Origin of the sequence: Ciceribacter sp. L1K23 (assembly GCF_018122705.1) — a bacterium.
Taxonomy (GTDB): Bacteria; Pseudomonadota; Alphaproteobacteria; order Rhizobiales; family Rhizobiaceae; genus Allorhizobium.
In genome coordinates this window covers 1,601,740-1,713,838 of sequence record NZ_JAGRRC010000001.1, presented here as the reverse complement: position 1 = coordinate 1,713,838, position 112,099 = coordinate 1,601,740, and the positions used below count along the sequence as shown (strand labels likewise).

Below are 112,099 nucleotides of genomic sequence, written 5' to 3'. Positions count from 1 at the left end.
AGATGCCGTGATGGTCGGGCGAGGCTGTCAGGGTCGTCCCTGGCATGCGGGTGTGCTCGCCGGTCATGCCGCGCCCGCAGCCAGCGAGATCGGTGCGATCGTCGAGGAACATTATCTGGCGATGCTGGAACACTACGGCGAAGCCGTCGGCATCCGTCACGCCCGCAAGCATCTGGGCTGGTATGTCGAGAGGTTCGCTCCTGAAACCTCGGCCGGGGATAAGGCGGCGCTGATGACCGCCAAGGACAGCGGAACGGTCGTATCGCTGCTGCGGCGTCTGTTCGAGACGGCCGGACACAAGATCAACCAGCGTTGCGAGGCAGCATGAGCGGATCGAACCCCGCCGCAGGATCGAACGGACTGGCGATGGCCGTCCTTAACGCGATCCAGAATCCGGTGATCCTCGTCGATGCCGCGGGCCATATCGCCTTTGCGAACTGGGAGGCCGAAGCTTTTTTCGGTGCCAGCGCCAGCCATCTGTCGCGCTATCGTATCTCCACCTTCATCCCTTTCGGAAGTCCTCTGCTGGCGTTGATCGACCAGGTGCGCGAGCGCCGTGCGCCGGTCAATGAATACAGGGTCGATCTCTCGTCGCCACGGCTCGGGCAGGACAAACTGGTCGATCTCTATGTCGCTCCGGTCGTCAGCGAACCCGGCTCGGTCGTCGTCGTCTTTCAGGAACGGTCCATGGCCGACAAGATTGACCGGCAGTTGACCCACAGGGCGGCGGCGCGCTCGGTCACCGGGCTCGCTTCCATGCTGGCGCACGAGATCAAGAATCCTCTGTCTGGCATTCGCGGTGCGGCGCAATTGCTGGAAAGCTCGGTGCAGGATGACGACCGGGCGCTGACGCGGCTGATCTGCGACGAGACCGACCGTATCGTCTCTCTGGTCGACCGCATGGAGGTGTTCTCCGACGAACGACCCGTCGACCGACTGCCGATCAATATTCACTCGGTCCTCGATCACGTGAAGGCAATCGCCCAGGCCGGTTTTGCCCGCAATATAAAGATCACCGAAAGCTACGATCCCTCGCTACCGCCGGTCTTCGCCAATCGCGACCAGCTGGTGCAGGTCTTCCTGAACCTCGTGAAGAACGCGGCAGAGGCGGTCGGCGAACGGCCTGACGGCGAGATCCAGCTCACAACCGCGTACCGCCCCGGCATCCGCCTGTCGGTCGCCGGTTCCCGAGAGAAAATTTCACTGCCGCTGGAGTTCTGTGTCCATGACAATGGACCCGGCGTGCCGACGGATCTGCTGCCGCATCTCTTCGATCCCTTCATCACCACCAAGACCAACGGTTCGGGCCTCGGGCTAGCGCTGGTCGCCAAGATCATCGGCGCCCATGGCGGCATCGTCGAATGCGACAGCCAGGCCAGCCGCACCACCTTCCGAGTGCTGATGCCGGTCTCCAAGGTTCCCGGACCGGACGACATCGGCACGCCGAGACCAACGGGAAGCAACGCATGACAGCAACAATCCTTGTCGCCGACGATGATGCCGCCATCCGCACGGTCCTAAACCAGGCGTTGAGCCGCGCCGGCTACGATGTCCGCATCACCTCCAATGCCGCGACACTCTGGCGCTGGATTTCGGCCGGCGAGGGCGATCTGGTGGTGACCGATGTGGTCATGCCGGATGAAAACGCCTTTGACCTGCTACCGCGCATCAAGAAGGCGCGGCCCGAGCTTCCTGTTCTGGTGATGAGCGCACAGAACACCTTCATGACCGCCATCAAGGCGTCGGAGAAGGGGGCTTACGATTATCTGCCGAAGCCATTCGACCTCACCGAACTTATCGCTATCATCGGTCGGGCGCTCTCGGAGCCGAAGCGCCGGCCGGCGCGCGCGGATGATGACATGCAAGACGGCATGCCGCTGGTCGGCCGTTCCGCCGCCATGCAGGAAATCTACCGCGTGCTCGCGCGCCTGATGCAGACCGACCTGACGCTGATGATCACCGGCGAGTCCGGCACCGGCAAGGAACTGGTTGCCAAGGCGCTGCATGACTACGGCAAGCGCCGCAACGGACCCTTCGTTGCGATCAACATGGCGGCGATCCCGCGGGACCTGATCGAATCCGAATTGTTTGGCCACGAAAAGGGTGCTTTTACCGGTGCCCAATCGCGGTCCACCGGCCGTTTCGAGCAGGCCGAGGGCGGAACGCTGTTTCTCGACGAGATCGGCGACATGCCAATGGACGCCCAGACCCGGCTCCTGCGCGTTCTGCAACAGGGCGAATATACGACCGTGGGCGGCCGCACGCCGATCCGCACCGATGTCCGCATCGTCGCCGCAACCAACAAGGATCTGAAGCAGTCGATCAACCAGGGTCTGTTCCGAGAGGATCTCTATTATCGCCTCAACGTGGTCCCCCTGCGCCTACCGCCGTTGCGCGACAGGGCCGAGGACATCCCTGATCTCGTGCGCCACTTCGTGCAGTATGGCGAGAAGGAAGGCCTGGACGCCAAGCGCTTCGACAACGAGGCGCTGGAGGCGATGAAGGCCTATCCCTGGCCGGGCAACGTCCGGGAACTGGAGAACCTCATCCGTCGCCTCATGGCGCTCTACCCGCAGGACATCATCACCCGCGAGATCGTCGACGCGGAACTCCGGTCCGAGGTCAGCGACAGCCCGATCTCCAAACCCGGCGTTGCGGCTGGCTCCATGACCATCGCCCAGGCGGTGGAGGAGAACATGCGCACCTATTTCGCGAGCTTCGGCGACGGTCTGCCGCCTCCGGGCCTCTACGACCGGGTGCTGACCGAGATGGAATATCCCCTGATTCTCGCTGCGCTCACGGCAACGCGCGGAAACCAGATCAAGGCCGCCGATCTTCTCGGACTGAACCGGAATACGCTCCGCAAGAAAATCCGGGAGCTTGGCGTTTCGGTCTATCGGAGCTCGCGCTCGGCTTGACAACCGTGACCGCTTAGTTGCAATTTCGCCACATTGCGTTGCTCAAAAGTCACGAATCCACCATGGACCGCGCGTTGATGGTGGAGTGTCGGGACCGAGCCGCGCCTGTCCCCCGATTTGTCAAGCGCGGCCGTCCGGCCGGACGGGTGGCTGACTGACCTTGCCACCCGCAACGGGCGACGAGAGGGGATGAATGAAGAAGCCGAATATGCTGAGGAAAGCTGATGGTGAACCGGTGTCCGCCCCGCAGGATCGCCGCGCATCCTTCGCCATGCCCGGCTTGCTTCTCGCCGGCGGCGCGCTGACCTGTGCTATCCTTACGCTCCCGATCCTTCTGGGACTGACACCGGTCGAGCCGACGTCGCAGGTGCTGATCGCGTCGGCAGTCGTCAACTCGCTGTTCGTCGTTGGCCTGATGGTGCTGATAGGGCGGGAGGTGAGCAGGCTGGTGCGTGCTCGCACCCACGGACGAGCCGCCGCCCGGCTGCACGTCCGCATCGTGGCGCTGTTCTCGATCGTCGCCATTACGCCCGCGATTCTCGTCGCTATCTTCGCGTCGATTACGCTCAATGTCGGTCTCGATCGCTGGTTCTCGATCAGGACGCAGTCGATCGTCAGCTCGTCGATGAATGTCGCCCAGGCCTACATGCTGGAGAATGCCAGCTATCTGCAGGGCCAGACGATTTCCATGGCGAACGACCTGGAGCGCAATCGGGCGCTGTTCTTCCTCGATCGCACTGGTTTCGTTGAGCTTTTGACGCGGCAGGCGCGGGGGCGCGGCATGCTGGGTGCGTTCCTGGTGCGTCAGGACGGTTCGGTCATGACCCAGGCCGAGATCGACACCGAAAAACCGCTTCCCGCCATTCCCCAGGATGCGCTCAACAGCGCCGTGGCTGGGCAGCCGACCCTCATACCGCCGGGTGTCACCAACCTCGTCGGCGCGATCATCAAGCTCGAGGCGATTTCAGGTGCTTACCTTTATACGATCCGGGCGGTCGATCCGAAGGTGATGTCGGCCATGCGGCTGATGGAAGACAACATCGCCGAATACAAGGCGATGGAGGCCGGGCGGGCGTCGCTGCAGATCGCCTTCGCCGTTCTCTATGTCGGCTTCGCGCTCGTTGTGCTTCTCGCTGCGATCTGGACGGCAATCGCCGTGGCAGACCGAATCGTACGGCCGATCCGCACCCTTATCGGAGCCGCCGACAACGTTGCCTCGGGCAATCTCGACGTCGTGGTGCCGGTACGTGCCATCGATGGCGACGTCGGCAGCCTGTCACGCACCTTCAACAAGATGATCTCGCAGATCAGGACGCAGCGAAACGAGATCCTGGAAGCCAAGGACGAGGTCGACGACCGCCGGCGCTTCATCGAAGCCGTGCTGTCGGGTGTCACCGCCGCGGTCATCGGCGTCGAGGACGATCACGTGATCACCATCGCCAACCCGACGGCGGAGTATTTCCTGGGACTTTCGGCAGAGGAACTCGTCGGCCGTAAGCTGGGAGATGTCGTGCCGGAGGTCGAGCAGGTGCTGCAGGAAGCCGCCGGTCGCCACCGCACCGATTATCGCCGCCAGATCAACATCATCAGGGGCGGCACCGAGCGCACGCTCAACGTCCAGGTCACCCGCGAGGAAACACGCGGCAGTGCCGACAGCTACGTGATCACGCTCGACGACATTACCGACCTTGTGATCGCCCAGCGCTCGACTGCCTGGGCTGATGTGGCCCGCCGCATCGCCCACGAGATCAAGAACCCGCTGACCCCGATCCAGCTCTCCGCCGAGCGCCTGAAGCGCCGTTATGGACGGCAGATCGCCGACGACGACCGCGCTGTCTTCGACCAGTGCACCGACACCATCGTCCGGCAGGTGGAGGATATCGGGCGCATGGTTGACGAATTTTCGGCCTTTGCCCGCATGCCGAAGCCGACGAAGCAGAAGTCCGACCTGCGCGACATCGTCAAGGACGCCGTCTTCCTGCGCGAGATGGCGAGCACCGGCGTCACCTTCGACCGCGATCTGGGCGATGCCCCGCTGATGGGCATGTTCGACGCCCGAATGCTCGGCCAGGCCTTTGCCAACCTGATTAAGAATGCGGTCGAGGCGATCGAGGCTGCGGCGACTGATCGCCCGGGCATGGTCGGCAAGATCCTCGTGCGCTCCCGTTTCGAGCCGTCGCTCGACCGGTTCGTGATCGACGTGATCGACAATGGTAAAGGGCTGCCGGTCGAGAACCGGCACCGCATTTTGGAACCGTATATGACGATGCGCGAGAAGGGCACCGGGCTCGGTCTTGCGATCGTGAAAAAGATTATCGAGGAGCATGGTGGTCAGCTCGAACTGCATGACGCACCGGCCGATTTTGACAATGGACGAGGCGCGATGATCCGCGTCCTGCTTCCCCGCATGGAAGCAGGCGCTATCTCCGCCGAGCAGGACAAGGAAGTAGTTCATGGCCTCTGACATTCTGGTGGTCGACGACGAGGAAGACATCCGCGAGATCGTGTCGGGGATCCTCAGTGACGAGGGGCATGAGACCCGCACCGCGCATGACGCCGACAGCGCGCTTGCCGCGATTTCCGATCGCGCGCCGCGGCTCATCTTTCTCGACATCTGGATGCAGGGCAGCCGTCTCGACGGACTGTCGCTCCTCGACGAGATCAAGGCCCGTCATCCCGACCTTCCGGTCGTGATGATCTCCGGCCATGGCAACATCGAAACGGCCGTCTCCGCCATCAAGCGGGGCGCCTTCGACTTTATCGAGAAGCCGTTCAAGGCTGACAGGCTCGTGCTGATCGCCGAGCGGGCGCTGGAGAATTCCAAGCTGAAGCGTGAGGTCTCCGAGCTCAAGCGCCGCACGGGAGATGCTAGCGAACTGATCGGTACCTCGGTGGCCGTCTCCCAATTGCGCCAGACAATCGAGAAAGTGGCGCCGACCAACAGCCGGATCATGATCGTCGGCCCGTCCGGTTCCGGCAAGGAACTGGTGGCGCGGATGATCCACAAGCGGTCCTCCCGCTCCGGTGGTCCATTCGTGACGCTGAACGCCGCCGCTATCACGCCGGAGCGCATGGAGATCGCCCTCTTCGGCACAGAGGGTGGTCCCGGCCAACCGCGCCGTATCGGCGCGCTGGAAGAGGCCCATCGCGGCATCCTCTATCTCGACGAGATCGGTGAAATGCCGCGCGAGACGCAGAACAAGATCCTGCGGGTTCTCGTCGACCAGCAGTTCGAGCGGGTCGGCGGCTCGAAGCGGGTCAAGGTGGATGTCCGCATCTTTTCGTCCAGCGCCTACAATCTGGAATCGATGATCGCCGAAGGCCGCTTCCGTGAGGACCTGTTCCACCGTCTGGCGGTCGTGCCGGTCAAGGTGCCGGCGCTTGCCGAGCGGCGCGAGGACATTCCTTTCCTGGTCGACATGTTCATGCGCCAGATCTGCGAACAGGCGGGCATACGCCAGCGCAAGATCGGTGACGATGCCATGGCCGTGCTCCAGGCCAACGACTGGCCGGGCAACATTCGCCAGTTGCGCAACAATATCGAGCGTCTTCTCATCCTGGCGAAGAACGACAGCCCCGAGCAGGCAATCACCGCCGACATGCTGCCGACCGATCTGTCCGACATGCTGCCCAAGGTATCGGCGAAGAACGACACGCACATCATGACGCTGCCGCTGCGCGAGGCGCGCGAAATGTTCGAGCGCGACTATCTGGTGGCGCAGATCAACCGTTTTGGCGGCAATATTTCCCGAACCGCCGAATTCGTCGGCATGGAGCGCTCCGCCCTCCATCGCAAACTGAAATCGCTTGGCGTATAAGACGCACGACGAAGCGGGCCGCGTAGGCGGCCCGATTCTCCTCAAAACGGCGGTGAAAGATCAACGATGAAGGTGATTATCTGCGGCGCGGGTCAGGTGGGCTACGGCATCGCCGAGCGTCTGTCCCAGGAAGACAACGACGTCTCGGTCATCGACACGTCCGCCTCGCTGATCGCCAGAATTACCGAAACGCTCGATGTCCGCGGCTATGTCGGCCATGGCGCCCATCCGGATGTGCTGGCGAAGGCCGGCGCGGACCAGGCCGACATGCTGATTGCCGTCACGCTCTACGACGAGATCAACATCGTTGCTTGCGAGGTCGCGCACGCGCTCTTCAACGTGCCGACCAAGATCGCCCGCATCCGCGCGCAGAACTATCTCCTGCCGGAGTATTCCGACCTCTTCAGTCGCGATCACATGCCGATCGATGTGGCGATTTCGCCGGAGGTCGAGGTTGGCAAGATGGTGTTGCGCCGCATTTCCTTCCCCGGTGCCACCGACGTGGTGCGATTCGCCGAGGAAAACATCGCGATGGTGGCGATCGAGTGCATGGAGGACTGCCCGGTCCTTAATACGCCGCTACACCAGTTGAGCCAGCTTTTCCCGGACCTGATGGCGACGGTGACCGGCATATACCGCAATGGCCGGCTGTCGGTTGCCCATTCGAACGACCAGTTGTTGGTTGGCGATCTCGCCTATGTCATCTGCCAGAAGGACCATGCGCGCCGCACGCTTGGCCTTTTCGGCCACGAGGAGCAGGAGGCAGCCCGGATCGTGATCGCCGGAGGAGGCAATATCGGCTATTTCGTCTGCCGCGCCATCGAGCAGATGCAGCCGAAGACGCGGATCAAGATCATCGAGAACGACCGGGCCCGCGCGGTCGCCATCTCCGAGCAGTTGCGCAACGCCATCGTGCTGCACGGCTCGGCTCTCGACCAGAACATTCTGCAGCAGGCCGACATCCAGGACGCCGAACTGATGGTGACGCTGACGAACAGCGACCAGACCAACATTCTGGCCGCCGCCATGGCCAAACGTCTCGGCTGCCAGTCGACCATGGCGCTTCTCAACGATCCCTCCATGCAGGAACTGACGACCGCCGTCGGCATCGATGCGCATATCAATCCGCGCGCCGTAACCATTTCGCGCGTCCTCCAGCATGTCCGCAAGGGCCGCATCCTGTCGGTTTATGCCGTCCAGAAGGGCGCAGCGGAGGTGATCGAGGCGGAAGCGCTCGAAACCTCGCCACTGGTCGGCATTCCCTTCCGTGACCTTCACCTGCCGGCGGGTGTCCGCATCGGCGCCGTCTACCGCGACAAGAAGGTCCTGAGGCCGGATGGCGACCTGAAGATCAAGGCGAAGGACCGCGTGGTGCTGTTCGCCACCGCCGCCGCCGTCAAGGACGTCGAGCAGATGTTCCGCGTTTCCATCCAGTTCTTCTGAGAGACCCATGCCCCGCATTGCCTACGTCAACGGCCGTTACGTGCCCCACACCGAAGCCCGCGTCCACATCGAGGATCGCGGCTATCAGTTCGCCGATGGCGTCTACGAAGTGTGCGAGGTGCGCCACGGCCTGATCGTCGATCTGACCCGCCATCTCGACCGGCTGGATCGCTCCCTGTCGGAACTCAGGATCGCCACACCGATGAGCCGCAGGGCGCTGACGGGCGTGATCCGCGAGGTCGTGCGGCGCAATCATGTCCGCAACGGCCTGTTCTACCTGCAGGTGACGCGCGGCGTGGCGCGGCGCGATCATGTGTTTCCGTCAGCCTCTGTTAAACCGGCTCTGGTGGTGACAGCGAAGAGCACGGACCCGAAAGGCATTGCTGCGAAGAACGAGAAGGGTATCAAGGCGATCACGGTCCGCGACAACCGCTGGGACCGCGTCGACATCAAGTCCGTCGGCCTGCTTCCCAATGCGCTCGCCCGACAACAGGCGAAGGAGGAGGGCGCCCAGGAAGCGATCTTCATCGACGCCGACGGCATGGTGACGGAGGGTGCGGCCACCAATGTCTGGATCATCGACCGCGACGGTTTCCTCGTCACGCGTCCCGCCGATCACGGCATCCTCAAGGGCATCACCCGCACGACGCTCATGGATGTGGCGGAAAAACTTGGGGTCGAGATCCGTGAGCGGCGGTTCTCCCGCGAGGAAATGCTGGCCGCACGCGAGGTGTTCATCACTGCCGCCACGAGTATTTGCTTTCCCGTCGTGGAGATCGACGGGCAGGTGATCGGCAACGGCCATCCCGGCGAAACGGCCGAGCGCATCCGCGGTCACTTTTTCGAGATTGCGGAAAAGATCGCGATTTGATACCTAACCTTGCCGGGAGGGGGCTCGGGGGCGAACCCTATCCAGCTTAGCAGCTCAAGAATCATAAGATCCGGCACAATGCCGGCAAAGAAGAAAGAATCGGCGCCATGGCGGAACGTTCTCAGAATTTGCAGGATTTGTTTCTCAATACCGTCCGCAAGCAGAAGATCTCCCTGACAATCTTCCTGATCAACGGTGTGAAACTGACCGGAGTCGTCACCTCGTTCGACAATTTCTGCGTGCTTCTGCGGCGCGACGGTCACTCGCAGCTGGTCTACAAGCATGCGATTTCGACGATCATGCCCGGCCAGCCGATGCAGATGTTTGAGACCGAGGAAGCCTCGGCTCAGTAAGGGTTGATCCGATCAACACCAGGGATACCAACAACGATTCGATCATCCCGGAGCTGGAAAAGCGCCGCGATGACATGCGGGCACTGGTTGTCGTTCCGGTCCTGAAGCAGCAGGCGAAGGTGCTTGCGGCGCAGGCGGCGGAAGCCTCGCACGCGCCGCGCAGCAACGAGGCCCGGCTCGAGGAAGCGATCGGGCTTGCCCGCGCCATCGACCTCGAAATCGTCGACGGCTTGATCGTGACCGTGTCGCAGCCGCGCCCGGCAACCCTGATGGGGACCGGCAAGATCGCCGAGATTCGCGAAAGTCTCGACGCGCACAACGCCGGTCTCGTCATCGTCGACCACCCGCTGACGCCCGGCCAGCAGCGTAATCTCGAGAAGGAATGGAATGCCAAGGTCATCGACCGGACGGGCCTGATCCTCGAAATCTTCGGCCGCCGTGCCTCCACCAAGGAAGGTACGCTGCAGGTCGAGCTTGCCCACCTCAATTACCAGAAGGGCCGCCTCGTGCGCTCCTGGACCCACCTTGAACGCCAGCGCGGCGGTGCGGGCTTCATGGGCGGTCCGGGCGAAACCCAGATCGAGGCCGACCGCCGGCTGCTGCAGGACCGTATCGTGCGCCTGGAGCGTGAACTGGAACAGGTGGTGCGCACCCGCCAGCTGCATCGGGCCAAGCGCCGCAAGGTGCCGCACCCGATCGTGGCGCTCGTCGGCTACACCAATGCCGGCAAGTCCACCCTGTTCAACCGGATCACCGGGGCAGGGGTGTTGGCCGAGGACATGCTGTTCGCCACGCTCGACCCGACGCTGCGCCGCATGAAGCTGCCGCATGGCCGGACCGTGATCCTGTCGGATACCGTCGGCTTCATTTCCGACCTGCCGACCCATCTCGTCGCCGCCTTCCGCGCCACGCTCGAAGAGGTGCTGGAAGCGGACCTCATCCTGCACGTGCGCGACATGTCCGACCCGGACAACGGCGCGCAATCCGCTGACGTGCTGCGCATTCTCGGCGATCTCGGCATCGACGAGAAGGAGCGCGCCGAGCGCATCATCGAGGTCTGGAACAAGATCGACCGACTGGAGCCCGAGGCGCACGACGCGCTCACCCAGCGTGCTGCCGGCCGTGAGGACATCATGACCGTCTCCGCCGTCACCGGCGAGGGCATGAACCGGCTGCTCGACGTAATCTCGGAGCGTCTCTCCGGCGTCCTGACGGAGACCACGATCGTCATTCCGGCCGACAAGCATTCCGTCATTTCCTGGGCCTACGAGAATGCCGTCGTCGACGGCCGAGAGGACCACGAGGATGGCTCGGTGAGCCTGGAGGTGCGCCTCACCGAGCGTCAGGCCGCCGAACTGGAGCGCAAGTTGGGGCTCGGAAAGAAGCCGGAGAAGGAAGACTGGGAACGCTGAGTGCTCCCACTTCCCTTAGAACATCTGTGATCGATTGATCTGCGTCAAATTGCCGTGACTGTCTCCGTGTCAACTTATGTTGACACTTTTGGGAGGTGGTCATGCGCGTCGTCTTCATCCATCCGAACTATCACTCCGGCGGCGCCGAGATTGCCGGTAACTGGCCGCCGGCCTGGGTCGCCTATCTCGGCGGGGCGCTGAAATCCGCAGGCTTCAGCGACATCCATTTCCTCGATGCCATGACGAACGACATGACAGAGGAGCGCTTGCGCGAGGAATTGCGTCGCCTGCAGCCCGACATCATCGGCTGCACCGCGATTACCCCGTCGATCTACATGGCCGAGCGCTGCCTGGAGATCGCCAAGGAGGTCTGCCCGGACGCGCTGCGTGTGCTGGGCGGTGTTCACGCCACCTTCATGTACCAGCAGGTGCTATCAGAGGCGCCTTACATCGATGTCATCGTGCGCGGCGAAGGCGAGGAGATCATTGTCGACCTGGTCCGCGCTGTTGCCGCCGGCGACTGGAAGGAGGCGAGGGCATCGATCAAGGGGCTCGCCTACACCGCCGACGACGGCAAGATCGTCGCCACCCCGGCCGCACCGACAGTCAAGAACTTCGATGCCATCGATCCGGACTGGACGCTGCTCGAATGGGAGAAATACATCTACGTGCCACTCGGTGTGCGGGTCGCGATCCCCAACATGGCGCGCGGCTGCCCCTTCACCTGCTCCTTCTGCTCGCAGTGGAAGTTCTGGCGCGACTATCGCATTCGCGATCCGAAGAAGGTGGTCGACGAGATCGAGAAACTGGTCAACGACCACCAGGTCGGCTTCTTCATCCTGGCCGACGAGGAGCCGACCATCAACCGCAAGAAGTTCATCGCCTTCTGCGAGGAGCTGATCGCCCGCGGCCTGCCGGACAAGGTCAAATGGGGCATCAACACCCGCGTCACCGACATTATCAGGGACGAGGAATATCTGGCGCTCTACCGCAAGGCCGGCCTCGTGCATGTCTCTCTCGGCACGGAGGCGGCCGCCCAGCTCAAGCTTGATCGGTTCAACAAGGAGACCAAGGTCGAGCAGAACAAGAAGGCGATTCGCCTCTTGCGCGAAGCCGACATCTTCACCGAGGCACAGTTCATCGTCGGTCTCGAAAACGAGACGGCGGAGACACTGGAGGAAACCTATCGCATGGCGCGCGACTGGAACCCGGATCTCGCCAACTGGGCGATGTACACCCCCTGGCCCTTCTCGCCGCTGTTTCAGGAACTGGGCGACAAGGTCGAGATCTTCGATTTCTCGAAATACAATTTCGTCACACCGATCATGAAGCCGGATGCCATGGATCGCGGCGAGCTGCTCGACCGGGTCATGAACAACTACCGCCGGTTCTACATGATCAAGGCGCTGTTTCACTATCCCTGGCGCGGCAAGGGTTTCCGCCGCCGTTACCTGCTCGGCTGCCTCAAGGCCTTCCTGAAGGCCGGCTTCGAACGCAAGTTCTACGACCTCGGCAAGCACAATTATTGGGGTCCGCAATCGAAGGAGAAGGTCGACTTCGGTTTCGACATGACCCGCAAGATCGCTCCGGCGCAAATGGCGGACTGGCAGGCAGCTTCCGATCGGGCAAGCCAGATGCGCGCCCGCAAGGCTGGCGAGGCGGAGCAGGGGAAGGCCCCTATGCTCGCCTGCGGCGGCGGACCGGAGGCGCATGATGCGCTCGTCTGAGCCGGCGGTGACGGCGGGGCATGGCATCAGCGCTTCCGTCCGTCGCGGCGCAGGGACGATATCCAGCGCCACGCCGGTCGCCCGGATCGGTCCCAACGCGGTGATCCAGACCGGCCATGCGCTGGCAGCCGTCTACGGTCGGGACGTCGCCCGGCTGATCTACGAGAGCGCCGGATTGGCGCATCATCTCGATCATCCGCCGCAGGACATGATCGATGAACGGGAGCCAATCCGTCTGTTCGCCGCGATCCGCAAGACCCTGCCGGCGGCGGAGGCGGACCGGGTGCTTGCCGAGGCCGGTCATCGCACGGCGCACTATATCCTCGAATACCGCATCCCGCTTAATGCCAGGCGTCTTTTGCCGCGCCTGCCGCCTGCCGTCTCGGCGCGCCTCCTCGCCTTCGCCATCACGCGCCACGCCTGGACCTTCGCCGGCAGCGGTCGCTTCTCCGCGAGCGTGTCCGGCTGGACGCGTCCTGTGGTCACGCTGACGATCCGCGATAACCCGCTCGCCACCCCCGGCTGCCCCTGGCATGGTGCGGTGTTCAAGCGGCTGTTCGCCACCCTTGCCGGCGGTGTTTCGACAGTCCGCCATCCGCACTGCTGCGCGAAGGGCGAGGGACAGTGCGTGACGGAACTGGTGATCGGCGCAGGCGGCTGATCGGTTCTGTCCGCGCCGTCACGTCGACAACAGTCGCTCCCGAGGCTAACTTCGCGTCGATCAACGGTGGGAGGAGCGACGTGGACGAGACGCGGCAGAAAGTCGACGACTTCTTCGACAAGGCCGAGCTGTGGCCGGCGGAGCTTGCGGCGCTGCGGGCGATCCTGCTCGACTGCGGCCTCATCGAGGTGTGGAAATGGAGTTCCCCGGTCTACACCGTCGATGGCGGCAATGTCGCGATCCTCTGGGGCTTCAAGGACAATGCCACGCTCGGCTTCTTCAAGGGCGTCCTCCTGAAGGACGAGCAGAATCTGCTTGTTGCGCCCGGCGAAAACTCCCGCTCGTCGCGCATCTTCAAGTTCACCGGTCTTGAGCAGATCCGGGCGATGGACGACACCATCCGCGCCTATGTGACCGAGGCCACGGACCTTGAAAAAGCCGGCGCCAAGGTCGACCTGCCGAAGGACGACATCACCTATCCGGAGGAACTGCTGGCCAAGCTGGAGGAAGACCCTGAAATGCACGAGGCCTTCGAGGCGCTCACCCCCGGCCGCAAGCGCGGCTACGCGCTCTATTTCGCCCAGCCGAAACAATCGGCGACGCGAGTCGGGCGGATCGAGAAGATGCGGGAGAAGATTTTGGCGGGGAAGGGGTATCAGGAGCGGTGATGCGAGTGCCGGCTCATGCCTCGAATTTCAGCCGCATCTCCCTCGCCATCTCAAACCCGACGGAACGGTAGACCGGTTCGCCGGCATCGGAGGCATGGAGGATGACCAGCGTGCATCCGGCGCCTCGCAAATGCTCGACCGCTGTCTTCACCAATGCCTTCGCGATACCCCGGCCCCGGAATGCATCGTCGACGAAAACCGACCAGATGTAGCCTGGCAGTCGCTTTTCCGAACGGATCACGGCTGGAAAGACGGGAAAGCCGACATAGCAGGACAACGATCCGGCGGCATTTCCATCCACGTCGGCGATGAAGGATGTCAGTGCGGTCTGCGTGCGGCCGTTTTCCAGGAACTCGGCGATCGCCTCCCGTACATCCGGCCTGAAGTCTTCGGCAGGCGTCTCGTAGCTTTCCCAGATTTTGATGTGGTGGTCGATGATGAGCAGGTCATCCGCCGGCGTGGCGATCCGGATATCCATCGTCAGCCTCGCATGCCCGAAGTCGCCTTCGCCGCCTGCCACAACGCTTCCATCCGCTCCAGGCTCGCTCCCTCCAGCGTCTCACCTGATGCTTGAAGACCCTTCTCTATGTAGCTGAATCGTCTCCTGAACTTCGTATTCGTCCCGCGCAGCGCCTGCTCCGGTTCGGCCTTCACATGCCGGCCGATATTGACCAGTGCGAAGATCAGGTCGCCGAGTTCGTCCTTGACCTTGTCCGGCCGCCCCTCGGCGAGCGCCTCGCGCAATTCGCCGATCTCCTCCTCGATCTTGTCGAGAATGGGCGCGGGTTCGGACCAGTCGAAGCCGACCTTGGCGGCGCGCTCCTGCAGTTTCAGCGCCTCCGTGAGCGCCGGGAAGGAGCGCTGGACGGAGCCGAGATGGCCGGCCCTGAAATCCTCGACCGGAGCGCCGGTCGCGTCCGCCCGCGCGGCGCGGCGGGCGGCGCGTTCGACTTTCTCCTGCTGCTTGATCTCGTCCCATTGCAGCTTCACGGCCCCCGGCGTGTCGGCCTCGGAGCGGGCGAAGACGTGCGGATGACGGCGGATCATCTTCTTCGTGATCGCCTCCACCACGTCGCCGAAGGAAAACAGTCCCTGTTCCTCCGCCATCCGGGCGTGGAACACCACCTGCAGCAAGAGGTCGCCAAGCTCGTCGCACAGATCGTCCGGATCCTTGCGCTCGATCGCGTCGGCTACCTCGTAGGCTTCTTCGATCGTATAGGGCACGATCGTCTCGAAGGTCTGGACCACGTCCCAGGGGCAACCGGTCTGAGGGTCGCGCAGCGCCGCCATGATCTCGATCAGGCGCGCGATGTCCGTCGATGCTTCCATCGTGAAACTCCAATAGCAGGATCGTTTCGCCGGCCGCAGCCGACTCAGTTGAGCGGAATGTCGTTTTCGCCCTTGCCGGACTGGTAGCGCTCCGAAAGGGTCGCGTAAACGGCCTTGATGCGGGCGGTCTGGTCGATGAGCCGCTGACGCAGCGGTTCGTCTTCCGCCGCCACGAGGTCGGCGATCGCGTAGGAGTGCCAGAAGGCGTTCTGCTTGCGGTAGCCGCCGGGCTCCAGTCCGAACACTTCCTTCAGGATCTTCAGGTCGTGCGGAATGGCGAAGGCGTCGCGGCTGTCCTCGTGGCTGAAGAAATAGTAGAAGTTGTCGAAACCCGCCCATGTGATCGCCGACATGCACATGGTGCAGGGTTCGTGGGTCGACAGGAAGATCAGGTCCTTCGTCGCCGGTTTCTCGCCGAGTTCGTAGAAGCGTTTCAGGGTATGGACTTCACCGTGCCAGAGCGGGTTTTCGAGCTCGTTGTTGGTTTCGGCGATCACGACCGAAAGGTCGGATTTCCGCAGGATCGCGGCGCCGAACACCTTATTGCCGGCCGAGACACCCTTGTCGGTCAGCGGCAGGATGTCATGCTCCATCACGTCGAGCAGGCGGGCGGCGGGAACGGGCTGGTGCAAGGGAATGTCTCTTCTTGGAAATCAGGTCAGTGTTCCGGACGTTATCGGGCCTTCCCGTCGATGTAAATTGGTGCGATGCGGTCGATTTTACCCGCGAAAGGCCGCTCTCTAGCAAAGAAATGTCCGACGCGGACATGACCCGGATTTCCGTTTCTTCATATTTAGGACGTTAGAAGGGATAGTTGGGCCTCATCCTAGGGGATTCTGTATGTCCGCGACCGAAAACCGACTTGGCGTCTTTCCGGCCTTCTTCCGCGTTGCGGACGAAGGCGTGGCCGTGTTCGGAAACGGCGACGAGGCATTCGCCAAGGCGCGCCTGCTCGGCAACACCAAGGCGCGCGTGATCGCCTACGCGGATGCGCCCGAAGCAGATTACGCCGCCTATCTTGTCGACAAGCACATCGAGCAGGTCCAGGTCCCGTTCGACCCGGCGCAGGTCGAGGGCAAGACGCTTGTCTTCGCCGCCACCGGCGATGCAGCGCTCGACCGCGCGATCGTCACCGCCGCTCGTGCTGCCAAAATCCCGGCCAATGCCGTCGACCAGCCGGACTACTGCGATTTCTATACACCGGCGCTCGTCAACCGCGCGCCGATCGCCGTTGCGATAGGCTCGGAAGGGGCGGGCCCCGTGCTTGCCCAGATGATCCGCGCCGATGTCGACCGCCTGCTGCCGAAGTCGCTCGGCAAGCTCGCTGTTCTCGCCAATTCCTACCGCTCGGCCGTCGATAGCCTTCTGCCGCGCGGCGTCGTGCGCCGGCTGTTCTGGCGGTCGTTCTTCAAGGGCGATGTCGCCGATGCCGTCGAGAGTGGCGATGTCAGCACCGCCCGCCGTCATGCGACGCGTCTCCTGAAGGCGACGCGGGCGAGCGGGAATGTCGGTCGCGTGTTCCTCGTCGGCGCCGGCCCGGGTGCCGAAGACCTGCTGACGCTGCGCGCCCACCGCCTGCTGATGGAAGCCGACGTGATCCTGTTCGACGCGCTCGTGCCGCAGGCCGTGGTCGACATGGGCCGCCGCGACGCTGAGCGCATCTCCGTCGGCAAGCGCAAGGGCTGTCATTCAAAGTCCCAGGAAGAGATCAACGATCTGCTCGTCGAACTCGCCCGCGAAGGCAAGCGCGTCGTGCGCTTGAAGGCCGGCGATCCGCTGGTCTTCGGCCGCGCCGGTGAGGAGATGGCAGCGCTGCGAAATGCCGGTATTCCCTATGAGGTGGTGCCCGGCATCACGTCGGCGCTTGCCGCCGCCGCCGATTTCGAGCTGCCGCTGACGCTTCGCGGCGTGGCCTCGACGCTCGTGTTCACGACCGGCCACGATCTCCACGGCGACGTACTGCCCGATTGGGCGCGGCTGGCACTGTCCGGCGCCAGCGTTGCCGTCTATATGGGCCGCTCGGTTGCTGCTTCGGTGGCGGGCAAGCTGATGGGCGCCGGGCTGCCGGAGGATACGACGGTCGCCATCGTCGAGAATGCCGGCCGCGCCGACCGGCGCCTGCTGCATGGCACGCTCGCCGAATTGCCCAGGCTCGAGCATCTCGACAGCCTGACCGGCCCGGTCATGGTGATCATCGGCGACGCCGTTGCGGGCGCCAGTTTCGAACGTTCAGAGGCGCTTGGCGGAATCGGCGCCGGCGCCCGGCAGAATTTTGCGAGGATTTGACGATGGCAGACAAGGTATTGACCGCCAACCGGCTGACCGACGGCATCGCCGTCTGGCTCGACGCCGCCGGCCAGTGGAACGAGAACCTGCAGAACGCCTTCGTCGCCCGCCACGCGGAAGCTGTTTCGACTCTGGAAGAAACCGGCAAGAAGGCTTTCGCCGACAATCTCGTTGTCGACGTCAATGTCATCGAGATCGAGGAGCGCGACGGCCAGCTCTGGCCGCTGCGCCTGCGCGAACGCATCCGGGCCGGTGGCCCGACCATCCCCTACGCCAAGGACCACGGCTTCGCCGATCCGGCCTTCGTCGCCGCCTGAGGACAGCATGTACCGTTACGATGAATTCGACCACGCCTTCGTCAACGCCCGCGTCGCGCAGTTTCGCGACCAGGTGGGCCGCCGCCTGTCGGGCGAGCTGAGCGAGGATGCCTTCAAGCCGCTGCGCCTGATGAACGGCGTCTACCTGCAACTGCACGCGTACATGCTGCGCGTCGCCATTCCCTATGGCACGCTGAATTCAAGGCAGATGCGCATGCTGGCGCATATCGCCCGGAAGTACGACCGTGGTTACGGCCACTTCACCACCCGCCAGAACATCCAGTACAACTGGCCGAGCCTCTCGGATACGCCCGATATCCTGACGGATCTCGCGAGCGTCGAGATGCACGCGATCCAGACCTCGGGCAACTGCATCCGCAACGTCACCGCCGACCATTTCGCCGGCGCCGCCGCCGACGAGGTCGCCGACCCCCGGCCGTACGCAGAAATCCTGCGGCAGTGGTCGAGCGTGCATCCGGAATTTTCGTTCCTGCCGCGCAAGTTCAAGATCGCCGTGACAGGCGCTCCGGCCGACCGCGCCGCGATCCAGGTGCATGACATCGGTCTGCATCTCAAGAAGGACGAAGCGGGACGTCTGGGGTTTGCGGTCTATGTCGGCGGTGGCCAGGGTCGGACGCCGATGGTGGCGAAGAAGATTCGCGACTTCCTGCCCGAGGAAGACCTGCTGTCCTATGTGACGGCCATCGTGCGCGTCTACAATCTGCACGGCCGCCGCGACAACAAGTACAAGGCTCGCATCAAGATCCTCGTGCACGAAACCGGCACCGAGGAACTGACGCGCCAGGTTGAGGCCGAGTTCGCCGAGTTGCGCGATGGCGAGCTGAAGCTGCCCGACGCCGACATCCGGGCGATCGAAACCTATTTCGCGCCGCCGGCTCTGCCGGAACGCCCTGAGGGTTGGGCCGATCTGACCAAGGAGCGCAAGTCTGACGCCGGCTTCGACGCCTGGGTGGCGCGCAATGTGGGTGCCCACAAGCATCCGGACTATACCACGGTGACGATCTCGCTGAAACCGATCGGCGGCATTCCGGGCGACGCAACAGACGTGCAGATGGATCGCGTTGCCGATCTCGCCGAGCGCTATGCCTTCGACGAAATCCGCGTCAGCCACGAGCAGAACCTGATCCTGCCGCACGTCGCCCGCGCCGACCTGAAGGCGCTCTACGATGCGCTGCTCGAAGAAGAGCTGGCGACCGCCAATGCCGGCCTGATCACCGACATGATCGCCTGTCCGGGCCTCGATTATTGCGCGCTTGCGAACGCCCGCTCCATTCCCGTCGCCCAGGAGCTGTCGATCCGCTTCGGATCGGCTGCGCGTCAGGCGGAGATCGGTGATCTCAAGATCAAGATTTCCGGCTGCATCAATGCCTGCGGCCACCACCATGTCGGTCATATCGGCCTGCTCGGGGTCGAGAAGAAGGGCGGCGAGCTCTACCAGATCACCCTCGGCGGCTCCGGCGACGAAAACACCTCGATCGGCGAGATCGTCGGTCGCGGCTTCGAGCCGGAAAAGGTGCCGGACGCGGTCGAGACGATCGTCGACACTTATATCGGCCTGCGGCTGTCGCCCGCCGAAACCTTCATCGAGGCCTACCGCCGCGTTGGCCCGCAACCCTTCAAGACCGCGCTCTACGGCAGCGCCGCCGAAGCCGCCTGAGGAGGGACCCATGACGCGTATCTGGAAAACCGGCGGTTTCGTCGCGGCCGATCCCTGGGTGGTCGAGACCGAGGAGCGCAAGGCAGGCGAGGGCGAGCGCGCTGTCCTGCCGCTGAAGGAGTTCCTGGTGAAGGCCGAGGAAAGCAACGAAGGCGGATTCGGCGTGCTGATCGCGCCGGCCGACGACGTGAAGACGCTTCAGCCGTATCTCGACCGCATCGACCTCGTCGCCGTTGCCTTTCCCGCCTTCAACGATGGCCGGGCCTTCAGCCATGCCTCGCTGCTGCGCGACCGGCTCGGCTTTGCCGGCGAGGTTCGGGCCGTGGGCGACGTGCTGATCGACCAAATTCCGCTGATGCTGCGAACCGGCATTTCTTCGTTTGCCGTCACCAACGCGACGGCGTTGAAACGGCTGGCAGAGGGCAGGTTGCCCGGCATCGATCGGCACTACCAGCCTGCCGCGACGGAGAACTGTCCGGCCGGCGGCTATAGCTGGCGACGGCGGGCCTGAGAAATATTAAAAGGAAACTATGTATTCTGTCGTGCATTGACGGAGGTCAATGATTGGAGGCATGTGCTGCAGCACAACAGTCCCGGATGTCCGGCTTGGCCTCGTTGCGCCGCCGGATGGGACCTGCTCCAGGTGTGCCCCACGCGGCGCCAGACGGATCGATAAGGATAGGACCAGATAGCGCATGAATGCCCCAGCCAAGACAGACAATGCGGAACTGATCGTTCCGGACGGTGTCTACGCCGAAACCGTTCTCAGCGTAACCCACTATACCGATCGCCTGTTCCGTTTCCGGATGACACGCCCGGCGGGCTTCCGCTTCCGCTCTGGCGAGTTCGCCATGATCGGCCTGATGGTCGACGGCAAGCCGATCTACCGCGCCTATTCGGTCGCGAGCCCGTCGTGGGACGAGGAGCTGGAATTCTTCTCGATCAAGGTGCCGGACGGACCGCTGACCCAGCATCTGCAGAAGATCCAGCCGGGCGACAAGGTCTTGATGCGAAAGAAGCCGACGGGCACGCTGGTGCTCGACGCGCTGACGCCGGGCAATCGTCTCTATATGTTCTCGACGGGCACGGGTATCGCTCCGTTCGCGAGCCTGATTCGGGATCCGGAAACCTACGAAAAGTTCGAGGAAGTGATCCTCACGCACACCTGCCGCGATGTCGCTGAGCTGAAATACGGCTTCGACCTCGTGGACGAGATCAGGAACCACGAGTTTCTGGCCGAGGTCGTCGGCGACAAGCTGAAGCACTATGCGACGGTGACTCGCGAGGACTATCCCTTCAAGGGCCGCATCACCGACCTCATCGAGAACGGAAAGCTGTTTTCTGATTTGGGCGTCCCGCCGCTCGATCCGGCGGTTGACCGCGGCATGATCTGCGGATCGGCCGCCATGCTGAAGGACACCAAGGCGCTCTTGGAAAAGGCGGGGCTTACCGAGGGCGCCAACAACAAACCGGCCGAGTTCGTGATCGAACGCGCCTTCGTCGGTTGACGTTTGACCTGCCGCAAAACGCAGCTTTCACGCCCGGCCTCGCGCCGGGCGTTGTCGTTCACGCGTCCCGCAGCGCTTCGATCAGCCGCCGCATCGCCGTTTCGGCCTCGACGGCGTTGCCTTTCTGGATCGCGCGAATGACCGCGACATGCAGCAGGACCGAGCGATCCATCTTCTCCGGCGTGGCGCCCGCATACCAGAGACGGCGCGAGTGGGTCTGGAGCGGCGATAGCGCCGAGATCAGGAAGGGATTGGGGCAGGCGGCCTCCAGGATCTCGTCGAACCGCTTGTCAGCCGCGAGGAAAGCCTCGTAGCTTCCGGCCGTTGCCGCCGACGTCATGGCTCTGGCGCACTCGACCAGCGCCGCGCGTTGTTCGTCGTTTGCATTTTCGGCAACGAGCGACGCGGCCATCGGTTCCAGGAGATGCCTTACCGTCAAGATCTTTCCGTGGTCGGCCGGGCAGATCGCAGAGATCCGCAGCCCAACGCGGGGACGCACCTCTATCAGGCCCTGCCATGCGAGTTTCTGTATCGCCTCGCGCACCGGCGTCCGCCCGTGTCCAGAAAGGTCGATCAGTTCCCGCTCGGTAACGAGCGTCCCCGGCGCGAACCGATGAGTCACGATGCGTTCTTCGAGATCGAGATAGGCGCGGTGGCTTTGCGAACCTGGAGTGAGTGTCATCAAGCCCTCATTGATATATCAGACTCTGCCATGCTCCATGACGCAATGCAAGGTTTCCTGATATATCAGCGGCGCTATCACTCGTGACGCAGAGCCTCGATCGGGTTGAGTTGGGCGGCACGGCGAGCCGGGAAGAAGCCGAAGACCATGCCGATCGCGGCTGAAAACGCGAAGGCAAGGGCAATGATCGACGGGCTTGCCACGAACGGCACGCCCATCAAGCTGACGGCGGTATAGGCAAGGCCCAGTCCAAGTAGGATCCCGACGATGCCACCGAAGATCGAAAGCGTCACTGCCTCGACCAGGAACTGCATCAGCACCTGCCGTTCAAGTGCGCCGATCGCCAGGCGGATGCCGATTTCCCGTGTCCGTTCCGTGACCGAAACCAGCATGATGTTCATGATCCCGATGCCACCGACCAGCAGGCTGACGGCAGCGACCGCGCCCAACAGGCCGGTCATCATTGTCGTCGTGCCGGTCAACGTCGAGGCCATCTGCGTCATGTCGTTGACGGTGAAGTCGTCGCTGCGGCCGGCGACGATTTTCCGCCGCTCCCGCAACAGGCGCTCGACATCGCCCTGCACCTTCGACGTCGACACCCCATCCCGCGCCGACAGGATCATCGCAGAAACGTCAGTTGTTCCGCCTATGCGGCGCTGAAAGATCCGGAGCGGCATGATGACGACATCGTCCTGATCGCTGCCCATCCCGCTCTGACCCTTCTCGGCAAGAATGCCGATCACCTCGCACGACAGTCCGCCGACCCGGATTTTTTGCCCGACCGCTGGTGTGGAGCCGAACAGTTCGCGTCTCAGCGTCTCGCCCATGATGCAGACAGCCTGTCCGCCCCGTTCCTCGGACGCAGTGAAGCTTCGGCCGCTGGAGAGGAGCCAGTCCTGCGCGACGAGATAGTCGGAGATCGTGCCGATCACGGTCGTTGACCGGTTGGCGCTGCCGAAGATCGCGACCGCCGTCGACTGGTTCATGCCAGCCGCGGCCCTGAGACCGCCGATCTGGTCGCGGACCGCCTCGACATCGCGAATCGTGAATTTTCGGGCGTCGGTACTGGCCCGGCCGGGGCCGAATTGACCGGGGCGGACGAAGAGCAGGTTTGTGCCAAGCTTCGAGATCTCCGCCGTCACCTGCGCCGTCGTGCCATTGCCGATCGTGACCATGGCGATGACGGCCGCCACTCCGATCACCACGCCGAGCACCGTCAGGAAGGACCGGAGCATGTTGCGGCTGATCGCCCGGAAGGCGAGCTTGATGGTCTCAAGAAACATCGGCGCGAACTCCGTTCGTCTCGTCAGACTGGATGCGGCCGTCGAGGAACCGGATCACCCGGCGTGCATAGGCGGCGATGTCGTCCTCGTGCGTCACCATGATCACGGTGATCCCGTGGTCCCGGTTGAGACCGCTGATCAGTTCCATGATCTCCCGGCTGGTCTTCGTATCAAGGTTGCCGGTCGGCTCGTCTGCGAGCAGGACCCTTGGGCTGGTGACGATTGCACGCGCGATCGCCACGCGCTGCTGCTGGCCACCCGAAAGCTCCTGCGTCGTGTGCCCCTCGCGTCCGGCAAGCCCCACCTGCTGCAGCGCGATGCGCGATCGCCCGCGGCGTTCCGCCGCCTCCATGCCGCGGTAGATCAGCGGCAATTCGACATTCTCGATCGCCGAGGTGCGGGCCAGCAGGTTGAAGCCCTGGAAGACGAAGCCGAGCATGTGGCGCCTGAGTATGGTCCGCTGCGCCTGGTCCAGCCCCGATGTGGGAATGCCTTCAAAGAAGTATTCGCCTGAGGTCTGCACGTCGAGGCAGCCGAGGATGTTCATGGCCGTGGATTTGCCGGAGCCCGATGGCCCCATGATCGCCACGAACTCGCCATGGCCGATCGTCAGGTCAACGCCATCAAGGGCCCTGATCGTCGCCTCGCCACGGCCGTAGACCTTGGTGATGTCTCGGAACGCGATCAGCGGCTTTTCGAGGGTAGCGGTCATCCTCTTATTCGTTCCCGGCGGCTTCATCGGTGATCAGTTCGTGCCCCTCGGCGATGTCGCCTTTGGTGACGACGGTGTTCTGCCCATCGCTGGCGCCGATCTCGATATTGACTGCAACCGGGACCCCCGCCTTGAGCAGCCAGACGGTCCGCTCGTTGCCCGCCGGCTCGGGCGCGGTGAGCGGACCCATGCGCGGCGGCCGGAAGATGCTGAAGACGCCGCCACCGCTGCTGTCACTTTCCGGCGTTACAGCGCTCGCTGCCGGGCTATAACGGAGGGCGGCGTTGGGAACGAGCAGGCCTTCCTTGATGGACTGCACGACAATGTCGGCCGTTGCGGTCATGCCCTGCCGCAGCTTTAGCGCATCATTGTCGACCGACAGGATACCCTTATAGGTCACGACATCGTTCGTCGTCTCCGAGGCATAGCGCACGCTGGTGATTTCCGCCGGAAACCGTTCGTCCGGAAAGGCGTCCACGGTGAAGGTCGCCTTCTGTCCCACGGCCACCTGGCCGACATCGGCTTCGTCGATCGCCACCTGAAGCTCCATCTCCTTGAGATCGCCGGCGATGGTGAAGAGAACCGGCGCTTCTAGCGACGCCGCGACCGTCGCTCCCGGATCGACGTCGCGCGACAGAACGATCCCATCGATGGGCGAGATGATCGTCGCCTTCGACAGGTTGAGTTCAGCCTGCTGCAGCGCGGCCTCCGCCGAAAGCACGTCCGCCTCGGCGCTTTCCTTGGTGGCGATTGTCGCGTCGTAGGAATAGCGCGCCGCGTCGAGATCCTGCTGGCTGGACACCCGGCTGTTGACGAGGCTCGTCAGACGGTCGAGCGTGATCCGTGCCGAATTCATGTCGGCGACGGACTTGGAGACGGCGGCCTTCGCCGCCAGCAGCTTCGCTTCCGCGCTCTTGACGTCCGCCTCAAGCTTCGCCGTATCCAGCCGGGCAACGATCTCACCCTTCTTTACCGGGCTGTTGTAATCGACGAAGACTTCGCGGAGCGTACCCGACTGCTCGCTGGAGACATCGACGCTGACCGTCGGCTCGATCGAGCCCGTCGCCGTCACCAGCACCGTGAGGTCACCCTTGCGGGCCGGCACGGTCGTGTAGCTGTAGGTTGCTTCGCCCCCCGCCAGCAGCAGGTATCCGGCAACGGCTACGATCACCAGCCCCAACACGACGCTTCGCCACAGCCAGCGGCGCCTCCCGCTCCCGCTACGCGCCGACGCCAGAAGCGTCGCGAGGTCGGGGGAGGCGCCGCCCTGGTTCGTGGATTTCGGTGTCATGTCGCCCGTCATGCTCTCGTCCGTCGGTGGAATGTCGTTACAGTTCTTATGGCCCGGATCACGCCAAACGCCTTTGACGAGAATCAAGTTCGCCGCCGGCCGCCGATCCTGAACGCCTAGGATTCGGCCGACAATTTCACATGGATGTGATGGGGAGTAGTGAAATTGTCGTAATGTTGCCGCTCGGCTCTGGCGCAAGCCTCGCGCAATTCCAGCAGAACAGTTTCGAGGCAGTCGTTCGGAACAGGCGGCAGGCCGGCGCGTTAAGCCGACAATCCGTCAATCGAACAGAGACCAAGCAACAGGACGTTGCGCGGCTTCCCCGGCATTTGCCGCATGGGACGATTCATGACGGTATCGGAGACCAAGATGCGAAATTCCGGCAGAAACTTCACGATAGAGATCAAGGGCTCGCGCGCTGCCAGCCTTAAGAGAAAGCAAACGTCGCTCTGGGGAGAGATTGATCTCGGCCATTTGATGGAAAAGGCAGAGCAGGACATGCCAGTCGACGCGCGCGACAGCGACGACGGCGTGGCAAGGCCTGCAGCCGACTGACGCCATCGTACTGACCATCCCAGGAACTGGCCAGGCACACATGCGACTCCGGGAGCGGCGCTCTGTGGCCATGACCGTTCCCAGCTAACGTCCAGCTCTCAATTCGCTCAACGATAAAGCTGCAGGAGGACCTCCGGCGAGGAGTTGGCTATCGAAAGCGACTGGATGGCCAGCTGCTGCTGGGTCTGCAGTGCTTTCAGGCGGGTCGATTCCTCGTTCATATCGGCATCGACGAGAAGGCCGATACCGCGGTCGATCGAATCCGACAGCTCGTCGATGAAGTCGATCTGAAGATCGATTCGCATGCCGACGGAGCCGAGGTGGGCCGCAGCACTTGTCATCAGCATCAGCGCGTCGTCGACCATCTGCACCAGTCCGTCGAACTGTGCGGCTGTGGTCGAATTGTTGATCGTGAGGCCGACCACCGAAGCCGTGATTGCGCCGGCCGGAGGGGTCAGATCGACAGCCCAGAGTGCGCCGGTGCCATCTTCGTAGGCGACTTCCTGGTTCGTGACGCCGCTTTGATCGACGGCCCTGACCCAGGTATCCTCGGCAATCTTCACATAGTCATTGCCTCCGGCATTGGCATAGTCGCCGTCAAATGCTCCGCCAGCTATACCAATCACGTCGTCGGTCGTGAAAGCGTCGACAGTGTAGGCTGAAACGACGCCATCGACATTGACCTGCAAGGTCACCGTTGAGCCCTCGATCGCGTGCTGGGCATCGAGAATGCCGATGTCGCCGCCGGTGTCGAACAGGACGGTACTGGATGACAACTCGTAGTTCACCCGCTGGACACGCACGCCGCTGTCGTCCCGCACCAGTGAACCGACGACGCTCTTCGTGTCCGTTCCACCTGCCGCCGTGATGTCGGCCTGCAGCCAGTTTTCACCGTTAAAGGAGGCAGACTGGGCGATGGAGAGGAGCTGGTCCTGAAGCTGTGAAAGTTCCTCCTGGATCTTGTCCCGGTCGACGCCGTCTTCCGTCGCGGCAATGAGCTTGGCCTTGATTTCCTTCACGACCTCGACGGCCGATTCCATGCCGGTGTAGGCGGTGTCGACCTTGGCTGCGCCCAGGCCGAGCGCGTCGGAGACCGTCGACAGCCCCATATTGTCCGAGCGCATGGTAGTGGCGATGGACCAGTAGGCGGCGTTGTCGCTCGCGGTTCCGACACGCATGCCGGCCGAAAGTCGTGCCTGGCTCTCTTCAAGATCGCTGGAAATGGCGCGAAGGGTTTTGAGCGCGGCCATGGCTCCAATATTCGTAATAACGCTAGACATACTCGCAGCACCAAGAAACAAAGTACAAATGGGGCACATTCCGGCCTTTGCCGGGGAACGGAGAGAAGCGTCATGCAGGGCGAGGCTAGCGAGCCATTAACCATACCGTTCGATTTACAAAAATGCACCGGGATGGTTAAATAAGCATAAAATCGATGTTTAGATCGAACTATATTTAGCTTGTTGAGAGAGTATAGTTTTGGTTAATATTTGAATTTCTGCTAATTTAAGTCGGCGGCGCGCGCCCCTCAGAATGATCCAGGCCGGAAGCGCGCGGGGTCGCAGGCGCACGGACACCTCATGACACCTGTCGTTTGGATTTTGGCTGCCGGAGAATTGTCCGACCTGAGAGATAGGTGACGTTTTGTACCGAAGACATGGGTAACACTTTTTGCCTTTTGGCGGGAGGTGTTGATGCCGTGGAGAGAGATTTCGGTCTGGAGCAGAGGACTTTGCAAACCATCGACAACCCGTTCGGCACGAGGTTGTCACCCATGTCTTAGGTACACGATGTTACCTATGTCTTCGGTATGGACAAATCGTCAAATGGTGAGAGCGCAGGGATTCGAACCCTGGACCTACTGATTAAAAGTCAGTTGCTCTACCGGCTGAGCTACGCTCTCCCATGTGCGACCGCAGGGGGTCGCCGGAAGTGCGCGGAACATATTCAGGTGACCCCGTGCGGTCAACCCGAAAAATTGCCCGCCGGCGCGGCTTGTCGGCACGATTGTCGCAGCGAACACAAAGGTGATTGGCAAGTGAGGGGTGGCGGGGGTAGGAAGGGCCGTTTTTGCGGAGCCGCCTTGTGTCCATCGCCGATATCTCGTTCTGGAGCGCCTTGCTGGCAGGAGCCCTGTCGTTCCTGTCTCCGTGCGTTCTTCCGCTGGTTCCTCCGTACCTCTGCTACATGGCGGGCATCTCGGTGGAGCAGTTCCGCAATGGTGGCGAGGCGGCACCGGCGGCCCGGCGCGCGGTCATGCTCTCGGCGCTCTTTTTCACATTGGGATTTGCGACCGTCTTCGTGGCGCTTGGGGCAGGGGCGTCGTCGATCGGCATGCTTCTGCGCCAGCATCTAGACGTTCTGGCGAAGATCGGCGGCCTGATCATCATCGTCATGGGGCTGAATTTTCTTGGCGTCTTCCGGATCGGACTGCTGTCGTCAGAGGCACGGTTCCAGGGCGGTGGCAAGCCGGCGACCCTGTCCGGCGCCTATGTCATGGGGCTCGCGTTCGCCTTCGGCTGGACGCCGTGCATCGGGCCGGTTCTCGGTGCCATTCTCGCTGTGGCGGCCGCCCGCGACACCGTATCGGATGGCGCGCTCTTGCTCGCGATCTATTCGCTGGGGCTCGCCGTGCCCTTTTGGATAGCGGCGGCGTTTTCCGGCGCCTTCATGCGCTTCCTCTCCCGCTTCCGCAAACATTTAGGCACCGTCGAAAAGGTGATGGGCGGCCTTCTGGTGTTGACCGGACTTGCCTTCATGTTCGGTTTCGTTACCGATCTTGCGATCTGGTTCCAGCAGACTTTCCCGGTTCTCAGTCGGATCGGTTGAGCGGCGTCGCACGTGGCCACTCTCTTGACTGGAGAGAACCGTTTTGCTCGCATCCGGCCTTGATCCCGCACGCCTGACGCGGCAAGCCAGAGATATACCTTTCATGATCGGCGGGATGACCGGCCGGTTTGCCGTGAGTGAGGCGAGATGGCGGAAATCATCGGGCTCGTCCTGCCCTTCTTCGGACTGATCCTCATCGGCTACGTCGCCTGCAAGCTCGCCCATCAGCCGGCAGAGGCGCTCGGCTGGCTGAATTTCTTCATCGTCTACATCTCGCTGCCGGCGCTGTTCTTCAAACTGGTCTCGCGTACGCCGATCCACGAACTGACGCGGATCGACTTCATCGTCGCATCGCTGCTGGCCACGTATGCGATCTTCGCTGTGGTCTTCGCCATCGGCTGGTTCATCCGCCGCAACTCGATCGCCGACTGCACGATACAGGCCCTGGCGGGTGCCTACGGCAACATCGGCTACATGGGGCCTGGCCTTGCGCTTCTGGCGTTCGGCGAAAAGGCAGCCGTGCCGGTGGCGCTGATCTTCTGTTTCGAAAACGCCGTGCATTTCATGGTCGCACCGGCGATGATGGCCGTAGCCGGTGGGGATGATCGCCCTCGGGGCCGGGTCGCGATCGATGTGGTCAAGCGAATCGCCTATCATCCGTTCATCATCGCGACCGTGATTGGCATAGCCGCCGCGGCAATCGCGTTTGAACCGCCGACGGCGGTGCAACGCCTCATTGACTACCTCGCCCAGGCTGCGGCGCCCTGCGCTCTGTTCGCCATGGGCGTCACGCTGGCACTGCGGCCGCTGAAGCGCGTGCCGCCGGAAATCGGCTACATCGTGCCGATCAAGCTTCTCCTGCATCCTGTGCTGGCCTACGTCGTCCTGAGCTTGGCGGGAGATTTCGAGCCGCTGTGGGTGTACACCGCCGTCCTTCTGGCCTCGCTGCCGACGGCAACCAACGTTTTCGTCATTGGTCAGCAATACGGCGTGTGGCAGGAGAGGGCGTCTGCGACCATCCTGATCACCACCGTCCTGTCGGTTCTGACGGTCTCTGCCCTTCTCTATGCGATCACCAACGGCCTGCTACCGGCGGATCTTTTCCCGCAGGCGTGAGGGAATGCCCGAAAGACCGAATCCAGGAGCAACACCTTCCTGCATGACCAGATGACGAAGGGGCGGAATGCTCGCCAGCACGTGGAGCCCGGCGGCCCTCACCATCTGCACGGGCAGGAACGGGCTGAGCAGCGACCGGTTCAAAAGATCGACGCTCGCCGTGCGGCTCCACACATCGGCGCGCCGCTTGCGGTCGAACGCATCGCCCGCATAGGCATCGATCGGCTTCTCTGAACGGCAAAGCAGGTCTTCGAGCGCCATCACGTCACGGAGCGACAGGTTCAGCCCCTGTGCGCCGATCGGCGGGAAGGCGTGCGCGGCTTCGCCGATGAAGGCGGCACGCCCCTTGCCGTAGCGCTTCGCCGTCAATCCGGAGAGCGGCCATGATTGAACGCCATCCTCGACGCAAACCTTGCCGAGCAGCGAGGCCAGCCGCTCCTCGACAAGACGGCTCAACTGGTCGAGCGGAAGCGAAACCAGGCGTTCCGCTTCAGCAGGTTCGACGACCCAGACGAGGCTCGAGCGGTCGCCTGGTAGCGGCACCTGCGTACATGGGCCGTGGTCGGTGTGGAATTCGGTCGAGACATTCCGGTGGGGAAGGCTGTGGCCGAAATTCAGCACCACAGCCGTTTGCGGATAGGACCAGGTATGGATGCCGACCCCGGCGCTTTCGCGTGTCCTTGATCGCCGGCCATCCGCGCCGACAACGAAATCCGCAGCGATCGACGTGCCGTCGGCAAGCGTCACCGCCACGACATCATCTCGGACCTCCACTGCGGCCGCGTTTGACGGAAACACGGCGATATTTGTCTCGCCAGCAACAGCCTCATCCAGAACCGCCAGAAGGGCGGCGTTCGGAATGTTGTAGCCGAAGGCCTCGAGATTGATTTCGGAGCTGCGGAACGCAACCGGCGGGGCGCGCAGCAGCCGCTTCGTGCCGTCGATGATCTGCATCGTTGAGAGCCGCGCCGCGGAAGGCCGGATCGCCTCCCACAGGCCGAGACGGTCGATATAACGGATCGACTGCTCCATCAACGCCGTCGTACGGCGGTCGTTCGTGTCGGATTTGGGCGCGACGAGCGCGACCTTGCGGCCGCCGCGTGCAAGCGCGATCGCAGCGATATTGCCGGCCAGCCCGGCGCCGATGACGGTGATGTCGAACCTGTCCATGAACCCGATCCTCGTCTGATCTCGTCACATCTAGGGCGATTTGAAACGGAAATCCATGGGATGCTTTGGCGCACCCCTCTGCCCCCTTTCCGTGGGCAAAGCCGAACCGGTGTCGTTTCGACATTGCAAAACGGTCGGATTCGTCGAATATCGCCACACCGAAGAGACAAGGGGCCGAAACGGCATGAAAATCTTCAACTACAGACGGGTGCCTTACGCGGAGATGCGTGCGTTCTCCGTACATATCCTGACGGCATCCGGCTCGTTCCTGGCCTTTCTCGGTGTCGTCGCGGCTGCCGAACACCGCTTCGTCGACATGTTCTGGTGGCTGGGACTTGCGCTTCTCGTCGATGGCATCGATGGGCCGATCGCCCGCAAGGTGCGGGTCAAGGAAGTTCTACCGAACTGGTCCGGCGACACGCTGGACAACATCATCGACTATGTCACCTATGTCCTTCTGCCGGCCTTCGCCCTCTATCAGAGCGGCATGATCGGCGAGCCCTGGTCCTTCGTCGCGGCAGGCATGATCGTCGTGTCCAGCGCCATCTACTACGCCGACATGGGCATGAAGACCGACGAGTACTTTTTCTCGGGCTTTCCCGTGGTCTGGAACATGATCGTCTTCACCCTGTTTGTGATCGACGCCTCGGCCTTGACCGCGATGATCGTCGTCTCCGTCTCGGTCGTGTTGACCTTCCTGCCGATCTTCTTCCTCCACCCGGTGCGGGTGAAGCGGCTTCGTGGCCTCAACATGGCGGTGTTTCTGCTGTGGTGCGCGCTCGGTGGTTATGCCTTGCTCCTGCATTTCGAGACGCCTGCCTGGGTCGTGTATCCTTTCATCGCGACCGGCATCTATCTCTATGTCATTGGCGGGATACTCCAGGCCTTTCCGGCACTAGGGCGTCGAGGGTGAAGGTGCCTCTCCGGCGGGCGCGATCCACGAAAAATCATGCGGCACCAGTTGTGCAAAGCAACAAACCGGTTATCAATAGTCGCTTGTTGCGTGTCCGGCATCACACGGGGGCGCGGCGGGGAACAACAGCATGCCCGGGATGAATGAAACATACCCGGTACGATAGGGGGATTTGTGTCGCTTTCGCCTCAGCCGGAACCGGCCGCTCTATTGTCGGTTCGCAAACTGACGAAGCTTTTCGGGACATTCGCGGCCTGCGACGGGATCGACCTGAGCATCGCGCCGGGTGAAATCCATGCGCTTCTCGGCGAGAATGGCGCTGGAAAATCCACTTTGGTGAAGATGCTTTTTGGCGTTCTGGCGCCGAGCTCCGGCAGCGTTGAATGGCAGGGCCGGGCGGTTGCGATCGGTTCGCCCGCTGCGGCGCGTCGTCTCGGCATCGGCATGGTTTTCCAGCACTTTTCGCTCTTCGAGTCATTGACGGTCGCGGAGAACATCGCCTTGTCGCTCGACAGCAAGGTTCCCCTTGACACCATCGCGCAGAAGGCGGCCGAACTGTCCCGGACCTATGGACTTCCTCTCGACCCGTCCGCCCATGTCGCGGACCTGTCCGTCGGTGAGCGTCAACGCATCGAGATCGTCAGGGCGCTGCTTCAGAACCCGCAATTGATTATCCTCGACGAGCCGACCTCGGTGCTGACCCCGCAGGAGGCGGACCGGCTGTTCGAGACGCTCGACAAGCTGAAGGCCGAGGGGCGCTCGGTGCTCTACATCAGTCACCGCCTCGAGGAGGTCCAGCGCATCTGCGACCGCGCGACCGTTCTTCGCCACGGCAAGGTGACCGGCGCCTGCGACCCCCGGCAGGAGACACCCGCCTCGCTCGCCCGCATGATGGTCGGCGCGGAAGTGCCGCACGTAACGGCCGAGGGTACGAGCGCCAGGGGCGACGTGCTGCTCGAAGCCGTCTCCCTTGATGTCGCACCGCGTACGCCGTTCGCCGTGTCGCTGAAACATGTGAGCCTGAAGGTCCGCGCCGGCGAGGTGCTTGCCATCGCCGGTGTTGCCGGAAACGGGCAGGGCGAACTCTTCGACGCATTGTCGGGCGAGTATCCGGTGGCGTCGGATGCATCAGTCGTCATTCGTGGCAAGCCCATGGGGCGCAGCGGTATCAACCGCCGGCGGCTGATGGGAGCCGGTTTTGTGCCCGAGGAACGGCATGGCCACGCTGCCGTCTCGGCGCTCACACTCTCGGACAATCTTGTGCTGGCGCGCAACGCATCCGACCGCCGGGCCTTTGTCGGTGGTGGTGTTCTGGGAATCATCCGCAACGATGCGGTCAAGGCCGCCGCCCGGCGGATTTCGGAAGCCATGGATGTCCGCAAAAGCGGAGAAGACCCACCGGCCGGGTCGCTCTCAGGCGGTAACCTGCAGAAATTCATCGTCGGCCGAGAACTCGATCGGCGCCCTGCCGTGCTCGTGGTCAACCAGCCGACCTGGGGTGTCGACGCCGGTGCGGCGAGCCGCATTCGTCAGGCGCTCGTCGATCTCGCAAGATCCGGTTCCGCCGTGCTCGTGATCAGTCAGGATCTCGACGAGATTTTCGAGGTCGCGACCGAGATCGCCGTTATCAGCGAGGGCCGGCTTTCGTCAGCCTATCCGGCAAAGGATATGACCCGCGAGAAGATCGGGCTGCTGATGGGCGGCCTTCACGGGCTGGAGCCCGTGGCGGGGGAGACTGCCCATGCGCATTGAACTCGAAAAACGCGCAGCACCCTCGCGCCGCTGGTCGCTGCTGTCGCCGTTCGTCGCGCTTCTGCTGACGCTCGTGTTCGGCGCCCTGATGTTCGCTCTTCTCGGCAAGGACCCGATCCAGGCGCTCTATATAATCTTCATCGAGCCGCTGACGGAAGTGTGGTCGCTGCACGAGCTCGCCGTGAAAGCATCGCCGCTCATCCTGATCGGTGTCGGCCTCTCGGTCTGCTACCGCTCGAACAACTGGAACATCGGCGCCGAGGGCCAGCTGATCTTCGGTGCCATCTTCGGCTCGATCCTCCCGATCGTGTTCTACGACTGGCAATCGCCGCTTCTGCTGCCGCTGATGCTTGTCATGGGAATGATCGGCGGAGCGCTCTATGCCGCCATCCCGGCGTTTCTCAAGGCGCAGACCAATACCAACGAGATCCTCACGAGCCTGATGCTAGTCTATGTCGCCGAGCTCTTCCTCGACTGGCTGGTGCGCGGCCCGTGGCGGGATCCCGGTGGCTACAATTTCCCGGTGACACGGTCGTTCGTGCCGGAGGCCATCCTTCCGGAGATATTGTCCTCCGGTCGCGCCCATCTCGGTATTGTCTTCGCGATCGTCGCGGCCTTTGCGGTCTGGTTCATGCTCCGCTTCACCTTGCGCGGCTTTCAGGTCAACGTCATCGGCCAGTCGGAACGCGCCGCGCGATTTGCCGGCTTCTCCCGCCGCGGCATGATCTGGTTCTCGATGCTGCTGTCGGGCGCCCTTGCAGGTCTCGCCGGCATCTCGGAGGTCAGCGGCATCATCGGCAAGCTGCAGCCCGAAATTTCGCCGGGCTACGGGTTCACCGCAATCATCGTCGCCTTTCTCGGGCGGTTGAATCCGCTCGGCGTGATCGTAGCCGGTCTGGTCCTTGGTCTGACCTATCTCGGCGGCGAAGCGGCTCAGATCTCACTTAATGTGTCGGACAAGGTCGTGCGCGTCTTCCAGGGCATGTTGCTGTTCTTCGTCCTGGCCTGTGACTCGCTGGCCTATTACCGCATCCGGCTGGTCGGACGGTCCGCCGCCGCAGGGGAGGCATGATCATGGGCATGATCGAAAGCATCCTCCTGACCATCGCCACCGCAGCGACGCCGCTTCTCATCGCGGCCATCGGCGAGATGGTCGTGGAGCGGTCGGGCGTCCTCAATCTCGGTGTCGAGGGCATGATGGTGATGGGTGCAGTCTGCGGCTTCGCCGGCGCCAGCCTCAGCGGCTCGCCCTGGATCGGTGTCCTTTGCGGGATTGCCGCCGGGGCGCTGTTCTCCATGCTGTTTGCCGTCCTGACCCTGACGATCGCGGCCAATCAGGTAGCGACGGGTCTGTCGCTCACCCTGCTCGGGCTCGGGCTCTCAGGCATGATCGGGGAAAGCTTCGTCGGCCAGGCAGGACAGAAATTGCCGAGCCTGTTCATCCCCGGCCTCAGCGAACTGCCGCTTGTGGGGCGGTTGGTGTTCGGCCAGGACCCGATCTTCTACGCCTCCGTCGCCCTTGTGCTCGGTACGGGCTGGTTTTTGTTCCGGACACGAACCGGCCTGACGCTTCGCTCGATCGGCGACAATCCGGCCTCGGCGCATGCGCTTGGCATCGGCGTCATCCGCTATCGCTACCTCGCGGTCCTGTTCGGCGGAGCCTGCGCCGGTCTCGCCGGGGCCCACTTGTCGCTGGTCTACACGCCGCAATGGGTGGAGAACATGACGGCTGGCCGTGGCTGGATCGCGCTTGCGCTCGTCGTCTTTGCTTCCTGGCGACCGGCCCGTGTTGCCGTCGGCGCCTACCTGTTCGGCGGTGTGACGATCGGCCAGTTGCATGCGCAGGCGATCGGTCTCGGTATCCCGTCGCAGTTCCTGTCATCGCTGCCATATCTTGCGACGGTGGTCGTTCTCGTGGTGATGTCGAGAAACAGGCGGTTGATGCTGGTGAATACCCCGGCGGCGCTCGGGCGGCCCTTCGTGCCGGACCGTTGAGGCCGGGGAATAACAAAATCCGATAAACAGGTTTGAAGAGAGGAACCTATCATGAAGAAAATCATCCTTGGCCTTGCGGCGGCACTCGCCGCCTCGACCATGGCCGTTCCGGCCATGGCGCAGGAAAAGACGAAGGCCTGCTTCGTCTATATCGGTCCGAAGACGGATGGCGGCTGGACACAGGCGCATGACGTCGGACGCCAGTACGTCGAAGAGAAGATGGGCGACAAGGTCGAAACCCAGTACGTCGAAAACGTTCCGGAAGGTCCGGACGCAGAGCGCGCCATCGAGCGTCTTGCCCGTTCCGGCTGCGCGATCATCTTCACCACCTCGTTCGGCTATATGGATCCCACGCTGAACGTCGCGAAGAAGTTCCCCGATGTGAAATTCGAGCACGCGACCGGCTACAAGACCGCCGACAACGTCACGACCTACAACTCGCGCTTCTATGAAGGCCGCTACATCATCGGCCAGATCGCCGCCACGATGTCGAAGACCGGCGTTGCCGGCTACATCGCCTCGTTCCCGATCCCGGAAGTGGTCATGGGCATCAACGCCTTCGAACAGGGCGCCAAGTCGGTCAACCCGGATTTCAAGATGAAGGTCATCTGGGTCAACACCTGGCATGACGCCGGCAAGGAAGCCGATGCAGCCAAGGCGCTCGTCGACCAGGGCGTCGACATCCTGACGCAGCACACCGACTCGGCCGCGCCGATGCAGATCGCCGAAGAGCGCGGCATCAAGGCCTTCGGTCAGGCATTCGACCAGATCCAGGCTGGCCCGAACGCCCAGCTGACGGCCATCATGGACACCTGGGGCCCGTATTACGTCAAGAAGATCCAGGCCGTCATCGACGGCACCTGGAAGGGTGGCGAATCCACCTGGGACGGCCTCAAGGACGGCATCCTTGCGATGGCGCCCTACACCAACATGCCTGACGACGTTAAGGCGATGGCCGAGGAAACCGAAGCCAAGATCAAGTCGGGTGAACTGCATCCGTTCACCGGTCCGATCAACAAGCAGGACGGCACGGCATGGCTTGCCGCCGGGGAGAAGGCCGACGATGGCACGCTTCTTGGCATGAATTTCTACGTCGAGGGTGTCGACGACCAGTTGCCGAAGTGAGGCTTTTAGAGGCGTACGATTGGGGAGGGGCGCTTCGGCGCCCCTTCTTTTTTCTCGGAAGGCGAAAAAAAGCCGATTTACAAAAGTAATACTATATGATTTAAAAAATCGCACGTCGTATGGAGACGACGTTTGGGAGGTAAATCATGAAATTGTTTCAAGCGCTTGCCAGCGCCACGGTTCTTGCTGGCCTTATGTTCGCTCCGGCCGTAGCGGCTGACATGACCGTCGGCTTTTCGCAGATCGGTTCGGAATCCGGCTGGCGCGCCGCCGAGACCACGCTCACCAAGCAGCAGGCCGAAGCCCGCGGCATCGACCTGAAGTTCGCCGACGCCCAGCAGAAGCAGGAAAACCAGATCAAGGCGCTTCGCTCGTTCATCGCCCAGGGCGTTGATGCGATCCTGGTTGCTCCTGTCGTTGCAACCGGCTGGGACGAAGTCCTGGAAGAAGCCAAGGATGCCGACATCCCCGTTATTCTGCTCGACCGTACGGTCGATGCGCCGGAAGATCTCTACATGACCGCCGTTACCTCCGATCTCGTCCACGAAGGCAAGGTTGCCGGCGAGTGGCTGGTGAAGACCGTCGCCGACAAGCAGTGCAACATTGTCGAGCTGCAGGGCACGACAGGCTCCTCTCCCGCGATCGACCGCAAGAAGGGCTTCGAGGAAGCGATTGCCGGCAAGGATAATCTCAAGATCATCCGCAGCCAGACCGGCGACTTCACCCGCACCAAGGGCAAGGAAGTCATGGAAAGCTTCCTGAAGGCCGAAGACGGCGGCAAGAACATCTGCGCCCTCTATGCCCACAATGACGACATGGCCGTCGGCGCCATCCAGGCGATCAAGGAAGCCGGTCTGAAGCCCGGCACCGACATCCTCGTCGTGTCGATCGACGCCGTTCCGGATATCTTCCTCGCCATGGCCGCTGGTGAAGCGAATGCGACGGTCGAATTGACGCCAAACATGGCAGGCCCGGCCTTCGACGCCCTGGAGGCCTACAAGAAGGACGGCACCATGCCTCCGAAGTGGATCCAGACCGAATCCAAGCTCTACACACAGGCCGACGATCCGCAGAAGGTCTACGAAGAGAAGAAGGGCCTCGGCTACTGATCCGAACCGAGATCGTGCGGGCGTAAGCGTCCGTTCGAACACGGGGAACCGGCGGAAGATCCCGCCGGTTCCCAGTCTCTTTATGTCATCGGAACCGGGCATGACCTCTCACGACACAGCCATTCTGGCGGCGACGGGTATCTGTAAGAATTTCCCGGGCGCCAAGGCGCTCGACAATGTCGATTTCACGTTGAAACGGGGCGAAATCCACGCGCTTCTCGGCGAAAACGGCGCCGGCAAATCCACCCTTGTGAAGTGCCTGACCGGCGCCTATCGCCGCGATGATGGCGACATCAGGCTTGACGGTCAGTCGATCGATCCGCGCGACACGCACGAGGCCCAGGTGCTGGGCATTGGGACCGTCTACCAGGAGGTCAATCTCCTCGAAAACCTGTCCGTTGCGGAAAACCTCTTTCTCGGCCGCCAGCCACGCCGCTTTGGTCTCGTCGATAACCGGCGCATGAACGCCGCCGCGCGCGACCTCCTGTCCGGCTACGGCCTCGACATCGACGTCGGTGCCGAGCTTTCCCGCTATTCGGTCGCGATACAGCAGATCATCGCGATCGCGCGCGCCGTGGACCTTTCGGGCAAGGTGCTGATCCTCGACGAGCCGACGGCGAGCCTCGACAACCGCGAAGTCGAGATGCTGTTCAATGTCATGCGCGATTTGAAGGCGCGGGGCCTCGGCATCGTTTTCATCACCCACTTTCTGGGGCAGGTTTTCGATGTGACGGACCGTGTCACGGTCTTGCGGAACGGCTGCCTCGTCGGCTCCGCGGACACAGCCACGCTCGACCGCCGTAACCTGATTTCCATGATGCTGGGCCGCGATCTGGAATCCGCAGAGAGCCAGCATCACAACAAGTCGGCTGTCGACCAGCCGGTGCGCTTCCGCTTTTCTGGCTACGGCCGGCGGGGCAAGATCGAACCCTTCGATCTTGATGTGCGGGGCGGAGAGGTGGTCGGCATGGCCGGCCTGCTGGGCTCCGGCCGCACCGAGACCGCGGAAACCCTGTTCGGTGTAACGCCCGCCGACAGTGGGCAGGCCGCGGTCGATGGAAAAACCGTCAACCTGCGCTCGCCTCGCGACGCCATTCTGAACGGCTTCGGTTTCTGCCCGGAGGATCGCAAGCTCGACGGCATCGTCGGTGACCTGTCGATCCGCGAAAACATCGCGCTTGCGCAGCAGGCCCGTCGTGGTTGGTGGCGCCCCATCCGACTCGCTGAGCAGATCGAGATGGCCGACCGCTATATCGCGGCGCTCGACGTGCGGACGACGGATCGCGAAAAACCGATCCGCGAGCTATCGGGCGGCAACCAGCAGAAGGTTATTCTGGGACGTTGGCTTGCGACCAATCCCGGCTTCCTGATCCTCGACGAGCCGACCCGCGGCATCGACGTCGGTGCTCACGCGGAAATCATCCGGTTGATCGAGAAGCTGTGTGACGACGGCATGTCGTTGCTCGTCATCTCCTCCGAACTCGAGGAGCTTCTGGCCTACAGCTCGCGCATCATCGTCGTTCGCGATCGTAAGCATGTCGCGGAACTGGTCGGAGAGCAGATGACGACGGCATCGATCGTCGACGCGATCGCGTCGCTTCACACCGAGGAGGCGACGCCGTGATCGCAGCCCTGCCATATTCCGTGCGCCGTCTGGCGCCGCAGATCATCGCGCTGGTGATCATTCTGGCTTTGAATTTCCTCGCCTTTCCGAGTTTCTTCGACATCGGCGTTCAGAACGGCCGGCTCTACGGAAGCCTGATCGACGTCCTCAACCGCGGGGCGCCGGTGGCGCTTCTCGCGGTCGGCATGACGCTGGTGATCGCCACCAAGGGTATCGACCTCTCCGTCGGCGCTGTCATCGCGATCAGCGGCGCTGTCGCCGCTGCCATGGTTGCCTCAGGCCAGCCGCTTGCCGTCGCGCTGCTTGCGGCGCTGGCGACGGGGCTGCTGTGCGGGGTCTGGAACGGCGTGCTTGTCGCCGTCCTCGGCATCCAGCCCATCATCGCCACTCTCGTTCTCATGGTCGCGGGCAGGGGTATCGCCCAGCTCATTACAGAGGGCACGATCCTCACCTTCACCAATCCCGGATTTGAGTTCATCGGTAGTGGTGCTGTCGGTTACATCCCTATGCCGGTGATCATCTGGCTTGCCTTCGCTGCAATTGTGGGGCTCGTCGTCCGCCGCAGTGCCCTCGGCTTGCTCGTCGAAGCGGTCGGCATCAACAAGCGCGCCGCCGTACTTGCAGGCGTCGGCGCGCCGGCACTTCTCATCAGCGTCTACCTGATCAGCGGCTTGGCCGCATCGATCGCGGGCATCATTGTCGCCGCCGACATCAAGGGCGCGGATGCCAACAATGCCGGCCTCTGGCTCGAGCTCGATGCCATCCTCGCGGTCGTGGTCGGCGGCAACTCGCTGCTCGGCGGTCGCTTTTCGATCGCCGGCTCGTTGCTGGGCGCGATGATCATCCAGGCGATCAACACCGGCATCCTGCTGTCCGGTTTCCCGCCTGAGTTCAACCTGATCATCAAGGCCGCAATCATCGTGGTCATCCTGATCGTCCAGTCGCCGTCGCTGCACGGGCTGTCGGGCTTCTGGCTCGCGGCAAGAAGAAAGTCCCAGGAGCAGCCGAAATGAATGCCCGTCACCTGCCGCTGCTCGCGACGATCCTGATCTTCATTGTCGCTTACGCCATCTGCGCATTCCAGTTTCCGGCGATGCTGTCGCTGCGTGTGCTTTCGAACCTGCTGACGGACAACGCGTTTCTCGGCATCGTCGCGGTCGGGATGACCTTCGTCATCCTGTCCGGAGGGATCGACCTGTCAGTGGGTGCCGTCATCGGATTTGCAGGTGTGTTCCTGGCCGTGATGCTGCGGGATACCGGCGTTCACCCCATCACCGCCTTTGTGCTGTTGCTGGTGATTACGACGCTCTTCGGTGCAGCCATGGGCGCGGTCATCCACTATCTCGACATGCCCGCCTTCATCGTGACGCTGGCAGGCATGTTCCTGGCCCGAGGCATGGCGTTCGTCCTGTCGATCGACAGCATTCCCGTCGATCACGAGTTCTACAGCATGCTGCGGCGGACCTTCTACAAGCTGCCCGGCGGAGGACGATTGACGCTCATCGGCGGCCTGATGATCCTCGTTTTCATCGTCGGGGCCATCGTCGCGCACCGCACCCGCTTCGGCGCCAATGTGTATGCCCTCGGCGGCGGCGTGCAGACTGCGCGCCTGATGGGTGTGCCGGTGGCGCGCACCACGATCAGCATCTACGCGCTGTCCGGTTTCCTTGCCGGCCTGTCGGGAATCGTCTTTTCGCTTTACACGTCCGCAGGATACCCGCTGTCGGCAGTTGGAGTGGAGCTTGATGCGATCGCCGCGGTGGTGATCGGCGGTACGCTTCTGACGGGCGGCTCCGGCTATGTCGTGGGCACCTTCATCGGGATCCTGATCCAGGGTCTGATCCAGACCTACATCACCTTTGATGGTTCGCTCTCCAGTTGGTGGACTAAAATCCTAATTGGCCTTCTTCTGTTTGCGTTTATTTTGCTGCAGAAGGCGATCCTGGCTGCTTCGCAGGGGCGGGGTCGATGAGGGGCGGAAAGGGAGTGTCTTTTGCAGAATGCATTGGCAGGAGTGGGGTCCGCGATACAGTTATCGCGTAACAGCCACGGACAGGTGGTGAATGCGCTGGGACGCGCGATCGTGTCCGGCGAATTCGCCGTCGGAGGCCTGCTGCCCGGCGATGTGGAGCTTGCCCAGCGTTTCCAGGTATCGCGCACGGTGCTCCGCGAAGCGATGAAGACGCTGACGGCCAAGGGGCTAGTCGTGCCCAAGGCGCGGATCGGCACGCGCGTGACCGACAAGGCGTTCTGGAACCTGTTCGACGCCGATATCCTGACCTGGCACTTCGATGTCGGCGTCAGCGAGGAATTCCTGCTGCATCTCTATGACATCCGTCTGGCCTTCGAGCCGGCAGCCGCTGCGCTCGCTGCCGAGCGCGCGACCCAAGACGAGATCGACGAACTCGACCGTTTGGCAGAGTCTCTCGGAGACGAGGGCCACAGTGTCGAAACGCTTGCTTTCGCTGATCTGCGCTTTCATCTGGCTCTTGCCGCAGCCTCCAGGAACCCTTTCATGCGTACGCTCGGCGGATTGATCAAGGCGGCGTTGATGGGGGCCTTCCGCATGTCGTCGCTGCCGCCCGAAAAAGGCCGTGGAAACGATGTCCGCGTCTCCCACCTGGCGATCGTCGAGGCGATTCGCGCTCGTGATCCGGCTGCCGCCAGGATGACGATGGAAAAGGTGATCCAGGTCGGCCGCCAGCGGGCGCAGGCCACCCACCGCGGCGAGAGCGTATAACCCATAGAGTCAACGCGGCGAGCGCGCTCTTCCGGGCTTGCGGCAAATCGTGGTCGCGGCTAGGAGTCCCTGTCCTTCGGCCCGATTGGGCCCGTTCATCTTGGAGCAGAGCATGCAGCGCAGTTGTCTGGCCGTCATTCTCGCCGCCGGCGAGAGCACCCGCATGAAATCGTCGATGTCGAAGGTGCTGCATCCCGTGGCCGGCCGACCGATGATTGCCCATGTGACAGCGGCGGTGGCAAGCGCCGGCATCGCCGATGTCGCCTTGGTCGTCGGCCGCGATGCGGAGAAGGTGGCTGCGGCCGCCAGCGTCGAAGGTGTATCGGTGACGCCCTTCCTGCAGGCGGAGCGGCTCGGCACAGGTCATGCTGTGCTTGCGGCGCGCGCCGCGATCGAAAAGGGATACGACGATGTGCTCGTCACTTACGGCGACGTTCCGCTGATCACCGAACAGCCCTTCCTCGCCGCACGCGAAGCGCTGGCGGCCGGTGCCGATGTCGTGGTCATCGGCTTCCATACCGACAAGCCGACCGGTTACGGACGCCTGCTGGTCAAGGATGGCGAACTGATCGCCATCCGGGAGGAGAAGGACGCCACCGAATCGGAACGCGCCGTTACCTGGTGCAACAGCGGCCTGATGGTCATCAACGGCGGCAAGGCGCTCGATTACCTGCTGCAGATCGGCAACAAGAACGCCAAGGGCGAATACTACCTGACGGACATCGTCGAGATCGCCCGCGCCAATGGCGGTCGGGTCGTGGCCGTCGACGCCCCGGAGGCCGAACTTACCGGCTGCAACAACCGTGCCGAACTCGCCATGGTCGAGCGCCTTTGGCAGGAGCGTCGCCGCACCGAGCTTATGGTGGAAGGCGTCACAATGGTTGCGCCGGAAACCGTTTTTCTGAGCTACGACACCGCCATCGGCCGCGATGCGGTCATCGAACCGAATGTCGTCTTCGGCCCCGGCGCCGTGATTGAAAGCGGCGCCATCATCCACGCCTTCTGCCATATCGAGGGCGCCCGCGTGTCATCAGGCGCCACCGTCGGACCGTTCGCGCGGCTTCGCCCCGGCGCGAACCTCGCCGAAGGCGCCAAGGTCGGCAATTACTGTGAAGTGAAGAATGCTGAGATCGGCAAGGGTGCCAAGGTCAACCACCTGACCTATATCGGCGACGCCGAAATCGGTGCTGACAGCAATATCGGCGCCGGCACGATCACCTGCAACTATGATGGCGTGAACAAGGCGAAGACGAAGATCGGGCATGGCGCATTTATCGGCTCCAATTCCTCGCTCGTCGCGCCTGTTGCCATCGGTGACGGCGCCTATGTGGCCTCAGGCAGCGTTATCACAGAGGACGTTCCGGATGACGCGCTGGCCTTCGGCCGCGCCCGCCAGGAGGTCAAGCCGGGCCGGGCGGTCGCCGTTCGCGAACGCGCGCTCGCCATCAAGGCGGCGAAGAAGGCCGGACGCTGATTGCTGCGATTGCGTAACGATTAGAAATCGAAAGTGACCGATGGCCGGATTGCGCCGCGGTGCAAAATCATTAGGACTGGCGCTCGAAACTCACGCCAGACGGAGAATTCTATGTGCGGTATTGTCGGGATCGTCGGTAACCAGCCTGTCGCGGAACGTCTGGTCGACGCCCTCAAGCGGCTCGAATATCGCGGATATGATTCCGCCGGCGTCGCCACGATCCATGACGGCGCGATGGATCGCCGTCGCGCCGAGGGTAAGCTTTTCAACCTCGAAAAGAAGCTCTCGGAAGAACCGCTGGCCGGCACGATCGGCATTGCTCATACACGTTGGGCGACGCACGGCGTCCCGAATGAGACGAACGCCCATCCGCATTTCGTCGATGGAATAGCGGTCGTCCATAATGGCATCATCGAGAATTTTTCCGAACTGAAAGATTCAATGGCCGAAGGTGGCGCGACCTTCACGACACAGACCGATACCGAAGTCGTGGCCCATTTGCTCGCCAAGTACCGCCGCGAGGGTCTCGACAACCGCGCCGCCATGCTCGCGATGCTGAACGATGTGACCGGCGCTTATGCGCTCGTCGTCATGTTCGCCGAGGACCCGGATACGATCATGGCCGCCCGCTGCGGTCCGCCGCTCGCCGTCGGTTTCGGTAGGGACGAGATGTTCCTCGGATCGGATGCCATCGCGCTCGCACCTTTCACCAACGACATCGTCTATCTCGAGGACGGCGATTGCGCCATCGTCCACCGGACCGGGGCCGAGATCATCGACTATCGCGGCAATCCTGTTGAACGCCCGCACCAGATTTCGCAGGCGACCGCCTACATTGTCGACAAGGGCAATCACCGACACTTCATGGAGAAGGAAATCTACGAACAGCCGGAGGTGATCTCCCACGCGCTGTCCCACTATGTCGATTTCGCCAGCCACGGCGTTCGTCCGAACGAAACGGCGATCGATTTCGCGGCGCTGCGCGGTCTCGCCATCTCCGCCTGCGGCACGGCCTATCTCTCGGGACTGGTCGGGAAATACTGGTTCGAACGCTACGCACGCCTTCCCGTCGAGATCGATGTCGCCTCCGAATTCCGCTACCGCGAAATGCCGTTGTCGAAGGACCAGGCGGCGCTGTTCATATCCCAATCCGGTGAAACCGCCGACACGCTGGCATCGCTACGCTACTGCAAGGACGAGGGCCTGAAGATCGGCGCCGTGGTGAACGTCAAGGAATCGACCATCGCCCGCGAGGCCGATGCGGTTTTCCCGATCCTGGCTGGTCCGGAAATCGGCGTAGCCTCGACCAAGGCCTTCACCTGTCAGCTCGCCGTTCTCGCCTCGCTCGCGATCGGTGCCGGTCGTGCGCGCGGCACGCTGAGCGCCGAGGATGAGAAGCAGATGGTGCGTCACCTGATCGAGATGCCGCGCATCATGAGCAAGGTGGTGAACCAGATCCAGGAACCGATCGAGCATCTGTCGCGTGAGTTGTCGAAATTCAAGCACGTGCTCTATCTCGGCCGTGGCACCAGCTACCCGCTGGCGATGGAAGGCGCGCTGAAGCTCAAGGAGATTTCCTACATCCATGCAGAGGGCTATGCCGCCGGCGAGTTGAAGCACGGTCCGATCGCCCTCATCGACGAAACAATGCCTGTCATCGTTATCGCGCCGCACGACCGCTTCTTCGAGAAGACGGTCTCCAACATGCAGGAGGTCGCGGCCCGCGGCGGACGGATCATCTTCATTACCGATGAGAAGGGGGCGGCCGCGTCCAAGCTTGAGACCATGGCGACGATCGTTCTGCCGAACGTGGCGGAAATCATCGCCCCTATGGTGTTCTCGCTGCCGATCCAGTTGCTCGCCTATCACACAGCCGTCTTCATGGGCACCGACGTCGATCAGCCGCGTAACCTCGCGAAATCGGTCACCGTCGAATGATCGTCCGGCCGGAGCGCGTAGGTGACGAGGCGCAGATCGGCGCGCTCACGGCCCGCGCCTTCGCAGACATGCCCTATAGCGACCAGACCGAGTCGCTGATTGTGGAGCGGTTGCGCAGAGCCGGGGCGTTGACGGTCTCACTTGTGGCGGAGGACGATGGCGTGATCGTCGGCCACGTCGCTTTTTCACCCGTCATGCTTTCGAGCGGACAGACAAACTGGTATGCGCTCGGTCCGATTTCGGTCGACCCAGTCCGGCAGAGATCGGGAATTGGATCGATGCTGATCGCGAAGGGCTTCGCAAGGTTGCAAGAACTCGGTGCGGCCGGCTGCATCCTCGCGGGCGATCCTGCCTACTATGGCCGCTTCGGTTTTCGCGGCGTCGAAGGTTTGTCCTGCGACGCCGTACCATCACAGTATTTGCTCGCTCTGCCCTTGAATGACGAGGCTCCCTCCGGCATTGTCGGCTTCCATCCGGGTTTCTTCGGCGATGCAGCATAGCGGCGAGGGCGATGAGCGACATCCATCCTGAGCGGATTTCCGTAGCGACGCGCCTGCGCAACAATTTCCTGACAGGCGTGATTATCTGCGCGCCGATGGCGATCACCATCTATCTGACATGGACCTTCATCCATTGGGCCGACAGTTGGGTAAAACCTTACATCCCCGATCGCTACAACCCCGAGTCCTACCTCAAGTTCGCGATCCCCGGATTCGGCCTGCTGATCGCGATCGTTGTCATCACGCTGGTCGGATTTCTCGGCCGCAATCTCATCGGTCGCTCGATCGTTCGCTACAGTGAATCCATCCTCAATCGCATGCCGCTGGTCCGCACGGTCTACAAGAGCACCAAGCAAATCTTCGAGACGGTGCTGAAAGAGCAGTCGAACTCCTTCAAGAAGGTCGGCCTGATCGAGTTTCCCAATCCCGGGACATGGGCCCTGGTCTTCGTCTCGACTGACGCGAAAGGCGAGATAGCCGCCAAGCTCAACGAGGATGGCGAGGAGATGGTCGCCGTCTTTCTCGCGCCCACTCCGGTCCCGACAGCCGGTTTCCTGATGTTCGTGCCGCGCAGCAAGCTGAAACTGCTCGACATGTCGCCGGAGGAGGGAATCAAGCTGTTGATTTCCGCCGGCCTCGTTACCCCAGAATACAAGGGCGCGGCGACCGAGACGGCGGTCGACCTGGTCACCCGGCCCGCAAAAACCGGATAGCCTCGTCGCGGCGGTGCAGATAGAGCAGCGTGCGCACAGCCTGGCCTCGCTCGCTCGTCAGGTCCGGATCCTTTTCCAGGAGATAGGCCGCGTCCTTGCGCGCGATCTCCAGCAGGTCCGCATGAGCCTCAAGACTGGCGATCCGGAAACCCGGCGTGCCGGATTGGCGGGTGCCGAGAAGCTCGCCTTCGCCGCGCAGGCGAAGATCTTCCTCGGCGATCAGGAAGCCATCCTCGCTTTCACGGAGGATATTGAGTCGCGCCCGGCCGTTTTCCGAGAGCGGCCCCTTGTAAAGCAGTATGCAGCTCGAGGCTTCGTCGCCGCGCCCGACGCGGCCGCGCAACTGGTGCAGTTGCGCGAGCCCGAAGCGTTCGGCGTGCTCGATCACCATAATGGAAGCATCAGGCACGTCGACGCCCACCTCGACCACGGTCGTCGCCACCAGCAGCCGCGTCTCGCCGGTCTTGAACGCCATCATCGCGGCATCCTTTTCCGGCCCGCTCATCCGGCCGTGCACAAGACCGATATCCGGACCGAGTGCGGCGACCAGCGTCGCATGTCGCTCCTCCGCCGACATCAGGTCGGAAACCTCTGATTCCTCGACCAGCGGGCAAATCCAGTATGCCTTTTTGCCTTCTGCGATCGCCGACTGCAGCCGGTCGACGATATCGCCGACACGCTCCATCGGCACCGTCACCGTCTGGATCGGTTTTCTGCCCGCCGGCTTCTCGGTCAGCTTCGAGACGTCCATGTCGCCGAAGGCCGCGAGTACCAGCGTGCGAGGGATCGGGGTGGCAGTCATGACCAGCATATGCGGCGAGATTCCCTTCGCGGTCAGCCGCAGCCGCTGGTGCACGCCGAACCGGTGCTGTTCGTCGACGACGGCAAGCAGCAGGTTCTTGTAGCTGACGCTGTCCTGGAACAGCGCATGCGTGCCGATGATGATCTGCGCCTCGCCGGTGGCGATGCGTTCGGTGATCGCGTCGCGTTCCTTGCCCTTGGTACGACCCGTCAGCACCTCTATGCGGATGCCAGCGGCTGCGGCCAGCTTCGATATCGTCGCGTGGTGTTGGCGCGCGAGAATTTCGGTCGGCGCCATCAGTACGGCCTGGCCGCCGCTCTCGACGGCCGCCGCCATCGCGAGCAGTGCCACCAGGGTTTTGCCGGCGCCGACATCGCCTTGCAGCAGCCGCAGCATACGCTGGTCGCCGGCCATGTCCGCGAGGATGTCGCGCACGGCCGCTTCCTGGCTGTTGGTGGGTGAGAAAGGCAGCGCGGTTCGGATCGCTCCGCTCATCTGTCCGGTCGCCTTTACCGGCGTCCCGGCGACCCGCCGCAGCTTCTGACGCACCAGCGCCAGCGATACCTGGCCAGCCAGGAATTCATCATAGCCCAGCCGGCGGCGCGCCGGAGCCTGCGGATCGATGTCGATCTCGTTACGCGGATGATGCAGCCCCATGAGCGCCGCCGTCGGTGGCGGAAAGCTCTGTTGCAAGGCAAGCGTCGCGTCGGCCCATTCCGGCAGAGCCGGCAGCCGTTCGAGTGCATGCTCGATGGCTTTGCGCAGCACCTTTGGCGAAAGCCCGGCCGTCAGCGGATAGACGGGCTCCGTCAGCGGCATCTCTCCCGCTTCGCTCGCCTTCACCATCAGGTCCGGATGCACCATCGATGGCCGGCCGTTGAACCAGTCGACCTTGCCGGAGACGATGATATCCTCGTCGACCGGCAGCGCCCTTTCCAGCCAGTTGCCCTTGACCTTGAAGAAGGTGAGCGCCAGTTCCCCGGTGGCGTCGTGGATGAACACCCGGTAGGGCAGGTTCGGCTTGCCGCGCGGCGGCGGCTGGTGCCGGTCGACACGTCCCGTGATCGTCACGATCGCACCCTGGGGGGCGAGCGCAATTCCCGGCTGGTTGCGCCGGTCGATCAGCCGGAACGGGGCGAGAAACAGGAGGTCGACGACCCGCGCATCGTCGGCATCCTCCTTGCCGAGCAGAGTCGCAAGCAGGCTCGCAACCTTCGGCCCGACGCCGGAGAGCGAGGATATGGGAGCAAACAGGGGATCGAGCAGCGTGGGTCTCATGGTGCCGGCAGGATGCGACGAGAAATGCGCCCGATGCAAGGCTGACAAGGGGCGGGCAGGGCGCTATAGAGGCGCATCAACAGGAAGGTGAATGACATGACAGGGCTGACGCTGAGCAGTGCCGATCTCGACCCCCGCCGGCGGCGCATCCTTTTCCGCTGTTGGCACCGCGGCATCCGCGAGATGGACCTGATCCTCGGCCAGTTCGCCGAAGCCGAGATTGGTCGCCTCGACGATGCCGAATTGGACGAACTCGAGCGTATTATGAGCGAGGAAGACAACGACCTCATCAAGTGGATCAACGGCGCAGAGCCAGTGCCCGCGCACCTGAGGACGCCGATGTTCGAGCGCATCGCCGCCGTCCGGCCGGACTTCTCGCCTGTCACCATGGAGCGGGATGGCCGCTGACATGATCCGCTTTCTTGATACCAAGGTCGTCTCGGACGTTGGCGTTCCGCTGACGCTGTCCAATGTCCAGCAGGGCATGGATGCCTTTCTGCTTGCCGAACTCGCCCGCGAGGGCCGTTCGATCGCCTACATCGTGTCGGACGGCCAGCGGCTTGCCGACGTCGAGCAGCTGTTGGGCTTCGCGGCGCCGGAGATACCGGTTCTGACTCTGCCGGCCTGGGACTGCTTGCCCTATGACCGCGTGTCGCCCAGCCATGACGTGTCGGCGCGGCGCCTTGCGGCACTTGGCGGCCTGATCGCGCGGGCGAAGAAGCCGCATCCGGCCATCGTCCTGGTGACGGTCAACGCCATGCTCCAGAAGCTGGCGCCGGCTGACGTTATCGAAAGTCTGTCGTTTTCCGCAAGACCGGGCAACCAGGTCCGCATGGACGATATCGCCGCCCGCCTTGAGCGTAACGGTTTCGAGCGCGTCGCGACCGTCCGCGAGGTCGGCGAGTACGCCGTCCGCGGCGGCATCCTCGACGTGTTCGTTCCCGGCTCGGAGGAGCCGGTGCGGCTCGATTTCTTCGGCGATACGCTTGAAAGCATCCGCTCCTTCGATCCCGCCTCGCAGCGCACCACCGGACAGGTCCGCTCCCTTGATCTCAATCCCATGAGCGAGGTGACGCTGACGCCCGAGACCATCGCCCGTTTCCGGAAGAATTATCTCTCGCTCTTCGGCGCTGCTACCCGCGACGACGCGCTCTATGCCGCTGTATCCGAAGGTCGCCGCTACGCCGGCATGGAACACTGGTTGCCGCTTTTCTACGACGGCATGCAGACTGCTTTCGATTACCTCGACGGCTTTACCTTCGTCACCGACCATACGGTGCGCGAGGCGGCGGAGGAACGTGCCAAGCTTATCCGCGACTATTACGAGGCGCGGCTGTCGGCGGGCGAGGGCGGCAAGGGCCATCTTGGGCAGGGCGCGCCTTACAAGCCTGTCCCTCCAGAGCACCTCTATCTCGGCTCGGGCCAGTTCGGCCGACTTCTCGACAGCGTCAATCCGGTGCGACTGACACCCTTCGTGGAGCACGACGGCGCTGGCCGCCGCGTCGTCGAACTCGCCGCTCGCCACAGCCCGCGCTGGGCCAAGACCGCGCTTGAGGAAAATGACGGCGCACGCGTCAACGTCTTCGAGCAGGCGGTGAAGTTCATCGCCGACAAGCGCGCGAGCGGCACGAAGGTGCTGATCTCCGGCTGGTCGGAAGGCTCGCTCGACCGCCTGTTACAGGTCCTCAACGAGCACGGCCTGGAAAAGCTGAAACCCGTCACAGCCTTGAAGGACGTCGACACCCTGAAGAAGGGCGAGGCGGCAACGGCCGTTCTGTCGCTGGAAGCAGGCTTCGAGGCCGACGGCATTCTCGTCATCGGCGAGCAGGATATCCTGGGCGACCGCATGGTGCGCCGGTCCAAGCGCCGCAAACGCGCCGCGGATTTCATCTCGGAAGTCACCGCGCTGGAAGAGGGCTCCATCGTCGTCCACGCCGAACACGGTATCGGGCGTTTCGTCGGGCTACAGACGATTGAGGCGGCAGGCGCGCCGCACGCCTGCCTTGAACTGCGTTACGCCGACGACGCAAAGCTGTTCCTGCCGGTCGAGAACATCGACCTGCTCTCCCGCTACGGATCGGATGGCTCCGATGCCCAGCTCGACAAGCTCGGCGGCGGCGCCTGGCAGATGCGCAAGGCCAAGCTCAAGAAGCGGCTGCTCGACATGGCGGGCGCCCTGATCCGGGTGGCAGCAGAGCGCATGACGCGGACGGCGCCCGTACTGACGACCCAGGAAGGTCTCTACGACGAATTCGCGGCTCGTTTCCCCTATGACGAGACCGAGGACCAGATGAACGCCATCGACGCCGTGCGCGGCGATCTCGGTGCCGGTCGTCCCATGGACCGTCTCGTCTGCGGCGATGTCGGCTTCGGAAAGACCGAGGTGGCGCTGCGCGCCGCTTTCGTCGCGGCGATGAACGGTATCCAGGTGGCGGTCGTCGTGCCGACCACGCTTCTCGCGCGCCAGCATTTCAAGACCTTTTCAGAGCGGTTCCGCGGCCTTCCGGTTCGCATCCAGCAGGCCTCCCGTCTGGTCGGCACCAAGGAGCTCAATCTCGTCAAGAAGGAGCTGGCCGAAGGCAAGGCCGACATCGTCGTCGGCACGCACGCTCTGCTCGGCACCGGCGTCCAGTTCGCCAATCTCGGCCTGCTGATCATCGACGAAGAGCAGCATTTCGGCGTCAAGCACAAGGAGCGGCTGAAGGAGCTGAAGTCCGACGTCCACGTCTTGACGCTCTCGGCGACGCCCATCCCGCGCACGCTTCAGCTCGCGATGACCGGTGTTCGCGAACTCTCACTCATCACCACGCCGCCGGTGGACCGAATGGCGGTCCGCACCTTCATCTCGCCCTTCGACCCGCTGGTTATCCGCGAGACGCTGATGCGCGAGCACTATCGCGGGGGCCAGAGCTTCTACGTTTGCCCGCGCCTCGCCGATCTGCCGGAAATCCAGGCCTTCCTGCAATCCGACGTGCCGGAATTGAAGGTCGCCGTCGCCCACGGACAGATGGCGGCGAGCGAGCTCGAAGACATCATGAATGCCTTCTACGACGGGCGTTATGACGTGCTGCTGTCGACCACCATCGTCGAATCCGGCCTCGACGTACCGACTGCCAACACCATGATCGTGCATCGTGCCGACATGTTCGGTCTCGCCCAGCTCTACCAGCTGCGCGGTCGCGTCGGCCGCTCCAAGGTTCGCGCCTTCGCGCTCTTGACCCTGCCCGTCAACAAGATGCTGACGCAGACGGCCGAACGCCGCCTGAAGGTGTTGCAGTCGCTCGATACGCTGGGCGCCGGCTTCCAGCTCGCCAGCCACGACCTCGACATCCGCGGGGCCGGCAACCTGCTCGGCGAGGAACAGTCCGGCCATATCAAGGAAGTCGGCTTCGAACTCTACCAGCAGATGCTGGAGGAGGCGGTCGCCGAGGTGAAGGGCATCGACGAAGTCCACGATACGGGCTGGTCGCCACAGATCTCGGTCGGCACCTCGGTTATGATACCCGACGATTATGTCCCGGATCTCCATCTGCGCATGGCGCTCTACCGTCGTCTCGGCGAGCTCACCGACCTCAACGAGATCGACGGCTTCGGCGCCGAGATGATCGACCGCTTCGGCCCGCTTCCGCCCGAGGTCCAGAGCCTTTTGAAGGTTGTCTACGTCAAGGCGCTCTGCCGCAAGGCCAATGTGGAGAAGCTCGACGCCGGCCCGAAGGGCGTGGTCGTGCAGTTCCGCAACAAGGAGTTCCCGAACCCGGCGGCCCTGGTCGGCTACATCGCCAAACAGGGCACCATGGCGAAGATCCGTCCCGACCAGAGCGTGTTCCTCACCCGCGACCTGCCGACGCCGGAAAAGCGCCTCGCGGGCGCGGCGATGGTCATGACTCAGCTCGCGGAACTGGCGACCGTCAAGTAGGACGACCGGCACGACATCGCTCGGACAACATTCAGCTCAGGCACGCGCTCGTGCGTGTCAGGCGTCGTCCGTCTCCGGCTTGATTGCCAGCGCCGCTTCTCCCTTGCCGGCGACGGGCGGGGGAAGCGGTACGCCGCGGGTGCGTTCGCGCGAGAGCGTCAGCAGGCCCGAGCCGATGATGAGGGCGATGCCGACAAGCATCGGCGTATCGATCCTGTCGCCAAACATCAGATAGCCCAAGCCGATCGCCCAGAGCATCTGGCTGTACTGGATCGGTCCGACAATGGCGGCCGGGGCGTAGAACGAGGCGTACATCAGGAGGATGTTACCGACCGCTCCAAGAATTCCATATCCGGCGAGATAAAGCCACTCCTCGCCCGTCGGGTTACGGTATTCCGGCAGCATCGCCAGCCCGCAGATGATCAGACCGCCCAGCAGCCCGGCGCCGTAGAGCGAGATGTTCTTCTCCTGCGGCCCGATCGCCCGATAGATGATGATCGACACGGCGCCGCTGAGGCCACCGAAGACGGCGCCGACGTGACCGATCGACAATTCGCGAAACCCGGGCCTGAGCACCACCAGCACGCCGAGAAAACCGATCAGCACGGCGCTCCAGCGTTTGATGCCGACGCTCTCCTTCAGGAAAACGACCGACATGATTGTCACGAACGACGGCAGCAGGAAGATCAGGCAGAAGGCCTCGGCCATCGACAGGTGCGTGAAGGCGGTCACGCTGCCGATGATGCCGGCTCCTGCCGAGAAAAACCGCAGGATCCAGAGCGGGCGGTTGGTGGTCCTGAAAATGTCGCGCCAGCTGTCGCCGCGCTTCATCAGGAAAGGCAGGGCGAAAATGCCAAACACGGCACCGAAGAAACCCGATTCGTAGGGACTTATCCCGCCTTCGATGAGTTTGACGCAGGCATCGCTGATCGAATAGGCGGCAAAGGCCACGAAGGCGACCACAATGCCCTTTAAGACGGTGTCGGAGCGCAAGGCGGAAGAATCCTGAGCGGGGGCGGGAGCCGATGCTTAGGATCGTTTGTGACCGAAATCAATTCAGTTTGTTGAGAGCCTGCAGCTTCTCGCGCGCCAGTTCGCGAAAAGCGCTGACCAGGACCTCGACCGGCTGCGCGCCACTCACCGCGTATTGCTGGTCGAGGATGAAGAAAGGCACGCCGCTTACACCCATGCGCTGCGCGGCGTCGATCTCCGAAACGACATGGTCCTTGTCCGCGTCGGTGGCAAGCAGTCGGCTGACCAGCGCCTCGTCCATGCCGGCTTCCCTGGCGACATCGATCAGAACCCGATGATCCCCGACATTGCGCCCCTCTTCGAAATTGGCCTTGAACAGGCCTGCGACGACGGCAGCCTGCACATCGCGATTTTCCTGTCCGGCCCAGTGGATCAGCCGATGCGCGTCAAGCGTATTGGGACCGACCTTGATGGCACCGAAGTCGAATGCGATCCCGACCTCACGGCCGAGCGATGTCAGTTGCTCGTGCGCCCGGTCCATATTGGCCTTGCCGCCGAGCTTCTTCGCGAGCTCCGTCTGATGATCCACGCCTTCCGGCGGATAGTCGGGATTGAGACGATAGGGTCGCCAGTTGACGTCGATCCCGATTTCGTCCTGCACTTCGGCGATGGCGAGGTCGAGCCGCGCCTTGCCGAGATAGCACCAGGGGCACACGACGTCTGAGACGATGTCGATCGTAATGCGGGCCATGGCGGTGTCCTTTCCGGTTGGCGCGGAGTGTCGCGCAGTTGGACGCGACTTAGGGCCTGTGGCGCCGGCTTTCAACCAGGCATCTTTCGGTAACTGCCCCGCACCGTTTCACTGCGCGCGCGTATCAAACCAGGTCGGTAGTTGATAACCGTAAAGCGGCGTCGTCTCGGGCCGACCGATATGCTTCCAGCGGGCCACCCACTGTTCCCCGACATGATAGAGGGGCACGACGTAGTGCCCGTCGACCAGCAACCGGTCGTAGGCCCGCACCGCTGCCTCGAAATCCTCCATGCTGCGGGCGTTGACCAGCGCGTCGATCATGCGGTCGACATCCGGATCGGCGACCCCGGCATAGTTGAAGCTGCCCTGCGCGTCCTTCGACGCCGAGCCCCACCGGTTGATCTGTTCGGCCCCCGGCGACAGCGAGGACGTATAGGCCTTGACGATCACGTCATAGTCGAAGCTGTTCGAACGCGCCTGGTACTGCGCATCGTCGACGGTGCGGATCGTCATGTCGATGCCAATCAGCGCCAGCGTCCGCTGATAGGCAAGCGCCATCTTCTCCTGTCCGGCATTCTGGGTCATCACCTCGAAGGCGAGCGGCTTGCCTGCCGCATCGACCATCTTGCCGCCCTGGATTTTGTAGCCTGCCTCAGTCAGGAGGCTGACCACCTGCCGCAGTACCTTGCGGTCGGTGCCGGAGCCGTCCGTCGCCGGCATGGTATACGTCCCCGCCAGGATCGCCGGATCGATCCGATCCTTGGCGGGACCGAGAAGGGCGAGTTCTCGTTCGTCGGCGACATTCCCATAGGCACCGAGCGCCGAATTCTGCCAGAAGCTGTGCGTACGATTGAAGGCGTTGTTGTACAGGTTCTTGTTGATCCAGTCGAAATCCAGCGCCAGCGACAGCGCCTCGCGCACCTTTTCATCGGCGAACAGCGGCCGCCGGACATTGAAGACGAAGCCGAGCATGCCGGAGGGCAGGCCGGGCTGGAACTCCTCCTTCACAACGTCTCCGTTCGTCACCGCAGGAAAGTCGTAGGCGCGTTCCCAATGGTTGGAATCGCCATCCGGATAGACGTCGACATCACCCTTCTTGAAGGCTTCGAACAGGGTCGAATCCTGCAGGAAGTAGGTCACCGAAATCTCGTCGTAATTGTCGAATCCGACCTTGGACGGAATGTCCTTGCCCCAGTAGTTTGGGTCGCGCTCGTATGTAATCCGCTCGCCCGGCCGGATCGCTTTGATCTTGTAGGGACCCGAACCGACAGGAACCTCCAGCGATGTCTGGTCGAAGGTCGCAGGATCGATCGCGTGCTGCGGCAGGATCGGCGACATGGCGATGATCAGCGGGGTTTCCCGGTTGGCCTTGTCGTCGAAGGTGAAACGGACGCTGTTTTCGCCAACCTTCTCCATCTTGTCCACGACCGCCAGGCGGCGGTTATACGGAGGACGGCCCTTTTCCTGGAGCAGGTTGAACGAGAAGATGACGTCCTCGGCCGTCACCGGCTTGCCGTCATGCCAGCGTGCCTTCGGGTTCAGGTTGAACTGGATGAAGGTGCGGTCGTCATCCCATTCGACGCTTTCGGCCAGCAGTCCGTAGAGCGAGAAGGGCTCGTCGGACGAGCGGGTCATCAGCGACTCGTAGAAAAGGTTTCCGTATTCCGGATCCCAGATGCCGCGTGCCGTGGTTCGCATCCCCTTGAGGACAAACGAATTCAGACTGTCGAACGTGCCGACGACACCATAGGAAATCTTGCCGCCCTTTTTCACGGTGGGATCGACATAGGGAAAATGCGTGTAGCTGGCAGGGAGCGCCGGTTCGCCGTGCATGGCAATGCCGTGAACCGGTTCGGCTGAGGCCATGGCGGGGAATGTCAGCAGGACAGCTAGGGCCAGTAAGCGACGCAAGGGAACCTCTCCTCATGGATCCGACTCAATCGCCGCGTAAACTAACATGAATGTGGCCCGTTTGAAGGCTTTCGGGGGAATCCTTGCCAGCCTTGGACGAAAGAAAAGCTGGATATTCCGGCCGCTGCGATGTAACAGGTTGAGCCGAACGGCCCGGGTCATGCATTTGCCTCATTTGCACGACAGGTCACGGAGGACGCCGGCCGAAACCATTTGAATTGCCGAAAGGCTGTTCCGCCGGATTTCAGGAGACGAATTTCGTATGTTTGAGAAAATGACCCCTTCGATGCGGATGGGATTGTCCGCGCTCGCTTTTGCCTTCGCCGCAGGCGCTGCACCGGTCGCCACGGCCCAGGAAGCGGCTCCTGCCGGCGCTCCGCCGCAGGGCTGGTTCAAGACCTGCTCGAAGCAGGAAGAGTCCGATGTCTGCGTCGTCCAGAACCAGGTCATCGCCCAGAACGGCCAGCTGATCACGGCCGTCGGCCTCATCTCGCTCGAGGGCAAGGTAAACCGCAAGATTCTTCAGGTGACGGTGCCGTCTGCACGTCTGATCCCGCCGGGTATCGGCATGCAGATCGACGGTGGCAATGTCCAGAAGATCGACTATGCCGTATGCCTTCCGGATCGCTGCACGGCTGAAATTCCGTTGACTGACGCCATTATCGCAAGCCTGAAGAAGGGCGGCGAGGTCGTCTTCACCTCCATCAACGTTCGCCGCGCGCCGAACCCGATCAAGATTTCGCTGTCCGGTTTCACTGGCGCGTACGACGGCGAGGCGATCACGCAGAACCAGGCTGAAGAGCGCCAGCGTCTGCTGCAGGAACAGATGCAGAAAAAGGCCGAGGAAAGCCGCAAGGCTCTCGAGCAGGCCCAGGATGCGGCCAAGCAGGGTCAGTAAACCGATCCGCAAAACAATGAAAAAGGCCCGGTTTCAGCCGGGCCTTTCTGCATTGAGGGTAGTTATCCAAGGTCAGTGGGCGAAGTTTGCCTTCGGCTTGTAGCGGCCAGCCTGTTCCATCACGAAGATCCTGTTGATCTGTGCGTTCCGGAGGGGCAGGGCGCTGTCATCGCGCTCAAGGTTCTGCTCCGAGACATAGGCGACGTATTCGCTCTCGTCGTTTTCCGCCAGAAGGTGGTAGAAGGGCTGATCCTTGCTCGGTCGGATTTCCGCCGGGATCGAATTCCACCATTCTTCGGTGCTGGCAAACTCCGGGTCCACGTCGAACACGACGCCGCGGAACGGAAAGACCTTGTGTCGTACGACGTCCCCGATGCCAAATTTTGCGTTGCGTTGTTTCATGGTTGCCTTCCTTTCCCTGCATTATTTGGGAAAGACGCAACCATACATCAAGGCTTTACGATCGGTTTTGTCGTCGAACCTTCTATCTTACGGGTCGCCTTGAGGCGACGATCAGTCCCCCCGTCACGAGGACGATGCCCGCCGCGTGATGCAGGTGAAACTGTTCCCCTAGAAAGATCACCGCCATGACGATCGAAACCGGTGGCATGAGGTAAAGCGTGATGCCGGCGAAGGCGGGGCCAAACACGTGAACCGCATGCTGGAAGCAGTAGAAGGCGGCAAGCGAAGCAAAGAGGATGATGCCCCCGAGCATCAGCCAGTCATGCCCGCTGTCCGGCATCAGACCGTTGTTGAGCATCTCGTATAGCGCCGGCGGCACAAGCACGACCGCGCCCGAGATCGCCAGAAGCCCGAACAGGGGTAGCGGTCCGAGCGCGGCCGCCGCCGGATGGCGCAGCGTCAGCGAATAGAGCGCGAAAGCAATCGCCGCTACGAGGATGCCGAGATCGCCCACATTGAAGTGGAAGTCCAGCAGTCTCTCAAGCGATCCCTCGAAGACGATGACGGCGACGCCCGTGAAGGCGATTGCCATACCCGCCAGTTGCAGGCGTCCGATCGGCTTTCCCAGGAACAGCCACTGGAAGAGGATGATGAAGAGCGACGATGTCGTGTAGATGAGCGTTGCATTGGACGCCGTGGTCAGTGTCAGGGCCCAGTAGACGAAGCCACCGCATATCCCCATCCCCAGAACACCGAGCCAGAGCCATATGCCCCAGTGGCTGCGCACGAAGTCGAGAGCGGCCCGTCGATGAGCAAACACGACAGGCGACATGATGAGCGCGGCTCCGGTCCAGCGGATGAGCGCGGTCGTGAACGGCGCGATCTCGCCGCTGACGCCCCGGCCAAAAATCAGGTTTGACGAAAAGAACACCGGCGCGAGGAGAAAGAGCAGCCAGTCAAACGCGTGTGGCTGCGCATCGGGGGCAGTTGTCATCGTTACCATATCCTGGTCTTCGGGAAGGCGATCGAGCTGGAAGCTGCGCCAACCTAGCCAAAAACGGTCGGGGGCGGAAGCAGTGTCTTCAATTCAGATGTAACATTAGCAAGTAGTCGCAAATGTCTGGAAGAGAAACAAAAAAGCCGGCGCCACCTTGGCGCCGGCTATGATTGTCTCCACGCAACCTGCGTAGCTCGGTTTGCTTAGACCGAGTAGTACATGTCGTATTCGACCGGATGCGGAGTCATTTCAAAACGCATGACTTCCTGCATCTTGAGTTCGATGAAGGAGTCGATCTGGTCGTCGTCGAAAACGCCGCCGGCGGTGAGGAACTTCCGATCCTTGTCGAGGCTCTCCAGAGCTTCGCGCAGCGAGCCGCAGACGGTCGGGATCTTCTTCAGTTCCTTCGGCGGCAGATCGTAGAGATCCTTGTCCATGGCCTTGCCCGGATGGATCTTGTTCTTGATGCCGTCGAGGCCGGCCATCAGCATGGCGGCAAAGGCGAGGTAGGGGTTGGCCGTCGGATCCGGGAATCGGACTTCGACGCGCTTGGCCTTCGGATTGGAGCCGAACGGGATGCGGCACGAAGCCGAGCGGTTGCGGGCCGAATAGGCCAGCAGAACCGGAGCTTCGTAGCCCGGAACCAGACGCTTGTAGGAGTTGGTCGACGGGTTGGTGAAGGCGTTGATCGCCTTGGCGTGCTTGATGATACCGCCGATGTAGTAGAGGCAGCTTTCGGACAGGCCCGCATATTCGTCACCGGCGAAGGTCGGCTTGCCATCCTTCCAGATCGACTGGTGCACGTGCATGCCCGAGCCGTTGTCGCCGAAGATCGGCTTCGGCATAAAGGTGGCCGTCTTGCCGTAGGCGTTGGCGACCTGATGCACCACGTACTTGTAGATCTGCATCTTGTCCGCATTCCGCACCAGCGTGTCGAATTTGATGCCGAGCTCGTGCTGGGCCGCCGCCACTTCGTGGTGATGCTTTTCGACGACGACGCCCATCTCGCCGAGCACGGTCAGCATTTCGGAGCGCATGTCCTGCAGGCTGTCGATCGGCGGGACCGGGAAGTAGCCGCCCTTGACGCGCGGACGGTGGCCGAGGTTGCCGGTTTCATAATCCGTGTCGTCGTTCGACGGCAGTTCGGAGGAATCGAGCTTGAAACCCGTGTTGTACGGGTCGGCCTTGTATTTGACGTCGTCGAAGACGAAGAATTCGGCTTCCGGGCCGACAAAGACGGTGTCACCGATGCCCGAGGCCTTCAGGTACGCCTCGGCCTTCTTTGCCGTGCCGCGCGGGTCGCGGTTATAGGCTTCGCCGGAGATCGGATCGAGGATATCGCACATGATCACCATGGTCGACTGGGCGAAGAACGGATCCATGTGAACCGTGGCCGGATCGGGCATCAGCACCATGTCGGACTCGTTGATGGCTTTCCAGCCGGCGATCGAGGAGCCGTCGAACATCACGCCGTCGGCGAACATGTCCTCGTCGACGCAGGTAACGTCCATCGTGACGTGCTGCATCTTGCCCTTCGGATCGGTGAAGCGCAGGTCGACGAATTTGACGTCGTTGTCCTTGATCTGCTTCAGGATATCGTTTGCGGTCGTCATATACGTGTTCCTTGGGTGTGAGATGACGATTGTCCCGGACCGTATTTTTGTCCCGGAAAGAGTTAGATGGCGTCTATGCCTGTTTCGCCGGTACGGATGCGCACCACTTCCTCGACGTTGGAAACGAAGATCTTTCCGTCTCCGATCCGTCCGGTCTGGGCCGCGTTGCGGATCGCGTCGATAACGGCCTCCACGTTTTCATCCGCCAGCACGACCTCGACCTTCACCTTCGGCAGAAAGTCCACGACGTATTCGGCGCCACGGTAAAGTTCCGTATGCCCCTTCTGCCGGCCGAAGCCCTTGGCTTCCGTGACGGTGATGCCTTGCAGCCCGACTTCCTGAAGGGCTTCCTTCACTTCGTCCAGCTTGAAGGGCTTGATGATCGCTTCGATCTTCTTCATGAGAAAATGTCTCTCCGCTTCCCTCGCTAATGCAGGCCAATGCCCGCTCGCCCTCGTGAATGCACGTAACGTGCCAGTTCTCCGCCGTTTCAGGATGAAATCGCGTCGGATCCCCCTCCGGCAAGCGCCAAGTTCCCCCAATTTGACGGAAAATGCCAGCCGTTCATGCCTATTTTTTATGAATTAGGTTGGAAATGTCGCAGTTTTTTGAAAAGCATAGCAGATCGCCTCTGTCATTTCAGAAGGCGCTCAAAGATAAAATATAGGCATATGCATAAATAATAGCCTGGCAGGCGGGAACGTACCATCTCTGTCCGTGGGCGTCGAAATTTGCTTTGATGGACCAATGACTGCGACTCGCCGCACGACATTGCTGACGCCGCTGGAAATGGCAGCCGTTGACCGTGCGGCGGCAGCCTCCGGCATCGACTCCTACGGCCTCATGGAGAGAGCCGGCCGTGCGGTCTCCGCTTCTGTCCTCAGACATTTCCCTTATGCCGAACGCGTTGTCGTGTTCTGCGGCCCCGGGAACAATGGCGGCGATGGCTATGTCGTGGCGCGTGACCTGGCTGCATCGGGGGTGATGACGGCAGTTTATTGTCTAGGCGATCCGCAAAAGCTGCGGGGAGACGCAAGAAAAGCCTTCGAAAATTGCGGGCTCGTGCCGTCCCATCTCGAAAGGTATGAACCGAAAGCCGGCGATGTCCTCGTCGATGCCATATTCGGCGCCGGGCTGGACAGGTCTGTGCCCGCAGAGGTGGACGCGGCGGTAAAGACTGTCGCCGACGCCGGCATTCCGGTCGTGGCGGTGGATCTACCGTCGGGCCTCGACGGTCGAACGGGCGCCGTCCGCGGTGCAGCCTTCATCGCGGCCCACACGATCACGTTCATGACGCGCAAGCCGGGGCATCTTCTCTTGCCTGGGCGAGATCTCTGCGGCGCGGTCGAGGTGGTGGATATCGGCATCCCCTGGCGCATCGTCTCGGCCGCCGCGGGATCACTGGCGGAAAACGATCCCGAACGCTGGTTGGCCGCGATACCTCGTGCCAGCGCCAGCCAGCACAAGTTTTCCCGCGGCCACCTTGCGGTGTTTTCCGGCCCGGCAAACGCGACAGGTGCGGCCCGCCTTACCGCCAGCGCTGCTCTCCGCGTTGGCGCGGGGCTTGTCACGCTGGCCTCGCCACCGGATGCGCTGGAAGCCAATGCAGCGCACCTGACGGCGGTAATGCTGAAAGAAATCGCGGATGTCGGAGCGTTGAAGGACTGGTTCGACGACTCCAGACTGAACGCCTTCGTTCTCGGCCCCGGCTTCGGCATCGGACAAAAGGCACGCGACTTCACGATCGCGCTTGGCGAAGCCGGCAAATCCCTTGTGCTCGACGCGGACGGAATCACCAGCTTCCGCGACGACCCCACCCCACTCTTCAAGTCCTTTGGTGGCGGGCCGTGCCGTCTGGTCCTGACGCCCCATGAAGGCGAGTTCTCGCGTCTTTTCCCCGATATCGCCGCCGATGCCGGTCTAGGGAAGATCGACAAGGCAGTCCGCGCCGCAGAGCGGGCAAACGCTGCCGTGATCTATAAAGGGGCCGATAGCGTCATCGCGGCGCCGGACGGTCGCGCAATGATCAACACCAATGCTCCGCCACAGCTGGCGACAGCGGGGTCCGGTGACGTGCTCGCCGGCATTGTCGGTGGTCTCCTGGCGCAGGGAGTGCCGGCGTTCGAGGCTGCCGCAGCCGGCGTCTGGTTGCATGGCGAGGCGGCAAAACGGGCGGGCAGGGGGCTGACCGCCGAGACGCTCTTCGAGGCAGTCGAACCGCCCTGACTACATCAGCCGGCTACGGCGGAGCATGCCCTCGTCTTCGAGAAGCGGATAACCGATCGCCACCACCAGCGAGTTGATTTCCTTCAGATCCCGCATCGTGTCGATGTGAAGTGAACTGGAATCGTAGCTGGCCAGGTTTCCGGCGCGCAGCCTCTGCATATGACGCTCCTCGCTCTCTCGAACGAGATCGCGGACAACCTCCTTGCGATCGACCAGTTGCCGCGCATGATCGACGTCACGGCTGATAAGCAGGTTGAAGGCAAGGTGGGCGTTCTTCACCACCTCGTTATGCATGCCGCAGAGTTCCGTCCAGCCCTCCTGCGAGAACACGACTTTGCGATCATGCTTCTTGCGTGCCCGGGCGAGCATATTTTGCGAGATGATGTCGGCGGCTTGCTCGATCTTGATCGTCGTCCCAAGCAGTGTTTGGCACTGCGCGGCGGTTTCCTTGTCGAGCTCGCCTTCCGACACCCTGGCAAGGTAGAACTTGATGTCGCGGTGGATGTGGTCGATCTCGTCATCGAGCTGCGCGATCCTGTCCATCTTGCTCTGGTCGAAATTCTCGAACAGCTCGAAGATACGCCCAAGCATCGCCTCGGTTTTCTCGCAGAGCGTCAGAACTTCGCGTGTCGCGTTGTTTACGGCTTGCCGCGGATGGCCAAGGTCGGCAGGATTGAGGGCAGACAATCGCGTATCCATCGGCACGCCGGTCGTGGCGATACGGGGTAAGAGCGCCTTGTCGAGCAGGGAGGCGACGATTCCGCATACCGGCAGCCCCACGACCACGACAATGGCGTTGATCGCCAGATGCGCCATGACCACGGCATCGCCCGGACCGGAGGCCAGCAGAGACGGTGAAAGGGGAAATGCGATCTGTGCCCCGAGCGCCAGAAGCGTCGTCAGTCCGCGAATGACAACATTGCCCAGCGGTACGACGCGGGCCATCGGCTCGGCGTTCTTCGTCAGTACCGCGGCAATGACGGCAGCACCGAAATTGGCGCCGAGCACCAGCGGTATGATCAGCTCCGGCGTCAGCAGATGCCGGTCTGCCAGCGATGCCAGCAGCAGAACGGTGGCGACCGATGAATGGAAGGCCCAGGCAAGGAGTGCGGCCAGCAGGAAGGCGGTGATCCAGTCGCGCGAGAGGTAGTTGATGATGACGGGCAGGATTTCACTGGTCTTGAGCGGATCGGAGGCCTCACCGATCAGCCGCAGGGACAGCAGAAGAAGGCCCAGGCCGAAGGAGATGCGGCCGAGCTGCCGCCATTCCCGCGCTTCGGAGGCACGGAACATCACGGTGCCCGCCAGCAGGAAAATAGGGATCAGCAGCGACAGGTCGTAGCGCAGGACGCGGGCAACGAAGGCCGAGCCCAGATCGGCGCCGAGCAGTGTTGCAATGCCGATCGTGCTGCCGACATAGCCGCCTGCGACGAACGAGGACAGGATGAGCGCCACGGCCGTCGCGCTCTGCAGCGCCACAGCAAAGACGAAGCCGGCCGCGCCGGCCGACAGCCGATTGCCGAGCGCCAGACGCAGGCGCTCCTTCAGCACATTGCCGTAGGCGCGCTCGATGCCGGTCCTGACCAGCCGCGTCGCCCACAGCAAGAGGGCGACCGCTCCGGCGAGGTTGATGAAGACGACGATACCCGTCATGAAAAAGGCCTCGGCAGGAAAACGCAAAGCGGTAGGCCGCCCCGCAAAACGACAACGGTCGAGCTTTTCCCGACGGGATGAGATCGACTCTGCGACGGAACCTAGTCCAGATTCGCCGTTGTCACAAATTGCCGCCGAAAAGCTGCCGGTTTGAAATCACGCCACTTTCGATTGCAGAAGGCGTGCCCCATTCGGTGCATTCACCTTTCCGCCGGTGATGAAGAAGGCGAAGACGTCCCGCGGCGTCTCTTCAACCTTGCGGTCGGGACTGACGAGGGGAAGGTCAACAGGCGTGCCGCCGGCGGCATACGTCTTGAAACGACCGGCCCACTCGGCCACCTGCTTTTCCGGGTAACAGCTCTTTACCTCGTCCGTCCCCTTCTGCAGTCGGGCGTACACGAAGTCGGCTGTAACATCCGGAAACATCGGATAGTCGTGATGATCGGCACAAACGGCGGCAACGCCGTGCTTCGCCAGCATCTCGATAAATTCCGGCGTGCGGAAGGAAACATGCCTCGGCTCGACCACATGCCTGAGCGGCAAGCCGTCGAGCGTTTTCGGCAGCAGTTTCAGAAAAGCTTCGAAATCGTCAGGCTCGAATTTCTTCGTCCCCATGAACTGCCAGAGGATTGGCCCGAGGTGAGGTCCGAGTTCGACGATCCCCTGACCGAGAAACTTCTCGACGGACTCGCCGGCTTCCGCCAGCACCTTGCGATTGGTGCAGTAGCGGCTGGCCTTCAGTGAAAAGATGAAACCCTCCGGCACCTCCGACGCCCACTTGGCGAAGGTCGCCGGCTTCTGGCTGGAATAGTAGGTGCCGTTCACCTCAATGGCCGTCAACTCCCGGCTGGCAAATTCCAGCTGGCGCTTCTTGGCAAGCTTCTCCGGATAGAACGTGCCTTCCCAGGGATCGAAGGTCCAGCCGCCGATGCCCGTTCGGATCGTGCCTGATTTGGTCATGAAAAGCCTCCCGCTTAAATTGCACGGTAAACAACACCTAGCGTTGAAATTCATCCTGCGGCGGCTCGCCAAATCCCGTCGCAGGCTGCGGGACGAGTCGGTAGACACGTCCATCTCGAGCGGCGGCGGCAACATCTCCAGCACGCAAAGCAAGCCGCACACGATCTAGCTTTTGGACATCCAAGGGACCGATAGCTGAGCCCCATTCGCCCGCCTCAATCAGTTCGACGGCCACTTCCGCAGCAAGTTCGCCTTCGCGCACCAACTGCATTGATGTGACACCCATCACGTGATCCTCCGCTTAAAATCGCTACTCCAACGGTCGGGATCAGGTCGATAAACGGTGACCAAAACCGCCGGTTCCGATTTTCCCTTCGGTAGTCCCCACACAGTATGAATGGGAAGACCGTTCTCGTCTGGTTGCAGCACCAAGACTGCGGGACCTTTGTGGTATTCTGGATAGTCTTCGACAAGCCGACCTAACGAAATTCCTTCGACGATGCTCCCGAGGAGAATGTTCTCATCAAGCATTTTCGACAGTGCATGCAGCGACACCAGATATTGGCTTTTGGCAACCAGCGAGACGACCTGATGAAACGTCTCGCTCATCGGTCACTCCGCCGCCTCAACCTTCTTCACAGGCCGCCGTTGCAGCAGCTCTTTCAGGAACTGGCCCGTATACGATGCCTCCACCTTGACGACATCCTCTGGAGTGCCTTCGGCCACGATCGTGCCGCCACCGTCGCCACCTTCCGGGCCGAAATCAATCACCCAGTCGGCGGTCTTGATGACCTCCAGATTGTGCTCGATGACCACGACCGAATTGCCCTGGTTGACCAGTTCCTGCAACATTTCCAGGAGTTTGGCGACGTCGTGGAAATGCAGGCCGGTGGTCGGTTCGTCGAGAATGTAGAGCGTGCGCCCGGTCGAGCGCTTCGAGAGTTCCTTGGCGAGCTTGACGCGCTGCGCCTCGCCGCCAGACAGCGTGTTCGCCTGCTGGCCCACCTTGATGTAGCCAAGGCCGACATCGAAGAGCGCCTGCAACTTGTCGCGCACGGCCGGCACCGCCTGGAAGAACTCGACGCCTTCCTCGACCGTCATGTCAAGCACGTCGGCGATCGACTTGCCCTTGAAGGTCACATCCAGCGTCTCGCGATTGTAGCGCTTGCCGTGGCAGACGTCGCAGGTCACGTAGACATCAGGCAGGAAGTGCATCTCGATCTTGATCACGCCGTCGCCCTGGCAGGCCTCGCAGCGTCCACCCTTGACGTTGAACGAGAAGCGGCCCGGCTGGTAGCCGCGCGCCTTTGCCTCGGGAAGGCCGGCGAACCAGTCGCGGATCGGTGTGAACGCGCCGGTATACGTGGCCGGATTGGAGCGCGGCGTCCGACCGATTGGTGACTGATCGATATCGATGACCTTGTCGATGAACTCGAAACCATCGATGCGGTCATGCTCGGCAGGGTTCTCCCGCGCCCCCATGATGCGCCGCGCCGCCGATTTGTAGAGCGTCTCGATCAGGAAGGTCGACTTGCCGCCGCCCGAAACGCCGGTCACCGCGGTGAAGACGCCAAGCGGAATCTCCGCCGTGACGTTCTTGAGATTGTTGCCGCGAGCGCCGATTACCTTCAGCCGCTGGCCTTTCTTTGGCTTGCGACGCTTGTCCGGCACGTGCACGCCGAGTTCTCCGGAGAGATACTTGCCGGTCAGCGACTTGGGGTTCGCCATGATCTCCTGCGGCGACCCTTGGGCGACGACTTGGCCTCCGTGGATGCCGGCCGCAGGCCCGATATCGACGACATAGTCTGCCGTCAGGATCGCGTCCTCGTCATGTTCGACGACGATCACCGTATTGCCGATGTCACGGAGGTGTTTCAGCGTATCGAGAAGCCGGGCATTGTCGCGCTGGTGCAGGCCGATCGACGGCTCGTCAAGCACGTAGAGCACGCCCGTCAGACCCGAGCCAATCTGCGAGGCAAGCCGGATGCGCTGGCTCTCGCCGCCCGACAGCGTGCCGGAACTGCGCGACAGCGACAGATAGTCGAGGCCGACATCATTGAGGAAGCGTAGCCGTTCACGGATTTCCTTCAGGATGCGCGCCGCGATCTCGTTCTGCTTGGATGACAGCTTCTCAGGCAGAACCTCGAACCAGGCGCCTGCATTCCGGATCGACATGTCCGTGACCTGACCGATATGCAGCCCATCGATCTTTACCGCCAGCGCTTCCGGCTTCAGGCGGAAGCCGTTGCAGGCCGGGCAGGGGGCGGCCGACATGAAACGCTCGATCTCTTCGCGCGCCCAGGCGCTATCCGTTTCCTTCCAGCGTCGTTCGAGGTTCGGCACGATGCCTTCGAAATTCTTCACCGTCTTGTAGGAGCGGGCACCGTCGGCATAATGGAATTCGATCTTGTCGTCCGTGCCGTGAAGGATCGCGTGCTGCGCCGTCGATGACAGATCGGACCATTTGTTCGACAGCTTGAAGCCGAACTCTTTACCCAGCGCCTCGAGCGTCTGGTTGTAGTAGGGAGACGACGACTTGGCCCAGGGCGCAATCGCCCCGTCGTTCAGCCGACGGTCAGCCTCGGGCAAAATCAGCGCCTCGTCGATCTTCTGCTGAAAACCCAATCCATCGCAGGTCGGGCAGGCACCGAACGGATTGTTGAACGAAAACAGGCGCGGCTCGATCTCCGGAATGGTGAATCCGGAGACGGGGCAGGCGAATTTTTCCGAAAACAGCACGCGTTCATGCGTCTCGTTGAGCGACTTGTTGGCCGAACCGCCCGCTGCGGTTTCTTCCGGCGGCAACGGCTTGTCGGCGAACTCGGCGATCGCCAGTCCGTCGGCCAGAACGTGCAGGCAGGTCTCTAGGCTGTCCGCGAGGCGGCTGCCGATATCGGGGCGCACGACGATACGGTCGACGACAACGTCGATGTCGTGCTTGTACTTCTTGTCGAGCGCCGGCACGTCGGCGATCTCGTAAAACTGCCCGTCCACCTTGACGCGCTGGAAGCCCTTTTTCATCAGCTCGGCGAGTTCCTTCTTGTACTCGCCCTTCCTCCCGCGCACCATCGGCGCCAAGATGTAGAGCCGCGTGCCTTCCTCGAAGGCGAGAATGCGGTCGACCATCTGGCTGACCGTCTGGCTCTCGATCGGCAGGCCCGTCGCCGGCGAATACGGAATACCGGCACGCGCGAACAGCAGACGCATGTAGTCGTAGATTTCCGTCACGGTCCCGACCGTCGAGCGCGGATTGCGCGAGGTCGTCTTCTGCTCGATCGAAATCGCCGGCGACAGCCCGTCGATCTGGTCGACATCCGGCTTCTGCATCATTTCCAGGAACTGCCGCGCATAGGCCGACAGGCTTTCGACGTAGCGCCTCTGCCCTTCGGCATAGATCGTGTCGAAGGCAAGCGACGACTTGCCCGACCCGGAGAGCCCGGTCATCACGATCAGGCTGTTGCGCGGCAGGTCGAGATCGACGCCCTTGAGATTGTGTTCACGCGCACCGCGAATGGAAATGGTCTTCAGTTCACTCATGACAAATCTCGACAGGGCAAGCCAATGGGCCGGAGGGCTGGGGAGGGGCAGCCACCTTTATTTAGTCAACCACACGCTGCTGTCGAGCGGTGGCGGCAGATAATGCGTCCGAAAACGATTCTATTGACATCATCCTAGCGGAACACTAGAACAAATAAAGAACATTTTTCGCTGTGGATTACAAGTGCTTTGAACCCATCGCCCCGCCCGAATGGGCTAAGGTGGCGCCCGATTGTGTTTTGAAAGCCGCGGCGGCGCGGCAGTGAGGTAAGTATCATGGCTGGAAGCGTCAACAAGGTCATTCTGATCGGCAACGTCGGAGCGGACCCGGAAATCCGCCGCACCCAGGACGGCCGGCCGATCGCCAACCTGCGCATCGCCACGTCCGAAAGCTGGCGTGACCGGAACTCCGGCGAGCGCAAGGAAAAGACCGAATGGCACAATGTGGTCGTCTTCAACGAGGGCCTGTGCAAGGTGGTCGAGCAGTACGTGAAGAAGGGCGCCAAGCTCTATATCGAGGGCGCGCTGCAGACCCGCAAATGGCAGGACCAGAGCGGCCAGGATCGCTACACGACGGAAGTCGTCCTGCAGGGTTTCAACTCGACGCTGACCATGCTGGACGGACGTGGTGATGGCGGCGGCGCGTCGCGCGGCGGTAGCGATTTCGGTGGCGGCTATGACGATTTCGGCGGTGGCCAGCCGGCGTCCGGCGGCTATCGCGGTGGATCCTCGTCACAGGGCCGCGGCGGCCAGAGCGCGCCAGCCGGCAACTTCTCGCGCGATCTCGACGACGACATTCCGTTCTGATGACCCGGAAGGCTTTGAAAAAAGCGGCGTCTTTCGGCGCCGCTTTTTTGTTTTACCCCTAGATGTCTCCGAGCAACCGACGCCTGTCGATTTCGGTGGGTAGCGCAGCCTCGGCCCGCACCAGCGCTATCCGTGCCTGTTCATGTGCGGAATTCCGGAATGCGTCGTTTCCGGAATTGGCAAGCGCTCTCAGGCATTTCTGCAGCCGCAGTTGAACCTCGACATAGCTCGCCCCATCCCGGGCGATCGCCATGAACGCATCCTCGAAAAGGTCGACGGTGGAAAGAGGCGGGACGTGAACGCGCGGGAATTCGATCTCCTCCTCGTCCGGCGCTTCGGCCCATAAGTTCAGAAGGCGCGTGTTACGCCCGATGACATCGATCGCCGTACCCGGGTCGTTCACCGCGGGTGACAGCGCCCGCGACGCGATCTCACTCATAACAACCAGTCCGAAACGCGGGTCCTGATCGAAGCTGCGGTTCAGGCCTATCGAGACCGCGTCCCGCACGGCTTGCGATGGCTCCCTGCCATCCTCGGCTTTTGTCGGCCTGCCCCACCATGCAAGGGGGGTGTCTGTGTAGACGAATGCACCCGGGTTCACCGCAAGATAGAGGTCCGCGTCGTACAGTTTGCAGCACTGCGCGAGGGCGGAAATGTCGATGTGCTGCACATAGCCGATGGCTCCCGCCCGGACCGGCGTCGCGCCGTCGGGGATGTCGCGTTCCGGATCGAGAAGCGGCGTCCCGTTAAGGTAGGGGTGCTGCAACCGATCCTGGATTGCGCGGCGCGTCGCCGTTTCGACGCGGGTGGTGGTTTCGCCGACGCGTCCAAGCTTTGTCAGATGGTCTATCCAGCGCAGCAAGGAGACGACGATGAGCACGATAACACCGACCGTGACGACGAAGAGAATGACGCGACCGCTGTCGCCATAGGCTCCGGTTTTGAGGACGACGATACCGACGATGCTATAGAGAAACGAACCGAGGAAGGTCGACAGCACATTCTGGGTCACGCGGTCCTGCACCAAAAGCGCGGTGGCACGCGGCGTGACATTGCTGGTCGCCGACCCGTAGGCGGAGGTCATCGCGCCAAGCGAAAATGTGGTTACAGCAAGCATGCTCGAGGCAAGGATGTTGAGGATGTCGTCGACGGCGTCGGCACGAATTCCCCCTGGAATGCTCCAGGGAATGAAGCGTTCTGCCACGGCAGCGAGGATGGCGGCGAGAATGCCGATCATGCCGATCATCGTGGCGCGAAACCAAAGCTGCCGCGTCAACTGTGACAATAGCCATTTCCAGCGCGGCATGATCTCTCCTTCACTCATCGGAACTAACTAGTGCGCTGGAACGGGAAAGCGAGCGCGGACTTATCCGAAGGCCGATTTCACCCCGTCGACCACGAACTGCACGGAGAGCGCGGCCAGAAGCACGCCGAGAAGGCGGGTCAACAGCGCACGGCCGGTGACGCCGAGGAACCGATTCAGCGGCTGCGCGATGGCGAGTGACACAAGAACCAGAGCCAGCACGGCACCGATCACGCCGATCAGTTGCAGTCGCCCCAGCCAGCCGTCCAGCGAACTTCCGATCAGCACGGTGGCCGATATTGCACCGGGACCGGCGATCAGCGGTATGGCCAGTGGAAAAACCGCCAGATTGTGAATGTGGTCTTTGGTAATCGCAGTATCCGTGGTCTTTTCCTTGCGCTCCTGCCGTTTCTCGAAAATCATTTCGAAGGCGATGGCAAACAGCATCAGTCCGCCGGCGATCCGGAAAGCGCCCATGGATATACCAAGTGCACCGAGGATGCTGGCGCCAAACAGCGCAAAGACCGTCAGGATGCCAAAGGCGATAAGGGAGCCGCGGATCGCAACCTGTCGCCTCTGCGTCGAAGTCATGCCCTGCGTCAGCCCGAGAAACAGCGGTGCCAACCCCGGAGGATCGACGGTCACGAGCAAAGTCGTGAAGGCGCTCACCAGAGCGTCCGCGTATGCCATGCTTCGTCCTCCTTTTGCTGCCAACTGTAGGGTGCGGCGGCGGCGGCTGGCAAGCGTTTCGCACAATCCGCCTAAAGACTTGACGAACGACCCGAAAACCCTGTTCAAAACCCCCGCCGAACTTGGCGCTTCGACGGCCTATCGGCTATAAGCTGACATGTGATTCTGAAAAAAGATCGTGATCTGATTTGACTGAGCAAAGCACCCCCGGCGGCAAGTACCCGCAAGGCATCGAGCCGATCTCCATCATGGAGGAAATGCAGCGGTCCTATCTCGATTACGCCATGAGCGTGATCGTCAGCCGCGCATTGCCCGACGTCCGCGACGGCTTGAAGCCCGTTCATCGCCGCATTCTGTATTCGATGTCCGAAATGGGCGTCGACTGGAACAAGAAATATGTGAAGTCCGCCCGCGTCACCGGCGACGTGATGGGTAAATACCACCCGCACGGCGACGCCGCGATCTATGACGCGCTCGCCCGCATGGCGCAGGACTGGTCGCTCCGGCTGCCGTTGATCGACGGCCAGGGCAATTTCGGCTCCGTCGACGGCGACCCGCCGGCCGCGCAGCGTTACACGGAATGCCGCCTGCAGAAGGCCGCCCATTCGCTGCTGGACGACCTCGACAAGGACACGATTGATTTCCGCGAAAACTATGACGGGACCATGCAGGAACCGGTCGTGGTTCCCGCAAAGTTCCCGAACCTCCTGGTCAATGGCGCGGGCGGCATCGCCGTGGGCATGGCGACCAATATCCCGCCCCACAATTTGTCCGAAGTGATCGACGGCTGCATCGCCCTGATGGACAAGCCGGAGATCGAGCTGCCGGAATTGATGGAAATCATTCCCGGCCCGGACTTCCCAACTGGCGCCATGATCCTTGGTCGGTCCGGTATCCGCTCGGCCTACGAAACTGGCCGCGGCTCCGTCATCATGCGCGGCGTTGCCCGCGTCGAGCCGATGCGCGGAGACCGCGAGCAGATCATCATCACCGAGATCCCGTATCAGGTGAACAAGGCGACGATGATCGAGAAGATGGCCGAACTCGTGCGCGAGAAGCGCATCGAGGGCATCTCGGATCTGCGCGACGAATCCGACCGCGAAGGCTACCGCGTCGTCATCGAACTGAAGCGCGATGCCAACGCCGACGTGATCCTCAACCAGCTCTATCGCTACACACCGCTGCAGACCTCGTTTGGCTGCAACATGGTGGCGTTGAACGGCGGCAAGCCCGAGCAGATGAGCCTGCTCGACATGCTGCGCGCCTTCGTCGCCTTCCGCGAGGATGTCGTCAGCCGCCGCACCAAGTTCCTGCTGCGCAAGGCGCGCGATCGCGCCCACGTCCTGGTCGGTCTGGCGATCGCCGTTGCCAACATCGATGAGGTCATCAACCTCATCCGTCGCGCCCCCGATCCACAGACCGCACGCGAGCAGTTGATGGAGCGGCGCTGGCCGGCGCATGACGTCGAGGCCCTGATCCGCCTGATCGACGATCCGCGTCATCGCATCAACGACGACAACACCTACAATCTCTCCGAGGAGCAGGCGAGGGCGATCCTCGAACTGCGCCTCGCCCGCCTGACTGCCCTCGGTCGCGATGAAATCGACGAGGAGCTGAACAAGATCGGCGCCGAGATCACCGACTATCTCGATATCCTGTCCTCGCGCATCCGCATCCAGCAAATCGTCAAAGAAGAGATGGCTGCGATCCGCGACGAGTTCGGCACGCCGCGCCGTACCCAGATCCTCGACGGCGGCCTGGAGATGGATGACGAAGACCTGATCGCCCGCGAGGACATGGTCGTCACCGTCAGCCATGCCGGCTACATCAAGCGGGTCCCGCTCGTCACCTACCGCGCCCAGCGTCGCGGCGGCAAGGGCCGTTCCGGCATGGCGATGAAGGACGAGGATTTCGCCACCCGCCTGTTCGTGGCCAATACGCACACGCCGGTGCTCTTTTTCTCCTCGCGCGGCATCGTCTACAAGGAAAAGGTCTGGCGCCTGCCGATCGGCACGCCGACATCGCGCGGCAAGGCATTGATCAACATGCTGCCGCTTGAGCCCGGCGAGCGGATCACCACGATCATGCCGCTGCCCGAGGACGAAAAGACCTGGGACAATCTTGATGTCATGTTCTCGACGACACGGGGCACCGTTCGCCGCAACAAGCTCAGCGATTTCGTCCAGGTCAACCGCAACGGCAAGATCGCGATGAAGCTCGAGGAAGAGGGCGACGAGATCCTCTCGGTGGAAACCTGCACCGATCGCGACGACGTACTGATCACGACGGCGCTCGGCCAGGCGATCCGCTTCCCCGTGGACGAGGTGCGCGTCTTTGCCGGCCGCAACTCGATCGGCGTCCGGGGTATCTCGCTCGCGGACGGCGATCGCCTGATCTCGATGACCATCCTCGGCCATGTCGACGCCGAACCCTGGGAGCGCGCGGCCTATCTGAAGCGCTCTGCTGCGGAGCGCCGGGCGATGGGCGTCGATGAGGAGGAAATCTCCCTCGTTGGAGAAGAGGTCGGCGCGGAAGGAGAACTTTCCGACGAGCGCTATCAGGAATTGAAGGCGCGCGAACAGTTCGTACTGACCGTCTCCGAGCGTGGCTTCGGGAAACGGTCGTCCTCCTACGACTTCCGCACCTCCGGCCGCGGCGGCAAGGGTATCCGCGCCACCGACACATCGAAGACATCGGAGATCGGTGAACTGGTTGCGGCCTTCCCTGTCGAGGACAAGGACCAACTCATGCTCGTCTCCGACGGTGGGCAGTTGATCCGAGTCCCGGTCGACGGAATCCGGATCGCCAGCCGTGCGACGAAGGGCGTCACGATCTTCTCAACGGCAAAGGACGAGAAGGTCGTCTCCGTCGAGCGGATCAGCGAACCGGAGGAAGACGAGGACGTTGTCGAAGCGGCAGACAACGCCGAAATCGGCGGTGATCCCGCCGGAGGCGAAACCTCCCCGGAAGGCAGTGAATAAGATAAAGAAAAGCCGCCCTCGGATCACGGGGGCGGCTGAAACGTGCTGATAGGCTCAGTGGCGCTAGAAGAGTTCTCGCCGGGACATCATTGCCTTCAGCTCATCGCGTTCACGACGCAGCGCGGTCACGGTTGATGCTATCGTCAGGACGAACATGCCGCTGATGAGCGCGGCGAGCACGGTCAGAGTTGCAAACATCGTCCTTCATTCCCTTCGTTTCCACGGGCGCCTTACGCGCTTTTTCAGTTTCCGAAGCTATGATAGCGGGCAGTTATTGGCGGACCGTAAAAATTCGCCTGGTCTTCGCGTTCCATGTAGAACCCGACTGACGTCGCCAGCATAGCGGACATGGTCATCATCCAGAGCAAGTTGATCACTGTCACTTTGTCAGGCATGGCTTTAAATCCCTTTGGATCTCCTCTCTCGCGCTCCTTCAATGCACGGGCGCTGACGTTGTTCCCGTAAGAGGCGAAAAAGGTATAAAAATGTCCAGAAACTCGGCGGGCTTAACTTTTCGGCACTTCTGTGGCAAGCGCTTTTTTGCAGCGCACAATCAATGCCATAAAACTTTCTCGAAGACGAGAGAGATTCCGATAGAGGCAAGGGCAAGAAGTGCAAGCATGGTAAATCCGTCAAGCAGTCGCGCTTATTCGCGATCATGATGCTTTTTCGCATATACGCTCTGAAACCTGCCTGAACCGCCCGTTCATCTGGCGTTCATCTTCGAGGGGTTCAAGCTGCCGCAAATGTCTTGCGGAGGGAGGCCTTCCGTGACAAAAGGCGTCAAACTCAACCTCGGTCCCCGATGACAACAGCTTTCTACCCCGGGTCCTTCGATCCGATGACCAATGGTCACCTGGACGTCCTCGTCCAGGCGCTGAATGTTGTTCCCAAGGTAATCGTCGCGATCGGCATTCATCCCGGCAAGACGCCGTTGTTTTCGTTCGATGAACGCGCCGATCTCATCCGAAAGTCCTTGGAAGCAGTCTTGCCTGGACGGGCAGGGGATGTCGATGTCGTCGCCTTCGACGGTCTGGCCATCGATGCCGCCCGTGCGAACGGAGCAAAACTACTCCTGCGCGGTCTGCGCGACGGGACCGATCTCGACTACGAGATGCAGATGGCCGGCATGAATAGCCGCATGGCGCCGGACCTGCAGACCATATTCCTGCCCGCCGGTACCTCCTCGCGGCCCATAACGGCCACATTGGTCCGGCAGATCGCATCCATGGGAGGCGATGTCAGCGCATTTGTGCCATCAGCCGTGCTCGATGCATTAAAATCGAGGCTCGCGAAGTGAGCCTTTCTAAGAAAGAATGGGAGAATCCATGAAACTCATTGGTCTTGCCCTTGCCGGACTTCTCGCCCTCGCCGGTTTTTCCGGCACCGCGGCGGCAGCCGAGGATGACTATCTGACGATCCAGCTCAAGGATGGTCCGGTCGTGATCGAACTCCTGCCCAATGTCGCGCCGCAGCACGTCGCGCGAATGAAGGAACTGGCATCGAAGGGTGAATACGACAACGTCGCCTTCCATCGTGTTATAGAAGGCTTCATGGCACAGACCGGTGACGTGCAGTTTGGCGACATGCAGGATGGCTTTGACGGTTCGCGCGCCGGCACCGGCGGCTCGAGCCTGCCGGACCTGCCCGCCGAGTTCTCCGACGTTCCCTTTGAACGCGGCACGGTCGGCATGGCGCGGGCCCAGGATCCAAACTCGGCCAACTCCCAGTTCTTCATCATGTTCGCCGATGGAAGCTTCCTCAACGGTCAGTACACCGTGGTCGGCAAGGTTGTCTCAGGCATGGAGAACGTCGACAAGATCAAGCGCGGCGAAGGTGGAAACGGCGAAGTCAGTGATCCTGATCGTATGATCAAGGTCACCGTCGGACGCCCGTAACAGCACCGCCCCAAATAAAAAGGAGAATACCGATGGCCGAGATCAAGGACCCGGAAAACGCGATCGTCATGGAAACGACGAAGGGCAAGGTTGTCATCCAGCTTCTGCCGGAAGTCGCCCCCGAACATGTCGCCCGTATCAAGGAACTGTCGCGCGAAGGCGCCTATGATGGCGTGGTCTTCCACCGCGTGATCGAGGACTTCATGGCCCAGACCGGCGACGTCAAGTTTGGCAAGCAGGGCGGCAAGGACTTCAATCCGGGCCGCGCCGGCATGGGCGGCTCCGACAAGCCTGACCTGAAGGCCGAGTTTTCCGCGACGCCGCATGTGCGCGGCACCTGCTCGATGGCGCGCTCGCAGAGCCCGAACTCGGCCAACTCGCAGTTCTTCATCTGCTTTACCGATGCGCCGTGGCTCAACAAGCAGTACTCCGTGTGGGGTCAGGTTATCGAAGGCATGGACGTCATCGACCAGATCAAGAAGGGCGAGCCTGTGCGCGATCCCGACTCCATCGTGTCGATGAAGGTTGCCGCCGACGCCTGAGGCCGCTATTGGACAAACCCGCCCCGCGTCGACAAGGCGCCGGGCGGGTTTTTCGTTTCTGGGAACACCAACATGCGTGTCGACCTGTTCGACTTCGACCTTCCGGAGGAAAACATTGCGCTGCGGCCCGCAAGCCCGCGCGATCACGCGCGCCTGCTCGTCGTCCGGCCGGACGGAGAGCCGGTGCTGGAGGATCGCCATGTTTTCGACCTGCCGTCGTTCCTGAAGCCGGGCGATGCGCTCGTGTTCAACGACACAAAAGTCATTCCCGCCCAACTCGAAGGTGTGCGACTGCGCGAGGGCGCGCAGGAAACACCGGTCTCCGCGACGCTGCACATGCGCCTCGACCAGAGCCGCTGGAAGGCCTTCGCCCGTCCCGGCAAGCGCATCAAGCAGGGCGACCGGATCGAATTCGGCCACACCGGAAACGCCTGCCTGCTCGGCAAGCTCGGCGCGTTGGTCGAAGAGAAGGGCGATGCGGGCGAGGTGACGCTGAGGTTCGACTTCTCCGGCGCCGCCCTCGACGAGGCGATCGCCACCGTCGGCCACATTCCGCTTCCGCCCTATATCGCTTCGAAGCGCGACGAGGACGAGAAGGACCGGGCCGACTACCAGACCATCTATGCCCGGGAAGAGGGCGCCGTCGCGGCACCGACCGCCGGCCTGCACTTTACCCCGGATCTCTTCGCGAAGCTCGACGCTGCCGGCATCGAGCGCCATTTCGTGACGCTGCATGTCGGCGCCGGTACCTTTCTGCCGGTCAAGGGCGACGACACCACCGAACACAGGATGCACGAGGAGATCGGTCACGTCTCCGCGTCGACAGCTGCCAGGCTCAATGCCGTGAGGGAGAGGGGAGGTCGGATCGTCTGCGTCGGCACCACCTCCCTTCGTTTGATTGAGAGCGCCGCGGGCGAGGATGGCGTCATCCGGCCCTTTGCGGGCCCAACGGGTATCTTCATCACGCCGGGCTACCGCTTCCGCGCGGTCGACGTGTTGATGACCAACTTCCACCTTCCGAAATCGACGCTGTTCATGCTCGTTTCGGCCTTCTGCGGCCTCGACACGATGCAGGCCGCCTATGACCATGCCATCAAGACGGGCTATCGCTTCTATTCCTACGGCGACAGCAGCCTGCTCACCCGGAAAAACTGACATGCACGAGAAGTTCGAGTTCAAGCTGAAGGCCACCAGCGGCAAGGCCCGGCTGGGGGAAGTCTCCATGCCGCGTGGCACGATCCGCACGCCCGCGTTCATGCCGGTCGGCACGGTCGGCACTGTCAAGGCGATGTATCTCGATCAGGTGCGCGACACCGGCGCCGACATCATCCTCGGCAACACCTACCACCTGATGCTGCGGCCGGGCGCCGAACGCGTCGCGCGCCTTGGCGGCCTGCATGAGCTGATCCGCTGGCCACATCCGATCCTCACCGACTCCGGCGGTTTTCAGGTTATGTCGCTCTCCGGCCTCCGCAAAATCGATGAGAAGGGCGTGACCTTCAAGAGCCACGTCGACGGTTCCACCCATCATATGTCGCCGGAGCGCTCCATCGAAATCCAGGGTCTTCTGGGTTCCGATATCCAGATGCAGCTCGACGAGTGCGTCGCGTTGCCGGCCGAACGCAAGGAAATCGAGCGCGCCATGGAAATGTCGCTGCGTTGGGCCGAGCGCTGCCGCCTCGCCTTCGGCGACCAGCCGGGCAAGGCCATGTTCGGTATCGTCCAGGGCGGTGACATGCCCGACCTGCGCGTCCGCTCGGCGGAGGGGCTGAAGCAGCTCGACCTCAAGGGATACGCCGTCGGCGGCCTTGCCGTCGGCGAGCCGCAGGATGTGATGCTCAAGATGCTCGACGTCACCCTGCCGGTGCTGCCGACGGAGAAGCCACGCTACCTGATGGGCGTCGGTACGCCCGATGATATCCTGAAGTCCGTCGCCTGCGGCGTCGACATGTTCGACTGCGTGATGCCCACGCGCTCGGGTCGCCATGGCCTTGCCTTCACGCGGCGCGGCAAGGTGAACATCCGCAACGCTCGTCACGCCGAGGATATGCGCCCGCTCGACGAGCAGTCCAACTGCCCGGCCTCGCGTGACTATTCCCGCGCCTATCTTCACCACCTCGTCCGCTCCAACGAGGCGCTCGGCGGCATGCTGCTCTCCTGGAACAACCTCGCCTACTACCAGGAACTGATGCAGGGGATCCGCAAGGCGATCGAGGAGGGTCGCTTCGAGGACTTCTACGCCGAAACCCAGGAGATGTGGGCGAGGGGCGACATCGATCCGGTCTGAGACCGGATCGTCATCCAGCAGTGAATGTCACCGGCGCCAGGCCGGGAATATCCGGTCCGACCGGGACCACACGACTCGGATTGAGCGCCTTGATCGAATAGTAGCCCCGCTTGATATGGTCGATGTTGACTGTCTCGCGTACGCCCGGCAGGTCCAGAATCCGCATCATGTAAGCCGACAAGGCCCCATAGTCGGCGATACGGCGCAGGTTGCATTTGAACACCCCGTGATAGGCGACGTCGAACCGCACCAGCGTCACGAAAAGGCGAATGTCGGCCTCTGTAAGCGACTCGCCTGTGAGATAGGGCCCTGCGACGGCGAGCCGCTGGTCCAACCTATCGAGCATTTCGAAGACGTCCGCGAACGCCTCCTCGTAGGCCACCTGCGTCGTGGCGAAACCGGCGCGATAGACGCCATTGTTGAGCTTCGGATAGATTTCCGCATTCAACGCGTCGATCTCGTCCCGCAAGTGTTGCGGATAGAGATCGATGTCATTCTTCGCGAGCGCCCCAAACCCTGAGTTCAACATGCGCAGGATATCGGCAGACTCGTTATTGACGAGCGTTCCGGTCTTCTTATCCCAGAGCACCGGCACCGTCGCGCGGCCTGTATAGGTCGGGTCGGCGCGGGTATAGAGTTCGTGCAGGTACCGCACGCGGTTGATGGTGTCGCGATCCGATCCGGGGTAGTCGCCGAATTCCCAGCCGAAATCGCCGAGCGCCGGCTCGACGACGGAAACGGAAATCACGTCGTCCAGCCCTTTGAGCTTGCGCCCGATCAGCGTGCGCGAGGCCCATGGGCAGATCAGTGCGACGTAGAGGTGATAGCGACCGGCTTCGGCCTTGAAACCGCCGTCACCGGTTGGCCCGGCCGCGCCATCGACGGTCACCCAGTTACGAAACCCAGAAATCTGGCGGACAAAACCGCCCTTGGCGTCGGTCGCCTGCACCGGCTGCCAGTCGGCAGTCCATTTTCCGTTGACGAGCATGGCATCTTTCTCCGAACCGCTTTATTTCGGCCGTTAGTTACCCGATTGTATCGTTCACCGATACGCGGCACGTCATGCACAATTCGTGCGACGATTGTGAACGATGCACGATAACGGGTCGGTTGATGGAGAGGGAAGGGTGGACGAACAGGAGCGAGACACCGACGGCGATGCCACGCCGCGCATGCTTGCATGGGCGAAAAACTCGGCTGCCTATCGTCTATCCCGCCGCATGATGAGCGAGTATGAACTCGTTGTCGCCATCCGTCGCAAGGCGCGTCAGAAGTTCGAGGCTATCTCCGAGCGACAGGTGGAACGGCTGGTGGAGACCGCCCTTCAGTTCGGTCGTCAGGTGGGCGCGCTCGACGACACCGCTTATGCCGGGGTGAAAGCACGTTCTGCGGCCCGCGCCGGCAAATCGAAGCGGATGATCACGCGCAAGCTGTCCGAAAAGGGCATTGCCTCCACCACCATAGGCGAGGCGCTGCACGAAACGGATGATCTGCGGGCGGCCGTTGTTTTCGCTCGCAAGAGAGCCCTCGGGCCGTATCGACGCGTCGAGCTCGATCTCCAGCGCCGCCAGAAGGAGTTCGCAGCCTTTGCAAGGAATGGCTTCGCGCAAGATATCGCGAGACGTGTCCTCATTATGGAGATGGATGAAGCAGAGGTCATTCTGCTTGATGGCGGTCAAATCTGACGAGGGGCGTTCCTGTCCCCCCCTCAGGCCGCCTTTTCCGTCTTGCGCTGCGCAGCCTCTCCGTGCTCGGCCATGTCGGCCAGCCGGATTTCCATGGCTTCGATCAGCGATTGGCAGATGGCGTTTCGCAGCCTTGCCGAATTGCGCTGGGTCAGTTTCTTGTCGAGCCACTGCGCCGAATGCATGAGATCGACGCCCTCGTTGAGCACGATCTGCTGGGCACGCTGAAGCGCCCAGACTTCAAAAGGATCTGGTTCCCCCATGATATCCATTCCAAATTGAGTTTCGCCGCACTAAATTACTGATTCGCAAAGATAGAATAACAGATTCATACAGCTTGTCATGATGGCAGGTTATACTTGCGCGTGGCTTTCCGACCAAGCTTTTCCTTCCGACGTAAATGACCCTCCTTCGTGTTTTCCTTGGCGACAACAATCAAAGCACCGTCGCCAGCGCGGTGTTCACCCGCATATTGATGGCATCGAGGCCCGGGGTCTGCCCGTAGAAGTGGAAGTCCAGGTTGACGCCCGGCCGGAACACCAGGCAATGGGTCGATCCGCCGAAATGGAACATGCCGATCTGATCGCCCTTGGTTACACGGTCTCCTGGCTTCACGGTGATTTCGCAGCTCGATACTTCGGCCATGCCGACCGGGATGACGGCCATCAGACCGATTGCGGGGTTATCAGCCTGGATGAAGATAACACCGCGCGTCGCGACGGCCGTCAGGAACGGCTGTGAATCGTTCGGAGCGCTCGGATCGGCCCCTCCGGGATTTGCAAAACCTTCGTACAGGTTTTCGAGGTAATAGGAGCCTCCGACGACGTACGCTTTGACGACCGTGCCGGAGACCGGGCTGTGCCATCGGTGGTAACTGAGCGCGCTGAGAAACGCCTGATAGATCGTGCCGCCGGTAAACTGTGGCGCCAGATCGTCGAATGCGAGGATGTCGCCGAGGGAGTAGGGCTGCCCCTTGATCCAGAACTGGGCGCTCGCGGAGACGTTGTTCACCACCTGGAGCGGTGCGGATTCGCAGGCGTTCGCTATGACACTGTCATCTCCCGGCGCCGAAACGGGGCGCACCCCGGTCCGAAAGGTGCGCGTGAAGAAGTCGTCCCACGACGAAAAACCCAGATACTGCGCGCCTGGAATGCAGTTGAAGATGGACTGGAACCGGTCGGGCGTGGGGTTTGCGCCATCACCCAGCGCTGACATGGCGACCTGCACCATTTCCTGCTGCGCGGCCATACTCAGCCAGGCGACGGCCTCCGTCGTCGGACTGACCGGATAGGGTTGTTCTGTCAGAACGTAACGCGAGGCAGGCGAGGTGAGAAACTGTGACCAGTAGGCCAGGATACGTTTGAACAGCTGGTTCACGACCGCGTTCGAGAAGAAGGTATATCCGGGTTCCGTCGCCATCGGCCAGTCGAGGAGGGCGTTGATCGGGAATCCGATGAGACCTGCCGGCTGTTGGCTGGCTATATCCTGATAGGCCTCCGGCGCCGTCGTCATGATGAGGTTCAGAAGAGTGAGAAACTCATCGAAGGTTTCGACCGATGGCTGTCCGAGCGGCGTCGTCGGCGCTAGCTGATAGGCCTGCGCAAACATGGCCTGCGCAAGATTGTAGAGCGTCTGATCGCTCTCGACCATCGCCCTGAAGTCGGCGATCGGCGGAACATCGGCCAAGTCTTGTCCCTTGGCCGCATCCCGCAGCCGTGCGATCCAGGCGGCCGTGTGGGCCGGATCCCGGGGCAACCATCCGCCGGCGCGGGATTTCACGAGTTGCGGCTTTGCTGCGTGAACCGCGTGTTCCATCTCAGGCCTCTTCGTTCCGTATGAGTTCGCGACTGTCCGGGGTGAGGCTAAGCCAAAGCCCGAACGTCCGCATCCTTGGATTGATATGGAGAAAGAGACAAACCTTAAGGCGCGTCAGCCGGTACGACGGACGACTGCTGATCGATCGTGCCGACGACGGCGTCAACACCAGGCCAGCCGGCGTTCACCATCGACAGGAAGCCAATGCGAGCCGGGGAGTGTGACATTCCATCCTCCTGCAACTATGGCCATTATTGTCTTCGTTGCATTTGAAAAATGACTTCGAGGCGATGCAATGCTCCCGACGTTGGCGTTGACCAGTGCATCAAGAGGCGAGACTGTCGCATCTCTAACTGGCCCAACTGTCGCATTACTAAATAGCTGTGTGAGATGTCGATTGCATAAGATAGATTATGGAACTAAATGCTATAGGCGCACTTATCGCGAAATCGCACCAGCGCTCAGAAAGCCTTGAAGGTCAGCGTTGTCAGCGTCCGGTCGACGTCTGCGATATCGGCGAAGATGTCATTCACGTATTTCCCCACATCTTCACCTTCTGGCACATAGACCTTCGCCAGGAGATCGTACTCACCGCTGGTCGAGTACAGCTCCGACACCACTTCCTTCTCATAGATCCTGTCGGCTACCTCATAGGTACGCCCGGGCTTGCAGCGAACCTGGATGAAGATGCAGATCATGAGGTTTCCTTTCGGACTTGGACGTTGGGTATCAGTGGCTTGTGGCAGAATACTAATGTGCCGACGGAGAACCGTCGTCGATCTCGACGTCGAACGACATCTGGTCGTAGGCCGGTTCGACGTGCGGCGGAGTTTCGGCCATCACGGTCTCGTAGTCCAGTGGCGTATGCATGTGGGTCAGGATCGCGCGTTTCGGCCCGAGCCGTTCTATCCAGCCGAGCGACTGTTCCAGCGACAGATGGCTCGGATGATGTCGGTATTGCAAGGCGTCGATGACCAGCACGTCGAGATCCGAAAGTTTCGCCACCGTGGTTCCAGGGAAATCGCTGACATCGCAACAATACGCCACGTTGCCGATCCGCAGGCCAAGCGAGATGATGTCGCCGTGCTGTTGGACCAGGGGCAGCAAGGAAATCGGCCCGCCGGCTCCATCGACCACGACGGGCGTCGCAAGATCGTCGATCACGATCGGTTTCACGATCGGCGGATAGCTGCTGCCGGGCGGCGTTTCGAGGCAGTAACCGAACCCTTGCCGGATACGTTCCATGGTCACCGGCTCGGCGTAGATCGGGATTCGATGGTTCTGCATGATGAAATAACCACGCAGGTCGTCGATGCCGTGTAGATGATCCGCGTGGGCGTGCGTGTAGATCACCGCGTCGATTTTCGTCACTCCGGCGGCGATCATCTGCGCCCGGAAATCAGGCCCGGTGTCGACAACCACGACCGTCTTGCCGCCATCCTCGCCGATCTGCTCTATCAGGAAGGACGCGCGTGTCCGCCGGTTGCGCGGATTGGCGGGATCGCAGGCGCCCCAGTCGCCATTGATGCGTGGCACGCCTGGCGAGGACGAGCAGCCGAGAATGGTGAAGCGACGGCGCAGCGACATCCGCTCAGAGCCTCGGCATTTTCGAGAAGATACGGAACGCGTTGTCCGTCGTGATTTTGGCCATCTCCTCGAACGGCAGCCCCTTGGTCTCCGCCAGCACCTCCGCCGTGTTGACGACGTAGGACGGCTCGTTGCGTTTGCCGCGCCAGCGCTTGGGCGCCAGATACGGCGCATCGGTCTCGACCAGCAGCCGGTCGAGCGGCACCTTTGCCGCGATATCGCGCAACTCTGTGGATTTTGGAAAGGTCAGGATGCCGGAGAAGGAAACGTAGCCGCCGAGTTCGACGCCGACCTCGGCCAGCCGCTCGCCGCTGGAAAAGCAGTGCAGGATAAAGGGGAAGGCCCCCTTCCCTGTTTCACCGGTGAGGATCGCAGCCATGTCGTCGTCGGCGCTGCGACTGTGGATCACCAGCGGCAGTTTCGTTTCACGCGCCGCCTCGATATGGCGGATGAGGCCGGTTTTCTGGTCCTCGGGCTTCTGCGTGTCGTAGAAATAGTCTAGCCCCGCCTCGCCGATCGCCACCACTTTTGGATGGGCCGAAAGCTTCACGAGTTCTTCTGCCGTGACGTCAAGCTCGTCGCCGGCATTGTTGGGATGCGTACCGACCGAACAGAACACCGACGGATAACGCTCCGTCAGCGCCAGCAGCGTGTCGAGCTTGCGAACCCGCGTCGAAATCGTCACCATCTGCGCAACGCCGGCCGCGTGCGCCCGTTCGACGAGAGCATCGCGCTCCTCGTCGAAATCGGCGAAATCGAGATGGCAGTGCGTATCGATCAGCATGAACTCAGGCCTTGTCGACTTCCGGCGGAACATAACGCGGGAAGACCGGCTTCGGTGCCTCAAGCGGCGTCCCCGATATGAGCCTGCCGGCCTTGCCAAGCGCAGCAAAGTCGCGCTTGTTCGCCGGCGAAGCAACGAGATCGAGCAGCTTTTCAGCCGAGTCGGGCATATAGGGCGCCAGCAGGAGCGCGATCTGGCGCACCACTTCCGCCGTTACATAGAGCACTGTGCCCATGCGCGCCGGATCGGTCTTCTTCAGCGCCCAGGGCTCCTGGCCGGCGAAGTACCTGTCGGCTTCAGACACCACGGCGATGATCGCCGCGACCGCCTTGTGGATCGCGAGCTTCTCCATCTCCTCGCGGCAAATGGCAAGCAAGCCGTCCACGGACGCGAGCATCGCCTCGTCGGCCTCGGCCAGCGGGCCGCACTCGGGAATCTTGCCGTCGCAGTTCTTGACGATCATCGACAGCGAGCGGCTCGCCAGATTACCGATGCCATTGGCAAGATCGGCATTGATGCGGGTCGCGATCGCCTCCTCGCTATAGCTGCCGTCCTGGCCGAACGACACTTCGCGCATCAGAAAGTATCGCAGCGGATCAAGACCGAAATGATTGACGAGATTGATCGGGTCGACCACGTTGCCGAGCGACTTCGACATCTTCTCGCCCTTGTTGAGCAGGAAGCCGTGCGCGAACACCTTCTTCGGCAGCGGCAGGCCCGCCGACATCAGGAAGGCCGGCCAGTAGACGGCGTGGAAACGGATGATGTCCTTGCCGATGATATGGATGTCGGCCGGCCAGTATTTCGCACGCGGTCCATTGGTGTCTTCGACGTAACCGGTCGCTGTGATGTAGTTGGTCAGCGCATCGACCCAGACATACATCACGTGCTTCGGATCATCCGGTACCTTGATGCCCCAGTCGAACGTGGTGCGCGAGACCGAAAGATCCTTGAGGCCCGATTTGACGAAGGAAATCACCTCGTTCTTGCGCTCGGCAGGACCGATGAAGTCCGGATTGGCTTCATAATGCGCCAGCAGCCGCTCCTGGTATTCGGACAGCTTGAAGAAGTAGCTCTCCTCCTCCACCCACTCGACGGGTGTCCCCTGCGGCCCGTAGCGCACGCCGTCGCCGCGCAGTTCCGTTTCTTCTTCCTGATAGTAGGCTTCGTCGCGGACCGAATACCAGCCGGCATAGCTGTCCTTGTAGATGTCGCCATTGGCGGCCATGCGCCGCCAGACCTCCTGCACGGTCTGGTGATGGCGCTGTTCCGTGGTGCGGATAAAGTCGTCGTTTGAGGCATTGAGCAGCTTGCCCATCGCTCTGAATTCGTCCGAATTGCGCTTGGCGAGCTCTTCCGTCGTCACCCCTTCAGCCCGTGCGGTCTGCTGCATCTTCTGCCCGTGTTCGTCGGTTCCGGTCAGGAAGAACACATCCATGCCGTTGAGGCGCTGGAAGCGCGCGATCGCGTCGGTGGCGATCAGCTCGTAGGCATGGCCGATATGCGGCTTGCCGTTCGGGTAGGCGATGGCAGTGGTGATGTAGAAATTGTTGCTCATGGATGGCCTTCGGAGGCTATGTCTTGAAACGTCACGCCGCTCTTAGCGCATGTCGCCGCTTTGCGAAACACAAGTTTTCTCGCCGGCCGCCATGACGGCAACGCACGCCTTCTCAGCCGAACAAGTCGCCGAAGGCGTCGAGAATCGTCTGTTTCCGGTCGAGATTGTAGGCGGTCGAGACGCGAAAGCGCTCGGCGATGGTTGACGTGAGCCGCGCATGGCGCTCGGCTGTTGCGAGATCCCCTGCCCGCGCCGCCGCCCGTGCCGCGTCGGCCGCATGATCGAGGATGTGCTCGACGAAGAAATCGAACGCCGCCTCGTTGTCGCGACCGCTGAGCGCATCGGCGATCTGGTGCATGGCCTTGCGCTGCGATGGACCCGTCTGCGACACGACCTTGTCGAAGGCGGCGATAATATCGAGGCCTCCATAGTTGATGATCTTCAGCGCGCGCGACACGCTGCCGGCGGCAAGTGACAAGACCTTTTGCGCTTCCTCGTCCGAGCGGAACCCATATCCCAGATGCTTCAGCGCCGCCGTTAGCTCACCGTCGCCAAGCGGCGCGAGCCTCAGAGGCTGGCAGCGCGACCGGATGGTCGGCAACAGCTTGCCCGGGGCATGGCTGAGCACGAGGAACAGGGCGCGCTTCGGCGGCTCCTCGAGAATCTTGAGGATCGCGTTGGCGGCGTTGCGGTTGAGATCGTCGGCCGGGTCGATGATCACGATCCGCCAGTTGCCGCTGCCCGACGTCTGCGAGAAGAAATGCCCTGCCTTGCGCACCTCGTCGACGGTGATCGCCGACTTCGCCTTGCCCGTCTTTTCATCGACGGGCCGCGTCAGGTGCAGAAGATTGTGGCTGGCGCCGCTCGCGATCTGCCGGCTGACTGCGCTTGCCGCATCCGGCGCCGCCAGCCGCTCGGGAGCCGTCGACGGGTCGGGATGGCTGAGCACATGGTTCGCGAAGCGGAAGGCGAGCGTTGCCTTGCCGATACCCTCAGGCCCTTCGATCAGCAGCGCGTGGTGCCCCTTGCCCCAACGATAACTCTGCGCCAGGAAATCCTGCGCCTCCTGATGACCGTAGATGGCCGTGTTGACCGAGGGCGCGATCGCCCCCTCCAACACGCCCGGCGCATTGTCCGTCATGTCGCGCCGACCGTGGTTTTTGCAGAAGCAGCGTGCCCCCGGGCCAACCGCTCCTCAACTTCATCGAGAACCGAACGCGCCACGAAATCGGCCTCCGAACTCGCGTCGACGACGCGGCAGCGGCGCGGATCGGCCGATGCGATCTCGAGGAACGCCTGGCGTCGCCGTTCGTGCGTCTCGAGTTCCTCTTTCTCGAAGCGGTCGGGGTCACCGGCCAGCCCCTGCTCGCCGGCCCGACGCTGCGCGCGCTCCAGACCAACACTGGCAGGAAGATCAAGGATAACAGTAAGATCGGGACGCACGCCGTTGATCGCGATCCGCTCGAGCGCATCGATGAGGTCGGACGGAAGATCGCCGGTCACGCCCTGGTAGACACGGGAGGAATCCATGAACCGGTCGCAGAGCACGATGAAGCCTTTGCCGAGCGCCGGGCGGATGACGTTCTCGACGTGATCGTTGCGGGCCGCGGCGAAAAGGATGGCTTCCATCGCCGTGCCGAACGGCTCGGCCGCCCCCGACAGAAGAACGTGGCGCAGCGCCTCCGCGCCCGGTGAGCCGCCCGGTTCGCGCGTCGTCAGCACGTCATGTCCGGCCCTCCGCAGGGAATCGGCAAGGCGGCGAATCTGGGTCGACTTGCCAGCCCCCTCGCCTCCCTCGAACGTCACGAACAATCCCTTAGCCTGCGTCAAAACCCTGATTCCGTCTCGTGCGGTGCAATTGGCACCTGTTTAGCGCATGTTGCCGTCCATCGAAACAGCGCAAACGCGGCTTGCGCCGCCCAACGCAGCTTTGTCTGCTGGCGATCACAGCCAGAAGAACAGCAGCTCCACCAAGGCGTCCCATGCCTGCTGGCGAAGCGTGCCCTTTTCGACCGCGGCAACCGTGACAAGTGGCACGGTCCGCAACACCCGCTCGCCCGCGAGAATGCGCAGCTCGCCGACGCTTTGCTCGGCCTCGACGGGTGCCGTCAAGGGCCAGCGATAGACGATACGGGCGCTCAGCCGGTCGGGATTGTTGACCGGCAGGAAGACGTCGACACCGGATGTCGGCTTGAGATCGACCGTCGACACCGCGCCACCGTAGACACTGGCGGCCCCGACCGCTTCGCCGGCCTTGAAAAGCGAACGCCGTTCGAATTTGGTTTGCCCCCACTGCAGCACCCGTATGCTTTCCTCGGTCCGCTCCTTCTCGCTCGCAAGCCCGCTCATTGCCAGAAACAGCCGCACGCCGTTTGCTTCCGCCGATGTCACGATCGCAAATCCGCTTTCCTCCGCATAGCCGCTGGTCAGCCCGTCGACGCCGAGAGCGAGGGCAAGCAGGTTGTTACGGTTGCGCTGCAGGATCTTGTTCCACTCGAATTCGGTCTGCGCCAGCAACCGGTATTGCTCCGGATAAGTCGCGTGCAGATGGCGCGCCAGCGTCACCATATCGGCAAGTGTCGTCCTGTTGCCGGGATCAGGAAGGCCCGTCGCGTTCGAAAACGTGGAGTTCTTGAGACCGATCGCCTTTGCCCGATCCGTCATGCGCGCCGCGAAAGCCGCCTCGCTTCCAGCCATCCCTTCCGCCAGAATGATGCAGCCGTCATTGGCCATCTGCACGGCGATGCCCTTCAGGAGATCCTCGACGCGGATCGTCGATTTCAGTGCGGCGAACATCGTCGAGGTCCGCGACGGCGCGCCGCCCGTCCGCCATGCATGTTCCGAGACGGTGTAGGTGGTATCAAGCGTGATCTCGCCCCGTTTCAGGGCATCGAAAACGACTTCCAGCGTCATCAGCTTGGCAAGCGACGCCGGCGGGAACACCTCGTTCTCACCCTTGGCAAGCAGCACGGTGCCCGTTGAGTCCTCGATCATCAGCACGCGCGGCGCCTTCGCCTCAAAGCCGGGCGCCTCCTGGGCTCGGATGGCAGGCGTCGTCAGAACAAGGAAAATCAGCGCCAGGACGGCGAGGCAGGTCCGCATGGTGATGTCCGTCTCGCGGCCCGGCGGGACCGCATGGAAATGCGTTTGCGTCAGCGTTGACCGGCCGGCGCGCGTCGCGCGGCGAAAGCCTGAATCGCCGCTTCAGTGAGGCGGTCATCTCGCACCAGAATGGCCTCGAATGCAAGCGCCGACGCGGGTTCCTCGCTGCTCGCATAGGCCGATGACAGCGTACCGTCGCCGAGCGCGAAACTGCGATCGGGGCGCTCCGGGGGGACAGGCCCGATCTCAGGCAGCAAAATGAATTGCATGAATGCGTCGCCGTTCGAACTATCGGCGGATACCGTCGCGAATGCGGTGGCCGTTGACTGCGGAGCAGGTGACGGTGTCGGTGCCGCGACCGGCACGACTGAGGTGGCCTGCGCGCTGGCGGAGGCCACCATGATACCCGGACCGCCGATGCCATCGGGCATCACCTGCGGCAGGCGGCTGCCTTTGGGCGAATAGGAGGCCATCAGGAACGGCATGTCGTGACCGTCCATGCGCGCCGGTCCGACATACTCGACGCGGACCCGTGCGGTACCGGTCCCCTTCATGTCGAGCAGGTCCGCCGTCTTTTCTGAGACATCGATGATCCGGCCCTGGTGGAACGGTCCGCGATCGTTGACGCGCACCACCACCGAGCTACCGTTTTCCATGTTGGTGACCCGCGCATAACTGGGCAGCGGCATCGTCGGGTGCGCGGCGGATATATGGTACTGGTCGTAGACCTCGCCATTTGCCGTCTTGCGGCCGTGAAAAGCCGAACCGTACCAGGAGGCGAGCCCTGTCGCCTCGTAGTCCGGATTGAGTTTAGGCACATAGGTCTTGCCCCGCACCACATAGGGCTTGCCGACGAGATATCGTCCGCCGCCCTTGGGCACGTTCTTGCCGGAAGCGACCCGCGGGCTTGCTTTCACGCCGTATTCGGATTCGGCAAAATATTCCTTGGAACGGGCCTTCTTTTTCTCACCGGTGGTCGACGAACACGAGGCGACCCCAATGCACACGACCGACAAGGCGAGCCAACGCGCGGCTCCAGCGAATGTCGCGATTTTCTTACTCATGATACTCGCGTACTCAACATCACCATTCACGAGCATTGCCACGCCGACATTGCCCCAAACTGTCGTCGCCAAGACAGAATGATCCGAAAGACGACGACACGATGGACGCGAAAAGCACCCCTCATCCCCAGACTTTATGCTGGGACTGGTATATCAAGGATTAACGGGGGGCAGACGGTGCCCTTCGGACGGCTATGAACCAAGCCCAGGTGATGACGTCATGCGTTCGCGCCGGAAATTGACCACGATGACATTGTCTGTTTGCCGTATAACGGGTCGTCCATCGTCGATAACGACGGTCGCAGGCGTTTCTGCCGCCGGTCTTGCCGGCTGTTGGACAGGCGCGGCCTCCTCGGGCTTCCGAAGATCTCGGATGGTGGAATAAAGCTGCGACACCAGCTTCTTGTAATAGGCGACAATCTTCTGGTGTTCGTCGCGGGAGATGTATCGCTCGTTCAGCCATTCGGTCATCGGTTTGTCGCTCCTCTCTTTGCAGCGATCAATTCCCGGCGCCGGCCTTGGTTCCCTCCCCGCGGTTAACGCGAGGTCGGTGGTTAACCAAAATATCTTTCGGCAGCCCTTCTGTCGCAGGTCGAGACGACCGCAAACGACATCTCTTGATGATGTCACGCCCATGCGCAGATTGACGCTGCGACCAAAGCTGCTAAAAGGCCGCAATCGAGCATGGAAGAGTGTCCGAGTGGTTTAAGGAACCGGTCTTGAAAACCGGCGTGCGGGAAACCGTACCGTGGGTTCGAATCCCACCTCTTCCGCCAATTCGCCTTCTGTCCATACCGAAGACATAGGTAACATCGTGTACCTAAGACATGGGTGACAACCTCGTGCCGAACGGGTTGTCGATGGTTTGCAAAGTCCTCTGCTCCAGGACCGAAATCTCTCTCCACGGCATCAACACCTCCCGCCAAAAGGCAAAAAGTGTTACCCATGTCTTCGGTACAAAACGTCACCTATCTCTCAGGTCGGACATTCGAAAATCCTCGCTTTCCCGGACGTGCTGCTAACTTGCAATTATTGGCGCTAGGAGAGGTATCAGTCGAAGCTAGCCGGGACCGACCCCAGGAGAAGATGTCGTGCGACTCCTGGTGCCAGACGATTGATCAGACGAAGTATCCGGGCCTTTCCTATCCACATTTCGGACTTCCCACCGTTCAGCCCATCCAGGATGGCCGCAGCGGCAACTTTCGCGTCGATCTTGCCTCTGCCACGTCCTGAGGTCATCTCGGTGTCGACCAGCGGCAAAAACGCCTCGCTTACCAGCACGTTGGGCCAGGCTCGGGCCCGTCCGCGCAGCGCGATTGTCGTGTTTCCGAGACCCGCCTTTGCGGCGCAGTATGCTGGCGCCGCGACTTTTGGCGCGAGAGCAAGTCCGCTGTTCACATTGCAAACGAACCCCTTTGGGGCGGTGGCGATTGTGGCGAGCAGCCCGTATGACAGGCAGAGCGGCGCGACCAGATCGACAAAAACGTCCGCCACCACGCTTTTCACGAGGTCGACGGGCGCTGATGTGACAAGGTCGAGCTCCGTCTGGATCGCCGCATTGTTGATTAATCCCCGCGGCGCAAGCGCGTTCAGTGTGTCTATCAAGGTCGGAAGTTGCGTGGGCTTGGAAAGGTCACAGGCAACGAAGCGAAAACCCTCCGTCTCTGGAAGATCGGGAGGATGGCGCGAGACGCCGACGACGGTTTGACCCGTAGCAAGCAACTGCCGAACGAGTTCGAGACCAATCCCCCGGCTTGCACCGGTGACGATAATCGGGCGGTCGTCAATCATATTGCGGCATCTCGCCTTCATAACGCTGCCAACCGTTTTCGATGGCGGCCAGGATTGCCACCTGTTCGAAATAGGGCACCGCAAACAGGGGTGTATCGCGCAGCCGCTCCATGATGGCGTGGAGCGTACGGACCGAAGGCACCGACACCATCCATATATCGGAGCACAAGGTGGTGAAGGCCTCGCTGTCAAACTGCCGAACACTGATGCCGGTCTCGACCGGTACCGCTTCCTGGCCGATCCGTCGGCGTTGCTCTCTGGGCAATGCCAGCCATGACGGAAGGGCGCGGACAAGAACAAAGACAGTCAACTCGTCCTGTTGAGAACAATCTCGCATGCAAACCTCCTTGATTACCGGGTTCGATCTGCATTATCGAGTAATTACTCAGTTTTCCTACTCGCATTCTGCTGGATGGACTGTTACATGCCGAAAGCCCCGAGGGAGCCCCGAAAGACGCCCCGACAACGCCGGGCGGTCGCGACATGCGCCGCCATCGTCGAGGCGGCGGCTCGCATACTCGAAGAGGGTGGTGTTGTGTCGATCAACACCAATCTCGTTGCCGAAAGAGCCGGGGTGAGTATCGGCACGCTCTATCAGTACTATCCGGACAAGGAAGCGATCCTCGTGGCTCTTGTCCGTCGTGAGCGCGAAAGCCTGCTCGAGAGCTTGCGCACCATCGCCGCAAACAGCCCGACGGCTTTGGAGGAAATGGTCGAGCTATCGATACGACACCAATTCGGGCGACCACGTCTTGCCGCGGCGCTCGAGGTCGCGGAAACGACGCTCCACCTCGATGCCGAGGCAACCAAGATGACGCGGGAAATCGCGGAACTGTCCTCCGAGCTGCTCGTTGCGCGTTTCGGTCAGCTTGACCGCGTCGAGCTCCTGACTGCCGTCATCATCGGACGCGCGGTTATAAACGCGGCGGGCGAAGGCCAGCTGCCTGAGACGGCGTTGCTGGACCGCGTCGTAAATTCGGTGAGCGGCTATCTCGAAAAGGTTCGGGGCTAGGCCATCGGCGAACCGCAAGCCCCGGCCGTAACACGAAAGCTATTTTTCATGTGTGTCGTCGGATCGCATCGCCACCAACAACCAGTATCCAAGCCCCAGCGCCACTAGCGCCGCGGCGACAAAGCCCAACAGGTTGGTGGCCATGTCTGACGCAACTTCCAGGTTTCCGGTGAAACCGTAGCCGAGACCGACATAGAGGCTGACCCAGACCATCTCGCCGGCGATGCCCCAGAGTGTGAAGGAAAGCCAGGATTGCCCTGCCGCGCCGGCGGCAAAATTGACATACGGACCGAGCGCCGAAGCGAACCACCGGGACAGAAAGACCGCCAGCGCTCCCTTCTCGACCAGCATCGCCCGGGCCTTGTCCACGAGATTGGAGCGTGTCGACAGGTGCCTGAGAAACGGCTCGCCCCGCCATCGACCGATTCCGAATCCCGTCTGATCGCCGGCGATCGCCCCTGCGAGGGCATATCCGGCGCTTTCGGCAAGCGTCAGGTCGCCGGAGGCGACAAAACCGCCCGCCGTCAGCATCAGCACGGATGCCGGGATCGGTACGCCGAGACAGGAGATGAAGGTCGAAAACGCCAGCAGGTGCACGCCATATTGCGGCACAAGGCCGATCAGCCATTCCGTCATGGATCGACTGCCCTGCCCGCAAGCGGCGCGAGAGCGCGAACCGCTTGATCGACGTCGGCAATCAGTGCCTCGACGGGGACGCCTTTTTCCTGAGCCAGGTCCTCCAGACGCTGACGCTTGCCGCGTCTGAAAGGCAGTTGCACCGCCTCGGCCAGTTCCTCGGGATCGACCTGCCAGCTCCGGGCCACATAGCCGATGGTCATCCAGGGCCTGACGGTCTCGTTCTGATGCGTCTGCCAGTAGGCGACCTGATAGAGAAAGCGACCGGCAAAGACCAGCGCGACCACCGAAGACACGACGAAGGCCGAGAAAAGCAGCGGGTGCTTCCGGGAAAGCGTTCTCACGGCATCAATCGCCATCGGGCCCCTCCAGTCTCTTCAGCCGGCGTCCCTGCATTTCCGGCTTACGCATCCATGAAACCCGCTTATCGCTCCGTCAAGCTTAACTCCGCCCGAGATGCTTGCGACCATCTTGCTAAATCCTCGGAATCCTAACATTGATACGCGCGATGGCCACGCGCCATCGAGGGGGCAATACATCATGGATACGTTTACAAAGACCACGAGCACCTCGTGGTTCCAACGGCTGGGCCAGTCGCTGGCAGGCATTCTGATCGGCATCGTGCTTGTCCTTGGCTCGATCGTCCTGCTCTTCTGGAACGAGGGACGCACGGTGAAGACGGCCCGCGCACTTGAGGAAGGCGCCGGCATCGTCCAGACGATCGACCCAAAGGGTGATCTCGTCGCGGCCAATGGAAAGCTGGTGCATTTCACCGGCACCTTCGAATCGGAAGGCATCGCCGCCGACGCCGAGTTTCCCGGTATTGCCGCGCCCGAAGGCTCCGCCGCCCTCGTCCGCACCGTCGAGATGTACCAGTGGCGCGAAACGCAGAAATCGGAAACGCGCACCAAGCTTGGCGGCGGCGAGGAGACGGTCACGACCTATACCTATGAAAAGGTTTGGTCCGACAACGCGATCGATAGCAGCCGGTTCGAAAAGCCCGAAGGACACGCCAATCCACCCATGCCTTACGAGAGTCGCACCTTCGAGGTCACCGGCGGGACGGTCGGCTCGATAGAGCTCGGACCGGATGCCTTTGGCGGGCTGGGCGCGTCCAAAACCCTTCCCCCCACGCCTGACATGCTCTCCGCCATCGAGGCGGTGACGGGCTCGGGCCAGCGGGTCGTCCTCGAAAACGGCAAGGTCAGCATCCGCAGGGGCGACACCGACGAGATCGGCGCGCTGCGCATCGGCTATAGCGTCCGCACCATCGGCGACATCAGCGCCGTCGGACGTCTGGACGGCGGGCTTCTCACCGCCTACACCGCTTCGAACGGCAACGCGATTCTGCTGGCGGAGGACGGCACAGCGTCGGCGCAGCAGATGTTCGATACCGCCATATCCGGTAACGCCCTAATCGCCTGGGTTCTGCGGCTGGTTGGCTTCATCGCCATGCTGATCGGCTTCAATCTGGTCTTCTCGGTCATCGGCGTGGCCGGCGACATCATTCCGCTGGTCGGAAGCCTGCTGCGGTTTGCAACGGGCATCGTCGCCTTCGCGCTCGCCGCCTTCGGCAGTCTGCTCGTCATCGGCATCGCCTGGTTCTGGTACCGGCCAGTTCTCTCGCTGGCCCTGATCGGTGGCGGTATCGTTATCGCGTTGGTGGCGATGCGGTTTGCGAAATCCCGGGCAACCTCTAAAGCAGCCGCCGTGGCCGCCTGAGATAGCGGCGCGCTCACCCCATGAGCGCGTCGAGCCACTCGCGCGAGAGCGTCCGTTCCAGGTCTGCCGCGATCGCATCGAGCGCATCCTCGACCCCCTGCCGGAAATTCGCCCCGCTGGCTTCGACTCCGAGGCTCGACAGCAGGTGCGCCCGATAGGAATCACTGTCGAACAGCCCGTGCAGATAGGTGCCCGTGACCCGGCCGTCGGCGGAGATCGCGCCCTCGGCCCGGCCGTCGACCGACACCGCCGGCCGCACGCAGTCAGGTCCGGTCGTCACGCCAAGATGGATCTCGTATCCGGTGAGATCGGCATCGAATTCCAGCGAGCGGGCGACCGTGTTGCGCACGGTCTTTTCCGGCGCCATGTCCGTTTCGACATCGAGGAATCCAAGACCTGCGACCTCGTGATTGCTGCCCTCTATGCCGAGCGGATCGCGAACCACACGACCTAGCATTTGGTATCCCCCACAAAGGCCGATAATCCGTCCCCCGCGCTGCCGATGCCGCTCGATGTCACGATCCCAACCCTGCGCCCTCAGGTCGATGAGGTCCGCTATGGTCGATTTCGATCCTGGCAGGACTATAAGCGCCGCATCCTCCGGAAACCGTGTCCCCGGCTGCACGAACACCACCTCAACGTTCGGCTCCGCCATCAGCGGGTCGAGATCGTCGAAATTGGCGATCCGCGACAGAACCGGCACGGCGACGACGACGCCTCTGCCCGCAGGCCGCGACAGTTTCTCGAGCGCCACCGAGTCTTCGGCCGGTAATAGCCGCGCCGCCTTTAGCCACGGCACCACGCCGAAGCACGGCCAACCGGTAAACCCACCGATCGCCGAAATCCCGTCATCGAACAGCGTCACGTCGCCGCGAAACTTGTTGATGATGTAGCCGGAGATCATCCGCCGGTCTTCCTCAGGCAAAATCGTATGCGTTCCGACCAGCGAGGCGATGACCCCGCCGCGATCGATGTCGCCCACCAGCACGACCGGCACGCCGGCCCGCGTCGCAAACCCCATATTGGCGATGTCGCCGGCGCGAAGGTTGATTTCGGCCGGTGACCCGGCACCCTCGACGATCACCAGATCGACGCCCGCGCGCATGGTCTCGTAGCTTTCCATCACCGCCGCCATAAGGCCGGGCTTCAGAGCCTGATAGTCCCGTCCCCGTGCCTGCCCCGTGACTTTGCCCTGGACGACAATCTGGCTTCCTGTTTCAGACTGCGGCTTCAGCAGCACCGGATTCATGTGCACCGACGGCGGCACGCGACAGGCCAGCGCTTGCAACCACTGCGCTCGCCCCATCTCGCCGCCGTCGGCGGCGACGGCCGCATTGTTCGACATGTTCTGCGGCTTGAACGGGCGCACCGAAAGTCCCCGGTTCGAAGCGAGTCGGCAGAGACCCGCGACAAGTATCGTCTTTCCGACATCAGAGCCCGTGCCCTGCAGCATAATCGATTTGCTCATGTCGCTTTCGGTCACGCCCCTCGCCATCGGCCTGCCGCGCTTATGCCGCGTTTTAGCCTTGTTTTCCAGACGTTTCAGTCATCCGCCGCACGCCATCCCAAACTTGGCGTGCCGTTTTTGCGACCGACCGCTGAATTGCGACATCCTGCGGCGCCGGCAGGCACGAGCGGTGTCGGCGACAGGCATATTCCCACTTCAAGAAATACGAAAGAGGGCCGTGGTGGCCGGGAGTTGAAAATGATCTACGTCTTCACCGAGAAGAACAGCATCCGCATCGTCTGGAATTCCGAGCCGGCACCGGCGAAGCGGGCCGCGAACTGGGAAAGCTGGCGCCCCTTGGCGCGTCGCGTCCTCGGCAATCGCTGAACTCATCAGGTCATGGTGTGAAAATGCGCTCCGGCACGCAAAACCTGAGCCGGAGCGCTACGGTCGCTGACCGCTGAAATTCGTTTTAAAGCGACATTCTTACCGGACCGTTAGTGTCCAATAACCAAATTTGTGCCGATACCGGGCGACGCAGAGAAGACACTGTGCGTCTCACGTGGACACGCAAATTTCCTTGTTGTCGTTCCCTCCCCTAAAAGCGCTGTGAGAGCGGCGGAAAAGACCGTCTTGCGGGCTTTATCTGCATGAAAAGGTTGATTTCCGTGGCGGAAGCTCTACGCTTGTCTCCGTCAAACGCGGATGCACGCTGGCGTCGACAGGGTTCCGTCGCCGGAAGAAAAAGACAATCCCCTTGACGCATTCGAGGCTGTGCCGCTCAACCCAAGCTTTGCGGAGCAGTCCCGGTCACGCCATTGGACGGATTGGCTTGCAGTATCCTCTCCGTCCCGTCTTTGAACGCTGCACATCCCGAGACTGGGAGGTCTTGACCTATGAAGAAGCTCCTCGCTTCCACTTTCCTTGCCGCCAGCATCTACGCGCTCGCCGGCTCTGCTCAGGCAGCCGAATGCGGTGACGTGTCGATCGCTGAAATGAACTGGGCATCGGCCGGCGTCGCCGCTTATGTCGACAAGATTATCCTCGAAAACGGCTACGGCTGCAACGTGACGGTCGTCACGGGTGACACCATGCCGACGTTCGCCTCCATGAACGAAAAGGGCCAGCCGGACATGGCGCCGGAATTCTGGGTCAATGCCGTGCGCACCGCGCTCGACGAGGCGATCGCCGAAGGCCGCCTGATCCAGGCCGCTCCGCTGCTCTCCGACGGTGGCGTCGAAGGCTGGTGGATTCCGAAGTTCCTGGCCGACGAGCACCCGGACATCAAGACGGTTCAGGATGCGCTCGAGCATCCGGAACTCTTCCCGGCTCCCGAAGACGCGTCCAAGGGCGCCGTCACCAACTGCCCGGCTGGCTGGAACTGCCAGGTGTCGACCGCCAACCTCTATCGCGCGCTGAAGGCCGACGAGAAGGGCTTCGAACTGGTTGATACCGGATCGGCCGCCGGCCTTGACGGCTCGATCGCAAATGCGTTCGAAAACAAGAAGGGCTGGCTCGGCTATTATTGGGCTCCGACCGCCATCCTCGGCAAGTACGAGATGGTCCGTCTCTCCTTCGGCGTCGAACACGACAAGGCCAACTGGGACGCCTGCACGGCCGTTCCGGACTGCCCGGATCCGAAGGTCAACGCCTATCCGGTTTCCGACGTCTACACCGTCGTCACCAAGGGCTTCTCCGAAAAGGCCGGCGTTGCCATGGACTATGTGAAGACCCGCAAGTGGGACAACCAGACCGTCGGCAAGGTTCTCGCCTGGATGGACGAAAACCAGGGCACCAATGAAGATGGCGCCAAGCATTTCCTCGAAAACTACGAGGACATGTGGACGACCTGGGTTGCCCCCGAGGTTGCCGAGAAGGTCAAGGCCGCTCTCTGATATCATTGTGACGTAATCCGCGGCGGGCTCCCGGGCCCGCCGCGCCTTCTGCGAAGCGGCCTGCCGCATAACGCCATTCAACGACGACCGACGTCGCAGACGGTATGAATTCCATCTTGGAACTCGATTAGCCTCTCGCCGCGGGATTATGGCATCGCCGTCAAGGCCCATCGCAGCGTTTCGAACGCCACAAAGACGAGGGCTCAAAAGGGGAAAGAGATGGCTTCGACCTTATGCAACTACCTGCCGGAACTGCTGTGCAAGTTTCCGGCGATCGACAACGACCTCATGCGCGTCGTGCGCAAGAGCGTGGACGACAGTTTCAAATCCTTCGTCCGTGCCTATGGCAACGTGATCGACGCGGTCACGCACCCTCTCCAGCTCTTTCTGAACTGGCTTGAGGCGCTCTTCGTCAGCACGCCTTGGTTCATTTTCCTTCTTGTCATGGTGGTGATCGTCTATCTGGCGAGCCGCAATCTGAAAATTGTCGCGCTGACGATCGTCGGCATGCTGCTGATTGGTTTCGTCGGCCTGTGGGAAGACACGATGATCACGCTCGCGATCGTCACCGTCTCCACGCTTCTTGCCATCGTCATCGGCATCCCGATCGGCATCATGATGGCCCGTTCAGACCGCGCCCAGTCGATCGTCAATCCGATCCTGGATGTCATGCAGACCATGCCGAGCTTCGTTTACCTCATCCCCGTGGTGATGATCTTCGGCATCGGCAAGGTTCCAGGGGTCATCGCCGTGGTCATCTATGCGGTGCCGCCGATGATCCGCCTGACCAACCTCGGCATCCGCCTCGTCGACCGCGAGGTGCTCGAGGCCGCCGACGCCTTCGGCTCTTCGCCCGGGCAGAAGCTGAGAAACGTTCAGATCCCGCTTGCCCTCCCCACAGTCATGGCCGGCATCAACCAGACCATCATGATGTCGCTGGCCATGGTCGTCGTCGCATCCATGATCGGCGTCGGCGGTCTCGGCAAGAACGTGCTGCAGGCGATCTCCAACCAGTTCCTCACCATCGGCTTCCTGAACGGCTTCGCGCTGGTCGCCATCGCGATCATCTTCGACCGCACCAGCCAGGCCTTCGGCAAGCGCCTGCAGAAACACACGGAGGTCGTCCATGGCTAGTCACGGCATCGAAATCCGCAATCTCTACAAGATCTTCGGCCCCGACGGCGCATCCTACATAGACCGCGTCAAGGACGGCATGTCGAAGGCGGAACTCAACGAGAAATACGGCCACGTGCTCGGCCTGAAAGACATCAACATCTCGATGCCCGCCGGCGGCATCACCGTCGTGATGGGCCTGTCCGGCTCCGGCAAGTCAACGCTGATCCGCCACATCAACCGGCTGATCGAACCGACCTCCGGCGAGGTGCTCTACGACAATGTCGACGTCTGCCGCATGAACCAGACGGAACTGCGGGAATTTCGTCGCCACAAGACGGCGATGGTGTTCCAGAAATTCGCGCTGCTTCCGCACCGCACGGTCATGGAAAACACCGTTTACGGCCTGGACATCCAGGGCATCCCCCGGAGCAGGAGCGAAAAGACGGCGCAGCACTGGATCGAGCGGGTTGGTTTGGCCGGCTTCGAGCGGCACTACCCGAACCAGCTGTCGGGCGGCATGCAGCAGCGTGTCGGCCTTGCTCGTGCGCTTGCCAACGACGCCGACATCCTGCTGATGGACGAGGCCTATTCGGCGCTCGATCCGCTGATCCGCGTCGATATGCAGACCGTGCTTCTCGACCTGCAACAGGAATTGAAGAAGACAGTCGTCTTCATCACCCACGACCTCGACGAGGCGCTCCGCCTTGGTGACAAGATCGCGATCCTGCGTGATGGCGAGGTGGTCCAGCAGGGCACGGGCCAGCAGATCGTGCTCTCGCCGGCCGACGACTACATCACCGCCTTCGTCAAGGAGGTGAACCGCGGCCGCGTCATCATGGTCGATACCATCATGCAACCCGTTCCGGATGGCTTGCAGGCGATGCCGCTCGCCAGCGGCACCGTGCTGGAAGCGGCCGCTAAGGAAATGACCGACGCCGAACAGTCGAAGGCCATCGTCACGGGGGACGGCGGCAAGCCGCTCGGCATGGTCGACCTTCACACGATCATAGCGGCCATGGTTACCCCCTCGACGCACATGGACCCGAAGATCGCCGCTTGAGGGCGATACCGATCCAGCCAGGGCCGCCCCGCGGAAACGCCGGGCGGCCTTTTCGTTTTGCGCCTTGCCGGGACATAAAGAAAGCTTTATATCATTTCCGAACAACACGAGAGGAAAACCCATGTCCGTCGCCCACGATCCGCTGTCCCTTCTGCTGGCCGAAAAGGGCGTGCTGCTCGCCGATGGCGCCACCGGCACCAATCTCTTCGCCCAGGGCCTCCAGGCTGGCGAGGCGCCGGAGCTGTGGAACGAGGATGAGCCGGAAAAGATCGTCAAGCTGCACCAGGACTTCGTCGATGCGGGTGCCGATATCATCCTCACCAATTCCTTCGGCGGCACGCGTCACCGCCTCAAGCTGCACAACGCCCAGGACCGGGTGTTCGAACTCAACCGCAAGGCTGCGCAAATCGCCCGCTCGGTTGCCGACAAGGCCGGCCGCAAGGTCATCGTCGCCGGTTCCGTTGGTCCGACCGGCGAACTTCTGATTCCCCTCGGCGCCTTGAGCTACGAAGATGCGGTCGCAGCCTTCGCCGAGCAAATGGAGGGTCTCAAGGCCGGCGGCGCCGATGTCGCCTGGATCGAAACCATGTCGTCTCCGGAAGAAATTCGCGCCGCCGCCGAGGCCGCCGTCAAGGTCGGCATGCCCTACACCTATACCGGCTCGTTCGATACCGCCGGCAAGACGATGATGGGCCTTGAGCCGAAGGACATCCACGGCGTTGCCAAGGATGTCGGCGAAGGCCCCCTTGCCGTTGGCGCCAATTGCGGCGTCGGCGCCTCCGACATTCTGGCAAGCTTGCTCGATATGACGGATGCCGACCCCTCGGCCACCGTCATCGTCAAGGGCAATTGCGGCATCCCCGAATATCGCGGCGCCGAAATCTACTATTCCGGCACGCCGCCGCTGATGGCCGACTATGCCCGCCTTGCCCGCGATGCCGGCGCGAAAATCATCGGCGGCTGCTGCGGCACGTCCTGCGGCCATCTTGCGGCAATGCGTCAGGCGCTCGACAGCTATACGCCCGGCCCGCGACCGACCATCGAGACCATCGTCGACCGCATCGGTCCGCTGCGCAACAAGACCGCAAGCGAATCCACGGCCGCAGGCGCGGGACGCGAGCGCCGCGGCCGTCGGCGCGACTGACCGGTTTCGAAGGACCGGCTATCCACAGGCCGTCCGTTGCTCGCGCGACGGACGGTTTTCTTTTGGACACCAACGGTTCTAATGGAGTGACAACGACGATTCGAACATCACCGGAGGAGCCGATGTCCGCCGCTCAGATCCCCTTTCCCGACCGTGAGACTGTCGCCGACAAGTTGTCTGCGCTCGAAGGCGATGGCGATGCCTTCCTCAAGCTCATCTTCGAAAATCCGGCCCAGGACGACAACCTTCTTGAAGGCCTGCTCTTCTACCTGAACCGCCAGTCCGAAGCCCGCTTCCTCAATTCGCTGAAGCTCGGACGCTGTGGCGAATGGCTCGGCAACAACGCTCCGTCCCGGCTGCAGATCCGCCTCTCGGAAGTGGCACGCTCCAGCCAGCACCCGGCCTTCGCGGCCTTCCGGGATGGTCTCACCCGCTCCGGCGGTCTTGAACGGGCCTATCCCAAATCCTCGGTCTGACCTCTCCTAGTCCGGCAACCGTTTGACGACCGCGATGATCGGTCCCATCGGAAACCAGCGGTCGTGCCGCCCGATGTCCGGCGCATAGAGGCTGGATATGCTGCCGTCGAGATAAAGCGCGTTGGCGCAGCCGAGCGTATCGCGTAAGAAGACGGCGAAGTCGTAGAATCGCACAGATCTCTCCGAAATGACGAACCGGACCTTCCCCTGCCTGTCGATACCGACGCCATTGCGGATTTTTAGGCTGTCGCTGTCAGGCAGGAATCGCGGATGGATTTGACCGGCGATCACCAGCATCGGACCCGATTGTGTCGCATAATCCGCCTTGAAACCGGAGGCCAGATAGGCTTGCGTTTCCCTTACCACCGCCTTACCACCGCCGACTGCGAAGACACCGTTCGGCAGCAGGTGGAAATTCCCGTATCCGCTGCCTGTTACCGCCGCCTTGCGTTCGATGCCATACTCGACGAACAGGCCAACCGGTGAAAGATCGTCGTGGTACATGCCGCCATTGGTCGCGAAGCTGACGACGTGACGGTCGAGCCAGAATGCCTGGACCAGCGCGAGGAAACTCCGATACGGCTCGCCGTTCGGGCGCCGGTTGACGATTCGGATATCGTCGATTTGCGAATCGAAATCGCAGACGATGTAGGCATTGCCGCCCGCCTCCTCCCTTTCGCACTCTTCCGAACGCGCTCCCGTCGCGCCGGAAATCAGCCCGAAGAGCAGCACCACGATAAAAACCCCCGTCCAATTCCGGGGGCTTCGCCGTTGCGTCACCACATATCTTAACAAGGCGACCACCTCCTTTACCGCTCGTTAACCATAATGGCCAAACCTGTTAATACGACAGCATGCCTGACCGGCTGTCCGTCCTGAGCGATGAAGTGGCTCGATCCAATTTTCAAGGAAATCGATATGCCCATCATGACCTTTGCCAATACCAAGGGCGGCGCCGGCAAGACCACGGCCGTCTTCGTTCTCGCCAGCGAGCTCGTCCGTCGCGGCACCCGCGTCACCATACTCGATGCCGATCCGCGCGGCTGGATCAGCCGCTGGCATGCGCTTGCTGCCTGTGGTGGTCTGCTGCAGGTCGTTGCCGTTGACGAACACTCCATCGAAGACGCCGCGGCCAAGGCCCGCAAGCGCGGAGGCTATACGCTGATCGACCTGCCGTCGAGCCACGACGCCCTGCTTGCCAAGGCCGTGGGCCTCGCCGACCACGTGATGATCCCCGTCCAGGGCTGTGCGATGGATGCCGTCGGTGGCGCCCAGGTTCTCGAACTGCTCGGCGAACTCGAGCGCCAGTGCGACATTCGCATCCCGCATTCGGTCGTTCTCACCCGCGTCAACATCGCCGTCACCACCCGCGCCCTGCAGGCCGCCAAGGATTTCCTCGCCGGTCGCAACATCCACACCCTGTCGACGCCGATCGCCGAGCGTGCCGCCTACCGTGATGTCTTTGGCAAGGGCGGCCTGCTGCAGGCGCTCAACGGCGAGGAAGTCAGCAATCTCGACCGCGCCCTCGAAAACGCGGCCCAGCTCGCCGACGAAGTCTTGGCGCTGGTGCCCTCGCGCGCGGCCCGCACCGCCGCCCGCAAGATCGCCGATGCCAAGCCCGCGAAACCGATGAGGACGGCCGCCTGACCGCCTGATCATACCGCCGGAAGCGTCAGAGCCCGCATGTGAAAGCGGATCTGGCCTTCCGGGTAGCGATGTTCCTCACCGACCGGGCAGGCATTCCGAGCGAGACATCCCGACACCATGCAACCTGCCTGCCCAGTGGGCGTCGCCAGATGCGACCGGCATGCCGCCACGTCGAAGCTATCCATCCGGATAGCAGCGACCGGACAGGATGTGAGGCACGGCTTGTCGGAACAGTGATCGCAGGGATGCCTCTCTACCCGCCCCGACGCCGCTAACGCTATGGAAAACCCGAGCGCGCCCCGGTATCCGTGCCACAGGCCGAACTCGGGGTGGATCAGAATCCCGAGCGGCGAGGCTTTCAGGCCTTCAGCATGCATCGCCCATTGCTGGAACGGTTGATACGGCGGATCGGACGGATAGTAGGCGGTGGCGCCAAACCGTTCCGCAGCCTCGCCGATCACCTGCTTCGACCAGGTGTCCAGCGGATGCTCCACCGCTCTCACGTGCTGTCGGTGCCACTCATCGAAGGCGGTCCAAAGCGACCCTCCCGCGTTTCCGACCAGCACGACGCTCGCCGCACGCCTCCCGTCGGCCAGCAACGGCCCGTCGCCCTCCCCGAAAACGGCAACGCCCCGCACGAACAGGCCGTTCGGGCGGAGCGCCGATTTGATGTCGTCGAGGAGACCGGACCGCGCGTTCATCGCGGTCCTTCATACTTGTAATGCGGCCTCCACACTTCCTCCTGGATCATGTCGGCCACTTGTCGTGCTCCGCCTTGCTCCCTGGCTTCGGGATGCTTTCAAGTGAAAGCGTCGGGCATCGATCCCTTGCGCTCGGCGATATAGGCCAGAAGCGCCTCGTCCTGCGCCGGATCGAGTGCCGGTGCCTCGTAGGAGTCGAGCCATGAGCGGCAAAGCGCGTTGGCGCGTTCCTCGATCCGCTTGCGGCCTTCCACTTCCCACTGCTCGAAGGAATTGTTGTCGGCGAGCGCCGAGCGGTAGAACGCCGTCTGGAAGTTCGCCTGTGTGTGGGCGCAACCGAGATAGTGGGCGCCCGGACCGACCTCGCGGATCGCGTCCATCGCCTGCCCGCCTTCCGACAGGTCGACGCCGGCTGCCATCTTCTGCATCATGCCGAGCTGGTCCTGGTCGATCATGAACTTCTCGTAGCAGGCCGAAAGCCCGCCTTCGAGCCAGCCGGCGGCATGCAGCACGAAGTTCGTGCCGGCGAGCAGCGTCATGTTCAGCGTGTTGGCGCTCTCGTGGGCTGCCTGCGCGTCCGGTACCTTGGAGGCGCAGAGCGAGCCGCCGGTACGGAACGGAATGCCGAGGCGACGCGCCAACTGTGCCGCACCATAGGAAACCAGGGCCGGCTCCGGCGTGCCGAAGGTCGGCGCACCCGACTGCATGGAAATCGAGGCTGCGAATGTGCCGAACAGCACAGGCGCACCCGGCCGGATGAGCTGGGTGAACGAGGCACCCGCCAGCACTTCAGCCAGAATCTGCGTCAGCGTGCCGGCAACCGTGACCGGGCTCATGGCGCCCGATAGGATGAACGGCGAGATCACGCACGCTTGGTTGTGCTTGGCGTAGACCTTCAAAGCACCCAGCATGGTCTCGTCGAACACCATAGGCGAGTTCGCGTTGATGAGGTTCAGCATCACGCAGTTGTTTTCGACGAAGTCATCGCCGAACACGAGCTTGGCCATCGCCACCGAATCCTCGGCGCGTTCCGGCGCGGTCACAGACCCCATGAACGGCTTGTCGGAATATTTGAGGTGCGTGTAGATCATGTCGAGGTGACGCTTGTTCACCGGCACGTCGACAGGCTCGCAGACCGTGCCGCCGGACGAATGCACCGACGGCGCCATGTAGGCGAGCTTCACGAAATTGCGGAAGTCCTCGATCGTCGCGTAGCGGCGGTTGCCGTCTAGGTCGCGGACAAAGGGAGGACCGTAGACAGGGGCGAAGACCGTTGCCTTGCCGCCGATCTGCACGCTGCGCTCCGGATTGCGCGCATGCCAGGTAAACTGCGATGGCGCGGTCTTCAGGATCTCCCGGCACAGACCTTTCGGAAAATGCACGCGCTGGCCGCGGACATCCGCGCCGGCCTTCTTCCAGATCTCCAGCGCCTCGGCGTCGTCGCGGAACTCGATGCCGATTTCTTCGAGCACCGTGTCGGCATTGCGCTCGATGATCGACAGGCCCTCTTCGTCGAGGACCTCGTATTCCGCGATCTTGCGGGTGATATAGGGCATGGACGGACCGGCGCCGCCGCCGCTGCGCGAGGCCCTGCGGGCTGCTGCTCCCCTGCCCTCGCCGCGGGCGCGACGGCCGCCGGCGTTTGAATCTTGAGTCATGTCGTCCATGGTGCTCCTCACTCTCGCGCCGCTGGGCGCTTTCGAATTTGCTCTTATGCTATTCGAATTGAGATGTGAAACATTCCTTATTGCGCCAACGAATACCACCGGACAGACATCGACTATCCTGTTTGGTCGCTTTTTTCGGTCAGGGACGTCGCATTCGAAATGAGTTTTTTATCCTATTGAGGTTTAACTGCTCCTCGGGCAGTCTTTTATCGACTCCAATCGCTTAACGGTCATCCAGCAGGAACATCAGGCCATGTCAGACGATGAAATCATTCTCTCGGAACTCTCCGACGAAGAACTCGTGCAGCAGATGCACGACGATCTTTACGACGGCCTGAAGGAAGAGATCGAGGAAGCGACGCAAATCCTTCTCGATCGCGGCTGGGCGCCGTACGACGTCCTGACCCAGGCTCTGGTCGAAGGCATGCGCATCGTTGGCGTCGACTTCCGCGACGGCATTCTCTTCGTGCCGGAAGTGCTTCTCTCGGCCAACGCCATGAAGGCCGGCATGACGATCCTGCGCCCGCTGCTCGCCGCAACCGGCGCGCCGAAGCAGGGCAAGATGGTCATCGGCACCGTCAAGGGCGACATCCACGACATCGGCAAGAACCTTGTCGGCATGATGATGGAAGGCGCCGGTTTCGACGTCATCGACCTCGGCATCAACAATCCGGTCGAGAACTATCTGGAAGCGATCGAGCGCGAAAAGCCGGATATCGTCGGCATGTCCGCTCTGCTCACCACCACCATGCCTTACATGAAGGTCGTCATCGACACGATGAAGGAAAAAGGCATTCGAGACGATTACGTCGTTCTCGTCGGCGGCGCACCGCTGAACGAGGAATTCGGCAAGGCCGTCGGAGCCGACGCCTACTGCCGCGATGCTGCCATTGCCGTTGAAACGGCGAAGGAATTCATCGCCCGCAAGCACAACCAGATGGGCGGTCGCGCCTGATAAGAAAAAGGCGGCCTCAGTGTTCTGAGGCCGCCATCATATTTGCCGTGGATGCGCCTGATTGACCGGCACCGATCGCCCAGAGGCTGCTCGCCAGACCTCCGACGACGACGAATAGCATGTAGTATGCCGATATGCGTGCGACAGTCCCGAGCGTCATGGCGTGTCTCCCTCTGCTCTCGCCGTTAGTAGGAAGCGGCGTTGTCGACCCGCTGTCCGGCGTCCTGCGTTGCATCGACGGCATTTGCGGTATCCTGGCCCATGCCGCGAATGGTGTTGCCGCAGCCGGCGAGCAGTGCGACCGACGCGAACAGCGATGCGGCGACGGCGAGACGGGTGGTGCTTTTCTTCATGACATGGGCTCCCTATCTGGTTTGACATGAACGAGATTTCGCAGACAGAACGCACGGTGACGGAAAAGGTTCGCGTGATTGCGTGTGGCGCCATTGCCCGCGAGGTTCTGGCCGTGAAGGAAGCGAACGGGCTGGCCCATCTCGAACTCGAGTGTCTGCCGGCGATCTGGCACGTCTACCCGGAAAGAATCGCGCCTGCGCTCCGTACGAAAATTGCCGAGGCCCGCGCCGATGGCGTGAACAGGATTTTCATCGGCTATGCCGAATGCGGCACCCAGGGTGAGATCGACAAAATCTGCCTCGAAGAAGGCATTGAGCGCATCGGCGGACCGCACTGCTACGCCTTCTTCACCGGCACGGAGAAATTCCTCGCCGAGTGCGAGGACGAGTTCACGGCCTTCTACCTGACCGACCTCATCACCCGGCAGTTCGAGGCCTTCGTTATCGAGCCCCTGAAGCTCGACAGGCACCCCGAACTTCGCGACATGGTGTTCGGCAATTACACCAAGATCGTCTATCTGGCGCAGACGGAAGACCCAGTGCTCCAGGAGAAGGCGAAATGGGCGGCGGACTACCTGAAGCTCGACTACGAATACCGTTTCACCGGCTACGGCGATCTCGAGCGCGAACTCGTTGCCGCCTCGCGCCCGCGCCCGGCGGCCTGAACGTCGTCCCGGTCAGTTCACCGCATTGACGACGCTGCGACCCGCATCCTGCGTGGCGTCCACTGCATTGCCAAGGTCCCGCCCGACGCCGCGAATGGTATTGCCGCAGCCACTCAGGCTGATAGCGACCATGAGAACGATGAAAACCCGTGCGAGAGTGCCGTACACCATGTCGTGACCTCCGTTCGAGGAAAAGCGCGGCTGACTGACATGCGCCCGTCACAAAATCAAGCCATGCCTTCAAGCCATGGATTTTACGCTTCCTTTAGCATGGCGTGAAATTCAGCACGCGCACGCGGCCTCCCTTAAGGACGCCGAAATCGATGATCGCCATCATCGGGTGACGTCGACAAGAACAATATGGGGGGAGCCATGACCGACGGAGCACATGCCATCAGTGGTTCGTATGCCGAAACCGCCGAGCGTCATCATCCGGAACACCTGTCGGTGGTCCTGAGGCGTCTGGCCGCGACCGGCAGCGACAAGATCAGCGTCCGCGACATCGCGATCGCCCTGCAGGATCGCTCCTTCGGCGCCTTTCTTCTCGTCTTCGCCCTTCCCAATCTCGTGCCGCTGCCGCCCGGCGCCACGCTGATCATCGGTCTGCCGCTCGTCTTCGTGGCGTGGCAGATGCTTGCCTCGCCCCATGGGCGCGTCGTCCTGCCGAAGCGTATCGGCGACTACCGAATCGACCGCCAGACCTTCGAACTCATCGTGCGTCGCCTCGGACCTTGGCTGCAATGGGCGGAAAACTGGGTCAGACCGCGCTTCTGGTTCCTCGAGTCCCGGTCGGCCGAACGTCTGCTCGGCATCTATGCGCTGATCCTTGCCGTGGTCGTCGTCCTGCCCATCCCGCTCGGCAACTGGCCGCCGGCCTTTGCTCTCGCGATTATCGGCTTTGCGCATTCCGAGCGCGATGGCCTTGGAGTTCTGGCGGGTTGCGTGATAGGTCTTGCCACGATTGCGCTTGCGGGCTTCGTTGTCTTCACGGCCGGAGCGCTGCTGAACCTGGTTTTCTGAGGGGCTTGATGGTCGAAGCTGGGCTAGTCGACGTTCGTGCCGCGGCACGACGGGTCGTCGTCATGACGGATGGCGGACAGAATTCCCGCCTTGTGGTCTGCGCGCTGGCGTCCCATTTCCCCGACATCCATGTCATCGTCGAGACGCCGGAAGCCAAGGGCGAAATCCTGAGGCGACGCGCCCGCGCCAGGGGATGGCTCGACGCATCGGGCCAGCTTGCGACGATGGCGCTGGCCAAGCTCCTGCGGCTTGCCTCGCGCGACCGGGTCCAGCGCATCATCCAGTCAACCGGCCTGCGCGCCGAGTTTCCGCCGAACGTGGCGATCATCAAGGTTCCCGATGTCAACAGCGATGCCTGCCTCGACAGCCTCCGCGACCTGACGCCGGCCGTCATCCTCCTCGTCAGCACGCGGCTCCTGAAACCCGCCACGCTTGCCGCCATCCGCTGCCCGATCGTCAACCTGCATGCCGGCATAAACCCCACCTACCGCGGCCAGATGGGCGGCTACTGGTCGCTTGCCCTGGGCGACCGGGGGAATTTCGGCGCGACGATCCATCTGGTCGATGCCGGCACGGACACCGGCGCGACGCTGGCGGAAGTCCGCACCGTCCCGACCGACCGCGACAACATCTCCACCTACCCCCTTCTGCTGACCGCGGTCGCGCTTCCGGCGCTGGCCCAGACCATTGGCGCAATCCTTAAGGGCACGGCCCGCACGATTCCGAGCGAAGGCGTCTCCGCGCTGCGCTTCCCGCCGCCGATTTGGCTGTGGATTTGGTACGCCGTGACACGCCGCGTCTGGTAAATTCCCGCCGCGTCGTTTTTTGTTGTTCGCGACGTCGTCTAAAGCGCAGTCCATCGGTCGTGGGCGGTGCATTCTCGCGCTAGCAGGAGGAATTTCATGGCCGACAGGATCATCGTCTACTGGCGCGACATCCCCGCCCAGGTCATCGTCAGGAAGGGCCGCACCTCGGCCAAGCGTGAGCTCTCGCTGCGCTTCACCGAAGCGATCGACATGTGCGCCATGCGCTCCGGCGCCGCCGAGACGGATGAGTACCTCGCCGAATGGCGCAAGGCCGATCCGGTTTCGGTCAGCGACGACCTTGAAGCCGAGGCCGACAAGGCAGCCGCCGAAATCGAGGCGGCCTACGACAAGGAACGCCTCGTGAAGCTCGTCCACGCTGGAGGTCGCGACGCGGCCTGACCGCGCCAGCCTGCCCACGCCATCACACAGATTGACCGGCGCCCGGAGACAGACCTCCACGCCACGACGGAGACCCAGAAGATCATGACCCGCACCATCGTCGCATCCGCCACCCGCGAAATCATCATCGGTTTCGACCAGCCCTTCTGCGTGATCGGCGAGCGCATCAACCCGACCGGCCGCAAGAAGCTTGCCGCCGAGATGATCGAGGGCAATTTCGACACCGTCATCAAGGACGCCCTCGAGCAGGTCGCCGCCGGCGCCACCATGCTCGACATCAACGCCGGCGTCACCGCCGTCAACCCGAACGAGACCGAGCCGCCGCTGCTCGTCAAGACGCTGGAAATCGTCCAGGGCCTGGTCGACATCCCGCTGGCGATCGACTCCTCCGTCACCGCCGCCATCGAGGCCGGCCTCAAGGTCGCCAAGGGCCGGCCGCTGATCAACTCCGTCACCGGCGAGGAAGAAAAGCTCGAAGCCATCCTGCCGCTCTGCAAGAAATATGACGTCCCGGTCGTCGCCATCTCCAACGACGAGACCGGCATCAGCCAGGACCCGGACGTCCGCTTCGCCGTCGCCAAGAAGATCGTCGAGCGCGCCGCCGACTACGGCATCAAGCCGCACGACATCGTCGTCGACCCGCTGGTCATGCCGATCGGCGCCGTCGGCTCCGCCGGCCTGCAGGTCTTCGCGCTCGTGCGGCGTCTGCGCGAGGAACTGAAGGTCAACACCACCTGCGGCCTCTCCAACATCTCCTTCGGCCTTCCGCACCGCCATGGCATCAATGCCGGCTTCATCCCGATGGTCATCGGCGCCGGAATGACGTCCGCGATCATGAACCCCTGCCGCCCGGCCGAGATGGAAGCCGTGCGCGCCGCCAACGTTCTGAACGGCACCGACGAGAACTGCTACAACTGGATCAAGACCTACCGCGACTACAAGCCGGCCGAAGGCGGCCATGCCGCGGCACCCGCTCCTGCCGCAGCCTCAGCCGGCGGCGGCCGCCGCGGCGGCCGTGCAGCCCGCGTCGGCGGTGGTGCAGCAACGGAGTAACGGAG

The 112,099-nt window shown here is 62.2% G+C and carries 111 protein-coding genes and 2 tRNA genes (1 of these 113 cut by a window edge); 62 read left to right on the top strand and 51 right to left on the bottom strand.

Going from position 1 to position 112,099, the window contains the following annotated elements; translation table 11 throughout:
- From dusB to J5J10_RS07950, 12 genes are all read left to right on the top strand, one after another.
- Positions 1-328 carry the 3' portion of a tRNA dihydrouridine synthase DusB gene (gene dusB, locus J5J10_RS08005; protein ID WP_211929496.1) on the top strand. It extends 677 nt beyond the left edge of the window, so only the last 328 of its 1,005 coding nucleotides appear in the window; its start codon lies off the left edge, out of view; its stop codon occupies positions 326-328.
- Complete coding sequence (locus J5J10_RS08000) at positions 325-1,470, top strand: nitrogen regulation protein NR(II) (protein WP_211929495.1); 1,146 nt, start codon at positions 325-327, stop codon at positions 1,468-1,470. The genes dusB and J5J10_RS08000 overlap by 4 nt, the downstream gene beginning before the upstream one ends.
- Positions 1,467-2,918, top strand: coding sequence for a nitrogen regulation protein NR(I) (gene ntrC / locus J5J10_RS07995; RefSeq protein ID WP_211929494.1), 1,452 nt, complete (start codon positions 1,467-1,469; stop codon positions 2,916-2,918). Before J5J10_RS08000 ends, ntrC begins: the two co-directional genes overlap by 4 nt.
- Positions 2,919-3,111: 193 nt before the next feature.
- Positions 3,112-5,382, top strand: a complete 2,271-nt coding sequence (locus J5J10_RS07990; RefSeq protein WP_211929493.1) for a PAS domain-containing sensor histidine kinase — start codon at positions 3,112-3,114, stop codon at positions 5,380-5,382.
- Positions 5,372-6,736 (top strand): sigma-54 dependent transcriptional regulator, encoded by a 1,365-nt coding sequence (locus J5J10_RS07985; protein WP_208550185.1) that lies wholly within the window; start codon positions 5,372-5,374, stop codon positions 6,734-6,736. Before J5J10_RS07990 ends, J5J10_RS07985 begins: the two co-directional genes overlap by 11 nt.
- Before the next feature lie 66 nt (positions 6,737-6,802).
- Complete coding sequence (trkA, locus tag J5J10_RS07980) at positions 6,803-8,179, top strand: Trk system potassium transporter TrkA (RefSeq protein ID WP_208550189.1); 1,377 nt, start codon at positions 6,803-6,805, stop codon at positions 8,177-8,179.
- Positions 8,180-8,186: 7 nt separating this feature from the next.
- Complete coding sequence (locus tag J5J10_RS07975) at positions 8,187-9,050, top strand: D-amino-acid transaminase (RefSeq protein WP_211929492.1); 864 nt, start codon at positions 8,187-8,189, stop codon at positions 9,048-9,050.
- A 107-nt stretch (positions 9,051-9,157) separates the two neighbouring features.
- Positions 9,158-9,403 carry an RNA chaperone Hfq gene (gene hfq / locus J5J10_RS07970; protein WP_208550199.1) on the top strand — a complete coding sequence of 82 codons (246 nt, stop codon included), beginning with the start codon at positions 9,158-9,160 and terminating at the stop codon, positions 9,401-9,403.
- Between the two features lie 74 nt (positions 9,404-9,477).
- Complete coding sequence (hflX, locus tag J5J10_RS07965) at positions 9,478-10,815, top strand: GTPase HflX (protein ID WP_211929491.1); 1,338 nt, start codon at positions 9,478-9,480, stop codon at positions 10,813-10,815.
- Between the two features lie 101 nt (positions 10,816-10,916).
- Positions 10,917-12,542, top strand: coding sequence for a magnesium-protoporphyrin IX monomethyl ester anaerobic oxidative cyclase (gene bchE, locus J5J10_RS07960; protein WP_211929490.1), 1,626 nt, complete (start codon positions 10,917-10,919; stop codon positions 12,540-12,542).
- Positions 12,529-13,203 (top strand): bacteriochlorophyll 4-vinyl reductase, encoded by a 675-nt coding sequence (gene bchJ / locus J5J10_RS07955; RefSeq protein ID WP_211929489.1) that lies wholly within the window; start codon positions 12,529-12,531, stop codon positions 13,201-13,203. The genes bchE and bchJ overlap by 14 nt, the downstream gene beginning before the upstream one ends.
- Positions 13,167-13,871 (top strand): YdeI/OmpD-associated family protein, encoded by a 705-nt coding sequence (locus J5J10_RS07950; RefSeq protein ID WP_349252051.1) that lies wholly within the window; start codon positions 13,167-13,169, stop codon positions 13,869-13,871. The genes bchJ and J5J10_RS07950 overlap by 37 nt, the downstream gene beginning before the upstream one ends.
- 13 nt (positions 13,872-13,884) lie before the next feature.
- On the opposite strand, the gene J5J10_RS07945 is transcribed toward J5J10_RS07950, so the two are convergent.
- Genes J5J10_RS07945 through J5J10_RS07935 form a run of 3 tightly spaced genes read right to left on the bottom strand, consistent with a single transcriptional unit; the run spans position 13,885 to position 15,793 of the window.
- Positions 13,885-14,349, bottom strand: a complete 465-nt coding sequence (locus J5J10_RS07945) for a GNAT family N-acetyltransferase (protein ID WP_211931177.1) — start codon at positions 14,347-14,349, stop codon at positions 13,885-13,887.
- A 2-nt stretch (positions 14,350-14,351) separates the two neighbouring features.
- On the bottom strand, positions 14,352-15,200 hold the full coding sequence (gene mazG, locus J5J10_RS07940) for a nucleoside triphosphate pyrophosphohydrolase (RefSeq protein ID WP_211929488.1): 849 nt from the start codon (positions 15,198-15,200) through the stop codon (positions 14,352-14,354).
- A 44-nt stretch (positions 15,201-15,244) separates the two neighbouring features.
- Positions 15,245-15,793 carry a nucleoside deaminase gene (locus J5J10_RS07935; protein WP_211931176.1) on the bottom strand — a complete coding sequence of 183 codons (549 nt, stop codon included), beginning with the start codon at positions 15,791-15,793 and terminating at the stop codon, positions 15,245-15,247.
- A 247-nt stretch (positions 15,794-16,040) separates the two neighbouring features.
- Here J5J10_RS07935 and cysG point away from each other — a divergent pair, with 247 nt between their 5' ends.
- From cysG to J5J10_RS07910, 5 genes are all read left to right on the top strand, one after another.
- Positions 16,041-17,486: a siroheme synthase CysG gene (gene cysG, locus J5J10_RS07930; RefSeq protein ID WP_211929487.1), complete on the top strand. Its 1,446-nt coding sequence runs from the start codon at positions 16,041-16,043 to the stop codon at positions 17,484-17,486.
- Positions 17,487-17,488: 2 nt separating this feature from the next.
- The gene (locus J5J10_RS07925; protein ID WP_211929486.1) at positions 17,489-17,803 is read left to right on the top strand and encodes a DUF2849 domain-containing protein; all 315 of its coding nucleotides are present in this window, start codon (positions 17,489-17,491) and stop codon (positions 17,801-17,803) included.
- A 7-nt stretch (positions 17,804-17,810) separates the two neighbouring features.
- Positions 17,811-19,481 (top strand): nitrite/sulfite reductase, encoded by a 1,671-nt coding sequence (locus tag J5J10_RS07920; RefSeq protein ID WP_211929485.1) that lies wholly within the window; start codon positions 17,811-17,813, stop codon positions 19,479-19,481.
- Between the two features lie 10 nt (positions 19,482-19,491).
- On the top strand, positions 19,492-19,992 hold the full coding sequence (locus J5J10_RS07915; protein WP_211929484.1) for a DUF934 domain-containing protein: 501 nt from the start codon (positions 19,492-19,494) through the stop codon (positions 19,990-19,992).
- 184 nt (positions 19,993-20,176) lie between these two features.
- On the top strand, positions 20,177-20,989 hold the full coding sequence (locus J5J10_RS07910; protein ID WP_208550224.1) for a ferredoxin--NADP reductase: 813 nt from the start codon (positions 20,177-20,179) through the stop codon (positions 20,987-20,989).
- 58 nt (positions 20,990-21,047) lie between these two features.
- Here the strand turns inward: J5J10_RS07910 and J5J10_RS07905 are convergent, their stop codons facing one another.
- The 4 genes from J5J10_RS07905 to J5J10_RS07890 form a co-directional block, all read right to left on the bottom strand.
- Positions 21,048-21,671 carry a GntR family transcriptional regulator gene (locus J5J10_RS07905; protein WP_211929483.1) on the bottom strand — a complete coding sequence of 208 codons (624 nt, stop codon included), beginning with the start codon at positions 21,669-21,671 and terminating at the stop codon, positions 21,048-21,050.
- Positions 21,672-21,748: 77 nt separating this feature from the next.
- Positions 21,749-22,954 (bottom strand): ABC transporter permease, encoded by a 1,206-nt coding sequence (locus tag J5J10_RS07900; RefSeq protein ID WP_211929482.1) that lies wholly within the window; start codon positions 22,952-22,954, stop codon positions 21,749-21,751.
- Positions 22,944-23,666, bottom strand: a complete 723-nt coding sequence (locus tag J5J10_RS07895; RefSeq protein ID WP_211929481.1) for an ABC transporter ATP-binding protein — start codon at positions 23,664-23,666, stop codon at positions 22,944-22,946. The genes J5J10_RS07900 and J5J10_RS07895 overlap by 11 nt, the downstream gene beginning before the upstream one ends.
- Before the next feature lie 4 nt (positions 23,667-23,670).
- Positions 23,671-24,969, bottom strand: coding sequence for an efflux RND transporter periplasmic adaptor subunit (locus tag J5J10_RS07890; protein ID WP_211929480.1), 1,299 nt, complete (start codon positions 24,967-24,969; stop codon positions 23,671-23,673).
- Positions 24,970-25,305: 336 nt separating this feature from the next.
- On the opposite strand from J5J10_RS07890, the gene J5J10_RS07885 reads away from it, so the two are divergent.
- Positions 25,306-25,512, top strand: a complete 207-nt coding sequence (locus J5J10_RS07885) for a hypothetical protein (protein WP_211929479.1) — start codon at positions 25,306-25,308, stop codon at positions 25,510-25,512.
- 107 nt (positions 25,513-25,619) lie between these two features.
- On the opposite strand, the gene J5J10_RS07880 is transcribed toward J5J10_RS07885, so the two are convergent.
- Together J5J10_RS07880 and J5J10_RS07875 are read right to left on the bottom strand one after the other, a co-directional pair.
- On the bottom strand, positions 25,620-26,792 hold the full coding sequence (locus J5J10_RS07880; RefSeq protein WP_211929478.1) for a flagellin: 1,173 nt from the start codon (positions 26,790-26,792) through the stop codon (positions 25,620-25,622).
- Between the two features lie 547 nt (positions 26,793-27,339).
- Positions 27,340-27,415 (bottom strand) — tRNA-Lys (locus tag J5J10_RS07875).
- A gap of 182 nt (positions 27,416-27,597) precedes the next feature.
- On the opposite strand from J5J10_RS07875, the gene J5J10_RS07870 reads away from it, so the two are divergent.
- On the top strand, positions 27,598-28,341 hold the full coding sequence (locus J5J10_RS07870) for a cytochrome c biogenesis CcdA family protein (RefSeq protein ID WP_211929477.1): 744 nt from the start codon (positions 27,598-27,600) through the stop codon (positions 28,339-28,341).
- Positions 28,342-28,488: 147 nt separating this feature from the next.
- Entirely contained in the window at positions 28,489-29,457 is a 969-nt protein-coding gene (locus J5J10_RS07865; RefSeq protein WP_211929476.1) for an AEC family transporter, read from the top strand.
- Here the strand turns inward: J5J10_RS07865 and J5J10_RS07860 are convergent.
- Positions 29,428-30,627: a UbiH/UbiF family hydroxylase gene (locus J5J10_RS07860; protein ID WP_211929475.1), complete on the bottom strand. Its 1,200-nt coding sequence runs from the start codon at positions 30,625-30,627 to the stop codon at positions 29,428-29,430. The two genes, J5J10_RS07865 and J5J10_RS07860, sit on opposite strands and share 30 nt — an antisense overlap.
- A gap of 184 nt (positions 30,628-30,811) precedes the next feature.
- On the opposite strand from J5J10_RS07860, the gene pcsA reads away from it, so the two are divergent.
- From pcsA to J5J10_RS07790, 14 genes are all read left to right on the top strand, one after another.
- Entirely contained in the window at positions 30,812-31,540 is a 729-nt protein-coding gene (pcsA, locus tag J5J10_RS07855; RefSeq protein ID WP_208550257.1) for a phosphatidylcholine synthase, read from the top strand.
- 174 nt (positions 31,541-31,714) lie between these two features.
- Positions 31,715-33,292, top strand: a complete 1,578-nt coding sequence (locus J5J10_RS07850; RefSeq protein ID WP_211929474.1) for an ABC transporter ATP-binding protein — start codon at positions 31,715-31,717, stop codon at positions 33,290-33,292.
- Positions 33,282-34,364 carry an ABC transporter permease gene (locus J5J10_RS07845; protein WP_211929473.1) on the top strand — a complete coding sequence of 361 codons (1,083 nt, stop codon included), beginning with the start codon at positions 33,282-33,284 and terminating at the stop codon, positions 34,362-34,364. The genes J5J10_RS07850 and J5J10_RS07845 overlap by 11 nt, the downstream gene beginning before the upstream one ends.
- Positions 34,365-34,366: 2 nt before the next feature.
- Entirely contained in the window at positions 34,367-35,287 is a 921-nt protein-coding gene (locus tag J5J10_RS07840) for an ABC transporter permease (RefSeq protein WP_208550269.1), read from the top strand.
- A gap of 51 nt (positions 35,288-35,338) precedes the next feature.
- Entirely contained in the window at positions 35,339-36,412 is a 1,074-nt protein-coding gene (locus J5J10_RS07835; RefSeq protein WP_211929472.1) for a BMP family ABC transporter substrate-binding protein, read from the top strand.
- Between the two features lie 146 nt (positions 36,413-36,558).
- Positions 36,559-37,521, top strand: coding sequence for a galactofuranose ABC transporter, galactofuranose-binding protein YtfQ (gene ytfQ, locus J5J10_RS07830; protein ID WP_208550272.1), 963 nt, complete (start codon positions 36,559-36,561; stop codon positions 37,519-37,521).
- A 100-nt stretch (positions 37,522-37,621) separates the two neighbouring features.
- Positions 37,622-39,145, top strand: a complete 1,524-nt coding sequence (ytfR, locus tag J5J10_RS07825) for a galactofuranose ABC transporter, ATP-binding protein YtfR (RefSeq protein WP_211929471.1) — start codon at positions 37,622-37,624, stop codon at positions 39,143-39,145.
- Positions 39,142-40,158, top strand: a complete 1,017-nt coding sequence (locus J5J10_RS07820) for an ABC transporter permease (RefSeq protein ID WP_211929470.1) — start codon at positions 39,142-39,144, stop codon at positions 40,156-40,158. The genes ytfR and J5J10_RS07820 overlap by 4 nt, the downstream gene beginning before the upstream one ends.
- Positions 40,155-41,117: a galactofuranose ABC transporter, permease protein YjfF gene (gene yjfF, locus J5J10_RS07815; RefSeq protein WP_211929469.1), complete on the top strand. Its 963-nt coding sequence runs from the start codon at positions 40,155-40,157 to the stop codon at positions 41,115-41,117. The genes J5J10_RS07820 and yjfF overlap by 4 nt, the downstream gene beginning before the upstream one ends.
- Before the next feature lie 87 nt (positions 41,118-41,204).
- Positions 41,205-41,885: a FadR/GntR family transcriptional regulator gene (locus tag J5J10_RS07810; protein WP_349252050.1), complete on the top strand. Its 681-nt coding sequence runs from the start codon at positions 41,205-41,207 to the stop codon at positions 41,883-41,885.
- A 112-nt stretch (positions 41,886-41,997) separates the two neighbouring features.
- Entirely contained in the window at positions 41,998-43,359 is a 1,362-nt protein-coding gene (glmU, locus tag J5J10_RS07805) for a bifunctional UDP-N-acetylglucosamine diphosphorylase/glucosamine-1-phosphate N-acetyltransferase GlmU (protein WP_211929467.1), read from the top strand.
- A 111-nt stretch (positions 43,360-43,470) separates the two neighbouring features.
- Entirely contained in the window at positions 43,471-45,297 is a 1,827-nt protein-coding gene (gene glmS, locus J5J10_RS07800; RefSeq protein WP_211929466.1) for a glutamine--fructose-6-phosphate transaminase (isomerizing), read from the top strand.
- Positions 45,294-45,797, top strand: coding sequence for an N-acetyltransferase (locus tag J5J10_RS07795; protein WP_208550296.1), 504 nt, complete (start codon positions 45,294-45,296; stop codon positions 45,795-45,797). Before glmS ends, J5J10_RS07795 begins: the two co-directional genes overlap by 4 nt.
- Before the next feature lie 11 nt (positions 45,798-45,808).
- Positions 45,809-46,510: a DUF502 domain-containing protein gene (locus J5J10_RS07790; protein ID WP_208550300.1), complete on the top strand. Its 702-nt coding sequence runs from the start codon at positions 45,809-45,811 to the stop codon at positions 46,508-46,510.
- Here J5J10_RS07790 and recG read toward each other — a convergent pair.
- Positions 46,485-48,590 (bottom strand): ATP-dependent DNA helicase RecG, encoded by a 2,106-nt coding sequence (recG, locus tag J5J10_RS07785; protein WP_211929465.1) that lies wholly within the window; start codon positions 48,588-48,590, stop codon positions 46,485-46,487. The genes J5J10_RS07790 and recG overlap by 26 nt on opposite strands.
- Positions 48,591-48,686: 96 nt before the next feature.
- Between recG and J5J10_RS07780 the strand changes: the two genes are divergently transcribed.
- Positions 48,687-48,998: a succinate dehydrogenase assembly factor 2 gene (locus J5J10_RS07780; protein ID WP_211929464.1), complete on the top strand. Its 312-nt coding sequence runs from the start codon at positions 48,687-48,689 to the stop codon at positions 48,996-48,998.
- 1 nt (position 48,999) lies between these two features.
- Positions 49,000-52,506 (top strand): transcription-repair coupling factor, encoded by a 3,507-nt coding sequence (gene mfd / locus J5J10_RS07775; protein ID WP_211929463.1) that lies wholly within the window; start codon positions 49,000-49,002, stop codon positions 52,504-52,506.
- 57 nt (positions 52,507-52,563) lie between these two features.
- Here mfd and J5J10_RS07770 read toward each other — a convergent pair whose 3' ends face one another.
- The 3 genes from J5J10_RS07770 to J5J10_RS07760 form a co-directional block, all read right to left on the bottom strand.
- Entirely contained in the window at positions 52,564-53,499 is a 936-nt protein-coding gene (locus J5J10_RS07770) for a DMT family transporter (RefSeq protein WP_211929462.1), read from the bottom strand.
- A gap of 58 nt (positions 53,500-53,557) precedes the next feature.
- Positions 53,558-54,229 carry a DsbA family oxidoreductase gene (locus J5J10_RS07765; protein WP_211929461.1) on the bottom strand — a complete coding sequence of 224 codons (672 nt, stop codon included), beginning with the start codon at positions 54,227-54,229 and terminating at the stop codon, positions 53,558-53,560.
- A gap of 108 nt (positions 54,230-54,337) precedes the next feature.
- On the bottom strand, positions 54,338-56,095 hold the full coding sequence (locus J5J10_RS07760; RefSeq protein WP_211931175.1) for an extracellular solute-binding protein: 1,758 nt from the start codon (positions 56,093-56,095) through the stop codon (positions 54,338-54,340).
- A gap of 307 nt (positions 56,096-56,402) precedes the next feature.
- Between J5J10_RS07760 and J5J10_RS07755 the strand changes: the two genes are divergently transcribed.
- Entirely contained in the window at positions 56,403-57,038 is a 636-nt protein-coding gene (locus tag J5J10_RS07755) for an invasion associated locus B family protein (protein WP_211929460.1), read from the top strand.
- A gap of 72 nt (positions 57,039-57,110) precedes the next feature.
- Here J5J10_RS07755 and hspQ read toward each other — a convergent pair whose 3' ends face one another.
- The 4 genes from hspQ to J5J10_RS07735 all read right to left on the bottom strand — a co-directional run bounded on the left by hspQ (position 57,111) and on the right by J5J10_RS07735 (position 60,451).
- Complete coding sequence (hspQ, locus tag J5J10_RS07750; RefSeq protein WP_208550319.1) at positions 57,111-57,440, bottom strand: heat shock protein HspQ; 330 nt, start codon at positions 57,438-57,440, stop codon at positions 57,111-57,113.
- A gap of 82 nt (positions 57,441-57,522) precedes the next feature.
- Positions 57,523-58,434 (bottom strand): DMT family transporter, encoded by a 912-nt coding sequence (locus J5J10_RS07745; RefSeq protein ID WP_211929459.1) that lies wholly within the window; start codon positions 58,432-58,434, stop codon positions 57,523-57,525.
- A 206-nt stretch (positions 58,435-58,640) separates the two neighbouring features.
- The gene (gene glnA, locus J5J10_RS07740; protein ID WP_211929458.1) at positions 58,641-60,050 is read right to left on the bottom strand and encodes a type I glutamate--ammonia ligase; all 1,410 of its coding nucleotides are present in this window, start codon (positions 60,048-60,050) and stop codon (positions 58,641-58,643) included.
- A 62-nt stretch (positions 60,051-60,112) separates the two neighbouring features.
- Positions 60,113-60,451, bottom strand: coding sequence for a P-II family nitrogen regulator (locus J5J10_RS07735; RefSeq protein WP_006727717.1), 339 nt, complete (start codon positions 60,449-60,451; stop codon positions 60,113-60,115).
- A 346-nt stretch (positions 60,452-60,797) separates the two neighbouring features.
- Here J5J10_RS07735 and J5J10_RS07730 point away from each other — a divergent pair, with 346 nt between their 5' ends.
- Positions 60,798-62,276 carry an NAD(P)H-hydrate dehydratase gene (locus J5J10_RS07730; RefSeq protein ID WP_211929457.1) on the top strand — a complete coding sequence of 493 codons (1,479 nt, stop codon included), beginning with the start codon at positions 60,798-60,800 and terminating at the stop codon, positions 62,274-62,276.
- Here J5J10_RS07730 and J5J10_RS07725 read toward each other — a convergent pair whose 3' ends face one another.
- The 5 genes from J5J10_RS07725 to uvrA all read right to left on the bottom strand — a co-directional run bounded on the left by J5J10_RS07725 (position 62,277) and on the right by uvrA (position 68,426).
- Entirely contained in the window at positions 62,277-63,929 is a 1,653-nt protein-coding gene (locus J5J10_RS07725) for a Na/Pi cotransporter family protein (protein ID WP_211929456.1), read from the bottom strand.
- 156 nt (positions 63,930-64,085) lie between these two features.
- Positions 64,086-64,889 (bottom strand): DUF72 domain-containing protein, encoded by an 804-nt coding sequence (locus tag J5J10_RS07720; RefSeq protein WP_211929455.1) that lies wholly within the window; start codon positions 64,887-64,889, stop codon positions 64,086-64,088.
- A 37-nt stretch (positions 64,890-64,926) separates the two neighbouring features.
- Positions 64,927-65,175: a hypothetical protein gene (locus tag J5J10_RS07715; protein ID WP_211929454.1), complete on the bottom strand. Its 249-nt coding sequence runs from the start codon at positions 65,173-65,175 to the stop codon at positions 64,927-64,929.
- Positions 65,175-65,498: a DUF4258 domain-containing protein gene (locus tag J5J10_RS07710; protein WP_211929453.1), complete on the bottom strand. Its 324-nt coding sequence runs from the start codon at positions 65,496-65,498 to the stop codon at positions 65,175-65,177. The genes J5J10_RS07715 and J5J10_RS07710 overlap by 1 nt, the downstream gene beginning before the upstream one ends.
- Before the next feature lie 3 nt (positions 65,499-65,501).
- On the bottom strand, positions 65,502-68,426 hold the full coding sequence (gene uvrA / locus J5J10_RS07705) for an excinuclease ABC subunit UvrA (RefSeq protein WP_211929452.1): 2,925 nt from the start codon (positions 68,424-68,426) through the stop codon (positions 65,502-65,504).
- A gap of 276 nt (positions 68,427-68,702) precedes the next feature.
- On the opposite strand from uvrA, the gene J5J10_RS07700 reads away from it, so the two are divergent.
- Positions 68,703-69,233: a single-stranded DNA-binding protein gene (locus J5J10_RS07700; protein WP_208550334.1), complete on the top strand. Its 531-nt coding sequence runs from the start codon at positions 68,703-68,705 to the stop codon at positions 69,231-69,233.
- A 58-nt stretch (positions 69,234-69,291) separates the two neighbouring features.
- Here J5J10_RS07700 and J5J10_RS07695 read toward each other — a convergent pair whose 3' ends face one another.
- Positions 69,292-70,539, bottom strand: coding sequence for a DUF2254 domain-containing protein (locus J5J10_RS07695; RefSeq protein ID WP_211929451.1), 1,248 nt, complete (start codon positions 70,537-70,539; stop codon positions 69,292-69,294).
- A gap of 60 nt (positions 70,540-70,599) precedes the next feature.
- The gene (locus tag J5J10_RS07690; protein ID WP_208550338.1) at positions 70,600-71,226 is read right to left on the bottom strand and encodes a MarC family protein; all 627 of its coding nucleotides are present in this window, start codon (positions 71,224-71,226) and stop codon (positions 70,600-70,602) included.
- A 188-nt stretch (positions 71,227-71,414) separates the two neighbouring features.
- On the opposite strand from J5J10_RS07690, the gene gyrA reads away from it, so the two are divergent.
- Positions 71,415-74,207: a DNA gyrase subunit A gene (gyrA, locus tag J5J10_RS07685; RefSeq protein ID WP_211929450.1), complete on the top strand. Its 2,793-nt coding sequence runs from the start codon at positions 71,415-71,417 to the stop codon at positions 74,205-74,207.
- A 63-nt stretch (positions 74,208-74,270) separates the two neighbouring features.
- Here gyrA and J5J10_RS22615 read toward each other — a convergent pair whose 3' ends face one another.
- Together J5J10_RS22615 and J5J10_RS07680 are read right to left on the bottom strand one after the other, a co-directional pair.
- Entirely contained in the window at positions 74,271-74,405 is a 135-nt protein-coding gene (locus tag J5J10_RS22615; RefSeq protein WP_281436225.1) for a hypothetical protein, read from the bottom strand.
- 44 nt (positions 74,406-74,449) lie between these two features.
- Positions 74,450-74,602, bottom strand: a complete 153-nt coding sequence (locus J5J10_RS07680; RefSeq protein ID WP_208550343.1) for a hypothetical protein — start codon at positions 74,600-74,602, stop codon at positions 74,450-74,452.
- Between the two features lie 410 nt (positions 74,603-75,012).
- Between J5J10_RS07680 and coaD the strand changes: the two genes are divergently transcribed.
- From coaD to tgt, 5 genes are all read left to right on the top strand, one after another.
- The gene (gene coaD / locus J5J10_RS07675; RefSeq protein WP_208550346.1) at positions 75,013-75,507 is read left to right on the top strand and encodes a pantetheine-phosphate adenylyltransferase; all 495 of its coding nucleotides are present in this window, start codon (positions 75,013-75,015) and stop codon (positions 75,505-75,507) included.
- A gap of 28 nt (positions 75,508-75,535) precedes the next feature.
- Positions 75,536-76,105 carry a peptidylprolyl isomerase gene (locus J5J10_RS07670; RefSeq protein ID WP_208550347.1) on the top strand — a complete coding sequence of 190 codons (570 nt, stop codon included), beginning with the start codon at positions 75,536-75,538 and terminating at the stop codon, positions 76,103-76,105.
- 32 nt (positions 76,106-76,137) lie between these two features.
- Positions 76,138-76,647 (top strand): peptidylprolyl isomerase, encoded by a 510-nt coding sequence (locus J5J10_RS07665; protein WP_208550350.1) that lies wholly within the window; start codon positions 76,138-76,140, stop codon positions 76,645-76,647.
- Positions 76,648-76,719: 72 nt separating this feature from the next.
- Positions 76,720-77,802 carry a tRNA preQ1(34) S-adenosylmethionine ribosyltransferase-isomerase QueA gene (gene queA / locus J5J10_RS07660; protein ID WP_211929449.1) on the top strand — a complete coding sequence of 361 codons (1,083 nt, stop codon included), beginning with the start codon at positions 76,720-76,722 and terminating at the stop codon, positions 77,800-77,802.
- A gap of 1 nt (position 77,803) precedes the next feature.
- Positions 77,804-78,934, top strand: coding sequence for a tRNA guanosine(34) transglycosylase Tgt (gene tgt / locus J5J10_RS07655; protein WP_211929448.1), 1,131 nt, complete (start codon positions 77,804-77,806; stop codon positions 78,932-78,934).
- A gap of 10 nt (positions 78,935-78,944) precedes the next feature.
- Here the strand turns inward: tgt and J5J10_RS07650 are convergent, their stop codons facing one another.
- The gene (locus J5J10_RS07650) at positions 78,945-79,922 is read right to left on the bottom strand and encodes a glutathione S-transferase family protein (protein ID WP_211929447.1); all 978 of its coding nucleotides are present in this window, start codon (positions 79,920-79,922) and stop codon (positions 78,945-78,947) included.
- Between the two features lie 139 nt (positions 79,923-80,061).
- On the opposite strand from J5J10_RS07650, the gene J5J10_RS07645 reads away from it, so the two are divergent.
- Positions 80,062-80,619 carry a regulatory protein RecX gene (locus J5J10_RS07645; RefSeq protein WP_349252049.1) on the top strand — a complete coding sequence of 186 codons (558 nt, stop codon included), beginning with the start codon at positions 80,062-80,064 and terminating at the stop codon, positions 80,617-80,619.
- A 23-nt stretch (positions 80,620-80,642) separates the two neighbouring features.
- Here J5J10_RS07645 and J5J10_RS07640 read toward each other — a convergent pair whose 3' ends face one another.
- The 12 genes from J5J10_RS07640 to J5J10_RS07590 all read right to left on the bottom strand — a co-directional run bounded on the left by J5J10_RS07640 (position 80,643) and on the right by J5J10_RS07590 (position 91,000).
- Complete coding sequence (locus J5J10_RS07640; protein ID WP_208550364.1) at positions 80,643-80,882, bottom strand: hypothetical protein; 240 nt, start codon at positions 80,880-80,882, stop codon at positions 80,643-80,645.
- Positions 80,883-81,054: 172 nt separating this feature from the next.
- Positions 81,055-82,434 (bottom strand): phosphatidylserine decarboxylase family protein, encoded by a 1,380-nt coding sequence (locus J5J10_RS07635; protein WP_211929445.1) that lies wholly within the window; start codon positions 82,432-82,434, stop codon positions 81,055-81,057.
- A 104-nt stretch (positions 82,435-82,538) separates the two neighbouring features.
- Positions 82,539-82,661: a hypothetical protein gene (locus tag J5J10_RS22610; protein ID WP_281436226.1), complete on the bottom strand. Its 123-nt coding sequence runs from the start codon at positions 82,659-82,661 to the stop codon at positions 82,539-82,541.
- A 234-nt stretch (positions 82,662-82,895) separates the two neighbouring features.
- Positions 82,896-83,132, bottom strand: a complete 237-nt coding sequence (locus J5J10_RS07630; RefSeq protein ID WP_208550367.1) for an Lrp/AsnC ligand binding domain-containing protein — start codon at positions 83,130-83,132, stop codon at positions 82,896-82,898.
- A 52-nt stretch (positions 83,133-83,184) separates the two neighbouring features.
- Positions 83,185-84,021 carry an MBL fold metallo-hydrolase gene (locus J5J10_RS07625; RefSeq protein WP_211929444.1) on the bottom strand — a complete coding sequence of 279 codons (837 nt, stop codon included), beginning with the start codon at positions 84,019-84,021 and terminating at the stop codon, positions 83,185-83,187.
- A gap of 4 nt (positions 84,022-84,025) precedes the next feature.
- The gene (locus J5J10_RS07620) at positions 84,026-84,805 is read right to left on the bottom strand and encodes a TatD family hydrolase (RefSeq protein WP_211929443.1); all 780 of its coding nucleotides are present in this window, start codon (positions 84,803-84,805) and stop codon (positions 84,026-84,028) included.
- 4 nt (positions 84,806-84,809) lie between these two features.
- Positions 84,810-86,363, bottom strand: coding sequence for a methionine--tRNA ligase (metG, locus tag J5J10_RS07615; protein ID WP_211929442.1), 1,554 nt, complete (start codon positions 86,361-86,363; stop codon positions 84,810-84,812).
- A 112-nt stretch (positions 86,364-86,475) separates the two neighbouring features.
- Positions 86,476-87,504, bottom strand: a complete 1,029-nt coding sequence (locus J5J10_RS07610) for a DNA polymerase III subunit delta' (protein ID WP_211929441.1) — start codon at positions 87,502-87,504, stop codon at positions 86,476-86,478.
- A complete protein-coding gene (gene tmk, locus J5J10_RS07605) occupies positions 87,501-88,193 on the bottom strand; it encodes a dTMP kinase (protein ID WP_211929440.1) in 693 nt (230 codons plus the stop codon). The genes J5J10_RS07610 and tmk overlap by 4 nt, the downstream gene beginning before the upstream one ends.
- Before the next feature lie 114 nt (positions 88,194-88,307).
- Complete coding sequence (locus J5J10_RS07600) at positions 88,308-89,465, bottom strand: D-alanyl-D-alanine carboxypeptidase family protein (RefSeq protein WP_211929439.1); 1,158 nt, start codon at positions 89,463-89,465, stop codon at positions 88,308-88,310.
- Between the two features lie 50 nt (positions 89,466-89,515).
- Positions 89,516-90,529: a septal ring lytic transglycosylase RlpA family protein gene (locus J5J10_RS07595; protein ID WP_211929438.1), complete on the bottom strand. Its 1,014-nt coding sequence runs from the start codon at positions 90,527-90,529 to the stop codon at positions 89,516-89,518.
- 192 nt (positions 90,530-90,721) lie between these two features.
- The gene (locus J5J10_RS07590) at positions 90,722-91,000 is read right to left on the bottom strand and encodes a hypothetical protein (RefSeq protein WP_211929437.1); all 279 of its coding nucleotides are present in this window, start codon (positions 90,998-91,000) and stop codon (positions 90,722-90,724) included.
- Positions 91,001-91,215: 215 nt separating this feature from the next.
- On the opposite strand from J5J10_RS07590, the gene J5J10_RS07585 reads away from it, so the two are divergent.
- Positions 91,216-91,305, top strand: a tRNA-Ser gene (locus J5J10_RS07585).
- 274 nt (positions 91,306-91,579) lie between these two features.
- Here J5J10_RS07585 and J5J10_RS07580 read toward each other — a convergent pair.
- Positions 91,580-92,320 (bottom strand): SDR family NAD(P)-dependent oxidoreductase, encoded by a 741-nt coding sequence (locus J5J10_RS07580; protein WP_211929436.1) that lies wholly within the window; start codon positions 92,318-92,320, stop codon positions 91,580-91,582.
- A complete protein-coding gene (locus J5J10_RS07575; protein WP_211929435.1) occupies positions 92,313-92,657 on the bottom strand; it encodes a darcynin family protein in 345 nt (114 codons plus the stop codon). The genes J5J10_RS07580 and J5J10_RS07575 overlap by 8 nt, the downstream gene beginning before the upstream one ends.
- An 87-nt stretch (positions 92,658-92,744) precedes the next feature.
- Between J5J10_RS07575 and J5J10_RS07570 the strand changes: the two genes are divergently transcribed.
- Positions 92,745-93,332: a TetR/AcrR family transcriptional regulator gene (locus tag J5J10_RS07570; RefSeq protein ID WP_211929434.1), complete on the top strand. Its 588-nt coding sequence runs from the start codon at positions 92,745-92,747 to the stop codon at positions 93,330-93,332.
- Between the two features lie 39 nt (positions 93,333-93,371).
- Here the strand turns inward: J5J10_RS07570 and J5J10_RS07565 are convergent, their stop codons facing one another.
- Together J5J10_RS07565 and J5J10_RS07560 are read right to left on the bottom strand one after the other, a co-directional pair.
- Positions 93,372-93,968, bottom strand: a complete 597-nt coding sequence (locus J5J10_RS07565) for a DedA family protein (RefSeq protein WP_211929433.1) — start codon at positions 93,966-93,968, stop codon at positions 93,372-93,374.
- Positions 93,965-94,327 (bottom strand): hypothetical protein, encoded by a 363-nt coding sequence (locus tag J5J10_RS07560; protein ID WP_208550742.1) that lies wholly within the window; start codon positions 94,325-94,327, stop codon positions 93,965-93,967. The genes J5J10_RS07565 and J5J10_RS07560 overlap by 4 nt, the downstream gene beginning before the upstream one ends.
- A 181-nt stretch (positions 94,328-94,508) precedes the next feature.
- Here J5J10_RS07560 and J5J10_RS07555 point away from each other — a divergent pair, with 181 nt between their 5' ends.
- The gene (locus J5J10_RS07555; RefSeq protein ID WP_211929432.1) at positions 94,509-95,690 is read left to right on the top strand and encodes a TMEM43 family protein; all 1,182 of its coding nucleotides are present in this window, start codon (positions 94,509-94,511) and stop codon (positions 95,688-95,690) included.
- A 13-nt stretch (positions 95,691-95,703) separates the two neighbouring features.
- Here J5J10_RS07555 and J5J10_RS07550 read toward each other — a convergent pair whose 3' ends face one another.
- Complete coding sequence (locus J5J10_RS07550; protein ID WP_211929431.1) at positions 95,704-97,158, bottom strand: cobyric acid synthase; 1,455 nt, start codon at positions 97,156-97,158, stop codon at positions 95,704-95,706.
- A 237-nt stretch (positions 97,159-97,395) separates the two neighbouring features.
- Between J5J10_RS07550 and J5J10_RS22605 the strand changes: the two genes are divergently transcribed.
- The 6 genes from J5J10_RS22605 (at position 97,396) to J5J10_RS07525 (ending at position 102,828) form a co-directional block, all read left to right on the top strand.
- The gene (locus tag J5J10_RS22605) at positions 97,396-97,524 is read left to right on the top strand and encodes a hypothetical protein (RefSeq protein ID WP_282959982.1); all 129 of its coding nucleotides are present in this window, start codon (positions 97,396-97,398) and stop codon (positions 97,522-97,524) included.
- 509 nt (positions 97,525-98,033) lie between these two features.
- The gene (locus J5J10_RS07545) at positions 98,034-99,032 is read left to right on the top strand and encodes an ABC transporter substrate-binding protein (protein ID WP_208550753.1); all 999 of its coding nucleotides are present in this window, start codon (positions 98,034-98,036) and stop codon (positions 99,030-99,032) included.
- Between the two features lie 219 nt (positions 99,033-99,251).
- A complete protein-coding gene (locus J5J10_RS07540) occupies positions 99,252-100,166 on the top strand; it encodes a proline/glycine betaine ABC transporter permease (RefSeq protein WP_208550757.1) in 915 nt (304 codons plus the stop codon).
- Positions 100,159-101,208: a glycine betaine/L-proline ABC transporter ATP-binding protein gene (locus J5J10_RS07535; RefSeq protein WP_211929430.1), complete on the top strand. Its 1,050-nt coding sequence runs from the start codon at positions 100,159-100,161 to the stop codon at positions 101,206-101,208. Before J5J10_RS07540 ends, J5J10_RS07535 begins: the two co-directional genes overlap by 8 nt.
- 121 nt (positions 101,209-101,329) lie before the next feature.
- The gene (gene bmt / locus J5J10_RS07530; protein WP_211929429.1) at positions 101,330-102,352 is read left to right on the top strand and encodes a betaine--homocysteine S-methyltransferase; all 1,023 of its coding nucleotides are present in this window, start codon (positions 101,330-101,332) and stop codon (positions 102,350-102,352) included.
- Positions 102,353-102,474: 122 nt separating this feature from the next.
- Positions 102,475-102,828 (top strand): hypothetical protein, encoded by a 354-nt coding sequence (locus tag J5J10_RS07525; protein ID WP_211929428.1) that lies wholly within the window; start codon positions 102,475-102,477, stop codon positions 102,826-102,828.
- 6 nt (positions 102,829-102,834) lie between these two features.
- On the opposite strand, the gene J5J10_RS07520 is transcribed toward J5J10_RS07525, so the two are convergent.
- Complete coding sequence (locus tag J5J10_RS07520; protein ID WP_349252048.1) at positions 102,835-103,563, bottom strand: phosphodiester glycosidase family protein; 729 nt, start codon at positions 103,561-103,563, stop codon at positions 102,835-102,837.
- A 183-nt stretch (positions 103,564-103,746) separates the two neighbouring features.
- Between J5J10_RS07520 and J5J10_RS07515 the strand changes: the two genes are divergently transcribed.
- A complete protein-coding gene (locus J5J10_RS07515) occupies positions 103,747-104,475 on the top strand; it encodes a ParA family protein (RefSeq protein WP_211929427.1) in 729 nt (242 codons plus the stop codon).
- An 8-nt stretch (positions 104,476-104,483) separates the two neighbouring features.
- On the opposite strand, the gene J5J10_RS07510 is transcribed toward J5J10_RS07515, so the two are convergent.
- Both J5J10_RS07510 and J5J10_RS07505 read right to left on the bottom strand, forming a co-directional pair.
- A complete protein-coding gene (locus J5J10_RS07510; RefSeq protein ID WP_211929426.1) occupies positions 104,484-105,176 on the bottom strand; it encodes a 4Fe-4S dicluster domain-containing protein in 693 nt (230 codons plus the stop codon).
- A 98-nt stretch (positions 105,177-105,274) separates the two neighbouring features.
- Positions 105,275-106,843 carry a trimethylamine methyltransferase family protein gene (locus J5J10_RS07505; protein WP_211929425.1) on the bottom strand — a complete coding sequence of 523 codons (1,569 nt, stop codon included), beginning with the start codon at positions 106,841-106,843 and terminating at the stop codon, positions 105,275-105,277.
- 253 nt (positions 106,844-107,096) lie between these two features.
- Here J5J10_RS07505 and J5J10_RS07500 point away from each other — a divergent pair, with 253 nt between their 5' ends.
- Positions 107,097-107,798, top strand: a complete 702-nt coding sequence (locus J5J10_RS07500) for a B12-binding domain-containing protein (protein ID WP_211929424.1) — start codon at positions 107,097-107,099, stop codon at positions 107,796-107,798.
- 16 nt (positions 107,799-107,814) lie between these two features.
- Here the strand turns inward: J5J10_RS07500 and J5J10_RS07495 are convergent, their stop codons facing one another.
- Positions 107,815-107,958: a hypothetical protein gene (locus J5J10_RS07495; RefSeq protein ID WP_211929423.1), complete on the bottom strand. Its 144-nt coding sequence runs from the start codon at positions 107,956-107,958 to the stop codon at positions 107,815-107,817.
- Positions 107,959-107,983: 25 nt separating this feature from the next.
- Entirely contained in the window at positions 107,984-108,151 is a 168-nt protein-coding gene (locus tag J5J10_RS07490) for an entericidin (RefSeq protein WP_208550810.1), read from the bottom strand.
- Between the two features lie 26 nt (positions 108,152-108,177).
- Between J5J10_RS07490 and J5J10_RS07485 the strand changes: the two genes are divergently transcribed.
- Positions 108,178-108,816, top strand: a complete 639-nt coding sequence (locus J5J10_RS07485; protein ID WP_211929422.1) for a DUF1638 domain-containing protein — start codon at positions 108,178-108,180, stop codon at positions 108,814-108,816.
- A gap of 12 nt (positions 108,817-108,828) precedes the next feature.
- On the opposite strand, the gene J5J10_RS07480 is transcribed toward J5J10_RS07485, so the two are convergent.
- Entirely contained in the window at positions 108,829-108,987 is a 159-nt protein-coding gene (locus J5J10_RS07480; RefSeq protein ID WP_211929421.1) for an entericidin, read from the bottom strand.
- 201 nt (positions 108,988-109,188) lie between these two features.
- Between J5J10_RS07480 and J5J10_RS07475 the strand changes: the two genes are divergently transcribed.
- The 4 genes from J5J10_RS07475 (at position 109,189) to J5J10_RS07460 (ending at position 112,094) form a co-directional block, all read left to right on the top strand.
- Entirely contained in the window at positions 109,189-109,836 is a 648-nt protein-coding gene (locus J5J10_RS07475; RefSeq protein ID WP_211929420.1) for an exopolysaccharide biosynthesis protein, read from the top strand.
- An 8-nt stretch (positions 109,837-109,844) separates the two neighbouring features.
- A complete protein-coding gene (locus J5J10_RS07470; RefSeq protein ID WP_249116699.1) occupies positions 109,845-110,642 on the top strand; it encodes a formyl transferase in 798 nt (265 codons plus the stop codon).
- Between the two features lie 96 nt (positions 110,643-110,738).
- On the top strand, positions 110,739-111,041 hold the full coding sequence (locus J5J10_RS07465; RefSeq protein ID WP_211929419.1) for a virulence factor: 303 nt from the start codon (positions 110,739-110,741) through the stop codon (positions 111,039-111,041).
- 84 nt (positions 111,042-111,125) lie between these two features.
- Positions 111,126-112,094, top strand: a complete 969-nt coding sequence (locus J5J10_RS07460) for a methyltetrahydrofolate cobalamin methyltransferase (protein ID WP_208550841.1) — start codon at positions 111,126-111,128, stop codon at positions 112,092-112,094.
- Positions 112,095-112,099 lie beyond the last annotated feature (5 nt).

Excerpts from the sequence above, each read along its gene's own strand:
- J5J10_RS07460 (WP_208550841.1), top strand. The coding sequence starts at position 111,126 with ATGACCCGCACCATCGTCGCATCCGCCACCCGCGAAATCATCATCGGT.
- J5J10_RS07575 (WP_211929435.1), bottom strand. The coding sequence starts at position 92,657 with ATGCGAGATTGTTCTCAACAGGACGAGTTGACTGTCTTTGTTCTTGTC.
- J5J10_RS07475 (WP_211929420.1), top strand. The coding sequence starts at position 109,189 with ATGACCGACGGAGCACATGCCATCAGTGGTTCGTATGCCGAAACCGCC.
- J5J10_RS07760 (WP_211931175.1), bottom strand. The coding sequence starts at position 56,095 with ATGGCCTCAGCCGAACCGGTTCACGGCATTGCCATGCACGGCGAACCG.
- J5J10_RS07735 (WP_006727717.1), bottom strand. The coding sequence starts at position 60,451 with ATGAAGAAGATCGAAGCGATCATCAAGCCCTTCAAGCTGGACGAAGTG.
- J5J10_RS07900 (WP_211929482.1), bottom strand. The coding sequence starts at position 22,954 with ATGTTTCTTGAGACCATCAAGCTCGCCTTCCGGGCGATCAGCCGCAAC.
- J5J10_RS07725 (WP_211929456.1), bottom strand. The coding sequence starts at position 63,929 with ATGACGGGTATCGTCGTCTTCATCAACCTCGCCGGAGCGGTCGCCCTC.
- J5J10_RS07505 (WP_211929425.1), bottom strand. The coding sequence starts at position 106,843 with ATGGACGACATGACTCAAGATTCAAACGCCGGCGGCCGTCGCGCCCGC.
- J5J10_RS07945 (WP_211931177.1), bottom strand. The coding sequence starts at position 14,349 with ATGGATATCCGGATCGCCACGCCGGCGGATGACCTGCTCATCATCGAC.
- J5J10_RS07840 (WP_208550269.1), top strand. The coding sequence starts at position 34,367 with ATGGGCATGATCGAAAGCATCCTCCTGACCATCGCCACCGCAGCGACG.
- J5J10_RS07485 (WP_211929422.1), top strand. The coding sequence starts at position 108,178 with ATGAACGAGATTTCGCAGACAGAACGCACGGTGACGGAAAAGGTTCGC.
- pcsA (WP_208550257.1), top strand. The coding sequence starts at position 30,812 with ATGAAAATCTTCAACTACAGACGGGTGCCTTACGCGGAGATGCGTGCG.
- J5J10_RS07570 (WP_211929434.1), top strand. The coding sequence starts at position 92,745 with ATGCCGAAAGCCCCGAGGGAGCCCCGAAAGACGCCCCGACAACGCCGG.
- J5J10_RS07695 (WP_211929451.1), bottom strand. The coding sequence starts at position 70,539 with ATGCCGCGCTGGAAATGGCTATTGTCACAGTTGACGCGGCAGCTTTGG.
- J5J10_RS07500 (WP_211929424.1), top strand. The coding sequence starts at position 107,097 with ATGTCAGACGATGAAATCATTCTCTCGGAACTCTCCGACGAAGAACTC.
- J5J10_RS07790 (WP_208550300.1), top strand. The coding sequence starts at position 45,809 with ATGAGCGACATCCATCCTGAGCGGATTTCCGTAGCGACGCGCCTGCGC.
- J5J10_RS07470 (WP_249116699.1), top strand. The coding sequence starts at position 109,845 with ATGGTCGAAGCTGGGCTAGTCGACGTTCGTGCCGCGGCACGACGGGTC.
- glnA (WP_211929458.1), bottom strand. The coding sequence starts at position 60,050 with ATGACGACCGCAAACGATATCCTGAAGCAGATCAAGGACAACGACGTC.
- trkA (WP_208550189.1), top strand. The coding sequence starts at position 6,803 with ATGAAGGTGATTATCTGCGGCGCGGGTCAGGTGGGCTACGGCATCGCC.
- recG (WP_211929465.1), bottom strand. The coding sequence starts at position 48,590 with ATGAGACCCACGCTGCTCGATCCCCTGTTTGCTCCCATATCCTCGCTC.
- J5J10_RS07720 (WP_211929455.1), bottom strand. The coding sequence starts at position 64,889 with ATGACCAAATCAGGCACGATCCGAACGGGCATCGGCGGCTGGACCTTC.
- J5J10_RS07905 (WP_211929483.1), bottom strand. The coding sequence starts at position 21,671 with ATGACACTCACTCCAGGTTCGCAAAGCCACCGCGCCTATCTCGATCTC.
- J5J10_RS07480 (WP_211929421.1), bottom strand. The coding sequence starts at position 108,987 with ATGGTGTACGGCACTCTCGCACGGGTTTTCATCGTTCTCATGGTCGCT.
- tgt (WP_211929448.1), top strand. The coding sequence starts at position 77,804 with ATGCACGAGAAGTTCGAGTTCAAGCTGAAGGCCACCAGCGGCAAGGCC.
- J5J10_RS07670 (WP_208550347.1), top strand. The coding sequence starts at position 75,536 with ATGAAACTCATTGGTCTTGCCCTTGCCGGACTTCTCGCCCTCGCCGGT.
- J5J10_RS07990 (WP_211929493.1), top strand. The coding sequence starts at position 3,112 with ATGAAGAAGCCGAATATGCTGAGGAAAGCTGATGGTGAACCGGTGTCC.
- glmU (WP_211929467.1), top strand. The coding sequence starts at position 41,998 with ATGCAGCGCAGTTGTCTGGCCGTCATTCTCGCCGCCGGCGAGAGCACC.
- metG (WP_211929442.1), bottom strand. The coding sequence starts at position 86,363 with ATGAGCAACAATTTCTACATCACCACTGCCATCGCCTACCCGAACGGC.
- bchJ (WP_211929489.1), top strand. The coding sequence starts at position 12,529 with ATGCGCTCGTCTGAGCCGGCGGTGACGGCGGGGCATGGCATCAGCGCT.
- J5J10_RS07580 (WP_211929436.1), bottom strand. The coding sequence starts at position 92,320 with ATGATTGACGACCGCCCGATTATCGTCACCGGTGCAAGCCGGGGGATT.
- J5J10_RS07595 (WP_211929438.1), bottom strand. The coding sequence starts at position 90,529 with ATGAGTAAGAAAATCGCGACATTCGCTGGAGCCGCGCGTTGGCTCGCC.
- J5J10_RS07495 (WP_211929423.1), bottom strand. The coding sequence starts at position 107,958 with ATGACGCTCGGGACTGTCGCACGCATATCGGCATACTACATGCTATTC.
- J5J10_RS07535 (WP_211929430.1), top strand. The coding sequence starts at position 100,159 with ATGGCTAGTCACGGCATCGAAATCCGCAATCTCTACAAGATCTTCGGC.
- J5J10_RS07925 (WP_211929486.1), top strand. The coding sequence starts at position 17,489 with ATGGCAGACAAGGTATTGACCGCCAACCGGCTGACCGACGGCATCGCC.
- J5J10_RS07555 (WP_211929432.1), top strand. The coding sequence starts at position 94,509 with ATGGATACGTTTACAAAGACCACGAGCACCTCGTGGTTCCAACGGCTG.
- ntrC (WP_211929494.1), top strand. The coding sequence starts at position 1,467 with ATGACAGCAACAATCCTTGTCGCCGACGATGATGCCGCCATCCGCACG.
- J5J10_RS22605 (WP_282959982.1), top strand. The coding sequence starts at position 97,396 with ATGATCTACGTCTTCACCGAGAAGAACAGCATCCGCATCGTCTGGAAT.
- J5J10_RS07630 (WP_208550367.1), bottom strand. The coding sequence starts at position 83,132 with ATGATCTGCATCTTCATCCAGGTTCGCTGCAAGCCCGGGCGTACCTAT.
- ytfQ (WP_208550272.1), top strand. The coding sequence starts at position 36,559 with ATGAAATTGTTTCAAGCGCTTGCCAGCGCCACGGTTCTTGCTGGCCTT.
- J5J10_RS07895 (WP_211929481.1), bottom strand. The coding sequence starts at position 23,666 with ATGACCGCTACCCTCGAAAAGCCGCTGATCGCGTTCCGAGACATCACC.
- J5J10_RS07610 (WP_211929441.1), bottom strand. The coding sequence starts at position 87,504 with ATGACGGACAATGCGCCGGGCGTGTTGGAGGGGGCGATCGCGCCCTCG.
- J5J10_RS07765 (WP_211929461.1), bottom strand. The coding sequence starts at position 54,229 with ATGGCCCGCATTACGATCGACATCGTCTCAGACGTCGTGTGCCCCTGG.
- J5J10_RS07975 (WP_211929492.1), top strand. The coding sequence starts at position 8,187 with ATGCCCCGCATTGCCTACGTCAACGGCCGTTACGTGCCCCACACCGAA.
- J5J10_RS07865 (WP_211929476.1), top strand. The coding sequence starts at position 28,489 with ATGGCGGAAATCATCGGGCTCGTCCTGCCCTTCTTCGGACTGATCCTC.
- J5J10_RS07710 (WP_211929453.1), bottom strand. The coding sequence starts at position 65,498 with ATGAGCGAGACGTTTCATCAGGTCGTCTCGCTGGTTGCCAAAAGCCAA.
- hflX (WP_211929491.1), top strand. The coding sequence starts at position 9,478 with ATGCGGGCACTGGTTGTCGTTCCGGTCCTGAAGCAGCAGGCGAAGGTG.
- J5J10_RS07920 (WP_211929485.1), top strand. The coding sequence starts at position 17,811 with ATGTACCGTTACGATGAATTCGACCACGCCTTCGTCAACGCCCGCGTC.
- J5J10_RS07700 (WP_208550334.1), top strand. The coding sequence starts at position 68,703 with ATGGCTGGAAGCGTCAACAAGGTCATTCTGATCGGCAACGTCGGAGCG.
- J5J10_RS07890 (WP_211929480.1), bottom strand. The coding sequence starts at position 24,969 with ATGACGGGCGACATGACACCGAAATCCACGAACCAGGGCGGCGCCTCC.
- cysG (WP_211929487.1), top strand. The coding sequence starts at position 16,041 with ATGTCCGCGACCGAAAACCGACTTGGCGTCTTTCCGGCCTTCTTCCGC.
- J5J10_RS07560 (WP_208550742.1), bottom strand. The coding sequence starts at position 94,327 with ATGGCGATTGATGCCGTGAGAACGCTTTCCCGGAAGCACCCGCTGCTT.
- J5J10_RS07690 (WP_208550338.1), bottom strand. The coding sequence starts at position 71,226 with ATGGCATACGCGGACGCTCTGGTGAGCGCCTTCACGACTTTGCTCGTG.
- J5J10_RS07545 (WP_208550753.1), top strand. The coding sequence starts at position 98,034 with ATGAAGAAGCTCCTCGCTTCCACTTTCCTTGCCGCCAGCATCTACGCG.
- J5J10_RS07795 (WP_208550296.1), top strand. The coding sequence starts at position 45,294 with ATGATCGTCCGGCCGGAGCGCGTAGGTGACGAGGCGCAGATCGGCGCG.
- glmS (WP_211929466.1), top strand. The coding sequence starts at position 43,471 with ATGTGCGGTATTGTCGGGATCGTCGGTAACCAGCCTGTCGCGGAACGT.
- J5J10_RS07780 (WP_211929464.1), top strand. The coding sequence starts at position 48,687 with ATGACAGGGCTGACGCTGAGCAGTGCCGATCTCGACCCCCGCCGGCGG.
- J5J10_RS07915 (WP_211929484.1), top strand. The coding sequence starts at position 19,492 with ATGACGCGTATCTGGAAAACCGGCGGTTTCGTCGCGGCCGATCCCTGG.
- yjfF (WP_211929469.1), top strand. The coding sequence starts at position 40,155 with ATGAATGCCCGTCACCTGCCGCTGCTCGCGACGATCCTGATCTTCATT.
- queA (WP_211929449.1), top strand. The coding sequence starts at position 76,720 with ATGCGTGTCGACCTGTTCGACTTCGACCTTCCGGAGGAAAACATTGCG.
- J5J10_RS07665 (WP_208550350.1), top strand. The coding sequence starts at position 76,138 with ATGGCCGAGATCAAGGACCCGGAAAACGCGATCGTCATGGAAACGACG.
- J5J10_RS07680 (WP_208550343.1), bottom strand. The coding sequence starts at position 74,602 with ATGCCTGACAAAGTGACAGTGATCAACTTGCTCTGGATGATGACCATG.
- hspQ (WP_208550319.1), bottom strand. The coding sequence starts at position 57,440 with ATGAAACAACGCAACGCAAAATTTGGCATCGGGGACGTCGTACGACAC.
- J5J10_RS07880 (WP_211929478.1), bottom strand. The coding sequence starts at position 26,792 with ATGTCTAGCGTTATTACGAATATTGGAGCCATGGCCGCGCTCAAAACC.
- J5J10_RS07525 (WP_211929428.1), top strand. The coding sequence starts at position 102,475 with ATGTCCGCCGCTCAGATCCCCTTTCCCGACCGTGAGACTGTCGCCGAC.
- J5J10_RS07635 (WP_211929445.1), bottom strand. The coding sequence starts at position 82,434 with ATGGAACACGCGGTTCACGCAGCAAAGCCGCAACTCGTGAAATCCCGC.
- uvrA (WP_211929452.1), bottom strand. The coding sequence starts at position 68,426 with ATGAGTGAACTGAAGACCATTTCCATTCGCGGTGCGCGTGAACACAAT.
- J5J10_RS08000 (WP_211929495.1), top strand. The coding sequence starts at position 325 with ATGAGCGGATCGAACCCCGCCGCAGGATCGAACGGACTGGCGATGGCC.
- J5J10_RS07565 (WP_211929433.1), bottom strand. The coding sequence starts at position 93,968 with ATGACGGAATGGCTGATCGGCCTTGTGCCGCAATATGGCGTGCACCTG.
- bchE (WP_211929490.1), top strand. The coding sequence starts at position 10,917 with ATGCGCGTCGTCTTCATCCATCCGAACTATCACTCCGGCGGCGCCGAG.
- J5J10_RS07730 (WP_211929457.1), top strand. The coding sequence starts at position 60,798 with ATGACTGCGACTCGCCGCACGACATTGCTGACGCCGCTGGAAATGGCA.
- J5J10_RS07745 (WP_211929459.1), bottom strand. The coding sequence starts at position 58,434 with ATGACAACTGCCCCCGATGCGCAGCCACACGCGTTTGACTGGCTGCTC.
- J5J10_RS22610 (WP_281436226.1), bottom strand. The coding sequence starts at position 82,661 with ATGTCACACTCCCCGGCTCGCATTGGCTTCCTGTCGATGGTGAACGCC.
- J5J10_RS07625 (WP_211929444.1), bottom strand. The coding sequence starts at position 84,021 with ATGTCGCTGCGCCGTCGCTTCACCATTCTCGGCTGCTCGTCCTCGCCA.
- J5J10_RS07755 (WP_211929460.1), top strand. The coding sequence starts at position 56,403 with ATGTTTGAGAAAATGACCCCTTCGATGCGGATGGGATTGTCCGCGCTC.
- J5J10_RS07600 (WP_211929439.1), bottom strand. The coding sequence starts at position 89,465 with ATGCGGACCTGCCTCGCCGTCCTGGCGCTGATTTTCCTTGTTCTGACG.
- J5J10_RS07465 (WP_211929419.1), top strand. The coding sequence starts at position 110,739 with ATGGCCGACAGGATCATCGTCTACTGGCGCGACATCCCCGCCCAGGTC.
- ytfR (WP_211929471.1), top strand. The coding sequence starts at position 37,622 with ATGACCTCTCACGACACAGCCATTCTGGCGGCGACGGGTATCTGTAAG.
- J5J10_RS07845 (WP_211929473.1), top strand. The coding sequence starts at position 33,282 with ATGCGCATTGAACTCGAAAAACGCGCAGCACCCTCGCGCCGCTGGTCG.
- J5J10_RS07620 (WP_211929443.1), bottom strand. The coding sequence starts at position 84,805 with ATGCTGATCGATACGCACTGCCATCTCGATTTCGCCGATTTCGACGAG.
- J5J10_RS07715 (WP_211929454.1), bottom strand. The coding sequence starts at position 65,175 with ATGGGTGTCACATCAATGCAGTTGGTGCGCGAAGGCGAACTTGCTGCG.
- J5J10_RS07860 (WP_211929475.1), bottom strand. The coding sequence starts at position 30,627 with ATGGACAGGTTCGACATCACCGTCATCGGCGCCGGGCTGGCCGGCAAT.
- J5J10_RS07590 (WP_211929437.1), bottom strand. The coding sequence starts at position 91,000 with ATGACCGAATGGCTGAACGAGCGATACATCTCCCGCGACGAACACCAG.
- J5J10_RS07985 (WP_208550185.1), top strand. The coding sequence starts at position 5,372 with ATGGCCTCTGACATTCTGGTGGTCGACGACGAGGAAGACATCCGCGAG.
- J5J10_RS07540 (WP_208550757.1), top strand. The coding sequence starts at position 99,252 with ATGGCTTCGACCTTATGCAACTACCTGCCGGAACTGCTGTGCAAGTTT.
- J5J10_RS07910 (WP_208550224.1), top strand. The coding sequence starts at position 20,177 with ATGAATGCCCCAGCCAAGACAGACAATGCGGAACTGATCGTTCCGGAC.
- hfq (WP_208550199.1), top strand. The coding sequence starts at position 9,158 with ATGGCGGAACGTTCTCAGAATTTGCAGGATTTGTTTCTCAATACCGTC.
- J5J10_RS07935 (WP_211931176.1), bottom strand. The coding sequence starts at position 15,793 with ATGGAGCATGACATCCTGCCGCTGACCGACAAGGGTGTCTCGGCCGGC.
- J5J10_RS22615 (WP_281436225.1), bottom strand. The coding sequence starts at position 74,405 with ATGTTTGCAACTCTGACCGTGCTCGCCGCGCTCATCAGCGGCATGTTC.
- mfd (WP_211929463.1), top strand. The coding sequence starts at position 49,000 with ATGATCCGCTTTCTTGATACCAAGGTCGTCTCGGACGTTGGCGTTCCG.
- J5J10_RS07550 (WP_211929431.1), bottom strand. The coding sequence starts at position 97,158 with ATGAGCAAATCGATTATGCTGCAGGGCACGGGCTCTGATGTCGGAAAG.
- mazG (WP_211929488.1), bottom strand. The coding sequence starts at position 15,200 with ATGGAAGCATCGACGGACATCGCGCGCCTGATCGAGATCATGGCGGCG.
- J5J10_RS07515 (WP_211929427.1), top strand. The coding sequence starts at position 103,747 with ATGCCCATCATGACCTTTGCCAATACCAAGGGCGGCGCCGGCAAGACC.
- bmt (WP_211929429.1), top strand. The coding sequence starts at position 101,330 with ATGTCCGTCGCCCACGATCCGCTGTCCCTTCTGCTGGCCGAAAAGGGC.
- coaD (WP_208550346.1), top strand. The coding sequence starts at position 75,013 with ATGACAACAGCTTTCTACCCCGGGTCCTTCGATCCGATGACCAATGGT.
- J5J10_RS07650 (WP_211929447.1), bottom strand. The coding sequence starts at position 79,922 with ATGCTCGTCAACGGAAAATGGACTGCCGACTGGCAGCCGGTGCAGGCG.
- J5J10_RS07640 (WP_208550364.1), bottom strand. The coding sequence starts at position 80,882 with ATGGGGGAACCAGATCCTTTTGAAGTCTGGGCGCTTCAGCGTGCCCAG.
- J5J10_RS07490 (WP_208550810.1), bottom strand. The coding sequence starts at position 108,151 with ATGAAGAAAAGCACCACCCGTCTCGCCGTCGCCGCATCGCTGTTCGCG.
- J5J10_RS07835 (WP_211929472.1), top strand. The coding sequence starts at position 35,339 with ATGAAGAAAATCATCCTTGGCCTTGCGGCGGCACTCGCCGCCTCGACC.
- J5J10_RS07885 (WP_211929479.1), top strand. The coding sequence starts at position 25,306 with ATGACGGTATCGGAGACCAAGATGCGAAATTCCGGCAGAAACTTCACG.
- J5J10_RS07510 (WP_211929426.1), bottom strand. The coding sequence starts at position 105,176 with ATGAACGCGCGGTCCGGTCTCCTCGACGACATCAAATCGGCGCTCCGC.